This is a genomic window from Kitasatospora sp. NPDC094019, from assembly GCF_044764505.1.
GTDB lineage: Bacteria > Actinomycetota > Actinomycetes > Streptomycetales > Streptomycetaceae > Kitasatospora.
This window is the reverse complement of the sequence record NZ_JBIWIF010000001.1, coordinates 386082-501031: the sequence shown is the minus strand read 5'-3', so window position 1 is coordinate 501031 and position 114950 is coordinate 386082. Positions and strand designations below refer to the sequence as shown.

98 protein-coding genes, 1 pseudogene and 3 riboswitches (2 of these 102 cut by a window edge) are annotated in these 114950 nt (G+C 73.4%); of the genes and pseudogenes, 68 read left to right on the top strand and 31 right to left on the bottom strand.

Annotated features, from left to right (window positions below):
* The 4 genes from coxB to ACIQ9P_RS02300 form a co-directional block, all read left to right on the top strand.
* Window positions 1-530, top strand: partial view of a cytochrome c oxidase subunit II gene (gene coxB / locus ACIQ9P_RS02315; RefSeq protein WP_380302470.1) — the 3' portion only. Its footprint begins 325 nt before the window's first position; only the last 530 of its 855 coding nucleotides appear in the window; its start codon lies beyond the left edge, outside the window; the stop codon is at window positions 528-530.
* Complete coding sequence (gene ctaD, locus ACIQ9P_RS02310) at window positions 527-2302, top strand: cytochrome c oxidase subunit I (RefSeq protein WP_402348318.1); 1776 nt, start codon at window positions 527-529, stop codon at window positions 2300-2302. The genes coxB and ctaD overlap by 4 nt, the downstream gene beginning before the upstream one ends.
* Window positions 2302-2718: a cytochrome c oxidase subunit 4 gene (locus ACIQ9P_RS02305; protein WP_402348315.1), complete on the top strand. Its 417-nt coding sequence runs from the start codon at window positions 2302-2304 to the stop codon at window positions 2716-2718. The genes ctaD and ACIQ9P_RS02305 overlap by 1 nt, the downstream gene beginning before the upstream one ends.
* Before the next feature lie 170 nt (window positions 2719-2888).
* Window positions 2889-4148 (top strand): Ig-like domain-containing protein, encoded by a 1260-nt coding sequence (locus ACIQ9P_RS02300; RefSeq protein WP_402348311.1) that lies wholly within the window; start codon window positions 2889-2891, stop codon window positions 4146-4148.
* A gap of 139 nt (window positions 4149-4287) precedes the next feature.
* Here ACIQ9P_RS02300 and ACIQ9P_RS02295 read toward each other — a convergent pair whose 3' ends face one another.
* The 5 genes from ACIQ9P_RS02295 to ACIQ9P_RS02275 form a co-directional block, all read right to left on the bottom strand.
* Window positions 4288-4671 (bottom strand): GntR family transcriptional regulator, encoded by a 384-nt coding sequence (locus ACIQ9P_RS02295; protein WP_402348309.1) that lies wholly within the window; start codon window positions 4669-4671, stop codon window positions 4288-4290.
* 122 nt (window positions 4672-4793) lie between these two features.
* The gene (locus ACIQ9P_RS02290; protein WP_402348306.1) at window positions 4794-6455 is read right to left on the bottom strand and encodes a cytochrome bc complex cytochrome b subunit; all 1662 of its coding nucleotides are present in this window, start codon (window positions 6453-6455) and stop codon (window positions 4794-4796) included.
* Window positions 6452-7510, bottom strand: coding sequence for a Rieske 2Fe-2S domain-containing protein (locus tag ACIQ9P_RS02285; RefSeq protein ID WP_402348303.1), 1059 nt, complete (start codon window positions 7508-7510; stop codon window positions 6452-6454). The genes ACIQ9P_RS02290 and ACIQ9P_RS02285 overlap by 4 nt, the downstream gene beginning before the upstream one ends.
* A gap of 8 nt (window positions 7511-7518) precedes the next feature.
* Complete coding sequence (locus ACIQ9P_RS02280) at window positions 7519-8328, bottom strand: c-type cytochrome (protein ID WP_402348300.1); 810 nt, start codon at window positions 8326-8328, stop codon at window positions 7519-7521.
* 187 nt (window positions 8329-8515) lie between these two features.
* Window positions 8516-9136, bottom strand: a complete 621-nt coding sequence (locus ACIQ9P_RS02275) for a heme-copper oxidase subunit III (protein WP_402348297.1) — start codon at window positions 9134-9136, stop codon at window positions 8516-8518.
* A gap of 396 nt (window positions 9137-9532) precedes the next feature.
* On the opposite strand from ACIQ9P_RS02275, the gene ACIQ9P_RS02270 reads away from it, so the two are divergent.
* From ACIQ9P_RS02270 to ACIQ9P_RS02260, 3 genes are all read left to right on the top strand, one after another.
* On the top strand, window positions 9533-9958 hold the full coding sequence (locus tag ACIQ9P_RS02270) for a hypothetical protein (RefSeq protein WP_402348294.1): 426 nt from the start codon (window positions 9533-9535) through the stop codon (window positions 9956-9958).
* Window positions 9959-10151: 193 nt separating this feature from the next.
* A complete protein-coding gene (trpD, locus tag ACIQ9P_RS02265; protein WP_402348292.1) occupies window positions 10152-11228 on the top strand; it encodes an anthranilate phosphoribosyltransferase in 1077 nt (358 codons plus the stop codon).
* A 107-nt stretch (window positions 11229-11335) separates the two neighbouring features.
* Window positions 11336-11453: riboswitch (SAM riboswitch) on the top strand.
* A 54-nt stretch (window positions 11454-11507) separates the two neighbouring features.
* On the top strand, window positions 11508-12884 hold the full coding sequence (locus ACIQ9P_RS02260) for an aminotransferase class V-fold PLP-dependent enzyme (protein ID WP_402348289.1): 1377 nt from the start codon (window positions 11508-11510) through the stop codon (window positions 12882-12884).
* 42 nt (window positions 12885-12926) lie between these two features.
* Here ACIQ9P_RS02260 and ACIQ9P_RS02255 read toward each other — a convergent pair whose 3' ends face one another.
* Both ACIQ9P_RS02255 and ACIQ9P_RS02250 read right to left on the bottom strand, forming a co-directional pair.
* A complete protein-coding gene (locus tag ACIQ9P_RS02255) occupies window positions 12927-13208 on the bottom strand; it encodes an Lrp/AsnC ligand binding domain-containing protein (protein WP_402348286.1) in 282 nt (93 codons plus the stop codon).
* Window positions 13205-14047, bottom strand: coding sequence for a rhomboid family intramembrane serine protease (locus tag ACIQ9P_RS02250; RefSeq protein WP_402348283.1), 843 nt, complete (start codon window positions 14045-14047; stop codon window positions 13205-13207). The genes ACIQ9P_RS02255 and ACIQ9P_RS02250 overlap by 4 nt, the downstream gene beginning before the upstream one ends.
* 201 nt (window positions 14048-14248) lie before the next feature.
* Between ACIQ9P_RS02250 and ACIQ9P_RS02245 the strand changes: the two genes are divergently transcribed.
* The 6 genes from ACIQ9P_RS02245 (at window position 14249) to ACIQ9P_RS02220 (ending at window position 21652) form a co-directional block, all read left to right on the top strand.
* The gene (locus ACIQ9P_RS02245) at window positions 14249-14512 is read left to right on the top strand and encodes a hypothetical protein (protein ID WP_402348280.1); all 264 of its coding nucleotides are present in this window, start codon (window positions 14249-14251) and stop codon (window positions 14510-14512) included.
* Between the two features lie 381 nt (window positions 14513-14893).
* Window positions 14894-16207 carry an NYN domain-containing protein gene (locus tag ACIQ9P_RS02240; protein ID WP_402349830.1) on the top strand — a complete coding sequence of 438 codons (1314 nt, stop codon included), beginning with the start codon at window positions 14894-14896 and terminating at the stop codon, window positions 16205-16207.
* A gap of 212 nt (window positions 16208-16419) precedes the next feature.
* On the top strand, window positions 16420-17463 hold the full coding sequence (locus ACIQ9P_RS02235) for an NlpC/P60 family protein (protein ID WP_402348278.1): 1044 nt from the start codon (window positions 16420-16422) through the stop codon (window positions 17461-17463).
* Window positions 17464-17806: 343 nt separating this feature from the next.
* Window positions 17807-17959, top strand: a riboswitch (cyclic di-AMP (ydaO/yuaA leader).
* Between the two features lie 10 nt (window positions 17960-17969).
* Window positions 17970-19136: an NlpC/P60 family protein gene (locus tag ACIQ9P_RS02230; RefSeq protein WP_402348275.1), complete on the top strand. Its 1167-nt coding sequence runs from the start codon at window positions 17970-17972 to the stop codon at window positions 19134-19136.
* A 276-nt stretch (window positions 19137-19412) separates the two neighbouring features.
* The gene (locus tag ACIQ9P_RS02225; protein ID WP_402348272.1) at window positions 19413-20477 is read left to right on the top strand and encodes an NlpC/P60 family protein; all 1065 of its coding nucleotides are present in this window, start codon (window positions 19413-19415) and stop codon (window positions 20475-20477) included.
* A gap of 236 nt (window positions 20478-20713) precedes the next feature.
* Window positions 20714-21652, top strand: a complete 939-nt coding sequence (locus ACIQ9P_RS02220; protein WP_402348269.1) for a hypothetical protein — start codon at window positions 20714-20716, stop codon at window positions 21650-21652.
* 61 nt (window positions 21653-21713) lie between these two features.
* Here the strand turns inward: ACIQ9P_RS02220 and ACIQ9P_RS02215 are convergent, their stop codons facing one another.
* Window positions 21714-23138 carry a glycosyltransferase 87 family protein gene (locus ACIQ9P_RS02215; RefSeq protein WP_402348266.1) on the bottom strand — a complete coding sequence of 475 codons (1425 nt, stop codon included), beginning with the start codon at window positions 23136-23138 and terminating at the stop codon, window positions 21714-21716.
* Between the two features lie 253 nt (window positions 23139-23391).
* Here ACIQ9P_RS02215 and ACIQ9P_RS02210 point away from each other — a divergent pair, with 253 nt between their 5' ends.
* Complete coding sequence (locus ACIQ9P_RS02210) at window positions 23392-24528, top strand: glycosyltransferase family 4 protein (protein WP_402348263.1); 1137 nt, start codon at window positions 23392-23394, stop codon at window positions 24526-24528.
* Window positions 24529-24605: 77 nt separating this feature from the next.
* Here ACIQ9P_RS02210 and ACIQ9P_RS02205 read toward each other — a convergent pair whose 3' ends face one another.
* On the bottom strand, window positions 24606-26399 hold the full coding sequence (locus ACIQ9P_RS02205) for an AMP-dependent synthetase/ligase (RefSeq protein WP_402348260.1): 1794 nt from the start codon (window positions 26397-26399) through the stop codon (window positions 24606-24608).
* 340 nt (window positions 26400-26739) lie between these two features.
* On the opposite strand from ACIQ9P_RS02205, the gene ACIQ9P_RS02200 reads away from it, so the two are divergent.
* The 5 genes from ACIQ9P_RS02200 (at window position 26740) to ACIQ9P_RS02180 (ending at window position 31210) form a co-directional block, all read left to right on the top strand.
* Window positions 26740-27195 carry an SRPBCC family protein gene (locus ACIQ9P_RS02200; RefSeq protein ID WP_402348257.1) on the top strand — a complete coding sequence of 152 codons (456 nt, stop codon included), beginning with the start codon at window positions 26740-26742 and terminating at the stop codon, window positions 27193-27195.
* A 35-nt stretch (window positions 27196-27230) separates the two neighbouring features.
* Window positions 27231-28403, top strand: a complete 1173-nt coding sequence (locus ACIQ9P_RS02195) for an ArsA family ATPase (RefSeq protein WP_402348254.1) — start codon at window positions 27231-27233, stop codon at window positions 28401-28403.
* Window positions 28404-28794: 391 nt separating this feature from the next.
* Window positions 28795-29166 (top strand): DUF5304 family protein, encoded by a 372-nt coding sequence (locus tag ACIQ9P_RS02190; RefSeq protein ID WP_402348251.1) that lies wholly within the window; start codon window positions 28795-28797, stop codon window positions 29164-29166.
* Window positions 29167-29358: 192 nt separating this feature from the next.
* On the top strand, window positions 29359-30303 hold the full coding sequence (locus tag ACIQ9P_RS02185; RefSeq protein ID WP_402348248.1) for an ROK family glucokinase: 945 nt from the start codon (window positions 29359-29361) through the stop codon (window positions 30301-30303).
* Between the two features lie 142 nt (window positions 30304-30445).
* Window positions 30446-31210 (top strand): endonuclease/exonuclease/phosphatase family protein, encoded by a 765-nt coding sequence (locus tag ACIQ9P_RS02180; RefSeq protein WP_402348246.1) that lies wholly within the window; start codon window positions 30446-30448, stop codon window positions 31208-31210.
* 46 nt (window positions 31211-31256) lie between these two features.
* Here ACIQ9P_RS02180 and ACIQ9P_RS02175 read toward each other — a convergent pair whose 3' ends face one another.
* Entirely contained in the window at window positions 31257-32084 is an 828-nt protein-coding gene (locus tag ACIQ9P_RS02175; RefSeq protein WP_402348243.1) for a hypothetical protein, read from the bottom strand.
* A 10-nt stretch (window positions 32085-32094) separates the two neighbouring features.
* Window positions 32095-32889 carry an alpha/beta hydrolase gene (locus ACIQ9P_RS02170; RefSeq protein WP_402348240.1) on the bottom strand — a complete coding sequence of 265 codons (795 nt, stop codon included), beginning with the start codon at window positions 32887-32889 and terminating at the stop codon, window positions 32095-32097.
* Between the two features lie 286 nt (window positions 32890-33175).
* Here ACIQ9P_RS02170 and ACIQ9P_RS02165 point away from each other — a divergent pair, with 286 nt between their 5' ends.
* Genes ACIQ9P_RS02165 through ACIQ9P_RS02155 form a run of 3 tightly spaced genes read left to right on the top strand, consistent with a single transcriptional unit; the run spans window position 33176 to window position 35979 of the window.
* On the top strand, window positions 33176-34000 hold the full coding sequence (locus tag ACIQ9P_RS02165) for a lysophospholipid acyltransferase family protein (protein WP_402349827.1): 825 nt from the start codon (window positions 33176-33178) through the stop codon (window positions 33998-34000).
* Window positions 34001-34037: 37 nt separating this feature from the next.
* Window positions 34038-35255, top strand: coding sequence for a MacS family sensor histidine kinase (macS, locus tag ACIQ9P_RS02160; protein WP_402348237.1), 1218 nt, complete (start codon window positions 34038-34040; stop codon window positions 35253-35255).
* Between the two features lie 25 nt (window positions 35256-35280).
* Entirely contained in the window at window positions 35281-35979 is a 699-nt protein-coding gene (locus ACIQ9P_RS02155; RefSeq protein ID WP_402348234.1) for a response regulator, read from the top strand.
* 68 nt (window positions 35980-36047) lie between these two features.
* Here the strand turns inward: ACIQ9P_RS02155 and ACIQ9P_RS02150 are convergent, their stop codons facing one another.
* On the bottom strand, window positions 36048-37985 hold the full coding sequence (locus ACIQ9P_RS02150; RefSeq protein WP_402348231.1) for an anthranilate synthase family protein: 1938 nt from the start codon (window positions 37983-37985) through the stop codon (window positions 36048-36050).
* A 310-nt stretch (window positions 37986-38295) separates the two neighbouring features.
* Between ACIQ9P_RS02150 and ACIQ9P_RS02145 the strand changes: the two genes are divergently transcribed.
* Both ACIQ9P_RS02145 and ACIQ9P_RS02140 read left to right on the top strand, forming a co-directional pair.
* Window positions 38296-39633 (top strand): class II 3-deoxy-7-phosphoheptulonate synthase, encoded by a 1338-nt coding sequence (locus tag ACIQ9P_RS02145; RefSeq protein ID WP_402348229.1) that lies wholly within the window; start codon window positions 38296-38298, stop codon window positions 39631-39633.
* A gap of 153 nt (window positions 39634-39786) precedes the next feature.
* On the top strand, window positions 39787-40083 hold the full coding sequence (locus ACIQ9P_RS02140; RefSeq protein ID WP_402348226.1) for a bacterioferritin-associated ferredoxin: 297 nt from the start codon (window positions 39787-39789) through the stop codon (window positions 40081-40083).
* 51 nt (window positions 40084-40134) lie between these two features.
* Here the strand turns inward: ACIQ9P_RS02140 and bfr are convergent, their stop codons facing one another.
* On the bottom strand, window positions 40135-40614 hold the full coding sequence (gene bfr, locus ACIQ9P_RS02135; protein ID WP_030391478.1) for a bacterioferritin: 480 nt from the start codon (window positions 40612-40614) through the stop codon (window positions 40135-40137).
* A gap of 219 nt (window positions 40615-40833) precedes the next feature.
* Here bfr and ACIQ9P_RS02130 point away from each other — a divergent pair, with 219 nt between their 5' ends.
* The gene (locus tag ACIQ9P_RS02130; protein WP_402348222.1) at window positions 40834-41463 is read left to right on the top strand and encodes a sulfite oxidase-like oxidoreductase; all 630 of its coding nucleotides are present in this window, start codon (window positions 40834-40836) and stop codon (window positions 41461-41463) included.
* Between the two features lie 42 nt (window positions 41464-41505).
* Here ACIQ9P_RS02130 and pknB read toward each other — a convergent pair whose 3' ends face one another.
* The 4 genes from pknB to thiO all read right to left on the bottom strand — a co-directional run bounded on the left by pknB (window position 41506) and on the right by thiO (window position 45657).
* Window positions 41506-43287, bottom strand: a complete 1782-nt coding sequence (gene pknB, locus ACIQ9P_RS02125) for a Stk1 family PASTA domain-containing Ser/Thr kinase (protein WP_402349824.1) — start codon at window positions 43285-43287, stop codon at window positions 41506-41508.
* A gap of 175 nt (window positions 43288-43462) precedes the next feature.
* On the bottom strand, window positions 43463-44260 hold the full coding sequence (locus tag ACIQ9P_RS02120) for a thiazole synthase (RefSeq protein ID WP_402348219.1): 798 nt from the start codon (window positions 44258-44260) through the stop codon (window positions 43463-43465).
* 3 nt (window positions 44261-44263) lie between these two features.
* Window positions 44264-44497, bottom strand: coding sequence for a sulfur carrier protein ThiS (gene thiS, locus ACIQ9P_RS02115; RefSeq protein WP_402348216.1), 234 nt, complete (start codon window positions 44495-44497; stop codon window positions 44264-44266).
* Window positions 44494-45657, bottom strand: a complete 1164-nt coding sequence (gene thiO / locus ACIQ9P_RS02110; RefSeq protein ID WP_402348213.1) for a glycine oxidase ThiO — start codon at window positions 45655-45657, stop codon at window positions 44494-44496. The genes thiS and thiO overlap by 4 nt, the downstream gene beginning before the upstream one ends.
* A riboswitch (TPP riboswitch) is annotated at window positions 45652-45764 on the bottom strand. Its footprint overlaps the gene before it by 6 nt.
* 108 nt (window positions 45765-45872) lie before the next feature.
* Between thiO and ACIQ9P_RS02105 the strand changes: the two genes are divergently transcribed.
* From ACIQ9P_RS02105 to thiE, 3 genes are read left to right on the top strand one after another with little or no spacing between them, the layout of a single operon-like run.
* Window positions 45873-47102: an NAD(P)/FAD-dependent oxidoreductase gene (locus ACIQ9P_RS02105; protein WP_402348210.1), complete on the top strand. Its 1230-nt coding sequence runs from the start codon at window positions 45873-45875 to the stop codon at window positions 47100-47102.
* Between the two features lie 54 nt (window positions 47103-47156).
* Complete coding sequence (locus ACIQ9P_RS02100) at window positions 47157-47522, top strand: Rv2175c family DNA-binding protein (protein ID WP_402348207.1); 366 nt, start codon at window positions 47157-47159, stop codon at window positions 47520-47522.
* Window positions 47519-48163, top strand: coding sequence for a thiamine phosphate synthase (gene thiE / locus ACIQ9P_RS02095; RefSeq protein WP_402348204.1), 645 nt, complete (start codon window positions 47519-47521; stop codon window positions 48161-48163). The genes ACIQ9P_RS02100 and thiE overlap by 4 nt, the downstream gene beginning before the upstream one ends.
* A gap of 109 nt (window positions 48164-48272) precedes the next feature.
* Here thiE and ACIQ9P_RS02090 read toward each other — a convergent pair whose 3' ends face one another.
* Entirely contained in the window at window positions 48273-49379 is a 1107-nt protein-coding gene (locus ACIQ9P_RS02090; protein ID WP_402348201.1) for a polyprenyl synthetase family protein, read from the bottom strand.
* A gap of 219 nt (window positions 49380-49598) precedes the next feature.
* Between ACIQ9P_RS02090 and metF the strand changes: the two genes are divergently transcribed.
* The gene (gene metF, locus ACIQ9P_RS02085) at window positions 49599-50513 is read left to right on the top strand and encodes a methylenetetrahydrofolate reductase [NAD(P)H] (RefSeq protein WP_402348198.1); all 915 of its coding nucleotides are present in this window, start codon (window positions 49599-49601) and stop codon (window positions 50511-50513) included.
* A gap of 143 nt (window positions 50514-50656) precedes the next feature.
* A complete protein-coding gene (locus tag ACIQ9P_RS02080; protein ID WP_402348195.1) occupies window positions 50657-51628 on the top strand; it encodes a hypothetical protein in 972 nt (323 codons plus the stop codon).
* A gap of 51 nt (window positions 51629-51679) precedes the next feature.
* Here ACIQ9P_RS02080 and ACIQ9P_RS02075 read toward each other — a convergent pair whose 3' ends face one another.
* The gene (locus ACIQ9P_RS02075) at window positions 51680-53191 is read right to left on the bottom strand and encodes a phytoene desaturase family protein (RefSeq protein WP_402348192.1); all 1512 of its coding nucleotides are present in this window, start codon (window positions 53189-53191) and stop codon (window positions 51680-51682) included.
* A 9-nt stretch (window positions 53192-53200) separates the two neighbouring features.
* Window positions 53201-53833: a DUF4126 domain-containing protein gene (locus tag ACIQ9P_RS02070; protein WP_402348189.1), complete on the bottom strand. Its 633-nt coding sequence runs from the start codon at window positions 53831-53833 to the stop codon at window positions 53201-53203.
* Between the two features lie 541 nt (window positions 53834-54374).
* Between ACIQ9P_RS02070 and ACIQ9P_RS02065 the strand changes: the two genes are divergently transcribed.
* The 3 genes from ACIQ9P_RS02065 to ACIQ9P_RS02055 all read left to right on the top strand — a co-directional run bounded on the left by ACIQ9P_RS02065 (window position 54375) and on the right by ACIQ9P_RS02055 (window position 56619).
* Entirely contained in the window at window positions 54375-54968 is a 594-nt protein-coding gene (locus ACIQ9P_RS02065; RefSeq protein ID WP_402348186.1) for an SAV_6107 family HEPN domain-containing protein, read from the top strand.
* Between the two features lie 97 nt (window positions 54969-55065).
* Entirely contained in the window at window positions 55066-55818 is a 753-nt protein-coding gene (locus tag ACIQ9P_RS02060; protein WP_402348183.1) for a methyltransferase domain-containing protein, read from the top strand.
* A gap of 408 nt (window positions 55819-56226) precedes the next feature.
* Window positions 56227-56619, top strand: a complete 393-nt coding sequence (locus tag ACIQ9P_RS02055) for a DUF3040 domain-containing protein (RefSeq protein WP_402348180.1) — start codon at window positions 56227-56229, stop codon at window positions 56617-56619.
* 88 nt (window positions 56620-56707) lie between these two features.
* Here the strand turns inward: ACIQ9P_RS02055 and ACIQ9P_RS02050 are convergent, their stop codons facing one another.
* The 4 genes from ACIQ9P_RS02050 to ACIQ9P_RS02035 all read right to left on the bottom strand — a co-directional run bounded on the left by ACIQ9P_RS02050 (window position 56708) and on the right by ACIQ9P_RS02035 (window position 62388).
* A complete protein-coding gene (locus tag ACIQ9P_RS02050; RefSeq protein ID WP_402348177.1) occupies window positions 56708-59173 on the bottom strand; it encodes a DUF3488 and DUF4129 domain-containing transglutaminase family protein in 2466 nt (821 codons plus the stop codon).
* Complete coding sequence (locus tag ACIQ9P_RS02045; RefSeq protein ID WP_402348175.1) at window positions 59170-60492, bottom strand: DUF58 domain-containing protein; 1323 nt, start codon at window positions 60490-60492, stop codon at window positions 59170-59172. The genes ACIQ9P_RS02050 and ACIQ9P_RS02045 overlap by 4 nt, the downstream gene beginning before the upstream one ends.
* Window position 60493: 1 nt before the next feature.
* A complete protein-coding gene (locus ACIQ9P_RS02040) occupies window positions 60494-61465 on the bottom strand; it encodes an AAA family ATPase (RefSeq protein ID WP_402349821.1) in 972 nt (323 codons plus the stop codon).
* Window positions 61466-61848: 383 nt separating this feature from the next.
* On the bottom strand, window positions 61849-62388 hold the full coding sequence (locus ACIQ9P_RS02035) for a beta-class carbonic anhydrase (protein WP_402348172.1): 540 nt from the start codon (window positions 62386-62388) through the stop codon (window positions 61849-61851).
* Window positions 62389-62896: 508 nt separating this feature from the next.
* Between ACIQ9P_RS02035 and rsmH the strand changes: the two genes are divergently transcribed.
* From rsmH to ACIQ9P_RS01955, 16 genes are all read left to right on the top strand, one after another.
* Window positions 62897-63871: a 16S rRNA (cytosine(1402)-N(4))-methyltransferase RsmH gene (gene rsmH, locus ACIQ9P_RS02030; protein ID WP_402348169.1), complete on the top strand. Its 975-nt coding sequence runs from the start codon at window positions 62897-62899 to the stop codon at window positions 63869-63871.
* A gap of 72 nt (window positions 63872-63943) precedes the next feature.
* A complete protein-coding gene (locus tag ACIQ9P_RS02025; RefSeq protein WP_402348166.1) occupies window positions 63944-64501 on the top strand; it encodes a cell division protein FtsL in 558 nt (185 codons plus the stop codon).
* Window positions 64498-66894, top strand: a complete 2397-nt coding sequence (locus tag ACIQ9P_RS02020) for a penicillin-binding transpeptidase domain-containing protein (RefSeq protein ID WP_402348163.1) — start codon at window positions 64498-64500, stop codon at window positions 66892-66894. Before ACIQ9P_RS02025 ends, ACIQ9P_RS02020 begins: the two co-directional genes overlap by 4 nt.
* Window positions 66895-66900: 6 nt before the next feature.
* Entirely contained in the window at window positions 66901-68562 is a 1662-nt protein-coding gene (locus tag ACIQ9P_RS02015) for a UDP-N-acetylmuramoyl-L-alanyl-D-glutamate--2,6-diaminopimelate ligase (RefSeq protein WP_402348160.1), read from the top strand.
* A complete protein-coding gene (gene murF, locus ACIQ9P_RS02010) occupies window positions 68559-69959 on the top strand; it encodes a UDP-N-acetylmuramoyl-tripeptide--D-alanyl-D-alanine ligase (protein ID WP_402348157.1) in 1401 nt (466 codons plus the stop codon). Before ACIQ9P_RS02015 ends, murF begins: the two co-directional genes overlap by 4 nt.
* Window positions 69959-71020, top strand: coding sequence for a phospho-N-acetylmuramoyl-pentapeptide-transferase (mraY, locus tag ACIQ9P_RS02005; protein ID WP_320438287.1), 1062 nt, complete (start codon window positions 69959-69961; stop codon window positions 71018-71020). The genes murF and mraY overlap by 1 nt, the downstream gene beginning before the upstream one ends.
* Window positions 71017-72480: a UDP-N-acetylmuramoyl-L-alanine--D-glutamate ligase gene (gene murD / locus ACIQ9P_RS02000; protein WP_402348154.1), complete on the top strand. Its 1464-nt coding sequence runs from the start codon at window positions 71017-71019 to the stop codon at window positions 72478-72480. The genes mraY and murD overlap by 4 nt, the downstream gene beginning before the upstream one ends.
* Before the next feature lie 74 nt (window positions 72481-72554).
* Window positions 72555-73931, top strand: a complete 1377-nt coding sequence (gene ftsW, locus ACIQ9P_RS01995; RefSeq protein ID WP_402348151.1) for a putative lipid II flippase FtsW — start codon at window positions 72555-72557, stop codon at window positions 73929-73931.
* A 6-nt stretch (window positions 73932-73937) separates the two neighbouring features.
* A complete protein-coding gene (murG, locus tag ACIQ9P_RS01990) occupies window positions 73938-75044 on the top strand; it encodes an undecaprenyldiphospho-muramoylpentapeptide beta-N-acetylglucosaminyltransferase (protein WP_402348148.1) in 1107 nt (368 codons plus the stop codon).
* On the top strand, window positions 75037-75813 hold the full coding sequence (locus ACIQ9P_RS01985) for a cell division protein FtsQ/DivIB (RefSeq protein WP_402348145.1): 777 nt from the start codon (window positions 75037-75039) through the stop codon (window positions 75811-75813). The genes murG and ACIQ9P_RS01985 overlap by 8 nt, the downstream gene beginning before the upstream one ends.
* A gap of 409 nt (window positions 75814-76222) precedes the next feature.
* Window positions 76223-77449 (top strand): cell division protein FtsZ, encoded by a 1227-nt coding sequence (gene ftsZ / locus ACIQ9P_RS01980; RefSeq protein WP_402348142.1) that lies wholly within the window; start codon window positions 76223-76225, stop codon window positions 77447-77449.
* The gene (gene pgeF / locus ACIQ9P_RS01975) at window positions 77446-78177 is read left to right on the top strand and encodes a peptidoglycan editing factor PgeF (RefSeq protein WP_402348139.1); all 732 of its coding nucleotides are present in this window, start codon (window positions 77446-77448) and stop codon (window positions 78175-78177) included. The genes ftsZ and pgeF overlap by 4 nt, the downstream gene beginning before the upstream one ends.
* On the top strand, window positions 78177-78983 hold the full coding sequence (locus ACIQ9P_RS01970) for a YggS family pyridoxal phosphate-dependent enzyme (protein WP_402348136.1): 807 nt from the start codon (window positions 78177-78179) through the stop codon (window positions 78981-78983). The genes pgeF and ACIQ9P_RS01970 overlap by 1 nt, the downstream gene beginning before the upstream one ends.
* Window positions 78984-79210: 227 nt before the next feature.
* Window positions 79211-79813 (top strand): cell division protein SepF, encoded by a 603-nt coding sequence (locus ACIQ9P_RS01965; RefSeq protein WP_350544118.1) that lies wholly within the window; start codon window positions 79211-79213, stop codon window positions 79811-79813.
* A gap of 92 nt (window positions 79814-79905) precedes the next feature.
* Complete coding sequence (locus ACIQ9P_RS01960; RefSeq protein WP_030301231.1) at window positions 79906-80187, top strand: YggT family protein; 282 nt, start codon at window positions 79906-79908, stop codon at window positions 80185-80187.
* Between the two features lie 59 nt (window positions 80188-80246).
* Window positions 80247-81605, top strand: a complete 1359-nt coding sequence (locus tag ACIQ9P_RS01955) for a DivIVA domain-containing protein (RefSeq protein WP_402348132.1) — start codon at window positions 80247-80249, stop codon at window positions 81603-81605.
* A gap of 202 nt (window positions 81606-81807) precedes the next feature.
* On the opposite strand, the gene ileS is transcribed toward ACIQ9P_RS01955, so the two are convergent.
* Window positions 81808-84939 carry an isoleucine--tRNA ligase gene (gene ileS / locus ACIQ9P_RS01950; RefSeq protein WP_402348129.1) on the bottom strand — a complete coding sequence of 1044 codons (3132 nt, stop codon included), beginning with the start codon at window positions 84937-84939 and terminating at the stop codon, window positions 81808-81810.
* A gap of 580 nt (window positions 84940-85519) precedes the next feature.
* Between ileS and ACIQ9P_RS01945 the strand changes: the two genes are divergently transcribed.
* From ACIQ9P_RS01945 to ACIQ9P_RS01920, 6 genes are all read left to right on the top strand, one after another.
* Window positions 85520-86029, top strand: a complete 510-nt coding sequence (locus ACIQ9P_RS01945; protein WP_402348126.1) for a TraR/DksA family transcriptional regulator — start codon at window positions 85520-85522, stop codon at window positions 86027-86029.
* Window positions 86030-86177: 148 nt separating this feature from the next.
* Entirely contained in the window at window positions 86178-86906 is a 729-nt protein-coding gene (lspA, locus tag ACIQ9P_RS01940; RefSeq protein ID WP_402349818.1) for a signal peptidase II, read from the top strand.
* A gap of 81 nt (window positions 86907-86987) precedes the next feature.
* The gene (locus tag ACIQ9P_RS01935; protein WP_402348123.1) at window positions 86988-87926 is read left to right on the top strand and encodes an RluA family pseudouridine synthase; all 939 of its coding nucleotides are present in this window, start codon (window positions 86988-86990) and stop codon (window positions 87924-87926) included.
* Between the two features lie 11 nt (window positions 87927-87937).
* Window positions 87938-88399: a GNAT family N-acetyltransferase gene (locus ACIQ9P_RS01930; RefSeq protein WP_402348119.1), complete on the top strand. Its 462-nt coding sequence runs from the start codon at window positions 87938-87940 to the stop codon at window positions 88397-88399.
* Between the two features lie 141 nt (window positions 88400-88540).
* Window positions 88541-91357 (top strand): alpha/beta fold hydrolase, encoded by a 2817-nt coding sequence (locus tag ACIQ9P_RS01925; RefSeq protein ID WP_402348116.1) that lies wholly within the window; start codon window positions 88541-88543, stop codon window positions 91355-91357.
* On the top strand, window positions 91354-92220 hold the full coding sequence (locus ACIQ9P_RS01920) for an ABC transporter permease (protein ID WP_402348113.1): 867 nt from the start codon (window positions 91354-91356) through the stop codon (window positions 92218-92220). Before ACIQ9P_RS01925 ends, ACIQ9P_RS01920 begins: the two co-directional genes overlap by 4 nt.
* A gap of 70 nt (window positions 92221-92290) precedes the next feature.
* Here the strand turns inward: ACIQ9P_RS01920 and ACIQ9P_RS01915 are convergent, their stop codons facing one another.
* Window positions 92291-93925: an alkaline phosphatase D family protein gene (locus ACIQ9P_RS01915; RefSeq protein ID WP_402349815.1), complete on the bottom strand. Its 1635-nt coding sequence runs from the start codon at window positions 93923-93925 to the stop codon at window positions 92291-92293.
* 193 nt (window positions 93926-94118) lie between these two features.
* On the opposite strand from ACIQ9P_RS01915, the gene ACIQ9P_RS01910 reads away from it, so the two are divergent.
* The 3 genes and pseudogenes from ACIQ9P_RS01910 to ACIQ9P_RS01900 all read left to right on the top strand — a co-directional run bounded on the left by ACIQ9P_RS01910 (window position 94119) and on the right by ACIQ9P_RS01900 (window position 96451).
* The gene (locus ACIQ9P_RS01910) at window positions 94119-94703 is read left to right on the top strand and encodes a dienelactone hydrolase family protein (RefSeq protein WP_402348110.1); all 585 of its coding nucleotides are present in this window, start codon (window positions 94119-94121) and stop codon (window positions 94701-94703) included.
* Between the two features lie 852 nt (window positions 94704-95555).
* Window positions 95556-95717: pseudogene (locus tag ACIQ9P_RS01905) on the top strand (DUF397 domain-containing protein); the annotation flags it as partial.
* An 86-nt stretch (window positions 95718-95803) separates the two neighbouring features.
* Window positions 95804-96451, top strand: a complete 648-nt coding sequence (locus ACIQ9P_RS01900) for a hypothetical protein (RefSeq protein ID WP_402348107.1) — start codon at window positions 95804-95806, stop codon at window positions 96449-96451.
* 7 nt (window positions 96452-96458) lie between these two features.
* On the opposite strand, the gene ACIQ9P_RS01895 is transcribed toward ACIQ9P_RS01900, so the two are convergent.
* The gene (locus ACIQ9P_RS01895) at window positions 96459-97787 is read right to left on the bottom strand and encodes a DUF2252 domain-containing protein (RefSeq protein WP_402348104.1); all 1329 of its coding nucleotides are present in this window, start codon (window positions 97785-97787) and stop codon (window positions 96459-96461) included.
* 191 nt (window positions 97788-97978) lie between these two features.
* Here ACIQ9P_RS01895 and dnaE point away from each other — a divergent pair, with 191 nt between their 5' ends.
* Window positions 97979-101536: a DNA polymerase III subunit alpha gene (gene dnaE, locus ACIQ9P_RS01890; protein WP_402348101.1), complete on the top strand. Its 3558-nt coding sequence runs from the start codon at window positions 97979-97981 to the stop codon at window positions 101534-101536.
* A gap of 41 nt (window positions 101537-101577) precedes the next feature.
* Here dnaE and ACIQ9P_RS01885 read toward each other — a convergent pair whose 3' ends face one another.
* Window positions 101578-102465: a LysR substrate-binding domain-containing protein gene (locus ACIQ9P_RS01885; protein WP_402348098.1), complete on the bottom strand. Its 888-nt coding sequence runs from the start codon at window positions 102463-102465 to the stop codon at window positions 101578-101580.
* Between the two features lie 72 nt (window positions 102466-102537).
* Here ACIQ9P_RS01885 and ACIQ9P_RS01880 point away from each other — a divergent pair, with 72 nt between their 5' ends.
* The 6 genes from ACIQ9P_RS01880 (at window position 102538) to ACIQ9P_RS01855 (ending at window position 108885) form a co-directional block, all read left to right on the top strand.
* On the top strand, window positions 102538-103428 hold the full coding sequence (locus ACIQ9P_RS01880) for a dihydrodipicolinate synthase family protein (protein WP_402348095.1): 891 nt from the start codon (window positions 102538-102540) through the stop codon (window positions 103426-103428).
* Window positions 103429-103524: 96 nt separating this feature from the next.
* Window positions 103525-104571, top strand: a complete 1047-nt coding sequence (locus tag ACIQ9P_RS01875) for an aspartate-semialdehyde dehydrogenase (protein WP_402348092.1) — start codon at window positions 103525-103527, stop codon at window positions 104569-104571.
* 241 nt (window positions 104572-104812) lie between these two features.
* The gene (locus ACIQ9P_RS01870; protein WP_402348089.1) at window positions 104813-106069 is read left to right on the top strand and encodes an NYN domain-containing protein; all 1257 of its coding nucleotides are present in this window, start codon (window positions 104813-104815) and stop codon (window positions 106067-106069) included.
* A 79-nt stretch (window positions 106070-106148) separates the two neighbouring features.
* On the top strand, window positions 106149-107147 hold the full coding sequence (locus tag ACIQ9P_RS01865; RefSeq protein ID WP_402348087.1) for an ABC transporter ATP-binding protein: 999 nt from the start codon (window positions 106149-106151) through the stop codon (window positions 107145-107147).
* Window positions 107144-107956 (top strand): ABC transporter permease, encoded by an 813-nt coding sequence (locus tag ACIQ9P_RS01860; RefSeq protein WP_402348084.1) that lies wholly within the window; start codon window positions 107144-107146, stop codon window positions 107954-107956. The genes ACIQ9P_RS01865 and ACIQ9P_RS01860 overlap by 4 nt, the downstream gene beginning before the upstream one ends.
* Before the next feature lie 107 nt (window positions 107957-108063).
* Window positions 108064-108885 (top strand): hypothetical protein, encoded by an 822-nt coding sequence (locus tag ACIQ9P_RS01855; protein ID WP_402348081.1) that lies wholly within the window; start codon window positions 108064-108066, stop codon window positions 108883-108885.
* A gap of 31 nt (window positions 108886-108916) precedes the next feature.
* Here ACIQ9P_RS01855 and ybaK read toward each other — a convergent pair whose 3' ends face one another.
* The 3 genes from ybaK to ACIQ9P_RS01840 are packed head-to-tail and all read right to left on the bottom strand — an operon-like array spanning window position 108917 to window position 111854.
* Complete coding sequence (gene ybaK, locus ACIQ9P_RS01850; protein ID WP_402348078.1) at window positions 108917-109411, bottom strand: Cys-tRNA(Pro) deacylase; 495 nt, start codon at window positions 109409-109411, stop codon at window positions 108917-108919.
* A 43-nt stretch (window positions 109412-109454) separates the two neighbouring features.
* The gene (locus tag ACIQ9P_RS01845; RefSeq protein WP_402348075.1) at window positions 109455-110183 is read right to left on the bottom strand and encodes an LON peptidase substrate-binding domain-containing protein; all 729 of its coding nucleotides are present in this window, start codon (window positions 110181-110183) and stop codon (window positions 109455-109457) included.
* A gap of 42 nt (window positions 110184-110225) precedes the next feature.
* Entirely contained in the window at window positions 110226-111854 is a 1629-nt protein-coding gene (locus ACIQ9P_RS01840; RefSeq protein WP_402348072.1) for an oxidoreductase, read from the bottom strand.
* 93 nt (window positions 111855-111947) lie between these two features.
* Here ACIQ9P_RS01840 and hisD point away from each other — a divergent pair, with 93 nt between their 5' ends.
* The 3 genes in view from hisD to hisB are tightly spaced (at most 6 nt apart) and all read left to right on the top strand, a layout consistent with a single transcriptional unit that may run on beyond the window.
* Window positions 111948-113282 (top strand): histidinol dehydrogenase, encoded by a 1335-nt coding sequence (gene hisD, locus ACIQ9P_RS01835; protein WP_402348069.1) that lies wholly within the window; start codon window positions 111948-111950, stop codon window positions 113280-113282.
* A complete protein-coding gene (locus tag ACIQ9P_RS01830; protein ID WP_402349812.1) occupies window positions 113279-114379 on the top strand; it encodes a histidinol-phosphate transaminase in 1101 nt (366 codons plus the stop codon). Before hisD ends, ACIQ9P_RS01830 begins: the two co-directional genes overlap by 4 nt.
* Window positions 114380-114385: 6 nt before the next feature.
* Window positions 114386-114950, top strand: the 5' portion of a protein-coding gene (gene hisB, locus ACIQ9P_RS01825; RefSeq protein ID WP_402348066.1) for an imidazoleglycerol-phosphate dehydratase HisB. The gene runs 29 nt beyond the window's last position; 565 of the gene's 594 nt are visible here — the first part of the coding sequence; it begins with the start codon at window positions 114386-114388; the stop codon falls past the right edge of the window.

Genomic DNA, 114950 nt, shown 5'->3' with positions numbered 1-114950 from the left:
CGGTCCCCATCATCATCGTGTCGGTCCTCTTCTACTTCGTCGCCCGCGACGAGTCGAAGCTGATCGCCGTCTCCGAGAAGCCGCAGCACACCGTCAACGTGGTGGGCTTCCAGTGGAGCTGGGCGTTCAACTACGAGAACACCGAGAACCCGGACCCGGCCAACCAGCAGGCCGCGTACGAGGTGGGTACCCCCGGCGAGCCGCCGACCCTGTACCTGCCGGTGGACGAGACGGTGCAGTTCCGGCTCACCTCGCGTGACGTGATCCACGACTTCTGGCCCATCAACTTCATGATGAAGATGGACGTCGTGCCGGGCGTGGTCAACAAGTTCGAGGTCACCCCGACCGTCAAGGGTGAGTACAAGGGCAAGTGCGCCGAGCTCTGCGGCGTCGACCACTCGCGGATGCTGTTCAACGTGAAGGTCGTCGACCGTGCCGAGTACGACCAGCACCTGAAGGACCTCCGGGCCAAGGGTCAGACCGGCGCGGTGCCCTCCGGCATCACGACCATGGGAAGTGAAGAGAAGTGACCATCCTCAACGAGCCCGCCGCGGCCGGCGGGGGCGCCGGGGCCGTCACGGTCGGGGCGCGGCGGACCCGGAAGCCGGGTTCCACCATCATCAAGTGGCTCACCACCACTGACCACAAGACGATCGGCACGCTGTACCTGGGCACGTCGTTCGCCTTCTTCCTGATCGGCGGCATCCTCGCGCTGGTCATGCGTGCCGAGCTGGCTCGTCCCGGGACCCAGATCCTGTCGAACGAGCAGTTCAACCAGGCGTTCACGATGCACGGCACGGTCATGCTGCTGATGTTCGCGACGCCGCTCTTCGCCGGTTTCGCGAACTGGATCATGCCGCTCCAGATCGGCGCGCCGGACGTCGCGTTCCCGCGGCTGAACATGTTCGCCTACTGGCTGTACCTGTTCGGCTCGCTGATCGCGGTGGCCGGCTTCCTCACCCCGCAGGGTGCCGCCGACTTCGGCTGGTTCGCCTACGCGCCGCTCTCCGACGCGGTCCGCTCGCCGGGCATCGGCGCGGACATGTGGATCATGGGTCTGGCCTTCTCCGGCTTCGGCACGATCCTCGGTGCGGTCAACTTCATCACCACGATCATCTGCATGCGCGCGCCCGGCATGACGATGTTCCGGATGTCGATCTTCGTCTGGAACGTCCTGCTGACCGCCGTGCTGGTCCTGCTGGCCTTCCCGGTGCTCGCCGCCGCGCTGTTCGCCCTGGAGGCGGACCGCAAGTTCGGGGCGCACGTCTTCGACCCGGCCAACGGCGGGGCGCTGCTCTGGCAGCATTTGTTCTGGTTCTTCGGCCATCCCGAGGTCTACATCATCGCGCTGCCGTTCTTCGGCATCGTGTCGGAGATCATCCCGGTCTTCAGCCGCAAGCCGATGTTCGGCTACTCCGGCCTGATCGCGGCCACCATCGCGATCGCCGGTCTGTCCGTGACGGTGTGGGCGCACCACATGTACGTCACCGGGCAGGTGCTGCTGCCGTTCTTCTCCTTCATGACCTTCCTGATCGCGGTCCCGACCGGGGTGAAGTTCTTCAACTGGGTCGGCACCATGTGGAAGGGCTCGCTGAGCTTCGAGACCCCGATGCTCTGGACGGTCGGCTTCCTGGTCACCTTCCTCTTCGGCGGCCTCACCGGTGTCCTCCTGGCCTCCCCGCCGATCGACTTCCACGTCTCGGACTCGTACTTCGTCGTCGCCCACTTCCACTACGTGGTCTTCGGCACCGTCGTCTTCGCGATGTTCGCCGGCTTCCACTTCTGGTGGCCGAAGATGACCGGCAAGATGCTCGACGAGCGCCTCGGCAAGGTCACCTTCTGGACGCTGTTCATCGGCTTCCACACCACCTTCCTGGTGCAGCACTGGCTCGGCGCGGAGGGCATGCCCCGCCGCTACGCCGACTACCTGGCCGCGGACGGGTTCACCACCCTGAACACCGTCTCGACCATCGGCTCGTTCCTGCTCGGCCTGTCGATCCTGCCGTTCCTCTACAACGTGTGGAAGACGGCGAAGTACGGCGAGAAGGTCGAGGTCGACGACCCGTGGGGTTACGGCCGTTCGCTGGAGTGGGCGACCTCCTGCCCGCCGCCGCGGCACAACTTCCTCACCCTGCCCCGGATCCGCTCCGAATCCCCGGCCTTCGACCTCCACTACCCGGAGATCGCCGCGCTGGACTACCTGGAGTACCACGGTGAGCCGGCCAAGCACTTCGCGGGTGTGACCCCGGCGAAGTACGACGCCCCGAAGCTCGGCAAGGGCAAGAAGGAAGGCGACGCCTGATGAGGGAACAGGGCAAGATTTTCCTGGGCCTGGCGGTCTTCGTGCTGGCCATGGCGATCACCTACGGCCTGTGGACCAACAGCTCCGACCACGGCATCGAGGCCGCGGGCACCACCGCGCTGTTCCTCGCCTTCGCGCTGTGCGCCTTCATCGGGTACTACCTCGCCTTCACCGCCCGCCGGGTGGACAGCGGCGCGGGTGACAACCCCGAGGCCGAGGTCGCGGACGACTCCGGCGAGCTGGGCTTCTTCGCCCCGCACAGCTGGCAGCCGCTCTCGCTGGCGATCGGTGGCGCGCTGGCCTTCCTCGGCGTGATCTTCGGCTGGTGGCTGCTGTTCTGGTCCGTCCCGGTGATCCTGATCGGCCTCTTCGGCTGGGTCTTCGAGTTCTACCGGGGAGAGAACCAGAACCAGTAGGACCGGTTCTCTCCCACAGGGCCGGGCTTCCCGCACGGGAAGCCCGGCCCTGTTGCGTCCCCGGAGTGACGGCCTCACCCCGGCGGCCCAACCGGGCGCCGTTCGGATGTCGCTCAGCCGGAGGGGGTTCCTACGATCTGACCAATCGTGCGAAACCCTGGGAGGCGGTCATGGCCGACAGGCGCGGAATCGCGGGGCTGGGCGGCATCACGCTGGCCCTCGTTGTGCTGGCCCCGCTGGCCGGCTGCAGCTCCGGCGGCGAGGAGGTCGCGGACACCGTCCGCAAGGTCGACGCGGCCCGGCTGGTGCACCTCTCGGCCACGGACAAGGTCGATCCCTCGCAGCCGGTCACGGTCACGGCGGACCCGGGCAGCCGGCTGACCGACGTCACCGTGGTCGGCCCGGACGGCCGGATCGTCGCCGGCCGGCTCTCCGAGGACCAGCGCAGCTGGCAGACCACCGGCCGGCTGAAGGCCGCCACCGCCTACACCGTGCGGATCGCCGCCGCCGAGGACGGCGGCGGGCGCGGCGAGACCACGTCCGGCTTCGCCACCCTGGCCGCCCAGCGGCTGCTGACCGCCAAGCTCGGCCCCGACTCCTCCGGCAGCGGGGTCTACGGGGTCGGCCAGCCGCTCACCGTGCAGCTCTCCGAGGCGGTCAAGGACCCGCAGGCCCGCCAGGAGGTGGAGCGGGCGCTGACGGTGACCTCGCAGCCCGCCGTGACCGGCGCCTGGTACTGGGTCGACGACAAGAACCTGCACTTCCGCCCCGAGGACTACTGGCCCACCGGCACCGTGGTCGCGCTGGTCTTCGAGGCCACCGGCGGCCGGATCTCCGACGGCCTGTACGGCGGCGACCGGGCGGCCCTGGCGATGCGGATCGGCGAGCGGGTCGAGACGGTGGTCGACGCGGCCGCCCACGAGCTGACCCTCAAGCGCGACGGCCAGGTGGTCCGGACGATCCCGGTCACCACCGGCAAGCCCGGCTTCGACACCCGCAACGGCGTCAAGGTGGTGCTCGGCCAGGAGCGCAAGGTCCGGATGAGCGGCGAGACGATCGGCATAGCGGCCGGCAGCGAGGAGTCCTACGACCTCGACGTCGAGTGGGCCACCCGGGTCACCTGGAGCGGCGAGTACGTGCACGCGGCGCCCTGGTCGGTCGGCTCCCAGGGGGTGGAGAACGTCAGCCACGGCTGCACCGGCATGAGCACCGAGAACGCCCGCTGGTTCTACCAGAACACCAGGGTGGGGGACCTGGTGACGGTGGTGAACAGCCGCGGCCACACCATGGAGCCGTTCGGCAACGGCTTCGGGGACTGGAACATCGGCTGGGGCGAGTGGGTCGGGCACAGCTCCCTCGGGCAGCCCGTCAGCACCACGACCCCGGCCACCAGGGCCCCCGCCGGCGGGATGATCGCCCCGCAGCTCTGAGACGGCCCCGGAGGGCCTTCCGGGGCCCTCCCGGACCCCTCCCGGCCCTTCCAGCGCCCGGCGAGCACTCTCCCGGGCTCCCTCCGGCCCTCCCCGGCTCTCCCGCTCTCCCCGGACCCTCCGGACCCGGCCGCCGGAGCTAACCCGCCGTGATGTCCTCCCGGTAGGCCAGCCGCACCGCGGTGTCGACGGCGGCCAGGGCGTCCGCCGCCGACACCCCGAGCCGCCGGGCCCGCTCGGCGTACTCGGCGGCCGCCGCGGCGGCCAGCCGGTGCGCGGAGTCGCCGACCGCGGCGATCAGGGTGCCGCGCCGGCCGTGCGTCTCCACCACCCCGTCCGCCTCCAGCTCCCGGTAGGCGCGGGCGACCGTCCCGGCCGCCAGCCCGAGCTGCTCGGCCAGCGCGCGGACGGTGGGCAGCCGCAGTCCGGTCGCCAGCTCGCCGGTCCGGGCCTGTTCGGCGATCTGGGCCCGGATCTGCTCGTACGGGGGAGTACCGGCGGCGGGGTCGACGGACAGCTGCACAGGGGGCTCCTGACGTTCGGCGGGGCCCGCGAGGGCCCCGGGGACGGGAAAGCCCGAGGGCCGCCGACCAGAAGAACTCTGGTCGGCGGCCCTCGGGGGTGCGACGCGGGGGGCGTACGGGATCAGTGGTGGCCGTGGCCGCTGGTGATCTCGTGGTGCTCCTCGGAGGTCGGCTTGGGGATCTGGCTGCCCTCGCCGTAGAAGCCGCGGGAGAGCTTCGCCCGGGTGCGGTCGATGACGTTGGCCTTGCTGGCCACGCCGTTCTCGTCCGTCTCGGCCGGCAGCTCGAACGGCTCGATCTGCTCGTGCGCGGTGAGCTTGTGCAGGTCCTTCTGCGGCAGCTGGGCGTGCACCTCGACGAACTCGCCGTGCGGCAGGCGCTTGATGACGCCGGTCTCGCGGCCGTGCAGCACCTTCTCCTTGTCACGGCGCTGGAGGCCGAGGCACCAGCGCTTGGTGATGACGAAGACGAGCACCGGGACCACGAACATGCCCACGCGGACGAAGTAGGTGACCGAGTTGATCGACAGGTGCAGGTGGGTGGCGAACAGGTCGTTGCCACCGGCCGCCAGCAGGACCAGGTAGAGGCTGATCCAGGCGGCACCCAGCGCGGTGCGGACCGGGGCGTTGCGCGGACGGTCCAGGATGTGGTGCTCGCGCTTGTCGCCGGTGATCCAGCCCTCGATGAAGGGGTAGGCGGCGATCGAGACCAGCACCATCGGGAAGAGGACCATCAGCGGGATCGCCACACCGAGGTTCAGGGTGTGGCCCCAGAGGCTGACCTCCCAGCCCGGCATGATGCGGATCAGGCCCTCGGAGAAGCCCATGTACCAGTCCGGCTGGGCGTCCGTGGACACCTGGTCGGGACGGTACGGGCCGTACGCCCAGATCGGGTTGATCGAGGCGATCGCCGAGATGGCCGCGATCAGACCGAACACCAGGAAGAAGAAGCCACCGGCCTTGGCCATGTAGACCGGCATCAGCGGCATGCCGACGACGTTCTTCTCGGTCTTGCCCGGGCCCGCCCACTGGGTGTGCTTGTGGTAGAAGACCAGGATCAGGTGCGCCACCAGCAGGCCGAGCATGATGCCCGGGATCAGCAGCACGTGGATGGTGAAGAACCGCGGCACGATGTCGTGGCCGGGGAACTCGCCCCCGAACAGGAACATCTGGACGTAGGTGCCGATCAGCGGGGTCGCCAGGACGGCGCCCTCCATGAACCGGATACCGGTGCCGGAGAGCAGGTCGTCGGGGAGCGAGTAGCCGAAGAAGCCGTCGAACATGCCCAGGACGAGCAGCAGGAAGCCGAAGACCCAGTTGATCTCACGGGGCTTGCGGAACGCGCCGGTGAAGAAGACGCGCATCATGTGCACGAACATCGCCGCGACGAAGACCAGGGCCGCCCAGTGGTGGATCTGGCGGACCAGCAGGCCGCCGCGCACCTCGAAGCTGATGTCCACCGTCGACGCGTACGCCTCGGACATCGGGATGCCCTTGAGCGGGATGTACGACCCGTCGTAGATGACCTCGCCCATGGAGGGCTTGAAGAACAGCGTCAGGTAGACGCCGGTCAGGATGATGATGATGAAGGTGTAGAGGCAGATCTCGCCCAGCATGAAGGACCAGTGGTCCGGGAAGATCTTCCGCAGGTTGGTCTTGGCGAGGGAGTAGATCCCCAGCCGACCGTCCGTCCAGTCCGCCGCCTGCTCCCACTTGTTGGCGGGCTTGGCGCGCGTGCTGGCGGGCTTGGCGGCGCCGGAGGTGGTGCTGCTCGTACTGCTCATCGAGCACGCTCCCAGTAGCTCGGGCCGACGGGCTCGTCGAAGTCGCCGTGGGCGACCAGGAAGCCCTTCTCGTCAGTGGTGATCTTCAGCTGCGGCAGCGGGTGGCCCGCCGGGCCGAAGATCACGCGCGCGCCGTCCGCCAGGTCGAAGGTCGACTGGTGGCAGGGGCAGAGCGCGTGGTGCGTCTGCTGCTCGTACAGGCTGATCGGGCAGCCGACGTGGGTGCAGATCTTGGAGTAGGCGAGGATGCCCTCGAAGCCCTTCTCCTTGGACCTGTCGTCCTTGATGTCGTCCGGCGCGATGCGCACCAGCATGAGGGCGTCCTTGGCGATGCGCTGCTGGAAGTCCTCGTCGTGCGTCGTCAGGCCCTCGGGCATCGCGAAGGTCAGCGACCCCGCGATGATGTCCTCGGCCTTCATCGGCTGGTTGGTGTTCATGTTGATGAGCTGCAGGGGCTTGGCGTCGGTCGCCTCCTCCCAGCCGGTGTGCTCCAGCTTGTCCTCGGGCAGCGGGCCCAGGTCGCGCAGGAGGACCACACCGGACAGCGGCACCAGGGCCATCGAACCGATGAGGGTGTTGCGGATCATCTTGCGGCGGCCGAAGCCGGACTCGGCGGCACCGGTCCGGAACTGCTCGATGACGTCCGCGCGGACCTCGTCGTCGGCCTCGATCGGGTGACGCTCGGCCGGGATCTCGTGGTCCGACATCAGGGTGCGGGCCCAGTGGACCGCGCCCGCGCCGATGAGGAACAGCGCCAGGCCGAGGGTCATGCCGAGCGCGAAGTTCAGCGCGCTGACGTGGCCCAGCGGCCAGATGTAGACGATCTTGTCCGGGTCGATGGCCACGTACGAGGCGATGAAGCCGATCGTGGCGAGCATCGAGGCGACGAACATCAGCGACACCTGACGCTCGGCCCGCTTGGCGGCCCGCTCGTCGATGTCGGTGCGGCGCGGCTCGTGGGCCGGCAGGCCCGGGTCGGCGAAGGGATCGCCGTGGACGGCCACCTCGTGGTGCCCGGCGGAGCCGTGGGACTCCGGGAGCTTCTCTTCTGACATGTCGTGGCTCATGACTTCTTGGCCTTGGTGGTGTGGGCGGCGACCCAGATCGCGACCGCGATGAGCGCTCCGAGACCGAAGATCCAGCCGAACAGGCCCTCGGTCACCGGACCGAGGCTGCCGAGCGTGAGACCGCCGGGGTTGGGCTCATCGTTGGTGGTGTGGCGGACGAAGGCCACGATCTGCTTCTTCTGCTCCTCGGGCATGGTGCCGTCCGGGAACGACGGCATGTTCTGCGGGCCGGTCTGCATGGCCTCGTAGATGTGCTTGGCGTCCACGCCCTCCAGCGACGGGGCGTACTTGCCCTGGGTCAGGGCACCGCCCTGGCCGGCGAAGTTGTGGCACTGGGCGCAGTTGGTGCGGAACAGCTCGCCGCCCTTGGACAGGTCGTCCGGGTTGGTCGAGGTGTACTGCTCCTCGGTCGGCGTGACCGGACCGGGGCCGAGCGAGGCGACGAAGGCGGCGAGCTGGTCGATCTCCGTCTGCGAGTAGATGTTCGGCTTGCGCGGCACCTGGGCGCCGGGCTGCTGGGCCGGCATGCGGCCGGTGCCCACCTGGAAGTCGACCGCGGCGGAGCCGACGCCGACGAGGCTCGGGCCGTCGCTGCTGCCCTGCCCGTTCAGGCCGTGGCAGGAGGAGCAGCCCACGGCGAAGAGCTTCTTGCCCTCATCGATCGCGAGCGACTGCGCCGCCACGTCGGCCTGCGCCTTGCCGGCGGGCGCGAACGCGGCGTACAGCCCCCCGGTTGCCGCCAGGGCGAGAAGTAGGACGACCAGCGCCGCCAGTGGGTGGCGCCGTCGTGCGGAGAGCTTTTTCACGGAATAACCCCGGTGTCAGGATCTGGTCGACTGGTGGGTGCACCCGGCGGCCGGTCTGGCCGGCACGAGGCTGCCTGTCTAGGGCTGCGCGCGCGGTCGGTCGGTGGGAGCGTCGCCACCGGCGAAATCGGGCCGTCGCCGGTGAGGGCGGGACCCGGGGCCGGTGGCCAGCGACCTGATCAGCTGGTTACTTGATCAGGTAGATGGTCGCGAACAGGCCGATCCACACGACATCGACGAAGTGCCAGTAGTACGACACCACGATGGCGGCGGTGGCCTGCTCGTGCGTGAAGCGCTTGGCTGCGTACGTCCGTCCCAGGACCAGCAGGAAGGCGATCAGACCACCCGTCACGTGCAGACCGTGGAAGCCGGTGGTCAGGTAGAACACCGTGCCGTACGGGTCGGAGGACAGCGAGAGGCCGTCCTTCTTGACCAGCTCGGTGTACTCGAAGATCTGGCCGCCGATGAAGATCGCGCCCATCACGAAGGTGATGGCGAACCACGAGCGGAGCCTCTTCACGTCCCCGCGCTCGGCGGCGAAGACGCCGAGCTGACAGGTCAGCGAGGAGAGCACCAGGATCGTGGTGTTGACCGAGGAGAAGGGCACGTTGAGGGCGTGCGCCTTCTCGGTCCAGAACTCCGGCCCCTTGACGGAGCGGAGCGTGAAGTACATCGCGAAGAGGGCCGCGAAGAACATCAACTCGGAACTGAGCCAGACGATCGTTCCGACGCTGACCATGTTCGGCCGGTTGACCGATCCGTGCGCGTGCCCGGTTTCTACTGCTGTTGCTGTCGCCACGACGGACATTATGTCGGTCCCTTATTCCGTCTTCACGTCGGGGGGTCTCCCTCGGAGTGTCCGGTGCGTGCGGTATGCCCCCCTGGAGCCCGACGAGGCGTCCGGACCGGCGCTGAGCAGCGGCGTGTCCCTTTTCTGACGGTTGTTCGAAGGGCCCGTCCGGCCCCTCTGCGGCGTGTCGCGACGGGCTTCCGGGGGCCGTCGGGGGTAAGGGGAAGGTCCACTCGTCCGCCGTACGGGTGGACCGCGCGGTCCAGGGTGACGCGCCGTGCTCCGCCCGGACCAGTCGCCGCCGCGGCGGACTCGGGAGGAGATCGCGCGGGACGGCCTCGGCCGACGGTGATCGGGAGTAGCATCCGGGGAGAGGCGAACGTGGTCCGGATCACACGTGAGGGAGCAGAGCCCATGGCGTACACGACCGACGAGACGCTGACCGTTCTCGTCTACAGCCACGACCGAACCACCCGCGAGCAGGTGCTGACCGCTCTCGGGCGGCGGCCCGCGGAGGACCTGCCGGAGCTGGCCTACCTGGAGTGCGCGACCACCCCCGCGGTGCTCAAGGCGCTGGAGAAGGGTGGCGTCGACCTCTGCGTGCTGGACGGCGAGGCGGTACCGGCGGGCGGGCTCGGGCTCGCGCGGCAGTTGAAGGACGAGATCTACGGTTGCCCGCCGGTGCTGGTGCTGATCGGCCGGCCGCAGGACTCCTGGCTGGCCGCCTGGAGCCGGGCGGAGGCGGCCATCTCCCAGCCGGTGGATCCGGTCGCACTGGCGGAGGCCGCCGCCACGCTGCTGCGGTCCAGGCTGGCCAAGCGGGCGCCGGCCGCCCGCTGACCGGGCCGTACCGGTGTGTGCCGGTGCGGCCGGGCCCCGGTCCCGTCCGGCGCGGCACCCGGCGTCCCGCCCTTCGTCTCAGTAACGGAGACGAAGGGTGAACGGCCGGGCCCCGGCCCCCCGCCGCTCGATAGGCTGACTCCGTCCTTACGTCCTTCCCCGGGCACCGGGGTAGCGAGAGCTGGAGTCAGCCATGGTGAACGTGCAGCCTGCGAACGGTGGTAGCGACCCCGCGCAGGTGGTCCGCTCCTGGCCGGACATCCTGTCGGCGCTGCTGAGGCGGGAGGACCTCGACCGCTCGGCCACGGCGTGGGCGATGGACCGGATCATGAGCGGCGAGGCCACCCCGGTGCAGGTGGCCGGGTTCATGGTGGCGCTGCGGGCCAAGGGCGAGACGGTCGACGAGATCTCCGGACTGGTCGACTCGATGTACGCGCACGCCGAGCCGCTGGACATCCCCGGCCCGGCGGTGGACATCGTCGGCACCGGTGGTGACCGGGCCAGGACCGTCAACATCTCGACCATGTCGGCGATCGTCGCGGCCGCGGCCGGCGCCAAGGTGGTCAAGCACGGCAACCGGGCCGCGTCCTCGTCCAGCGGCTCCTCGGACGTGCTGGAGAAGCTGGGCATCAGCCTGGACCTCCGGCCGCGCCGGGTCGCCGAGATCGCCGAGGAGGTCGGGCTCACCTTCTGCTTCGCCGCGACCTTCCACCCGTCGATGCGGCACGCCGCGCCCGCGCGGCGCGACCTCGGGGTGCCCACCGCCTTCAACATCCTGGGGCCGCTGACCAACCCGGCCCGGGTGACGGCGCACGCGATCGGCTGCTTCGACACCCGCCTGGCGGGGCTGATCGCCGGGGTGCTCGCCCGGCGCGGTGCCACCGCGCTGGTCTTCCGGGGCGACGACGGGCTGGACGAGCTGACGATCAGCACCACCTCGCGGGTGTGGGTGGTCCGCGACGGCGCCGTCACCGAGACCTCCTTCGACCCGCGCGAGGTCGGCATCGAGCCGGTCGGCATCGAGGCGCTGCGCGGCGCGGACCCGGCGTACAACGCGGAGGTCGCGCGCCGGGTCCTCGCCGGGGAGCACGGCCCGGTCCGCGACGCGGTGCTGCTCAACTCGGCGGCCGCGCTGGTGGCGCTGGACCTCACCGACGCGCCGCTCGCGGAGCAGCTCGGGGCGGCCATGCGGCGTACCGCGACGGCGATCGACTCGGGTGCCGCGCGGGATCTGCTGAAGCACTGGTCCGAGGCCACCGCCCGGGCATGACACGGCAGTTGGGGCCCACCGGGAATCCTCCCGGTGGGCCCCGACCGGTGTCCGGGATGTGGACCCCTGTTTGACCGGGGGACGCACCCGATCTACAGTCTTGGCCAGGTCATGAGTGACAGCGACAAGCCCCAGCTTGCTGTCCGGCAACCCTCCTTCCGTGGCGGGGTGCCCTGGGTGAGGACCGGGCCGTGCGGCGAGCCGTCCGCGTGGCAAGCGCGGACACCCGGATCATCACGCACTCCCGGGGTCCCTGACCCGTAGACGGAGTGCATCCCCATGTCTCTCGCCACCGACCTCGCCATCGACCTCGGTACCCCCCTCGCCGTCCTCGGCCACGACGTCGAGGTCCCGCTCGCCAACGGCGACAAGGTCGCCTACGCGGCGCTCGACTACGCCGCCAGCGCCCCGGCGCTGCAGCGGGTCTGGGACGAGGTCGCCGCCTACGCCCCCTACTACGGCAGCGTGCACCGCGGCGCCGGCTACCTGTCCCAGCTCTCCACCGACCTGTTCGAGCAGAGCCGCCGCACCGTCGCCGAGTTCCTGGACCTGCGCGAGGACGACCAGGTGGTCTTCACCCGCGCCACCACCGACTCGCTCAACCTGCTGGCCGGCGCCGTCCCGGCCGGGACCCGGGTGTTCGCCTTCGAGACCGAGCACCACGCCTCGCTGCTGCCCTGGGCGCACGCCGGCCTGACCGTCACCTGTCTGCGCGCCCCGCGCTCGCACGCCGAGGCCGTCGCCGCCTTCGAGGCCGCGCTCGCCGAGGCGCCCGAGGGCCCGAAGCTGCTCTGCGTCACCGGCGCGTCGAACGTCACCGGCGAGCTCTGGCCGGTCGCCGAACTGACCAGGACCGCCCACCGCCACGGCGCCCGGGTGGTGCTGGACGCCGCGCAGCTGGCCCCGCACCACCGGGTCTCGGTGCGCGAGCTGGACGTCGACTGGATCGCCTTCTCCGGTCACAAGCTGTACGCGCCGTTCGGCTCCGGGGTGCTGGCCGGCCGGTCCGACTGGCTGGACGAGGCCGAGCCGTACCTGGCCGGCGGCGGCGCCACCCGTACGGTGGCCCGCGAGACCGACGGCTCGGTGGCCGTGCAGTGGCACACCGGCCCGGCCCGGCACGAGGCCGGCTCCCCGAACGTCATCGGCGTGTACGCGATCGCGGCGGCCTGCCGGGCGCTCACCGAGGCGGGGTTCGACGCCCTGGAGGCCCGCGAGCGGGCGCTGGTGGCCCGGCTGAAGGCCGGTCTGGCGGAGATCCCCGAGGTCAGGGTGCTGAACCTGTTCGGTGCCGACTCGGAGCGGGTGGGCGTGCTGTCCTTCGTGGTCCGGGGCTGGAACAGCTCGCACTTCTCGGCCGCGCTGTCCGCCGAGTACGGCATCGGGGTGCGGGACGGCCTGTTCTGCGCCCACCCGCTGGTGCGCACCCTGCTCGGCGACGAGGAGGCCGCGCCCTCGGAGTGCGGCGCGCCGGAGCCGTCGCTGCCGGGCGAGCGCAGCCTGAACGCGATCCGGGTGAGCTTCGGCGCCGGCACGCCGGACGAGCACGTGGACCGGTTCCTCACCGCCGTCCGGGAGCTGGTCAAGGACGGCGCGGCGTGGAGCTACCGGAACGAGGGCGGCCGCTGCGTCGCGGACACCCGCCGGGAGGGCTGAGGCCCCGTCGGGAGTGGCCGCTCCGCGGCTACCCCTTCCTCCCTATTCCTCCAGGCCGATCGCGAACGCGGCCTCCAGGTCGTGCTGGGAGTAGGTGCGGAAGGCGATCTGGGTCTCGGTGTGGGCCACGCCCGGGACCTTGTTCAGCCGACCGGGGATCACGTCGGCGAGGTCGTCGTGGCGGCGCACCCGCACCATCGCGACCAGGTCGTAGCCGCCGGTCACCGAGTAGACCTCGCTGACGCCCTCGATGGCGGCGATCGCCTCGGCGATCTCCGGGATGCGGTCGACGCTGGTCTTGATCAGGACGATGGCGGTGATCACGGTGGCGTACTCCTTTGTGAGGTGCCGCCAGGGTAGCGGGCGTCGGTCGCACCGTCGCGGGGGCGGGGGCGGCGGGGGCGGCGCTCGGCCAGGGCGCACGCGTAGAGGAAGCCGGTCATGAAGCCGATCACGTGCACCAGGTACGCCACCCCGGGTCCGGCGGAGTGCACCGACCACCACTGGAGCGTGAACCACAGGCCCAGCACCAGCCAGGCCGGGAACCGCAGCGGCAGGAAGAGCAGCAGCGGGACGAGCGTGGTGACCCGGGCGTGCGGGTGGAAGCGCAGGTAGGAGCCGAGCACGGCGGAGATCGCCCCCGAGGCGCCGATCAGCACCCGGGTCGAGTCCGCCGAATGGGCCTCGGCCAGCGCGAACCCGTAGGTGGTCAGCGCGCCGGCCGCCAGATAGAAGAGGAGGAACCGGGGGCGGCCGAGGCGGCGTTCCACGCTGGGGCCGAAGACGTACAGGAAGAGCAGGTTGCCGAGCAGGTGCAGCCAGCCGACGTGCAGGAAGAGCGCGCTGAGCACGGACAGGGCCGGGTGCTTGCCGGGGGTGGCCGCGGCCGGGCAGCCGGGTACCGGGTCCGGGGCCTCGGCCAGTTGGTCCGCGGTCAGCGGGTGGCCGGTCAGGAGCTCGGCGGGGACGGCCCCCCAGCGCTGCTCGTAGCGCTGCTCGGCGCAGACCCGGGCCTGGTCCCGGCCGTAGAGCGGGTTGAGCCCCGCGGCCGGCCCGAGCAGGAAGACCGCGGTGTTCAGCGCGATCAGCGCGTAGCAGACGGCCGGAGCGGTGGCGGCCGGTCGGCCGCGGTGCGCGCCGGGATGGGGGACCGGGATCGCCATGGGCTCCAGCATCCCCCCGGTACCCGGCGGGCACCGCGCGGTTACGGCAGGTGGGCTACCGCCCGGGACCGATCGGCCGGTGGCCGGGAAGGTTGCCCCAGGCAATAGGCTTGGGGCGGGCATTCCCGCCTCCCGCCGCCGACGCCGGGGCCCCGGGGGGAGAGCCCGAGCCCGTTCCGGGACCACCCGAGAGGACCCCCGATGACCGTCCCCGCCCTGACCGCCGAGACGCGCTGGCGCTGCACGCTCTGCGGCAACCTGACCCGCTTCGACGTGACCCGGACCGCCCGGGTGACCGAGTTCCTGCACTTCGACCTGGCCGGCGAGTCCAAGGTCGAGGAGACCCAGGTGCTCAGCGAGACCGTGGAGTCGGTGCGCTGCCGCTGGTGCAACGCGGCGGACCAGGTCGAGCTGGTGGCCCGTCCCGGTGCGGACGAGGCCGCCGAGGCGCCCGAACAGGGCTGACCGCCCGGTCCGTGCGGTGGGCGGTGCGCGGCGTGGCCGCCCGCCGCACGGGACAATACGGAGAGAACACGCGGAGTGTGACGGGGGTGGCGGCCGTGGGCCGTACCCCGCTGGACCAGGATCGGAGCCGAGGACGTGGTGGACGCAGCGAAGGAGCCCGCCGGGCCGCAGGGGCGGCAGCCCGCTGTGGACGCGCAGGCGCCGGACGCGGCCGTGGCCGCCCCGTCCGGCACCGAGGCCCCGGCGGCGCCCGCCGGTGAGGAGTCCGGCGCGGGTGAGGAGCCGGCGGCAGCGGACGGTACGGCGCTCCCGGAGGGAACAGCGGTCCCGCACGGTGCGGCGCTCCCGGACGGCACGGCCGACCCGGAGGGTGGCGCGGCGGTGGCCGAGACGCTGGACCGTCCGCTTCCGGAGGGGGTGCGCCGGCGGGTGGTCGGTCTGGCCTCGGACGCGCTCGGCGGCCTGCCGCTCGGCGAACTGCCCCAGTCGCTGCGCCAGTACGCCAAGTTCACCCCCGCCCGCCGGGCCAAGTACGCGGCGACCGCGCTGGCCGCGGCGCTGGAGGCGGAGCCGGCCTTCCGGGTGCGGATAGCGGAGCGGCTGAGGCTGGGGCAGCCGGACCTGGTCAGGGCCCTGGAGACGGGCGCCGTGCCGGGTGCCGCCGACCCGATGGACGTGGCCGCGGCCGCCTATCTGGTGCGGTCCGCCGGGTGGAGCCGGCTGGTGGCCGAGGCGGGCGAGGAGGCCGAGCGGGTCGGCACCGAGGGCGCGGTCGCGGAGGCGACCCGGCTGGTCGAGAAGCTGCAGGCCGAACTGGCCGAGCTGAGGACCACGGCCCGGGCCGACCTGGAGCGGCAGCGGGCCGAGTCGGAGGACGTCCGCAAGGAGGCCGAGTCGCTGCGTCGGCGGCTGCGTTCGCTGGAGAGCGACACCCGCCGGGCGCAGGCGGAGACCCGGAAGGTCACCGCCGAGCTGGAGGCGGTCAGGGCGCAGGCGGCGGCCGAGCGCGGCACCGCGGAGAGCGAGGCGAGGCGGCTGCGGCACCGGGTCACGGAGCTGGAGAACTCCGCCGAGCAGGGCCGGCGCTCCGCCCGGGAGGGGCGCAGCGTCGAGGACATGAGGCTGCGGCTGCTGCTGGACACCGTGCTGCAGTCGGCCCAGGGCCTGCAGCGGGAGCTGGCGCTGCCGGTCGCCCAGATCCGTCCGGCGGACCTGGTGGAGGCGGTGGTGCCGGGCTCGGCCTCGCCGCACGACGTGGCGCGGCGCGGGTTGGCCGAGGACGATCCGGCGCTGCTGGACCAGTTGCTGGCGATCCCGCAGGTCCATCTGGTGGTGGACGGCTACAACGTGACCAAGACGGGCTATCCGACGCTGCCGCTGGAGCAGCAGCGGATCCGGCTGCTGGGCGGGCTGGCGATGCTGGCACAGCGCACCCAGGCGGAGGTCACCTGTGTGTTCGACGGCCAGGACCTCGACGTGCCGGTGATCATGGCGCCGCCGCGCGGGGTGCGGGTGCGGTTCAGCCGGACCGGTGAGACGGCGGACGAGCTGATCCGCCGGCTGGTCCGGGCGGAGCCGCAGGGCCGTCCGGTGGTGGTGGTCTCGGCGGACAAGGAGGTGGCGGACGGCGTGCGGAAGGCGGGCGCGCGCCCCGTCGCATCGGTCCTGCTGCTGAACCGGCTGGCCCGTCCGTAGTCCTCGGGGCCGCCGAGCGGGCCGGAATGACGGCTGGTCAGTGCCGGGATTGCGGTCTTGTGCGGGTTTCGTGAAGTCCGGGTGCGGGCGGCAGGTTCACGCAATCGTGGGAGTGGCGCGAAACGTGGATCTTCACTAGGGTCTGGCGTCAAACCTATTTTCCGGATTCTCACCCCATCGGGTGAGTCCATTGGAAGAAGGAGCCGGTCCTCTTGGCCTCCCACCGCCGTCCCAAGCAGCCGAGCCGCGCGCGGGTCTCCGTGCTCACGGCCGCCGCTGCGACCGCGGTCGCACTCTCCGCCCAGGTCGCCGCTCACGCAGCGCCTAGCCCGTCGCCCAAGAAGGACGACGTCAAGGCGCAGATCGACCAGCTGAACGAGGAGGCCGAACAGGCCACCGAACGGTACAACGGCGCCAAGGAGCGGGCCGACCAGCTGCGCAAGCAGTCGGACCAGCTCCAGGACCAGGTCGCGCGCGGGCAGGAGCAGATGACCCAGCTCCAGTCGGGGCTGGCCGCGGTGGCGGGCGAGCAGTACCGCACCGGCGGCATCGACCCGTCCGTCCAGCTGATGCTGTCCTCCGACCCGTCCGGGTACCTGGACAAGGCTTCCAGCGTGCAGCAGGCCAGCTCCAGCCAGGCCGAGGCGCTCAAGGGGCTGCAGGACCAGCAGCGCCGGCTCGACCAGCAGAAGGCCGAGGCCGCGGCCGTGCTGGCCTCGCTGGACAGCACCACCAAGGACCTGAACCAGTCCAAGACCGAGGTCGGCAAGAAGCTCCGGGAGGCGCAGGAGCTGCTGAACTCGCTCAGCGCCGCCGACCGCGCGGCCGTCAAGGCGGCGCAGCAGCAGTCCGACCGCGCCTCGCGCGGCAGCGAGCGCACCGACCCGGCCAGCCTGCCCCAGGTCAGCGGTATGGCGGGGTCGGCGGTCGCCAACGCGATGAGCAAGCAGGGTTCCCCCTACGGCTGGGGCGACGTCGGCCCGAACACCTTCGACTGCTCCGGCCTGATGGTCTGGTCCTACGCCAAGGCGGGTGTCTCGCTGCCGCGTACCTCGCAGGCCCAGGCCAACTACGGTAGCCGGGTGCCGTCCCTCGCCGAGGCGCAGCCGGGCGATCTGATCATCTATCGCGCCGACCGCAGCCACGTCGGCATGTACATCGGCAACGGCATGGTCGTGCACGCGCCGCACACCGGTGACGTGGTGAAGGTGATGAAGGCCGACGCCATGCCGATCAACGCGATCCGCCGGGTCTGACGCTCCGCCACGACACTCCCGAGGGCTGTTTCCGGCCGTTGTGACCAGTGCCACCTCCGACCGGGGGTGGCACTGGGGTTTGAAGTGGGCGCTCGGCCGTTCGGGGGAAAATGATCAGCCCGATGTGGGGATGTGATCACGGTCGGTCATATTCACAAAGGAACTTGGGTATTCTTCTGACTTTTTTCTGACAAGGATTTGAACGGATCACGGATCTGTTACTAGGGTCGTGCTTCGAACCCCGCACAGTCGATCACTCAGCCTGGGTGGCGGTGGGGTTCACCGCCGAGTTCGCGAAGCAGCCGGGCGGGGCCTCAGGCGCCCGTCCGAACCAGACCCAGCAGTCGGGGGTCCGCTGGGGAGCGGAGCCGGGGAACCACGTTCCTCCGGGGTGAATCGGCGCCAGGTCGGCCGCTCGCGCGGACGGTGAGGCGTCGTAGGGCACGCTTCCGCCCGAACCCGTCAGCTCACCCGGTAGGCGGATGAGGAAGAAGGAGTCCGCCTTCGTGGCGTCCCATCGTCGTCCCAAGCCCGCCGGCCGCACCCGGGTCTCGATCATGACCGGTCTCGCCGCCGCTGCCGTCGCCCTCTCCGCGCAGTCCGGCGCCCACGCCGACCCCGCGCCGACCAAGGACCAGGTCAAGGAGCAGGTCGACCAGCTCAACGAGCAGGCCGAGGTCGCGACCGAGAAGTACAACGGCGCCCAGGCCAAGCAGCAGGAGCTGCAGAAGCAGGTCGCCGACCTGCAGGACAAGGTCGCCCGCCAGCAGGCCGTGGTGACGGAGGCCCAGGGCGGCCTCTCCGAGATCGCCGGCGAGCAGTACCGCACCGGCGGCATATCGCAGACCGTCCAGCTGATGCTGTCCGCCAGCCCGGACAACTTCCTCAGCCAGGCCGACGCCCTGAACCAGGCCGGTTCCACCCAGTCCGGCGCGCTGAAGGAGCTCCAGGAGCAGCAGCGCAGGCTCGACCAGGACCGCACCGAGACCCAGGCCAAGCTCGGCGAGCTGGAGTCCACCACCCAGCAGCTGAAGACCTCCAAGGACGAGGTCCAGGGCAAGCTGGCGAAGGCGCAGCAGCTGCTCAACACGCTCACCGAGCAGGAGCGCCAGGCCCTGCGCGCGGCCGAGGAGAAGGCCGCCGCCGAGGCCAAGGCCAAGGCGGACGCCGCGAAGGCCGAGGCCGCCAAGGTCGCCAAGGCGAAGGCCGACGCCGAGCGCGCCACCCGCGACACCACCCGCAGCGACCTGAGCGCGCCCGCCTCGGCGCCCGCGTCGGCGCCCGCCGCCGCGGCCAAGCCCGCCGCGCCCGCCGCCAACGGCTCGCGCGCCGCCGCCGCGATCGCCGCCGCCGAGAGCAAGCTCGGCTCCCCGTACGTCTACGGCGCCACCGGCCCGAACTCCTTCGACTGCTCCGGCCTCACCGGCTGGGCGTACGCCCAGGCGGGTGTGTCGCTGCCGCGGACCTCGCAGGAGCAGGCCAACGCCGGTACCCGGATCGGCTCGGACATCTCCCAGGCCCAGCCCGGCGACCTGGTGATCTTCTACGGCGACCGCCACCACGTCGGCATCTACGTCGGCGGCGGCCAGGTCATCCACGCCCCGAAGCCGGGCGCGTCGGTGCGCTACGAGTCGGCGTCCAACATGCCGGTCAACACCATCGTGCGCCTCTGACCCCAGGGTCCACAGGCTCCCGGCAGGCCCGGTCTCCCCCGAGGGGAGGCCGGGCCTGCGGTTTTCCCCCGGGGCGCCGCCCGGTCGTCGGCCGGTCCTCGGGAGCTGCGGGGAGCGAACCGTTCTGATGTCCGATCAGTGCCTGAATATTCGGATTCGGAGGGGTTTGGAAACGGTTGCCCTGACTCGCTAACGTCTGCCACCGGACGCCCGCTTCGACAGCCGACCGGTCCGGTGCGGCGGCGGGTCCCGGCCCAGGATCGGAGCCGACGTCGTATGACCGCGCACCGCCGTTCCCCGCTGTCAGGCGCACACACGCTCGCCCGGGCGCTGGTGCTCACCGCCGCGGCCACCACCGCGCTGGGCGTGGCGACCGGCGGTACCGCGCAGGCGGCTCCCGGCGCGCCCGACGCCCCGGCGAACCGCAAGGACGTCAAGGCCCAGGTGGAGCAGCTCTACGACGAGGCCGAGCAGGCTTCGGAGCGCTTCAACGCCGCCCAGGAGGCGCAGCAGCGGCTCCAGCACGAGACCGGCACGCTCCAGCAGCAGATCGCCCTCTCCCAGGACGAGCTCAACCAGCTGCGCGGCGACCTCGCCACCGTGGCCGGGGCGGAGTACCGGGGCGGCGGGATGGCGCAGACGGTCCAGCTGATGCTGTCCACCGACCCGGAGGGCTACCTCTCCCGGGCCCGCACCCTGGACCAGGCGGCCGAGCGGCAGAACGAGACCCTGCACGAGGTGCTGGGCCGTCAGCGGGTGCTCGACCAGCGCCGGGCCGAGGCGTCGGCCAAGCTCGCCGAACTGGAACAGACCCGCCGGACCCTGGCCGACGGCAAGCAGCAGATCCAGCAGCGGCTGGCCAGGGCGCAGCGGCTGCTCAACAGCCTGGGCGTGACCGAACGCGCCCGGCTCGCCGCCCAGGACGCCCGCGAGGCCGAGCAGCGCGCCACCCGGGGCACCGACCGGCTCGACCTCGGCACCACGCCACCCGCCTCGGAGCGCGGCGGCGCCGCGCTGGCCGCCGCGGTCCGGATGATCGGCTCGCCCTACGTCTACGGATCCACCGGGCCCAAGGCGTTCGACTGCTCCGGTCTGATGTACTACAGCTGGCGGCAGGCGGGAGTGACCCTGCCGCGCACCTCGCAGGCCCAGGCGTTCGCCGGGCGGCGGGTCGGCATCTCCGAAGCACGGCCGGGAGACCTGGTGATCTTCTACCGGGACATGCACCACGTCGGGATGTACGCCGGCGGCGGGGTGATCGTGCACGCCCCCTACCCGGGGGCCCGGGTGCGCTACGAGAGCGTCAACGCCATGCCGGTCGCGGGGGTGATCCGGCTCTGAGCCGCCCGGAACCCGCCGCCGGCCGACGCCCGTCCCGGCGCACCGCCCTGCTGCTCGCGGCCGGCGGCCTGGCCCAGCTCTCGCTGCCCGGGGCCGTCCCCGCGCGGCCCGCCGCGGCGGCCTCGGACGAGTACGCCGACGTCTCGGCGCTGCTCGACGAGCGGGCCCGGGCGCTGGGCGCCGGGCCGCCCCCGCTGCCGCTGACCGCCGGCTACCGGAACCTGCTGCTCGGCCCGGTGGACCCGGCCGGGCGGTCCACCGCCACCGCCGAGCTGACCGTCACGGTGACCGGGTACGACGAGCGGCCGGTGGTGCACCCGCGCCGGCTGACGCTGCTGCGTACGGCCGGCGGCCGCCGGATCGAACGCGAGGAGGGTGTCGGCGGGCCGCCCCCGCTGTGGGACCTCGGCCCGGTCGGGGCCGTCGCCGGGGCGCGCTGCCTGGTGCTCGGGGTGGACGGCGCGGACCCGGCCGCGCGGGCCGGGGCGGCCGTGGTCGGCGACCGGGCGGTGGCCGCCGTCGAGGCCCTCTGGGGCAGTGCCTGGGCGGGGCGGCTGCTGCTCGAACTTCCTGCCACCGGGGAGCAGTTCGCCCGGCTGCTGGCGGACGACCGGCCCGGCTGGGCGGACCTCGCCGCGGTCACGGTCTCGGCGCCCGGCGCGCCCCTGCACGCCCCGGCCGACCGGGTGCTGGTCAACCCCGAGGTGTACGCGCGGCTGAGCGACTTCGGTCGGCAGGTCGTGGTGACCCACGAGGCGGTGCACGTGGCGACCCGGGCCGACACCCGGGCCTGGACGCCGCTCTGGCTCTCCGAGGGGGTCGCCGACTGGACCGGCTACCGCGACTCGGGCCGCTCGGCCCGGCAGATCGCGCCGGAGCTGGCCCGGGACGTCGCGGCCGGCCGGTTGCCGGTCGCGCTGCCCCCGGACGCCGCCCTCACGGCCGGAGGGGAGGGCCTGGCGCAGTCCTACGAGCAGTCCTGGCTGGCCTGCGACCTGATCGCCCGCCGGTACGGCCCGGAGCGCCTGGTGGCGTTCTACCGGGCGGTCGGCGCGGCGGCCCCCGGCGCGGACCGGGAGGCGTGGCTGGACGGGCTGTTCCGGGACCGGCTGGGACTCGGCCTGGGCGAGTTCACCCGCCACTGGCTCGCCGAGGTCCGGGCGCTGGCGGGCTGAGGTCCGCGTCCCGGCCCCGGACGGCGCCGCGCCGCCCGGTGCCGCCCGCCCGGCGCTTCGCTCAGCGCCGTTCGCCGGGCGCGGCCGCGGGCCGGTCCATGCCGTCCAGCAGGTCCTGCTCGTACGCGATGCCCGGCCGGACCGAGAACGCGACGCCCGGCACCGGCTCCGAGCGGGGCATCACCACGGTGGCCGGCACCCGGTCGGTGCGCCGGGTCGAGCGCCAGAGCCGGACGCAGGACAGCACGGTCGCGACCAGCAGCAGCAGATTGCGCGCGGTCAGCACGGCGATCGCGCCGGGCCGGCTGGCGACCACGTCGCCGAAGACCAGCGGGAACTCGACCAGGGTCAGCGGGGTCGCGGCCAGGATCAGCAGCGCCACCGGCCGCTGGCTGGTGCCGCGCACGGTCAGGCAGACCGCCGCCGCGCCGACCAGCCAGACCAGGTACTGCGGGCTGATCACCCGGCTGGTCACGGTGAAGATCAGCAGCGCGGCGAGCGCCGCGTCGTACATGGTGGCGGCGTTGCGCCGACGGGCGGTGAAGCGCCAGAGCAGCAGCCAGCCGAAGCCGAGCACGGTGCCGGCCAGCATCACCTTGCTGACCAGCGGCACCCACGGCCCGAGCATCTCGACCGAGCCGTAGTTCATCATCACCCGGCCGTCCCAGCTCCCGGCGATCCGGGCGAAGTGGATCGGCAGCGCGCCGACCGACTCCACCTCGATGCCGCGGTCCTTCTGGAAGGTCAGGAACTCGAACGCGCCGTTCATGCCCGCCGCCAGCAGGAAGCCGATCGAGGCGGTGGCGGCGGCCGCGGCGGTCCAGGACCGCCGGGTGCGGCGGCCGGAGGGGGTGCCGATGAGGCCGAGCAGCGGCCAGATCTTGACGATGCCGCCGAGTCCGAGCAGCAGGCCGCCGATCGCCGGGCGGCGGATCAGCGCCAGCAGTCCGGCCACCGCGATCGCGGTCACGATCACGTCGTAGCGGTTGTAGATCATCGGGCCGAGCAGCGGGACGCCGGCCACCCAGACCCAGGCGCCGGTCAGCGCCCGGCCCTTGCGCAGCCCGGTGCGGACCAGCAGGCCCATCGCGAGGGCGTCGGCGATGCCGCAGATCACCCAGAACGAGACCAGGTACGACCAGGGCAGCAGGCCGGGCAGCAGGATCACCAGGGCGGCGCCGGGCGGGTACTGCCAGGTGACGTCGTCCAGCGGGAAGGTGCCGGTCTGCAGCACGCCGTACCAGCCGTGGTAGATCAGCCAGACGTCGGCGGTGATGTCCCCGCCGGGCATCCGCAGCACGCCGGTCACCAGGAGCATCAGCAGCGTCCGGGTGGCCACCCAGCTCGCCCCGAGCGCCAGCAGCGCGCCGGAACGGCCCGAGGGGCGCGTGGTGGGCCGCACGGGCTCGCGGCGGACGGCGAGCGCCGTGCCGGAGCCCTCGGCGCCGCTGGGTGTACCGGACTCGGTGGCCGGGGCCAACTCCACTGCGCTCCCTCGTTCGTCTCGGACGTTCCGTCGGCGGCGCCGCGCGACGGACGCCCGGGCGGTCCGGGCGGGTCGGGACCGGCCGCCACCGCGGGGCCGGGCCGGCCGCGCCGACCACCCTGTCCTAGGACAGACCCGGGGAGGGAACGGTTGCCTTGTGTGGATCCGTTCCCGGCGGGTCGTCGTGTTGACCTATCGTACGGATCACCCAGCGGTACACCGAGCACCCCCCGACCGAGCGAGCCGTGGCCTGATGCACAAGACCTTGATCGTCACCAACGACTTCCCGCCGAGGCCCGGCGGCATCCAGGCATTCGTGCACAACATGGCCGTCCGTCAGCCCGCAGGAAGCGTCGTGGTGTACGCCTCCACCTGGCGCGACGGCACCGAGGTCGCGCGCTTCGACGCCGAGCAGCCCTTCCCGGTGATCCGCGACCGCGTGAAGGTGATGGTTCCCACACCCCGGGTCACCCGGCGGGCCGCCGAGATCCTGCGGACGGAGGGCTGCGACTCGGTCTGGTTCGGCGCCGCCGCGCCGCTCGGGCTGATGGCCCCCGCCCTGCGCCGGGCCGGGGCCGGCCGACTGCTCGGCATGACCCACGGGCACGAGGCCGCCTGGGCCCAGCTGCCGGTCGCCCGGCAGCTGCTGCGCCGGATCGGCGAGGGCACCGACGTGCTCACCTACCTCGGCGAGTACACCCGCTCCCGGATCGCCGCCGCGGTCGGCCCGGAGCCGGCCGCGCGGATGGCGCAGCTGCCGCCCGGCGTGGACGAGCGGACCTTCCACCCGGACTCCGGCGGCGCCGCGGTGCGCGAGCGGCTCGGGCTGGCGGACCGCCCGGTGGTGGTCTGCGTCTCCCGGCTGGTGCCGCGCAAGGGCCAGGACACGCTGATCGAGGCGATGCCGCAGATCCTCGCCGAGGTGCCGGACGCGGTGCTGCTGATCGTCGGCGGCGGCCCGTACCGGGCGGAGCTGGAGAAGCTGGTGGACGCCCGGGGCGTGCGCTCCGCCGTCCGGTTCACCGGCGCGGTGCCGTGGGAGGAACTGCCCGCGCACTACGGCGCCGGCGACGTCTTCGCCATGCCCTGCCGCACCCGCCGCGGCGGGCTGGACGTCGAGGGGCTGGGCATCGTCTACCTGGAGGCGTCGGCGACCGGCCTGCCGGTGGTGGCGGGCGACTCCGGCGGCGCGCCGGACGCGGTGCTGGAGGGCGAGACCGGCTACGTGGTGCCGGGGGGCACGCCCTCGGCGGCGGCCGAGCGGATCGTCCGGCTGCTGCGGGACGAGGAGCTGCGCCGACGGATGGGCGAGGCCGGGCGGCGCTGGGTGGACCGCTCCTGGCGCTGGGACCTGCTGGCCGGGCGGCTGACCTCGCTGCTGGCGGGCTGAACGCGCGGGCCCGACCGACAGGCGGGTACGACCGCGGCCCGCCCCCGGACGACGGGGGCGGGCCGCGGCGGGCGCCGCTACTTGCGGTAGATCGCCTCGACGTCGGCCGCGAAGTCCTTCAGCACGACATTGCGCTTGAGCTTGAGCGAGGGCGTCAGATGGCCGGTCTCCTCGGAGAAGACGGTGTCGAGCAGCCGGAACTTCTTCACCGCCTCGGCCTGCGAGACCGCCGCGTTGCCGTCGTCCACCGCCTGCTGGAGCGCGGCCAGCAGGTCCGGGTCCTCGCGCAGGTCGGCCACCGAGGCCCCGGCCGGCTTGCCGTTGAGCTGCTTCCAGTTCGGGAAGAAGTCCTCGTCGACCGTGATCAGACAGGCCACGAAGGGCTTGCGGTCGCCGACCACCATGACCTCGCCGACCAGGGCGTGGGCCCGGATCCGGTCCTCGATCACGGCCGGGGCGACGTTCTTGCCGCCCGCGGTGACGATGATCTCCTTCTTGCGGCCGGTGATGGTCAGGTAGCCCTCGTCGTCCAGCGAGCCGATGTCCCCGGTGGCGATCCAGCCGTCCTTCAGGGTGTCGGCGGTGGCCTGCGGGTTGTTCCAGTAGCCGGTGAAGACGTGCGGGCCCTTGAAGAACACCTCGCCGTCCTCGGCGATCCGGACGGCGGCGCCGGGGACGGGCTGGCCGACCGTGCCGATCTTCGGCTTGTCCCACGGGTTGAAGGCGGTGGCCGCGCAGGTCTCCGTCAGGCCGTAGCCCTCCAGCACGGTGAAGCCGATTCCCCGGTAGAAGTGCCCGAGCCGCTCGCCCAGCGGGGCGCCGCCGGAGATCGCGTGGGTGGCCCGGCCGCCGAGCGCGGCCCGCAGCTTGCTGTAGACCAGCTTGTCGAAGACGGCGTGCTTGAGCTTGAGCAGCAGACCCGCGCCGCCCGCGTCCAGCGCCCGGCTGTAGGCGATCGCGGTGTCGGCGGCCTTGTCGAAGATCTTGCCCTTGCCGTCCGCCTGCGCCTTGGCCCGGGCGGTGTTGTAGACCTTCTCGAAGACCCGGGGCACGCCCAGGATCAGGGTCGGGCGGAACGAGGCCAGCTCGGCGGTGACGTCCCGGATGTCGGAGACGTGGCCGAGCTTGATCGGGGCCATCGCCGGGGCGATCTCGGCGATCCGGGCCAGCACGTGGGCCAGCGGCAGGAAGAGCAGGACGGAGCTCTCGCCGGTGCGGAACAGCGGGGCCAGCCGCTCCACCACGTTGCCGCACTCGGCCATGAAGTTGCCGTGGGTCAGCTGGCAGCCCTTCGGGCGGCCGGTGGTGCCCGAGGTGTACACGATGGTGGCGATCGAGTCGGCGGTGGCCACCGAGCGGCGCTCGTCGACGGCGGCATCGGTGACCTCGCGGCCCGACTCCACCAGCGCGGGCAGCGCCGGACCCTCGATCTGCCAGGTGTGCCGGAGCTCCGGCAGCCGCTCGCGGACCGCCGCGACGACCGCGCTGTGGGTCCCGGTCTCGGTGAACACCGCGACCGCGCCGGAGTCGCCGAGGATCCACTCGACCTGCTCGGCCGAGGAGGTCTCGTACACCGGCACGGTGATCGCGCCGGCCGTCCAGATCGCGAAGTCCAGCAGCGTCCACTCGTACCGGGTGCGGGACATGACGCCCACCCGGTCGCCCGGACCGACACCGGCGGCGATCAGGCCCTTCGCCGCCGCCCGCACCTCGACCTGGAACTGGGCGGCGGTCAACTCCTGCCAGTGGCCGTCCACCTTGCGGCTGAGCACCGCGACATCGGGGTGCCGCTCGGCGTTCTGGTGCACGAGGTCGGAGAGGTTACCGCCGCTCGGTACCTGGTAGAGGGCCGGAAGGCTGAAGTCGAGCAAGACTGCTCCTCGTTCGCGACGCTGCGGGACGGCAGGACGTTACTGCCCGGTAGGCAGCTTCGACCAGGGGGGTCGGCTCCGGTGTTCGAAGTGTCACACCTTGACCCGTCCGACCAGGTCGGGGCCAGGTCGTTCGAATGGCACCCTACGGCAGCCCGGAGGTGACCGGCCGGTAGCCCGTCGGCCCCGACCGCGCGCTCCGACGGCGGGGGCGCACCCGGCGCCCCGGGGCGTACCGAAGGACCGGCCGGAACGCGGGGCGCGATAGCCTGCTCCGGGCGCACCCGGCCGAGCAGCCTCGGCCGGACCAGCAGCACGGGACGACGCGGAGGGCCATTCCATGGCGGAGCACACCAGGTCGAGCATCACCATCGACGCGACCCCGGCGACGGTCATGGCCGTGATCGCCGACTTCGCCGCCTACCCGGCCTGGACCGGCGAGGTCAAGGAGATCGAGGTCCTGGAGACCGCGGACGACGGCCGGGCCGCCCAGGTCCGGCTGGTCCTGGACGCCGGCGCCATCCGCGACGAGCACGTCCTCGCCTACACCTGGGACGGCGACCGCGAGTGCGCCTGGACCCTGGTCCGCAGCCAGATGCTCCGCTCGCTCGACGGCTCCTACACCCTGGCCCCGCTCGGCGCCGACCGCACCGAGGTCACCTACCAGCTCGCGGTGGACGTCAAGATCCCGATGCTGGGCATGATCAAGCGCAAGGCCGAGAAGGTCATCATCGACCGGGCCCTGGCCGGCCTGAAGAAGCGGGTCGAGGACACCGCCGCCGACACGGCGAACTGAGGCCCGGCAGCACGGACGAACAGGGGCGGCACGGCATGACGGCGACACGCACCATCCTGGTCAGCGGCGACCCGGCGGCGCCCGGGGTGGCCGCCGCCACCGCGCTGCACGCCGCCCGGCGGGGCCGGCGCACCCTGCTCCTCGCGGCCGACGACCCGCACCGCACCCTGGACGCCGTCCTCGGCGTCCGGCTGGAGGCCGAACCGGCCGGGTACGCGCCCGGTCTGGCCGTCGCCAGGACCGACGAGCAGGCCGCCTTCCGGCACGCGCTGGACGAGATCGGCGGCCGCCTCAAGCCCGCGCTCGACCTGCTCGGCGCCGACCCGCTCGACCCCGAGGAGCTCACCGCGCTCCCCGGCACCGCCCGGCTCGCCCTGCTCCGGACGCTGCCCGCCGTCGAGGCCGACGTACTGGTGGTGCTCGCCCCGCCGCCCGCCGACCTGATCGCCACCCTCGCCCTGCCCGAGCAGCTGGAGCGCTACCTGGCCCGGCTCGTCCCCGAGCAGCGCCAGGCCGCCCGGGCCCTGCGACCCCTGCTGGCCGGTCTCGCCGGGGTCCCGATGCCCGCCGACTGGCTGTACGAGACCCGGGCCAAGGCCGCCGGCGCGCTCGCCGCGGCCCGCGCCGCGATCACCGCGCCCGGCACCAGCGTGCGTCTGGTCACCGCCGCCGACACCCACCCCTTCGCCGAACTGCGGCGGATCCGGGCGGGCCTCGCCCTGCACGGCCACCGGCCGGACGCCGTGGTGGTGCACGGGGCGCTGCCGGACGCCGCCGCCGACTCGCCCGACCCGTGGCTGGCCGCCCTCGCCGGGCGCCGCCGGGAGGAGCTGGCCGCGCTGGCCGCCACCCTGGACGGCGTCCCGCTGCTCACCACCGGTCCCGCCGAGGCCACCCTGGAGGCCGTCGCCGACCGCCTCTACGGTGCCGGGTCCGGCCCGGAGGCGGGGGCCGCCGGGCCGTGGACCGTGGAGGACCGGCTGGCCGAGGACGGCCTGCTGGTCTGGCGGCTGGCACTGCCCGGCGCCGAGCGGGAGGACCTCGACCTGGTCCGGCGCGGGGACGAGCTGGTGGTGGGCCTGGGCGCGCACCGCCGGGTGCTGGCCCTGCCGTCGGCGCTGCGGCGGTGCACGGTCGCCGGCGCGGGCCTCCAGGACGGGGTGCTGGCGATCCGTTTCGCCCCGGACCCGGCGCTCTGGCCGAGGTAGTCGCCCGCTCGCTGCATCGTCGCCCGCTCGCCTCCGGGGCGCTCTTGTCCGGTGCCGACGGTCGGCGCTCCCTCGCTCCTGCGTCGCTCCCTCCCGCTCTCCCTTTCGGTACCGGCGCGCCCCTTCGGCTCGGGGCGGGAGTCGCCCGCTCGCCTCCCTCGTGTCGGGCTCGGGGCGGGAGTCGCCCGCTCGCCTCCCTCGTGTCGGGCTCGGGGCGGGAGTCGCCCGCTCGCCTCCCTCGTGTCGGGCTCGGGGCGCGTTGGTCGCCCGCTCGCCGGGAGGGGCCTCGGGGTTCGCCCGTTCGGCTTCCGCGCGGGGGCTCGTGCGGGGTCCGGTAGCGTCGGGGCGGGTGGCCGCGGGTGCGGGCACCGTTGCTGAGGAGGCGCGCGCGATGACCACCACCGACCGGACCGAGCCCACTGCGGAGCCCACCGCCGAGCACCCGTTCGGGCCGGAACTGGGCCCGCTGGTGGACGAGGTGCGCCGGTTCGCCTCCGTCGTCGGCGAGAAGGCCCAGGAGGCGAGCGCCGAGACCCTGATCTCGTTGGCCGGGCTGGCCGACCGGCTGCGCGAGAAGCAGCCCGAGGTGTACGGCCACCTCGCCGCCGCCGGCAGCGGCCTGGCCGCCGCCGGTACCGAGCTGCTGGCCGCCTACCGGGCCGCGGTGGCGGGCCACGAGCACCGCTGGACGGCGGGGGAGCCGGCCCGGACCGAACGGGTGGACCTCGACGACGCAGCTGAGGGGCCGTCCGCCAAGCAGTGAACCCCTGATCCCCGCCGGGTCACCCGGTGGCTTCACCCTGTGATGACACCGGTGAAAATGTACGACTTTTGAAGGGGCCTGGTCGGGTTGGCCGCGGATTGTCTTCGGTTAATGTATGCGACGGTGTGTACGGGGGCGTGGTTGGGCGGTAGCGTTCCGTCCAGCGGGAACGAGTGAATAGCTGAGGGACACATGGCTCTGACCATCGGCGTCGACGTCGGCGGGACCAAGATCGCGGCAGGTGTGGTCGACGAGGCCGGCGAGATCCTGGCCCGGACCAGGGTGCCCACCCCGGCCGACCCGCAGTGGGCGGTCGACGCCATCGCGCAGGCCGTGCGCGAACTCAAGGAGCAGTACCCCGACGTCACGGCGGCGGGGATCGGGGCCCCCGGCTTCGTCGACCGCGAGCGCTCGACGGTGATCTTCGCCCCCAACATCGACTGGGAGGACGAACCCCTGCGCGGCCGGGTCGAGGAGCTCACCGGTCTGCCCGCGGTGATCGAGAACGACGCCAACTGCGCCGCCTGGGCCGAGTTCCGCTTCGGCGCCGCGGCCGGCTACACCGACATGGTGCTGATCACCGTCGGCACCGGTATCGGCGGCGGCCTCGTCCTGGACGGACGGCTGCACCGCGGCCGGTTCGGCGTGGCCGGCGAGATCGGCCACCTCAACATGGTCCCGGACGGCCTGCCCTGCGGCTGCGGCGGCCGTGGCTGCTGGGAGCAGTACGGCTCCGGCCGCGCCCTGCGCCGCTACGGCCGGGAGCGCGCCGCCGAGGACGCCGCGCGCGGCCGGCGGATGCTGGAGCTCAACGACGGCGTCGCCGAGACCATCCGCGGCATCCACATCACCCAGGCCGCCGAGGAGGGCGATCCGCTCGCCCTGGAGTGCTACGCCGAGCTGGCCGACTGGCTCGGCCGGGGCATGGCCGACCTCGCGGCGCTCTTCGACCCGGCCGTCTTCGTGCTCGGCGGCGGCGTCTCCGACTCCGGCCGGCTGCTGCTCGACCCGGTCGCCAAGTCCTTCGAGCAGTACCTGACCGGCGGCGTGCACCGCCCGCGCGCCGAGGTGGTGCTCGCCTCGACCGGTTCGGCCGCCGGGATCGCGGGCGCGGCCGACCTGGCCCGCACGGTCTGACCCCTCCCGTCGCGCGGACGACGGCGGGACGGCCCGAAGCGGACCGGGCCGCCGTCGTCCGCGTGCCGTCAGGGATGTCGCGCCGCCGACGGCGCGGGCGGTGGCGGTAGCGTCGTCCGGGACGCCCAGGGGAGGACCACCGATGACCGCCGCACCGGCCGAACTTCCGCCGCCCGCACCGGGCCGGATCCGGCTGCTCAGCTACAACGTCCGCTCGCTGCGGGACGACCGGCACGCGCTCGCCCGGGTGATCCGGGCCTGCGAGCCCGACCTCGTCTGCGTACAGGAGTCGCCGCGCTACTGGCGCCCCGAGGGGCAGGCCGCCTGGCTCGCCCGGGCGACCGGCACCGTGGTGCTGAGCGGGGGCGGCCGGACCGCGGCCGGGCCGCTGCTGCTCGGCGGGCTCGGTGTCCGGGTGCGGGCCGTGCACGACCGGCTGCTGCCGAAGACCAGGGGGCTGCACGCGCGCGGCTTCGCGACCGCGCTGGTCGAGGTGCCCGACGCGGCGCCGTTCACCGTCACCAGCTGCCACCTCAGTCTGGACGCGGACGAGCGGCTGCGGCAGTTCGGACTGCTCGCCGAACAGCTGCGGCACGCCGGACCAGGGGTGATCGCCGGGGACTTCAACGAGCACCCGGACGGACCCGGCTGGCGGTCGCTGGCCGGGCGGCTCCAGGACGGGTACACGGTGGCGCCCTGGGGCGGGGAGATGACCTCCGTGCCGGAGAACCCGTACCAGCGGCTCGACGCCGTCTTCGCCACCCCCGACATCGAGGTGCTGGCCTGCGGAGTCCCGCACGGACTGCCCGGCGTCACCGGGGCCGACCTGCTGGCCGCCACCGACCACCTGCCGGTCCTGGCCGTGCTCCGGCCGCCCGCGCCCGGACCGGGGCCCGCCGCTCGCTGACCCGCCCGCTCTGGCCGCGGGACCGCCGGGCCGAGCGGGTCCGGGGTCAGACGACGGCGCCGCCGTGCGGGTCCTCGGGTTCGTCCTCGTCGCGGTCCTTCATCCGGACCACCAAGGTGGCGAAACCACCGAGGAAGGAGGCCACCCCGACCCAGGCCGGCCAGCCGGAGACCTCGCGCCAGACCACCGCGTCGAAGAGCAGCAGGGCGGGCCCGCCCAGCACCGCCAGCCAGGCGAACTTGGCGGTGGTGTCGGCCTCGGGCAGCGGCGGCGGCTCCGGCGGGACGAAGTGGCCCTCGTCGGTCTCCTCGGACAGCTCGAAGTCGCGCGGCCCGGCGGAGCCGGCGGCCGGCATCACCGGCCGGCCGGAGCGGGGACGGGGCTGCGGTGCCAGGTCGGAGAGGTCGCCGGGATCGCCCGGGAGCCGGTCGGCGCCGGAGGGGTCCTTGAAGCCCTTGAGCTCACCGCGGGCCCGGAGGTTCTCGACCTCGGGCCAGTTGGGGTTGTTGAGGTCCACCGGGTCGTCGAACTGGGCGACCAGCGCGGCGAAGATCTCGTCCTGCTCGGCCTGGCTGCGCTCGGGCGCGCGCCGCGTCCGGGACGGTTCGGCCGACCCGCCGCCCTCGCCCGCGACCGGGGTGTCCCCGGAGCCGGAAGCCGGTCCCGGGCCGGAAGCCGGTCCCGGGCCGGAAACCGGGCCCGATCCGGCCGTCGTGGCCTCGCCGCCCGTCGCCGGGGCCGCCGTGCCCCCGGTCGGACCCCGGCCCGTCTGCTCGCCGTCGGCCCGCCCGGCGCCCGGCCGCGCGCCGCCCGTGGTCGCACCGTCCTCGCGGGGCGCGTCGTCCTCGCCGCCCGCCGTGCTGCTCTCGTGCACTTCCGGCCCTTCAGCCTTGGTGGTGGTCGGATTTCACCGGGCTGACGCCCGCCGCGTGCGCGGGAGTCAGCCGTCGGATGAAGTCCTGGGCGGCCGCGAATATTTCCCCCGCGTCGTGGTCCAGCGTCGCGACGTGGTAGCTGCGCTGGCACAGCCGCTCCGTCACATCGGTCGAGGATATCCGGGCCAGCACCAGCTCGGAGTTGGCCGCGGAGACCACGTGGTCCTGCGGGCTGCGGAAGAGCAGCACCGGCTGGGTCACCCGGGGCAGCCGGGCCTGGACGTCCTTCCACAGCCGGGCCAGCGACCAGGCGGCGTGCAGCGGCGTGCGGTCGTAGGCCAGCTCGTCCGCGCCGGGCCGGGCGATGTCGTTGGCGACCCCGGGCACGCTCGGCAGCAGGTGCCGCAGCACCGGCAGAATGACACTCGCGGGGTTGTCCGACCGCACCGACGGGTTGACCAGCACCAGCCCGGCGATCGTCGACCCGTGCGCGGAGGCCAGCCGCAGCGCCAGCCCGCCGCCCATCGACAGCCCGACCACGAAGACCCGCTCGCACTGTCCGGCCAGCTCCAGCAGTTCGCGTTCGACCTCGGCGTACCAGTCCTCCCAGCGGGTGAGCTGCATGTCCTGCCAACGGGTGCCGTGACCCGGCAGCACCGGCAGCCCGACGGTGTACCCGGCCCGCGCCAGGTCCTCGGCCCACGGCCGCAGCGACTGCGGGGACCCGGTGAACCCGTGGCAGAGCAGGACGCCCACCGGGCCGCCCCGGTGGCGGTACGGTTCGGCGCCGGGCAGCAGCGACATGGCGGGCTCCTTCGCGGGCGAGGACGCTGGAGGGGGACGCTGGAGGTGGCGCTGGTACGAGCGGTACGCGCTGGACGTGCGGGGCCGTGCGGGCACCGGCCGGCACCGGAGGCCGCGGAATTCGCATCGTCCCACGGGCCCGCCCGCCCCGTACACCCCCGCCGGGCACCGGGCCGTCCGGCCCCCGGGACACCCCGCCGGGGCGGGGCGGGGCACGGGCGGACACCGAAGGGCATTAGGATCGACCGGTCCGCAATACAGGAGGCCCGGGTTGTTCTACCGACTGATGAAGATGATCGTCGCGCCACTGCTTCGGATCTTCTTCCGGCCGTGGATCGAGGGTGAGGAGAACATCCCCACCGAGGGTGCCGCGATCATCGCGAGCAACCACCTCTCGTTCTCGGACTCCTTCTTCTTCCCCGCGCTGATCAAGCGTCGGGTGACCTTCATCGCCAAGGCGGAGTACTTCACCACGCCGGGCATCAAGGGCCGGCTGACCGCCGCCTTCTTCAAGGGCGTCGGCCAGCTCCCGGTCGACCGCTCGGGCGTGCGCGGCGCGGGCGAGGCGGCGATCCGCTCGGCGATCGCCGTGCTGGACCGGGGCGAGCTGTTCGGCGTCTACCCGGAGGGCACCCGCTCGCCCGACGGCAAGCTCTACCGGGGCAAGGTCGGCGGCCTGGCCCGCGTCGCGCTGGCCACCGGCGCGCCGGTCATCCCGGTCGCGATGATCGACACCGAGAAGGTGCAGCCGCCCGGCCAGGTGGTCCCGAACTTCGGCATCCGTCCGGGCATCCGGATCGGCCGCCCGCTGGACTTCTCCCGCTACCACGGCATGGAGAACGACCGCTTCATCCTCCGTTCGGTGACGGACGAGGTGATGTACGAGATCATGCGGCTGTCCGGCCAGGAGTACGTGGACATCTACGCGACCGCCGCCAAGCGGCAGCTGGCCGACGACAAGAAGAAGGCCGACGCCGAGCGCAAGGCCGTGCAGAAGGCCGAGCAGGCCGCCGCCAAGGCCGAGAAGGCCGAGGCGGAGAAGCTGGAGAAGGCCGAGCAGGAGCAGCAGAAGGCCGAGCAGGAACAGCAGAAGGACAGCGGGTCGGCCTGAGACGGGGCCGACCCGGCGCCGGGGGAGGGCGACGGGGATGACGGACGGCGGCAGAGCCGGGGCGGCCGCCCCGCGTACGGTCGGCGCGGCGGTGGCGGCGGGCGGCATGTCCGTGGAACTGCCGCTCTGGCGGGCCATCTCCTCCTTCCGGGTGCTGGCCCTGTGCTACGCGCTGATCCGCTACTTCGACTCCTACCTGGAGTTCCTGCACCCCGTCGCCGGCTGGATCTACCTGGGCGCGCTGACCCTCTGGACGCTCGCCTCCACCCGGGCCTTCTCCGGTCCGCAGCGCTGCACCTGGTACGTGCTCGGCACCGATCTCACGCTCGCCGTCACCGGCATCGTGATGAGCGGCATGGTCGACGAGCCGTCCCGGATCAGCCACGGCGCGCCGACCCTGCCCACCATCTGGGCGGCCGGCACCGTGCTCGGCTTCGCCGGCCGGGGCGGCTGGCGCTGGGCGGCGGCGGCCGGTTCGGTGATCGGGGTGGCCAACGTCCTCGGCCACGGCGGCGCGACCGGCGACAACCTCCACAACATCGTGCTGCTGATGGTGGCCGGGTGCGCGATCGGCTACGTGATCGAACTGGCCCGGGCCAGTGAGGCGACGCTCACCCGGGCGCTCCAGGTCGAGGCGGCCACCCGCGAGCGGGAGCGGCTCTCCCGGGACATCCACGACGGGGTGCTGCAGGTGCTCGCGCTGGTCCAGCGCCGAGGCGCCGAGATCCCGGCCGGCGGAGGTGACCTCGCCGAGCTGGGGCGGCTGGCGGGCGAGCAGGAACGCGCCCTGCGCGCGCTGATGAGCGGCGGACCGCTGCCCGAGCAGCGCGCGCCGGAGCAGCCGCAGGACCTCCGCACCCTGCTCGCCCCCTACGCGGACGAGCGGGTGACCGTCTCGGCCCCCGGCACCCCGGTGCTGCTGCCCGGGGGGACCGCCGCCGAGCTGGCCGCCGCCGTCGGCGCCGCGGTGGACAATGTGCGCCGGCACGCCGGGTCCGGGGCACGGGCCTGGATCCTGGTCGAGGACGAGCCGGCGGCCGTCACCGTCTCGGTCCGTGACGACGGCCCCGGCTTCGCGCCCGGGCGGCTCGGCGAGGCGGAGCGGGCCGGGCGGCTCGGCGTCTCCCAGTCGATCCGGGGCCGGCTGCTGGACCTCGGCGGCACCGCGGAGCTGTACTCGGTGCCCGGGGAGGGCGTCGAGGTGGAGCTCACGGTCCCGCGTTCCGCGTCCGGCGCCCCGGCCGGCCTCCTGTGACACCTCCCGCGAAAGGGTTCCGCGCATGACCACCGATCTGTCGACCGATCAGCAGGCGGCCGCCGGCCGTCCGGTGCGGGTGATGGTGGTGGACGACCATCCGATGTGGCGCGACGCCGTCTCCCGGGACCTCGCCGAGGCCGGGCTGGACGTGGTGGCCACCGCCGGGGACGGCGAGGAGGCCGTCCGCCGGGCCCGCGCCTGCTCCCCGCAGGTGGTGGTGCTCGACCTCAACCTGCCCGGCCTGTCCGGCGCCGAGGTCTGCCGCCGGCTGGTCGGGCACGATCCGTCGGCGCGGGTCCTGGTGCTGTCCGCGAGCGGCGAGCACGCGGACGTGCTGGAGGCGGTGAAGTCGGGCGCGACCGGCTACCTGGTCAAGTCGGCCGGACGGGAGGAACTGCTGGACGCGGTGCGCCGCACCGCCGTCGGCGACGCGGTGTTCACCCCCGGTCTGGCCGGGCTGGTGCTCGGCGAGTTCCGCCGGCTGGCGGCCGAGCCGCCCGCCCCGGCCGCCCCGGTCGTCCCGCAGCTGACCGCGCGGGAGACCGAGGTGCTGCGGATGGTCGCCAAGGGGCTGTCGTACAAGCAGATCGCGGATCGGCTGGTGCTGTCCCACCGCACGGTGCAGAACCACGTCCAGAACACCCTGGGCAAGCTCCAGCTGCACAACCGGGTCGAGCTGGTCCGGTACGCCATCGAGCAGGGGCTGGACGACGCGGTGTGACGTCCGGGCGGGGTGTGCGGACACCACCCCGCCCGGACGGTGCGCGCCGCCGGCCCGGTGACGGCCGCTCAGCGCGGGACGCCGGCGACCGCCCCGCGCAGCAGCCCGGCGACGATCTCCACCCCGTCCCTGGTGAGCACCGACTCGGGGTGGAACTGCAGCCCGGCGAAGCCCGGCCCGCGCAGCGCGTGCACGTCCCCGGTCAGCGGGTCCCGGGCCACCTCGACGCCCGCGGCGGCCAGCCGGGCCGCGTCGGTGTCGGCGCAGCGCGCCGTGAAGGTGTTGTAGAAGCCGACCGTCCGCTGCTCGCCGAAGAGGTCCACGCTCTCCTGGGCGCCCTGGTACGGCACCGCCTTGCGGACCAGCGACAGCCCGAGCGCGCCGGACAGCAACTGGTGGCTGAGGCAGACGGCGAGCAGCGGGGCGGTGCGCCGGCCGGCCCGGACGGCGGCCAGCGCGTCGGTGACGATCGGGCGCAGCACCGCCATCTTGGGGTCGTCCTCGGCGGCCGGGTCGCCCGGGCCGGGACCGAGCACCAGCGCGCCGGGGTGGGCGGCGACCCGCTCGCGCAGGCCCGGCTCGTCGAACCGGGCCACGGTGACGCGGTGGCCGAGGGAGGTCAGCAGGTGGCCGAGCATCGCGGTGAAGGTGTCCTCGCCGTCGACGACGAGGGTCTCCAGTGCCTCGGTGATCGTGGCCGGCTGCTGCATCCGCAGCCAGAACGGGGCGAGGCCGGCCCGGCGGGCGTCCAGCGCGGCCTGGACGCGGTGGTTGTCGGCGAGCCGTGGGCTGTTGCGCCCGGCCGTCCGGGCGGGTGCCGGGCGGGCGCCGATCGCGGTGAGCACCCCGGCGGCCTTGGCGTGGGTCTCGGCGACCTCGCCGTCCGGGTCGGAGTGGCGGACGAGGGTGGCCCCGACCCGGACGGCGAGCCTGCCGGTGGCCGGGTCGATGTCGGCGGTGCGGATGCAGATCGGGGAGTCCAGCAGCTGCCCGCCGCTGGCCGAGCGGCCGATCAGGGCGAGCGCGCCGGAGTAGTAGCCGCGGCCGCCGCGCTCGTACCGCTTGATCACCCGGGTGGCGTTCTGCACCGGGCTGCCGGTCACGGTGGCGGCGAACATGGTCTCCTTGAGCACCTCCCGGACGTCCAGCGAGGTGCGGCCGCGCAGCTCGTACTCGGTGTGCGCGAGGTGGGACATCTCCTTGAGCCGGGGGCCGAGCACCTGGCCGCCGAGGTCGCCGACGGTGCACATCATCTTGAGTTCCTCGTCGACCACCATGGTCAGCTCCTCCAGCTCCTTGGGGTCGTGGAGGAAGGAGATCAGCGAGTCGAGGTCGGAGCCGGCGGCGGGATAGCGGTAGGTGCCGGAGATCGGGTTCATCACGACCGTCCCGCCGCTCTGCCGGACGTGCACCTCGGGGGAGGCGCCGACGAGCACCCGGTCGCCGGTGTGCACCAGGAAGGTCCAGTAGGCGCCGCGCTCCTGCTCCAGCAGCCGCCGGAAGAGGGTGAGGGCCAGCGCGGGCGAGAAGTCCTCCAGCGTCGCGGTGAAGTCGCGGCGGACGACGAAGTTGGCGCCCTCGCCGCGGCCGATCTCGTCCTCGATCACCCGGCGGACGATCGCGGCGTACTCGGCGTCGTCGATGTCGAAGCCGCCGCCGGTCAGGGCGACCGGGAGCCGCGGCAGCGCGGCCGTGACCTCGGCCAGCGGCAGCGCGTACTGCTCGGTGACCGACAGCGCCTGCAGCGGAGTGCCGTCGTCGTGCGCCTCGAAGCCGCGTTCGCGGATCTGCCGGTAGGGGACGAGGGCCAGCAGGTCGTGGACGGGGCCGTCGGCGGGGACGCCGTGGCGGACCGGCAGGTCGGCCAGCAGCTCGTGGCTGCCGACGGTGCCGAGCAGGATCTCGACGGTGTCCGGCGCGGTGCGGGGGGTGCGGCGGTGCAGCAGGGCGAAGGCCGGTGCGTCGGCGGCGGTGAGGCGGGCGAGCAGGTCGGCGGCACTGGTCACGGTGGCGGCGTTCCTTCCGGGGTGGCTTCTGCGGCGGGGTGGGGTTTCCGCTCCGGGAGGCTGCCGACCGGCTGGTGGAACGCCGACGGCCGCCCCGGGGGGCGGCCGTCGTGTGCGTCTAGGAACGCGCTGACTGTGGGCCACCCGGAGGGTCGGCCCACCACCAGGATCGGGTGTGCGGCGTGTTCACGGGACCGAGCCTAGCGGATCCCCGGACGGGCGTGAGGCCGGTCACCCGATTGTCCGCAAGGTGTCTCACCCCTCGGGCGGTGGTCACAATTCGGTTGCCGCACCCCGTAGCCTTGACCGCGTGACCGTGACGAATCCCCACACCTGGCAAACCCTGCCCGCGGCGCAGCAGCCCGAATGGCCGGACCAAGAGGCTCTGCGCAAGACCCTTGCAGACCTCGCCTCGTATCCGCCGCTCGTCTTCGCCGGCGAGTGCGACCAGCTGCGCGCCCGACTCGGTGCCGTGGCCCGGGGTGAGGCGTTCCTGCTGCAGGGCGGTGACTGCGCCGAAGCCTTCGACGGTGTCTCGGCGGAGCACATCCGCAACAAGCTGAAGACCCTGCTGCAGATGGCGGCCGTGCTCACCTACGCGGCCTCGGTGCCGGTGGTGAAGGTCGGCCGGATCGCCGGCCAGTACTCCAAGCCGCGTTCGAAGTCGACCGAGACCCGTGACGGCGTGACCCTGCCGGTCTACCGGGGCGACTCGGTGAACGGCTTCGAGTTCACCCCCGAGTCCCGGAACCCGGACCCGGAGCGGCTGAAGCGGATGTACAACGCGTCCGCCGCGACGCTCAACCTGGTGCGCGCCTTCACCACCGGTGGTTACGCGGACCTGCGCCAGGTGCACGCCTGGAACCAGGACTTCGTGCGCAACTCGCCGGCCGGTCAGCGCTACGAGCAGCTGGCCCGTGAGATCGACAACGCGCTGGCGTTCATGAACGCCTGCGGTGTCGCGCCGGAGGAGTTCCGGACGGTCGAGTTCTTCTCGTCCCACGAGGCGCTGGTCCTGGACTACGAGACCGCGCTGACCCGCGTGGACTCGCGCACCGGCGAGCTGTACGACGTGTCCGGCCACATGGTGTGGATCGGTGAGCGCACCCGTCAGCTGGACCACGCGCACATCGAGTTCGCCTCGAAGATCCGCAACCCGATCGGCGTGAAGCTCGGCCCGACCACCACGGTCGACGAGGCGCTCACCCTGATCGAGAAGCTGGACCCGGAGCGCGAGCCCGGCCGGCTCACCTTCATCACCCGGATGGGCGCGGGCAAGGTCCGCGACGCCCTGCCGACCCTGGTGGAGAAGGTCAGCGCCTCGGGCGCGCAGCCGGTCTGGATCTGCGACCCGATGCACGGCAACACCTTCGAGGCGTCCAGCGGTCACAAGACCCGCCGCTTCGACGACGTGCTCGACGAGGTCAAGGGCTTCTTCGAGGTGCACCGGGCGCTCGGCACCCACCCGGGCGGCATCCATGTGGAGCTGACCGGCGACGACGTCACCGAGTGCGTCGGCGGCGGCGACGAGGTGCTGGTCGACGACCTGCACCAGCGCTACGAGACGGCCTGCGACCCGCGGCTCAACCGCAGCCAGTCGCTGGACCTGGCATTCCTGGTCGCCGAGATGTACCGCGGCACCAGCTGAGAACGTCCCGAATGTGAGCGAAGCCTCTCCGGCCTGGGGTTTTCCCCGGCCGGAGAGGCTTTTGCGTACCCGGATCGCCGGGTAAGGTGAGGCTTAGTGAACTAAGGCAAGCCTTAGTCAAGATCCACTCGCTTCGCCCCGGGAGATTCCGCGATGTACGTGTGCATGTGCCATGCGGTCACCGAGGACCAGGTGAAGCGGGCGATCGACGCGGGGGCCGACACCCCGCGCCGGATCGCCCAGGGCTGCAAGGCCGGCACCGACTGCGGATCCTGCGTGCGGCGCATCCAGGCCCTGCTCGGCGAGCACGGCGCCCGGCCCTGCCCGACCGCCCGGCTGGCCGCCAAGCTGGGCCTGGCCGACCCGGGTGCCGACTCCGAGCCGGATCCGGCACCGGTGCCGGTGTCGGGCTCGGCGATATCGCCGGTGGCGGTACTGCGCGTCGCCTGAGCCCCGGCCCGCGGGTCACGGCGCCCGGCCCCGCTCGGGAGTCCGGCCCGGTCAGGACTCCGGCTGCTCGATCAGCTGCGCGAGGTAGAGCGCCTCCCCGAGCTTCTCCAGCAGTTCGAGCTGGGTGTCGAGGTAGTCGATGTGGTGCTCCTCGTCCTCCAGGATCGATTCGAAGATGTTCGCCGAGGTGACGTCGTTCTTGGCGCGCATCACCACGATCCCGCGCTTGAGCCGGTCGATCGCCTCGACCTCGACCTGCCGGTCGGCCTCGAACATCTCCTTGACCGTCTGGCCGATCCGGACGTGGAACAGCCGCTGGTAGTTGGGCAGCCCGTCGAGGAAGAGGATCCGGTCGGTGAGCACCTCGGCGTGCTTCATCTCGTCGAAGGACTCGTGCCGGGTGTACTTGGCGAGCTTCGTCCAGCCGAAGTTCTCCTGCATCTTGGCGTGCAGGAAGTACTGATTGATCGCGGTCAGCTCGGCGGTGAGCTGCTCGTTGAGGAACTCGATGACCTCGGTGTCGCCCTTCATGGCGCTGCCTTCCTGCTGTGCGTGCGGGACACGGCCGTTACCCTCCGGCTCCACGCGCATCCTGGCACCGGGGCGGGAGGGAATTCCAGTAAGTTCACACTCACTAGGACATGTGTCGGAATATCCGATTTGCCAGGAGCTTGAGCCGTACGAGCGGGGCGTGCGAGGTGGCAAAGGGGCGCGCGCGGCCCGCCGCCCGCCGTCTGTCACCATGGATCCATGGGTCAGTCCGAACAAGAACCGTCGTCGCCGTCTGACCCCGGGCTCCCGCCGGGCCAGCGGGTCCAACGCGGCTGGCCCGCCCTCCACTACGGACCGGTGCCCCGGTTCAAGCCCCTGACCTGGGATCTCCAGGTGTTCGGCGCGACCGCCTCGGCCGAGAAGCACAGCTGGGACTTCGAGGGCTTCGACGCCCTGCCCCGCACCACCGTCCGGGCCGACCTGCACTGCGTCACCCGCTTCTCGGTGCTCGACAGCGACTGGACCGGGGTGCCCGCCGCACTGCTGCTCGATCTGGTACCCCCGGACCGGGATGTCACGCACGTCATGGTCTGGGCCGAGTACGGCTACAGCGCCAATCTGCGGCTCGCCGACTTCGCCGCCCCCGACACCCTGCTCGCCACCCACCGCAACGGGGAGACGATCACCGCCGAGCACGGCTTCCCGGTCCGACTGGTCGTCCCCCGGCTGTACGCCTGGAAGGGGCCCAAATGGGTGCGGGCGGTCGAGTACATGCGGGCCGACCGGCGCGGCTTCTGGGAGGAGCGCGGCTACCACAACCGGGCCGACCCGTGGCGCGAGCAGCGCTACTCCCACCAGGAGGAGCCGGGCGACGGCCCGCTCCGATAGCAGCCGTCCGGTCCGGGTGCTCCGGGCGGTCCGGAAGGCGGTCTAGAAGAACGGGAAGGTGACCGTCACCACGGTGCGCTGCGGCTTGCGCTCGCCGGCCGCCGGGGACTGACCGGTCACCTTGCCGGTGCCGAACAGGTTGACCCCGCTGCTCTGCATCGCGAACCCGGCCGCCTGGAGCGCCTTCTCCGCGGCCTCCTTGCTCATCCCGGTCACGTCCGGGACCGCCACCATGCCCTTGCTGACCACCAGCGCCACCGGCGTGTTCTCCGCCACCTGCTCCCCGGCGGCGGGCGAGCTGCTGATCACCGAGCCCTCGGGCACGGTGTCGCTGAACACCGTGCTCACCGTGCCGGCCGCCAGCTGCGCCCCGGCCAGGGCCGAGGCGGCCTGCGCGGAGGTCCGGCCGGCCAGGTCCGGTACGGCGATCCGCTTCGGCCCGCGCGAGACGGTGAGCGTCACGGTGTCGCTCTTCCGGGACCGGGTGCCGACCCCGGGGTCGGCCGCGACCACCTGGCCGGCCGGGACGGACTCGCTGTACACCTCGGTGATCCGCCCGTGCATGCCGGCGGCGTCGAGGATCCGTTCCGCCTCCGCCCGGTCCTTGCCGAGCACCCCGGGCACCGTGCCGTAGACGGCGCCCGAGATCGCGTACGTCGCCCCGCCGACCAGCAGCACCAGGGCGGTGAGCACGGCCGCCCAGATCAGCGGCTTGCGCGGCAGCCGCCGCCGGGCGGACCCGGACCGGCGGGAGCGGCGCGCCCGGACCGGCGGCGGCTCGTCGTACGGTCGGGGCTCGGTGAGCAACTGGTCCATGACGTCCGGCGGCACGTCCAGCACGCTGGTGCGCTCGACCGGGGCCGCCGCGGCGAGGACCGGGGTGAGCACCGAGGTCGCCTCGCCGGTCGGGTACCGGGGGGTGGAACGGGTGGAGGCGGGCGGTTCGGCGTCCAGCTGGGCCGGAGTGAGCCCGCGGCGGACCCGCTGGAGCGCGGCGAGCAGTTCCACCGCGTCGTACGGGCGGAGGTCGCGGTCGCGGGCGCAGGCCCCGGCCACTATCGCGTCCAGCTCGGGCACCACGCCGGGCACGGTCGCGGACGGCGGCGGGACGTCCTCGTGCAGATGCCGGTACATCACCTGGACCGGGTTCTCGCCGGTGTGCGGACGGGCGCCGGTGAGCATCTCGTACAGCAGGATGCCGGCCGCGTAGACGTCCACCCGCCGGTCGGTGTCGGCGCCGGGGCGGATCTGCTCGGGTGCCAGGTAGGAGACGGTGCCGAGCACGGTCCCGCCGGTCGGGCCGGCGGAGGAGGCCGCGCCGTCGGCGGCGTTCAGCACCCGGACCAGGCCGAAGTCGGCGACCTTGACCAGGCCGTCGTCGGTGATCAGGACGTTCTCGGGCTTGACGTCGCGGTGCACCAGCCCGGCCCGGTGGGCGGCGCCGAGCGCGGCGAGCACCGGCTCCAGGATGTCCAGCGCGGCCCGGATGGAGAGCGCGCCGCGGTCGCTCAGCAGGTCGCGCAGGGTGCCGCCGGGCACGTACTCCATGGCGAGGAAGACATGGCCGTCGTCCGCGCCCTGGTCGAAGACGTTGACCACGTTGGGGTGCGCGAGCCGGGCGACGGCCTTGGCCTCGCGGATGAAGCGGGCGGTGAACGCGGCGTCCCCGGCCAGCGATGGGTGCATCACCTTGAGCGCCACGACCCGGTCGAGCCGGGTGTCGGTGCCCCGGTACACGGTGGACATCCCACCGGCGGCGATCCGCCGCTCGACCCGGTACCGGCCGTCGAGCAGGGCACCGATCAGGGGGTCGCGCAGGGCCATGTCCACCCGGCGAGTCTAGTGCCGGGCGCGGAGCGGCTCCGGGGGACACCGCCCCCGGAGCCGCTCTGTGCCCGGTTTGTGACACCGGACGGACCGACGGACGGACCCACGGACGACCGCCCCGCGCGCTCGCCTCCGGGGCCGTGCCCGGCCCCGGAGGCGAGCGGGCGAGGACTCAGAACGCGGGCCGCTCCCGGGTGTCCAGGGCCGCGCGGCCGGCCATCGCGGAGGACGCCTCGGCGTGGAAGCGGCGCGGGATCCGGCCGGCCCGGTGGGCCAGCCGTCCGGCCTCGGCGGCGTGCCGCATCGCGTCGGCCATCAGCACCGGGTCCTGGGCCCGGGTGACGGCGGAGGCCAGCATCACCGCGGCGCAGCCCAGCTCCATCGCCAGCGCGACGTCCGAGGCGGTGCCGGCACCGGCGTCCAGGATCACCGGGACCCCGGCGCCCTCCACGATCAGCTGGAAGTTGTGCGGGTTGCGGATGCCCAGGCCGGAGCCGATCGGCGAGCCCAGCGGCATGACCGCCGCGCAGCCGACGTCCTCCAGCTTGCGGGCCAGCACCGGGTCGTCGTTGGTGTACGGCAGCACCGTGAAGCCGTCGTCGACCAGGGTCTCGGCGGCGTCCAGCAGCTCGATCGGGTCCGGCAGCAGGGTCCGCTCGTCGGCGATCACCTCCAGCTTCACCCAGTCGGTGCCGAGCGCCTCGCGGGCCAGCCGGGCGGTCAGCACGGCCTCGCCGGCGGTGAAGCAGCCCGCCGTGTTGGGCAGGACGCGGATGCCGTTGCGGGTCAGGACGTCGAGCACCGAGCCCTGGGTGCCGGCGTCGACCCGGCGCATCGCCACCGTGGTCAGCTGGGTGCCGGACACCTGGAGGGCCTGCTCCAGCACCTCCAGGCTGGGGGCGCCGCCGGTGCCCATGATCAGCCGGGAGGAGAAGGACGTCCCGGCGATGGTGAGAAGGTCGTCGGCCATCGGTCAGCCCCCCTGGACGGCGGTGAGGATTTCGATCCGGTCACCCGCGGACAGCGCGGTGAGCGGCCACCGGGTGCGCGGCACCACGGTCTCGTTGAGGGCGGCGGCGACCCCGGAGTGGGCCTCGCTGAGGGTGGCGACCACCTCGGCCAGGGTGGTCGAGGCGGGCACCTCGCGCGGCTCGCCGTTGACGCTCAGCCGGACGTGGGGAGGGGTGTCGCTGCTGCGGGGGCTCATGCCGGGACCTTCGTGAATCGGTGGGGGGAGAACGGGCGGGCGAGCTCCGGCACGTCGCCGGTGGCCAGGTACTCGGCGAGGAGGTCGCCGGTGACGGGCGTCAGCAGCACGCCGTTGCGGTAGTGGCCGGTCGCGGCGACCAGGCCGGGCAGGGCGGTCGGGCCGAGCAGCGGCGCGTTGTCCGGTGAGCCGGGCCGCAGCCCGGCGCCGGTCTCCACCAGCGGCAGCTCGGTGAGGCCGGGCACCAGCTCGTGCGCGTCGCGCAGCAGCTCGTAGACCCCGCCGGCGGTGACCGTGGTGTCGTGGCCCTGCTCCTCGGTGGTCGCGCCGATCACCAGCTCGCCGTCGGCGCGCGGCACCAGGTAGATGTGGCCGCCGCGGACGACGGCGCGGACGTTGCGGGACAGGAACGGCCGGTAGGCCGGCGGCACCCGCAGCCGCAGCACCTGGCCCTTGACCGGGCGGATCGCGGGCAGCACACCGGGGGGCAGGCCGGGCAGCAGGTGGCTGCGCGAGCCGGCCGCGAGCACCACCCGCCCGGCGGCGAGCACCGTGCCGTCGGCGAGCCGGACGCCGGTCGCCCGGTCGCCCTCGACCAGCAGCTCGGCGGCCTCGGCGCGGCGCAGCAGCACACCGGCCCGTTCGCAGGCCCGGACCAGGGCGGCGGCCAGCCGACGGCCGTCCACCTGGTGGTCGTCGGTGACGTGCAGTCCGCCGCGCACACCGGGGGCGAGCATCGGTTCCAGCCGGCGGGCCTCGCGGCCGGTGAGCCACTGCGAGTCCAGGCCGAGCCGCCGGTGGAAGGCGTGCAGTTCGCGCAGTTCCTCGCGGTCGTCGGAGTCCAGCGCGACGGCGAGGGTGCCACACTGCCGGTAGCCGGTGTCCAGACCGCCGCTCGCCTCGGTGAGTTCGGCGGCGAAGTCCGCCCAGCGCGCGTTGGAGGCCGTGCCGAGGCGGAGCAGGGGTTCCTCGCCGTACTGGAGTTCGGTGACCGGGGCGAGCATGCCGGCCGCGACCTGTGCGGCGCCGCCGCCGGGGGCCGGGTCGAGCACGGTGACCCCGAGGCCCCGCCGGGCCGCCCGCCAGGCGACCACGAGCCCGATGATCCCGCCGCCGACCACCAGCACCTCGGCGCGGTCGTCCGGTGCCAAGCGTGTCAAAGTCGCTGCTCTCCCTTCGCCGGTATGACCCGGATCAGGTTCGGACGGTCGCGGGCCGTGCCAGCCCGCCTCTCAGCCCGGTCCGCCGGGCTCCCGTGATGGTGCTCCCACCTTAACTCCGGGGGGTCCGGCCGCTGAAGGTGCCCGCACAGGGCCCCCGTGAGCGGCGGACCTACGTCCGAGGACCTGCGACCGGCCTCAGTACAGTGACGGACGTGGCTGAGCTGAGCGGGACGGGACGGACGGACCGGGTGGTCGTGGCGGGCGCGGGGCTGGCCGGGGCGCAGTGCGCCGCGGTGCTGCGGCGGGACGGCTGGGAGGGGCGGATCACGCTGGTCGGCGAGGAGCGGCACCCGCCCTACGACCGGCCGCCGCTCTCCAAGGACGTCCTGCTCGGCAGGAGCGACAGCACCTCCCTCGACCTCGACTTCGACCGGCTCGACGTCGAGCTGCTCACCGGCCGCCGCGCCACCGGGCTCACCCCCGACGGCGGCCCCGGACCGGCCGGCACCCTGCACACCGACGCCGGGGACGTCCGGTACGACGCGCTGGTGATCGCCACCGGCTCCCAACCGCGGGTCCTGCCCGGCGCCGAGCGGGCCCACCTGCTGCACACCCTGGACGACGCGCTGGCGCTGCGCGCCCTGCTCCGGCCCGGCCTGCGCCTGGTGCTGGTCGGCGCGGGCTGGATCGGCGCCGAGGTGGCCACCGCCGCCCGGGCGGCCGGCTGCGAGGTGACCGTGGTCGAGGCCGGCCCGGCGCCCGTCCCCGGCGCGCTGCCCACCGAGATCGGCCGGGCGATGGCCGCTTGGTACGCCGAGGCCGGGACCGTGCTGCGCTGCGGCACCGGCGTGGCCGCCGTCGAACCGGGCGCGGTGCTGCTCGCCGACGGCTCGCGGCTGCCCGCGGACGAGGTCGTGGTCGGCGTCGGCGCCCGCCCGGCCACCGGCTGGCTGGCCGGCACCGGCGTCGCGCTGGACGCGGCCGGCGCCGTCCTGGTGGACGGGCGGCTGCGTACCACCGTGCCGGGCGTCCTCGCGGCCGGCGACTGCGTCGGCTACCCCTCGGCCCGCTCCGGCACCCGGCTGACCGTCCAGCACTGGGACCACGCGCTGCAGTCCGGCGAGGCCGCCGCCGCCACCCTGCTCGGGACGGACGCGCCGCCGTACGACCCGGTGCAGTACTTCTGGTCGGAGCAGTTCGGGCGGATGGTGCAGTACGCCGGACGGCACGGCGCGGACGACGAACCGCTGTGGCGCGGCTCACCCGCCGACGCCGACTGGTCGGTGCTGTGGCTGCGCGACGGCGTCCTGCGGGCGCTGCTCACGGTGGACCGGCCGCGCGACCTCACCCAGGGCCGGCGGCTGGTCGAACGCGCCGCCGTACTGGACCCGGCCCGGGCGGCCGACCCGGCCGTCCCGCTGAAGTCGGCGCTCGCCGGATAGCCGCCGGAGGGCCGAGTGGTGCGCGGGGGGCCGCGGAGGTGGCAGTCTGGTGGGGTGAGTGAGATCGAAGCCAAGATTGAATCCCTGGTCCCCGCGTGGGTCTACCTGCCCGACATCTCCGAGCGGTGGGGTGTGGTGGTCACCGAGATCCGCAACATGGTCAAGAAGGGTGAGCTGATCGCCGTCCGCCGCGGCCCCAACAAGTCGCTGCAGGTCCCGGCGGCGTTCATCGACGAGACCGGCCCGGTGAAGCACCTGATCGGCACGGTGACGGTGCTGCGCGACAGCGGCTTCAAGGACGACGAGATCCTGGTGTGGATGTTCACCGAGGACCCGTCGCTGCCCGGCACCCCGATGCAGGCGCTGTGCGAGAACCGGGCCACCGAGGTGAAGCGGCGCGCCCAGGCGATGGCGTGGTGACCGACCGGCGCGGACAGCTCGCCGACGCCCGGCTCTACCTGTGCACCGACGCCCGGCGCGAGCGGGGCGACCTGGCCGAGTTCCTGGACGCCGCGCTGGCCGGCGGAGTGGACATCGTCCAGCTCCGGGACAAGGGCCTGGAGGCCAAGCAGGAGCTGGCCGCGCTGGAGGTCCTCGCCGACGCCTGCCGTCGGCACGGCAAGCTGCTCGCGGTCAACGACCGGGCCGATGTCGCGCACGCGGCCGGCCCGGACGTGCTGCACCTCGGGCAGGACGACCTGCCGGTGCCGGCCGCCCGGGCGATCCTCGGCGAGGACGTGCTGATCGGACGCTCCTGCCACGCCGAGTCGGAGGTGGACGCGGCGGCCGTCGAGCCCGGCGTCGACTACTTCTGCACCGGTCCGGTCTGGCCGACCCCGACCAAGCCGGGCCGCTACGCGCCGGGCCTCGGCCTGGTCGAGTACGCGGCGAAGCTGTCCACCGGGCGGCCCTGGTTCGCCATCGGCGGCATCGACCTCGGCAACCTGGACCAGGTGCTGGCCGCCGGGGCCCGCCGGGTGGTGGTCGTCCGGGCCGTCACCGCGGCCGAGGACCCGGGTGCGGCCGCCGCCGAGTTCGCCCGGCGGCTGCGCGCCGTCTGACCCCGGGGCCGCCGGGCCTCCCCGGGCTCCCGGCGGGCCCTGCGGGGTCGTCGTCCGTCCGGCCCCGTAGGTGCGTCCCAGTACGTGCGTGTCAGTACGTGGGTCCGGCTCAGTACTTGCGGACGGTGGCGGCCTCGGCCAGCGCCAGCAGCGCCGTCCGGGCACGCCCGTCCGCCAGCGGGGCCTCCTCCAGTGCCCCCAGCGACTGGCGCAGCAACTCGTCGATCCGCCGCTCCACCCGCTCCGGCGCCCCGCTGCGGGCCACCAGCTCGCGCAGCCCGGTGACCTCGGCGGGCGTCAGGTCGGGTGCGCCCAGCCGCTCGTCCAGCCGGCGCGCGTCGGCGGCCGGCAGCCCCCGCATGGCGTGCGCGACCAGCAGCGTCCGCTTGCCCTCGCGCAGGTCGTCGCCGGCCGGCTTGCCGGTGACCGCCGGGTCGCCGAACACACCGAGCAGGTCGTCCCGGAGCTGGAACGCCTCGCCCAGCGGCAGGCCGAACGCCCCGTACGCCTCCACCAGCCGGGGCTCCGCGCCCGCGAGCAGCGCGCCGACCTGGAGCGGCCGCTCGATCGTGTACTTGGCCGATTTGTAGTGCAGGACGGTCTGCGCCCGCTCCAGCGCGCCACCGTCGGAGGAGTCCCCGGCGACCGGCTCCAGCACGTCCAGGTACTGGCCGACCATGACCTCGGTGCGCATCAGGTCGAACATCGGCTTGGCCGCCAGCACCGCCGCCGGGTCCAGACCGGAGTTCAGGAACAGCTCGTCGCACCAGATCAGCAGCAGGTCGCCGAGCAGCACCGCGGCCGAGGCGCCGTACTGCTCGCGGTCGCCGCGCCACCCCCGGTCCCGGTGCAGCGCCTCGAACCGGCGGTGCACCGAGGGCAGGCCGCGCCGGGTGTCGCTGCGGTCCATGAGGTCGTCGTGGACCAGCGCGCTGGCCTGGAGCAGCTCCAGCGCCGCCGCCGCCCGGGTGATCCCCTCGCCCCGCGCCGGGCCGCCGGCGCCGCGCCAGCCCCAGTAGCAGAAGGCCGGGCGGAGCCGCTTGCCGCCGTCCAGCAGGAAGTCGCGCAGCGCGTCGGTGACCGGGTCCAGCTGCGGGGAGACCTTGCCGAGCAGGGCCGACTGGCCGTCCATGAAGCCGACGAGGGCGGCGTTGACGCGCTCGCGCACGTCCTCCATGTCAATGGGGTTGGCCGGCCGCGGGCTGGACGAGGTCACGATGGGGCTCCGGAGGTAGCTGTGGTGCAGCAAGGGTATCCGGGGCGGAGGAGAACAACCGTACGGGCGAGTTCCGGCCGGACGGGTGAAGCGGCGTTCATCCGTCCGTCGCGCCCGCCCCCCGCACCGGCCCGCCGGGGTTCGCCCCAGGTCCATCCACTGTCTCAAAAGATGGACCGGAGTTGTCCGCGCCCTTCCGCCGACGGCTAACCTGCCACCATGGCACTCGGTATCGCTTCGACCAGACCGGACCGCGCACAGACCGTCCGCGACCTGCTGGCGGCCGGAAAGCGGTCCTTCTCCTTCGAGTTCATGCCGCCGCGCACCGAGGTCGGCGAGCAGAAGCTCTGGGACGCCATCCGGCGGCTCGAACCGCTCGACCCCAACTTCGTCTGCATGACCTACGGCGCCGGCGGTTCCTCGCGGGAGCGCACGGTCAACATGGTCGGCCGGATCGCCACCGAGACCACGCTCACCCCGGTCGCCCACCTGACCGCCGTGGACCACTCGGTCGCGGAACTGCGCAACATCATCGGCCAGTACGCCGACCAGGGAGTCCGGAACGTGCTCGCGGTCCGCGGCGACCCGCCCGGCGACCCGATGGGCGAATGGGTCAGCCACCCCGAGGGCGTCACCTACGCCTACGAGCTGGTCGAGCTGATCAAGGGCATCGGCGACTTCTGCGTCGGCGTGGCGGCCTCGCCCAACATGCACCCGCGGTCGACCGACTGGGACGAGGACATCCGGCACTTCGTGGCCAAGATCCGGTCCGGCGCCGACTACGCCATCACCCAGATGTTCTTCGAGGTCGACGACTACCTGCGGCTGCGCGACCGGGTGACGGCCGCCGGCTGCGAGACGCCGATCATCCCGGAGATCATGCCGGTCACCAACGCCCGGCAGCTGGAGCGCTTCCCCCAGCTGAGCGGCGCGCCCTTCCCGCCCGAGCTGGAGGCCGGACTGCGCGCGGTCATCGACGACCCGGTGGCCCTGCGCGAGGTCGGCATGGAGCACGCCACCGCGATGTCCGAGCGGCTGCTCGCCGAGGGTGCCCCGGGCCTGCACTTCATCACCCTGAACCACTCGACCGCGACCCTGGAGATCTACCAGAACCTCGGTCTGCACCAGCGCTGAACTGCCCGCTTCCCAGCCCTCGGGGCGCCCTTCCCGGTACGCCCGACGGGTGGGAACGCGATGCGGTACCCGGGCCGTTGAACGGGTACAGTCGCCGCACACGCGCGGCGGGCGCGGGCACGCGACTGGAGGTAGCGGGCGGGATGGGGATCGGATACCTGCTGCTGTACGCCGCGTTGGCGGTGGTGGCGCTCTGGCTGGTCGCCGAGCTGCTGTTCCAGAACCGGGCCCCGCTGCACTGGCGCGCCCTGGCCCTGGTCGGCTTCCTCGCGGTGGCCGGCGGCATGGCGATGGGCTCGGTCCCGGTGATCGGCGGGGGCGCCGCGATGTTCGCGGTCGGCCAGACCTTCGTCACGCTCTCGGTGAAGCGCGGGTACGGCAACGGATGGTCGCTGCGCCGCGCGGACGGGAGCCTGCCCGGGCCGCTCGCCAAGGTGCCGCTGCTCGGCGCGCTCACGGGAGGCGGCGCGGTCGCCGCCGCGGCCGTGGTCACGGCGCCGCGGGTCGGCGAGGTCGGCGCGGTCGAGGAGGCCGGGCGGGCCGCGGACAGCGCGCCCCGCCCGCCGGAGGAGACCCCCGTCGAGCAGACCGCCGCCTTCGAGATGCAGGAGCTGGCCACCGACGGGGTGTACGCCGCCGCCTACTACGAGCAGCAGCGGACCGAGGTGCTGCACGCGGTCGAGAACGTCCAGGCGGTGCCCCAGCAGGACGCCTACGCCGAGGCGTACCAGGCCGGCTACGACCCGGCGCAGCAGCTCCAGCAGCAGGCCGGCCAGTACGGCTACGACCAGCAGCAACAGCAGCAGTGGCAGGCCCAGCAGCAGCCGGTGTTCGGCTACGACCAGGGCTATGGCGGCTACCAGCAGCACGACCCGTACGCCGGCTACCAGCAACAGCCGGACCCCTACGCGGCCTACCAGCAGCAGGCCCAGCCGCACGAGCAGCAGCACGACCCGGCGCAGCAGCACACCGGTCAGTACGGCTACGACCAGCAGCAACAGTGGCAGGCCCAGCAGCAGCCGGACCAGCAGCACACCGCCGGCATCCCCCAGCAGCCGCAGTACGACCAGTACGGCTACGAGCAGCGGCCCACCTGGCAGCAGCACCAGGGCTGACCCGGCGGGCCCGCGGTCGGGGCGTGGGGCGGGCGGCGCGACGGGCGCGGCTCAGGCCGGGCCGATGAGGTTCGCCACGATGCACGCGGACATGCCGACCCGGGCCAGCCCGCCGCCCGGGTGGGCGGCGCCGCCGGTGAGGTAGAGGCCCGGACGGTCCTCGTTCGGGGCCTGCAGGAGGTCGCCGTCGAGGCCCGCGAGGGCGGGCGGCGGCACGGAGCCGAAGAACGAGCCGGTCTCGCGCTCGGTGTGCTCGGGCGTGCGGACCACCCGCCAGAGCATCCGCTCGCGCAGTCCCAGGCCGGCCGCGTCGACGTGGTCGAGCATCCGGTCGGCGAAGGCTTCCGGGACGCCGGGCACACCCCAGTCCAGGTCCAGCGACGGGGTGGTCGCGGTCAGCACCACGGCCTCGTGCCCCGCCGGGTGCAACGAGGGGTCGTCCGGCCGCAGCACCTGGACGGTCGGCCGGCCGTCCAGCGGCAACGCCGGATCGAACACCCCCGCCAGCTCGGCGGCCGGGTCGGCGGCGTGCACGACCGTGCGGTGCGGGGCGCCCGCCGGGCGTTCGCCGCGCAGCGCCAGCAGCACCGCGACCCGTCCGGGGACGCCGTGCAGCCGGGACGCCGAGGCGGGCCACTCGTCCGAGCTCTCGGCCGGGCCCATCCACTGGGTGTGCAGCACCCGCGCGTCGATCGAGGAGACCACCAGGTCGGCGTCGATCCGGTCGCCCTTGGTCTGCACCCCGGTCACCCGGCCGTCCTCGACCACCACCCGGGCCACCGGCGTCCCGAACCGGAACTCGACCTTGCGCTGCTCGCAGCGGCGGAAGAAGGCGTCGGCCAGGGCACGCAGGCCGCCCTCGACGTACCAGACGCCGAAGGACTGCTCCATGTACGGGAGCACCGTGGCCCCGGCGGGCGCGGTGCGCGGGTCGAGGCCGAACCGCAGCGCGTGCTCGTGCAGCAGGGCGGTCAGCCCGGGATGCCCGCCGAGCTCCTCCGCCGCGACGTCGGCGAGCGTCCACCGGCGCGGGGCCCGGCGCCGGCCGAACAGGCCGCGCCGGACCGGGGCCGCGCCCGGCACCGGGTACGGGTCGGTGTGCAGGGCCGTGGGGTCGGCCGGCAGCGGTTCCTCCAGCAGCGGGCGGCGGGTGGCCTCCCAGACCGTGCGGCCGTGGTTGAGCACGGCGGCCCACCGTTCCCCGGAGCCGGGACCGAACGCCTCGTCCAGGGCCTGGACCACCCCGCCCCGGGAGGCGTTGGGGAGGGACACCGCCGTGCCGTCGGGGAACAGGTGCCGGCTCTCCGGATCGACCGGGCGCAGCCGCACCAGTTCCTCCAGCGGCTCCCGCCCGGTCTTCAGCGCGAGGTCGCGGTAGACGGCGGGGAGGGTGAGCAGGCCGGGGCCGGTGTCGAAGGCGAAACCGTCCCGCTCGTAACGGCCGACCATGCCGCCGTAGGTGTCGCGTGCCTCGCAGACCGTCACCTTGTGCCCGAGGGTCGCCAGCCGCGAGGCCACCGCGAGTCCGCTCATTCCTGCGCCGATGATGACGATCCGTGCCATGCCCCGATCCTAGATCCGGTACCGGGTCGCCTCCGCCACGGGGGAGGCGACGGCGCGGGCGGCGCGGCGTTCGCGGCGACGGGCGCGGAAGGCGCGGATCCGGTTGATCGCGAACCACACCAGCAGGATGCCGACCAGCAGCAGTACGGCGGAGATCGAGGCGGCCAGCCACGGGTGGAAGATCGCCAGGGTGACGAGTCCGGCCACCGAGACGTCCTCGGCCAGTGAGACCACGATGTTGCTGGCCGGCTCGGGCGAGGTGTTCACCGCCATCCGCAGCGAAGCCTTCACCAGATGGCTGACCAGCGCCGTGGTGCCGCCCATCGCGCCCGCCGCGACCTCGCCCAGCGAACCCGGGTCGGTGGTGGCGGCGGCGATCAGCGCGCCGACGGTGGCGCCGGCGATCGGGCGGATCACGGTGTGGACGGCGTCCCAGACGGTGTCCACGTACGGGATCTTGTCGGCCACCGCCTCCAGCAGGAAGAGCACGGCGGCGGCGATCAGCACATCGGTGCGCTCCAGGGCCGGCGGCACCGAGTCGGCTCCGCCGAACCGGCCCAGCAGGCCGAGCAGCAGGACCACCGCGTACGCGTTGATCCCGCTCGCCAGTCCGCTGGTGAAGATCAGCGGGACGATCGTCATCGGTTCCCCGTCCGTTTCCTGTTCCTGCTCGCGATCCGGTCCGGTGTTCGGTCCGCTCTCGCCGTACCGTACCCGGACGCCGTCGGCGGAGCCCGCGGTTCCCGCCCCGACCGTCTGAGTACGGATACTCAGATCCCCGATTGAGTACTTGCGCGGATGGCCCCCGACCTGCGAAGACGCCACAGTGGTGGCTACCGGGACGGCGGCGCGTCGGGCGCCTGCGCCCCGAGGGGCGGACGATCGGCGTCCGGCGGTCACGGGGGACCGGCGGAAGCGCGTGGAGGGGGTGTCCGCCCGGAGCCGGTCGGAGACCGCGCACCGCCGGCACGGGGCGGCGGTGCGGGTCAGGGGGGACCGGCACCTCCGGGGGACCGGGAGTTCCGAAGCGCCGTCCGTGGGGGACGGCGCTTCGGTGACCGGCGGGGGCGGCCGGGCCGCCCCCGGGGACGGACTCCCGGCGGGCCGGATTGTCAGTGGTGCCGTTCACGATGGAGGAGCACGGACCACCCGGTCCGCGCGCTGCCTCGGAACGGGGGAGACCATGACCATCAGTCACCCTGAGCACGTCACCGCCCGCCTCCACTCCGCCGCCTACCGACCGGGGGCCGCGCAGCGGTCCTCCGCCCACCGTCCCGCCGCCGGTACCGGTGCCGATCCGGTGCTCAGCCGTCTCGCCGCCCCGCCCGCCGCCCTCGACCTGCTGGCCGAGGCCCACCGCACCCTCGACCGCGCCCGCTCCCTGGCCGACCCGCTGGAGCGGTACGCCGCCGCACACCTCGCGGCGCTGCGCACGGTGGCCGCGGTGCTCGCCGCGCGCGGCCGTCCGGAGAAGAGCGAACGCCGCCGGCGCGCGATCCGCAGCGCCTGGGAGGTCCTGCCCGAGGTGGCGCCCGAGCTCGCCGAGTGGGCGCCCTACTTCGCCGCGGGCGCGCGGCGCAGGGCGGCCGCCGAGGCGGGCATCAGGGGTGCGGCCTCGGCCCGTGACGCCGACGACCTGATCCGCAACTCCGCCCTGTTCCTCCGGCTGGTCGAGCGTCTGCTCGGCCTGCGGGCCGCCCCACCCGCCCCGCGGCTGCCGCTGGAGGGCGCGGACGGGGTGGGCGGCCAGGGCGCCGACACCCGGGAGGGCGACTGATCGGGGCGGGTCCGACCGGGGCGGGGGAGGGGGGAGGGGGAGCGGTCGGTCTAAGGTTGGAGCCGACCTGAACCTGCACGTGCCAAGGAGCCTCGCCTTGTACCCGACGCGTCCCCGCAGCGCCCTGCGTACCGCCGTGGTGTGGGAGGTGGTGCGGGCCGCCCTGGAGAAGCGGGTGGCCGAGCTGGACCAGCCGGTGCTCGACGTGGTCGACACCGGTGGCGGCACCGGCAACTTCGCCGTGCCGGTGGCCCGGCTGGGCCACCGCGTCACCGTGGTCGACCCGAGCCCGGACGCGCTGTTCGCCCTGGAGCGGCGGGCCGCCGAGGCCGGAGTGACCGATCTGGTCCGCGCCGTCCAGGGTGACACCCAGACGCTCCCCGAGCTGGTCCCGCCCGGCACCGTCGACGCGGTGCTCTGCCACGGCGTGCTGGAGGTCGTGGACGACCCGGCGGAGGCGCTCGGCAGCCTGGCCGGCACCCTGCGCCGGGGCGGCTTCGTCAGCCTGCTGGCCGCCAACCGCAACGGTGCGGTGCTGGCCCGGGCGCTCGGCGGCCATTTCGCCGAGGCCCGCGCGGTGCTGGGCGCCGACGACGGCCGCTGGGGCGAGCACGACCCGATGCCGCGCCGCTTCACCGGCGAGGAGCTGGACCGGCTGGCGGTCGGCGCCGGCCTGCGGGTCGAGTCGGTGCACGGCGTCCGGGTCTTCGCCGACCTGGTCCCGGGCGTCCTGGTGGACACCGAGCCCGGCGCGATGGAGGCGCTGCTCAAGCTGGAGGAGGCCGCGGCCGGGCAGCCGGCCTTCCACGCCGTGGCGACCCAGCTCCACCTGCTGGCCACCCTGGGCTGACCGGTCGGACCACCGCCGTTCGCCGGTCGGCCCCGCACCGTTCGCCGACGGAGCGACGGTGCTTTCCCCGCCCGTCCCCCCACCTTCTCCTCGGGATCTCCCCAGGTCCGGACCGATTCCATCGGATCGGGCACTAGTCCGGCCCCCGCCGCGTTGAGTGTGGTGCGGCGAGGAGCCGCCGAAGTGGCCGGGCCCACGCGTGGTCGACCACTCCGTCGCAAGCCCGTGGACCGTATGATCTGGGTAAAGCCGGAAAGCATGACCGCCGGATGCTCGGGGCATATGGACGACACGGGCCCGGGCCCCCGCACAGGCGTCCGACCGCGTGTTCTGAAGGCTGATTGGACTTGCCACCCCGACCGGGGCGGCGGACCGGTCGCACCCGCGACCGACGAGTAGGAGGACTCCGTGCCGCTCTCGGAGCACGAGCAGCGACTGCTCGACCAGATGGAGCGAGCGCTCTACGCCGAAGATCCCAAATTCGCTACGGCGCTAGAGGGAACCGGTCTGCGCACCTACACCCGTCGACGGGTCTACGTGGCCGTCGGCGGCTTCGTGGTCGGTATCGGCCTGCTGATGGGCGGCATGGTCGTACCCAACCAGATCTGGGTCAGCGTGGTCGGTTTCCTGGTGATGCTCGGGTGCGCCGTCTTCGCCGTCACGGGCTGGCGCCGCGGTCCCGCCGGGCAGGCGCAGCAGCCCGGTCCGGCCGCCGTGCCGCGCCGCAAGGCCGGGATGATGGACCGGGTCGAGCAGCGCTGGCAGCGTCGGCGCGACGAGCAGACCGGTGGCGGATTCTGAGACCTGAGGTCCGTACCGCCGCCGGTACGGACGCACCGAGGGCGGGCAGTCGATCGACTGCCCGCCCTCGGTGCGTCCGGGCCCGGGGTCAGGACTCCTTGCCGCCGCGGGCCCCGTCGCCGCCGCCCCGGCCGGGGCGGCGGGCGGCCAGCCGGCGGACCGGCCCGGTGACCGCGCCGACCGTCCGGGCGGCCCGGCCACCGACCGCCAGCCGGGCGGTCAGCAGGGCCTCCGAGATCCGCCACCGCAGCTGGGCGGAGGAGGCCGGCAGCACCAGGGCCCGGATCCGGCCGCGCCGTCCGGCGTGCGCCCGCAGGCCGTCCCGGGCGGTCCTGACATCGGCCGCGAGCGGTTCCTCGACCTCGGCGGAACGGGCGTAGAGCACTCGCTCGGTGGCCAGCGCCACCCGGCCGGCGGCCGCGGTGGCGCCTTCGTCCAGCTCGGCCGCCTCGGAGATCCGACGGGCGGCGGCGCGCGGGGTGCGCGAGTCGTCCGGCGGGATGCCGAGGTCCCAGGCGGAGTCGACCAGCTCGTCCCAGGCGGCCAGCACCTGGGCGTCGGTGAGCCGGATCGGCCCCGGTCCGCCGGGGCGCCGCCGCCCGCCCGCGCCCAGCCGGCGCCGGCGCAGCCGGGCCCGCCAGACCATCGGGGTGAGCAGTAGCAGGAGCACCAGCGCGGCCGCGGCCAGCCCGGCCAGGACCTTTCCGGAGAGCAGCAGGGACTCCGCGCCGGTGTCACCGGCGCTCTCGCGCCGGTCGCCGCATTCGCCGGTCCGGCGCAGCTTCGCGTCGCAGTCCGCGTTGGCGGACGGCAGCTGGACCGGCGCGCTGGCCTGCGGCTCGACGGTCGGCCGGGTGGTCGGCTGGGTGGCCGGGGCGGAGACCGGGTCCGAGTAGTCGGGCTGCACGCCGCGGGTCGGGGTGGGTTCGAACCGGAGCCAGCCGTAGCCCTCGAAGTACAGCTCGGGCCAGGCGTGGTACATCGCGTCGGTGACCGCGTAGACGTTGTTGCCCTTGGTGTTGCCGGGGGTGAAGCCCAGCGCGACCCGGGCCGGGACGCCCAGGATGCGGGCCATGACGGCCATGGTGGACGCGAAGTGCACGCAGAAGCCGCGGCGGCGCTCCAGGAAGTCCTTCATCGCGTCGCTGCCGCTGTCGGTCCGGGTGGTGGCGTCGTAGGTGAACTCGGGGCCGGTGAACCAGTCGCGCAGGGCGACCGCCTTGTCGTACCCGGTCCTCGCCTGGCCGGTGACCCGCAGGGCGGTGTCCCGGACCACCGGCGGCAGGTCGCGCGGCACCGCCAGGTACTGGTCGCGGATCCGCTCGGGCGCGGTCGGCACGGTGCGCAGCACGGTCGCGGTCGGCCGGACGTCCAGCGCGTTGACCGTGTAGTTGAGGCCCTTGATCGCCTTCTCCCGGGCGGGCAGGAGGCTGGAGGTGGCCGGGTCGAGCTGCCAGGCGGAGTTGTCGCGCAGGGTGACGCCCACCGGGGGGTAGGGCATCGGCAGCCAGGCGTCGTCCAGCTGGGGGCCGATCCGGACCTCGGCCTTCAGCTGCCCGGCCAGGTCGACGGCGGCCAGCCCCTCGGGGGAGGGGAAGACACCGGTGAACGGCACCGTGGCGGTCGAGCCGCGCCGCCAGCTGCTGCCGTCGAAGACGTCCAGCGAGCCGGTGCGCAGATAGGTGGAGTCGGCGGCCGGGCTGTCGGACTTGTAGCTGAACAGTTCGACGTTGCGCGGCTTGGGGATCGCGCCGGTCAGGGTGACCAGCGGGTCCAGGCTGCTGACCGCGCCGCCGCGGCCGCCGGTGCCGTTGCCGGCGGTGCTGTGCACCAGCCCGGAGTCCCAGCGCGGCAGGAAGACCGGCAGCAGCAGGGCGAACGCCAGCGCCAGGACGCCGACCTGACGGCCGCTGCGGCCGAGCGCGCCGGGGCTCGCGCCCTCGCCGTCCCGGTCGGAGCCGCGGAAGATCCGGCCCCAGCGGGAGACCCGGTCCTGGCCCTCCGCGAAGAGCAGCACCAGGTAGCCGGCGGCGGCGGTGGCGAACCAGAGCCAGTTGCCGTCGTCCCCGGCCAGGCCGTTGCCGATCGAGTAGAGCGCGAGCAGCGGCAGCCCGGCCAGGGCCGAGCGCCGGTAGGTGACCGCGACGGCGTCCACCACGACGGCGACCAGGCCGACCGAGCCGACCAGGATGAGCCGCAGCCCGGGGCTGGGCGGGGCGGGGATGGCGTAGTCACGGACGTCGTGCAGCCCCTGGGTGAGGGTCCGGCCGAGCAGCCGGACCGACTCGGGGCCGGGCACCAGGCCGCCGAAGACCGCGGCCGAGGAGGCGAAGCCGATCAGCAGCAGGACGAACAGCGCCAGCACCTGGCCGGCCGGGACGGTCCACCGGTAGAACGGCGTGCGCCGCAGCCCGGCGCCGACCGCCGCGACGACCGCGACCACCAGGAAGGCGTGGGTGATCCAGCCCTTGGTGGTCAGCAGCGGGGTGAGGCAGAGCGCGGCCAGGGCGGTGGCCAGCGCCGAGTACACGGTCAGTTTGGCCCGGGTGGTCACGCGCCGGCCTCTTCTCGGTAGGGGGCGGACGACTCGGGCCGGTCGGCGGCGCGCCAGAGGTCGGGGAGGGAGTCGCCGGCGCGGACGGTCAGCACCGTCCAGCCGGCCTCGCGCAGCCGGCGGGCCCGGTCGCGGAACTCCTCGCCGCCGGTGTCGGGGGCGAGCATGCGCAGGCCCGCCCAGGTGCCGGTGTCGAGGAGGAGGACGACGGCGCCGCCGGTGCGGCCGCGGAGCCGGGCGAGCCGGGCGGTCTGCTCCTCGTCGAGTTCGCCGAGGACGGCGACCAGCAGGCCCTCGCCGCCGGCCCGCAGCGGCTCCTCGGCGCGGGAGAGTCCGGCCCCGTCGGAGAGGTCGACCACGGCGAGCGCGTCCAGGATCACCCCGGAGGTGTCGGCGGCGGTGTGGCCGTTGTCGCCCTCGACGCCGGGGACGGCGTGGCCGGTGTCGGTGAGCAGCCGGGTCTGGTAGCCGCGTTCCAGCAGGTGCACCGAGACCGAGGCGGCGCAGGCGACGGCCCACTCGAAGGAGGAGGCCGGGCCGCTGCCCCGGTGGCCGGTCTCACGGGTGTCCAGCAGCACGGTGGCGCGGGCGCGGCGGGGCTGCTCCTCGCGCCGGACCATCAGTTCGCCGTAGCGGGCGGTGGACTTCCAGTGCACTCGGCGCAGGTCGTCGCCGGCCCGGTACTCGCGCAGGATGACGTCGTCGTCGCCGGCCAGCGCGAGCGAGCGGGTACGGCTCTCGCCCTGCCCGGCCCATTCGCCGGTGAGCCGCACGTGCGGCAGCGGCAGCACCTGCGGGACGACGGTGAGCACGTCGGAGGCGGCGAACGAGCGGTTCAGCTCGCACATCCCGAACGGGTCGGACAGCCGCAGCTGGAGCGGGCCGAGCGGGTAGCGGCCGCGCAGGTCGGAGCGGACCCGGTAGGAGACCTCGCGGTGGCCGCGCGGTTCGACCCGGTCCAGCACGAACCGGGGCCGGGGCCCGAGCACGTACGGGACCTTGTCCTCCAGCAGCAGCAGGCCGGTGGGCACCCGGGAGACGTTGTCCACCCGCAGGTGCACCCGGGCCTCCTGGCCGGCCACCGACCGGTGCGGGCTGAGCCGGCGGCCGCTGGCGACCCGGTAGCGGGTGTTGGCCAGCAGCAGCGCGGCGGCCAGCGGCAGCGCGGAGAGCAGGACCCCGACCCGCAGCAGTGCGTCCTGGCCGAGCAGGTAGGAGCAGACCACCGCGGTCAGTCCGGCGGCGAGGAAGGAACGCCCCCGGGTGGTGAGGCCGCGCAGGCCGGCCCGCAGGCCCGACGGTTCGCCGGACGGTCCCACCTCAGCCCCTCCGGACGGCCGGGCCGCCCTGCGGACGCGGCAGCGGGAGGCGGGAGACCAGGTCGGTGACGATCTGCTCGGAGGTGCGGCGGCTGAGCTGCGTCTCGGCGGTCGGCATCAGGCGGTGGGCGAGCACCGGTACGGCCAGCCGCTGGAGGTCGTCCGGGGTGACGTAGTCGCGGCCGTCCAGGGCGGCGGCGGCGCGGGCGGCCCGGACCAGGTGCAGGGTGGCCCGGGGGGAGGCGCCGAGGCGCAGCTCGTGGCTGTTGCGGGTGGCGGCGACCAGGTCGACGGCGTAGCGCCGGACCGGGTCGGCGACGTGCACGGTGCGGACCAGGTCGATCAGCTTGAGGATGTCGGAGGCGTGGGCGACCGGCTGGAGGTCGTCCAGCGGGCTGGCGCCGGCGTGCACGTCGAGCATGGCGAACTCGGCCTCGGCGCTGGGGTAGCCCATCGAGATCCGGGCCATGAAGCGGTCCCGCTGGGCCTCCGGGAGGGGGTAGGTGCCCTCCATCTCGACCGGGTTCTGGGTGGCGACGACCATGAACGGCGAGGGCAGCTGGTAGCTGGTGCCGTCGATGGTGACCTGGCGCTCCTCCATCGACTCCAGCAGCGCGGACTGGGTCTTCGGCGAGGCGCGGTTGATCTCGTCGCCGACCACGATCTGGGCGAAGATCGCGCCGGGGCGGAACTCGAAGTCACGCTGCTGCTGGTCGAAGATGTTGGTGCCGGTGACGTCCGAGGGCAGCAGGTCCGGGGTGAACTGGATCCGCCGCACGGTGCAGTCGACCGAGCGGGCGAGCGCCTTGGCCAGCATGGTCTTGCCGACGCCGGGCACGTCCTCCAGCAGCAGGTGGCCCTCGGCGAGCAGGACGGTCAGGGCGATCCGGACGGCCTCCGGCTTGCCCTCGATCACGCTCTCGATGTTGCCCCTGATCCGGTCGACGACGGCGGCGAGTTCCGGCAGACCGATCGGGCGGTGTTCCGCCGCCTCCCGGTCGCCTCCCGCACGACCGTTGAGACCGGCCTGATCGCTGTAGCTCGTCACCCGTACGCTCCCTGGCACACCAATGACCGGCTCCGTCCGAGTCCGGCCCCCCACCCCATGCTGGACGCGGCGTCTCCGGTCGCGGTTCCGTGTGCGGGAGCCGGTGCCGGGGTACGGCCTGCGGCAGGCCGCCCCTGGTGGTTCGGGGTCAGACCGGCAGGCGCATTCTCCCCCGCGCGGCGGAGGAAGTCACCCTGTTGCCGTCCGCCCGCCTCCGGGGTGGAGCCGTTCGCCCGCCCGACGGGCTCCGGGCGGGGGTGTCCGGCGGCCCGGACGCCGTTGGCCGGGCCGGTCGGGCGGGCCGGGGATCAGTCGATCTCGCGCAGCAGACCGGTGTGGACGTCGAACACGAAGCCGCGGACATCGTCGGTGTGCGGCAGGAACGGGGAGGTGCGGACCCGCTGCATGGACTGCCGGACGTCGCCGTCGAGGTCCACGAAAGCCTCGACCGCCCACTGCGGGCGCTGGCCGACCTCCAGTTCCAGCTCGCGCCGGAAGTCCTCGGTGAGCCCGAGCAGGCCGCAGCCGGTGTGGTGGATCAGCGCGACCGAGCGGGTGCCGAGGGCGCGCTGGCTGATGGTGAGGGAGCGGATGGTGTCGTCCGTGACCACGCCGCCCGCGTTGCGGATGACGTGGGCGTCGCCGAGATCGAGGCCGAGCGCGGCGAACAGGTCGAGGCGGGCGTCCATGCAGGCCACCACGGCGATCTTCTGCACCGGGCGGGCGTCCATGCCGCCGTCCCGGAAGGTCACCGCGTAGTCGCGGTTGGAGGCGACGAAGCGGTCGATGATGGCCGGGGCGGAATCGGCAGCGGCGGACGGCGTGGGCCGGTCGGGGGTCACTGTCATGGTGAAGACGTTAGTGCGATTTACCCGGTCGTGGTGGGGCCGATTGCTACAGAGCGGGCGCTTGTGACCGAGCGCATATCCACAACGCGCCTCCTCCGGGGCGCCCGCCGTCCCTCCGGACCCGCGGGGGCGGCTGGCATGTGCCACGAGCACCCTCGCGACCTGCGGTGATCCGTACCGCCGCCCGGGTGGTGCGCCGGAGCGGACCATTGACTGGAGGGGCGCGCGCGATAGAGTTGCGGCGCAGTGGAGCACACCCGCGGAGGCCCGTCAACCGGGCCTTTCCGGCCGTGCGCGACCGACGCGGCCCGCGGCCTCCACCCGCTCCCCGTACCACCTGGCGCACCTTCCCCGGTGCCGGGCGGGCACGGCCCTTCCCCAGGAGCGGGCGGGGACCACGGGCCGCGCGGCCCGGCCCGTGCGAAGGCTCCGCCTCCCGGTGGGACAGAATGGTCGGGGCTCCCCGGACGTCGGGCGGCTCCCGCACCGAGGAAGGGCGCCACAGCGCATGACCACCAACGATCCGGGTCCCAAGCACGTCCCGGTGATGCTTCAGCGGTGCGTGGACGCGCTGGCCCCGGCGATCTCCCGACCCGGTGCGGTGGTGGTGGACGCCACGCTCGGCCTCGGCGGACACAGCGAGGCGCTGCTCACCCGGTTCCCGGACGTCCGGCTGGTCGCGGTGGACCGCGACCCGGCCGCGCTCGAGCTCTCCGGCGAGCGGCTGGCCCGCTTCGGCGACCGGGCCACCCTGGTGCACGCGGTCTACGACGAGATCCCCGAGGTGCTGGACCGGCTGGACATCCCGCGGGCCGACGGCATCCTGTTCGACCTCGGCGTCTCCTCGATGCAGCTGGACGAGGCCGACCGGGGCTTCGCGTACTCCCAGGACGCGCCGCTGGACATGCGGATGGACCAGACCCGGGGGATCAGCGCGGCCGAGGTGCTCAACACCTACAGCCACGGCCAGCTGGCCCGGATCCTCAAGCTCTACGGCGAGGAGCGGTTCGCCGGGAAGATCGCCTCGGTCATCCTCCGGGAGCGCGAGAAGGAACCGTTCACCAACAGCGCGCGTCTGGTCGATCTGGTGCGCAACGCCATCCCGGCCGCCACCCGCCGCACCGGGGGGAACCCGGCCAAGCGGACCTTCCAGGCACTGCGGATCGAGGTCAACGGCGAGCTGGAGGTCCTGGACCGGGCGATCCCCGGGGCACTGGACGCGCTGGCGCTCGGCGGCCGGATCGTCGTCATGTCCTACCAGTCGCTGGAGGACCGCCTGGTCAAGCAGTACCTCGCGGCGGGCGCGACCACCACCGCGCCGCCCGGGCTCCCGTTCGTCCCCGAGGAGCACCAGCCCTGGCTGAAGCTGATCACCCGCGGTGCCGAGCAGGCCACCGAGGAGGAGATCGAGGAGAACCGGCGTGCCGCGCCCGTGCGGCTGCGGGTGGCGGAGAGGATCAGGGACCGAAGCACCCGGGGCTGACCGGAACCGGGGCGGTCCGAAGGGCGGAGGAAGGCAGTGGGGCCGGTGGCCGGAGGCGGGGCGGGGAGCCGGGTGCTCCCCGGGCAGAGCGGCAGGGCGCGGATCACCGTGCGTCCGGGCCGGGCGGTACGGGGGCGGACGCCGTTCGCGGTGCTGGTGGTGCTGCTGCTCGGGGCGGGGCTGCTCGGGCTGCTCGCCCTGAACACCGCGCTGAACGAGGGCTCCTTCGAGCTGTCGCGGCTGAACCGGCAGACCACCGCGCTGACCGACGAGCAGCAGGGGCTCCAGCACCAGATCGACCAGAACTCCGCGCCGGACGCGCTGGCGCGCCGGGCCGTCGAGCTGGGCATGGTGCCGGCCGGCGGAATGGCCTTCCTCGACCTGCCGAACGGCGGCGCGGTGGTCGGCACGCCCAAGCCGGCCCAGGACAGCCCACCGGTGAAACGGTCCACCGTGGAACCGTGGCCCGGGAAGCAGCCCGCGCCGGGCGCCCAGCCCCCCGCCCCACCCACCGCCCAGCCCTCCCCGGGGGCGCCGGCCGCCACCGCGGCGCCGTCGACCGCGCCGGGTCCCGGCGGCGACGTCACCGTGCAGGTCAACCCCGGCCCGGCCGGGGGTGGCGCCCGATGAGCACGCCCCGTCAGCCCCCCGGCGGCGGTGCCGGCGGCCGCCGCACCGTCAAGGGCGCCGCGCCGCGCCCGGGCGCCCCGCGCGGACAGTCCGGTGCCAAGCCACCGGCCGCCGGGCGGGCCCGCGGCTCCGAGTCGCAGCCTCCCAAGGTCCAGCCCGCGAAGCCGCGTCCGCCCAGGTCGGCCCAGCCCAAGGCCCAGCAGCCCAAGGCCCAGCCGCCCAGGCCGCAGGCCCCCAGGTCGGCGGCCGCCGGGTCGCAGCAGCCCGGACTGTCGGCCGCCAAGGGCCGCGCCGCACGGGCGCAGTCCCCGAAGGACCAGCCCGCCAGGAGCCGCCAGCCCCGCCCGCAGTCGGCCGAGGGCCGCGCGGCGCGCGGCGGGCAGCCGACCGCCACGACGCTCCGCCCCGCCGTGCGCGGGGTGCGACCCCCGCGGCAGCGCCGCGCCGAGGGGCGCCCGCCGGCCGGTGCGCCCCCGCGCCGCCGGCCCCCGCAGCGCCGTCCGGCGTCCCGGGGGATCCGGCTGGCCGATCCGCGCCGCCGGCTGCGGGTGATCACCGTCGTGCTGTCGGTGGTGTTCTCGGTCTTCGCCGGACGGCTGGTCCAGCTCCAACTGCTGGACTCGGACGCGCTGGCCTCCGACGCCAACACCAACCGCTACCTGAACATCCCGATCACCGCCGAGCGCGGCTCGATAACGTCCTCCGACGGCGTCGCGCTGGCCACCACCGTGGACGCCTACGACATCACCGCCGACCCGGCGATGTTCACCTCCGCCGCGACCGGCCTCCCCGACGCCCCCGAGCAGGCCGCCGCCCTGCTGGCGCCGATCCTCGGCGTGCCCAAGGAGAAGCTCGCCACCGACCTGCGCACCCCGAAGACCCGCTACAAGCGGCTCGCCGCCCAGCAGACCCCGGACGTCAAGAACCAGATCACCGACCTCAAGTCCAGCCTGGAGAAGCAGGCCGGCTCGCGGGCCTGCCAGGCCCAGAAGCGGCTGCTGAACAAGCCCGTCGACGAGGGCGGCCGGACCAGGGTCGACAACGAGTGCGTCAACCCGCTGGCCGGCGTCTTCAACCGGGACACCCAGAAGCGGGTCTACCCCTCCGACGGGCTGGCCGCGAACCTGGTGGGCTTCGTCAACGCCGAGGGCGAGGGCGCGGGCGGGCTGGAGCAGCAGTACCAGAAGCAACTGGCCGGGAAGGAGGGCCACAGCAGCTACGCCCAGGCCGGCGGTCGGCTGGTGCCGACCGCCGGGGGTTCGCTGGACCCGGCCGTGCCCGGCACCGACCTGCGGCTGACCGTCAACCGGGACATCCAGTGGGCCGCCCAGCGGGCCATCACCGACCAGGTCGCCAACGCCGGGGCGGAGAAGGGCTACGTCGTTGTCCAGGACGTCAGGACCGGCCAGGTGCTGGCGATGGCGACCTCGCCCGGCTTCAACCCCAACGACCTGAGCAACGCCAAGCCCTCCCAGCTCGGCAACACGGCCCTGCAGGACGTCTACGAGCCCGGCTCCACCGCCAAGCTGATGACCATGGCCGCGGTGCTGGACACCGGCAAGGCCACCTGGGACACCAAGGTCACCGTGCCGTACCCGCTGGTCCGCGGCGATGTCGCGTTCAAGGACGACGAGAAGCACGACACCTGGTACCTCACGCTGGCGGGCGTGCTGGCCAAGTCCTCCAACATCGGCACGATCGAGGCCGCCCAGACTCTGGGCGCGACCCAGCCGGAGGCCAACAAGGTGCTCTACGACTACCTGCGCAGGTTCGGCGTCGGCGAGCACACCGGCCTCGGGTTCCCCGGTGAGACCCCCGGAATCCTGGACAAGCCGGAGGACTGGAAGGCATCGAAGCAGTACACCATCCCGTTCGGCCAGGGGCTTTCCCTCAACGCGCTCCAGGCCACCTCGGTCTACTCCACCATCGCGAACGGCGGCGTCAGGGTGGCGCCGAGCATCGTTCAGGGCACCACCGCACCGGACGGCCGGTACACCCCGGCCGCGCCCGGCGCGCAGTCCCGGGTGGTGAGCGAGCAGACCGCGAAGACCCTCACCGAAATGCTGGAGTCGGTGGTCTCCGACGAGCAGGGCACCGGCGGCAGGGCCGCCATCCCGGGCTACCGGGTCGCCGGCAAGACCGGCACCGCCAACCGGGTGGACCCGAAGACCGGCGGGTACCGCGGGTACACCGCCTCCTTCATCGGTTTCGCGCCTGCCGAAGCCCCTCGGGTCACCGTCTCCTGCACCATCCAGGACCCGGTCAACGGCCACTTCGGCGGCCAGCTGTGCGGCCCGGTGTTCAAGCAGGTGATGGAGTTCACCCTCAAGACCCTCCAGGTCCCGCCGAGCGGGAGCGAGGCGCCCAACCTGCCCGTCGAGTGGAAGCCGTGATCGACCATGGAGAACGACCTGGCGGGTGCGGCCGCCGGTGCGCGAAAGGGCCGGTTTGGCCCTGGACACCCTTCGGCGGATAGCCTCTCCGCCGTGCCGAAACCCGATCAAATCACCGTGAGCCCGCCCCGCCCCGCGCGGACCGGCGCCCGGACGCTCGCCGAGGTCGCCCGTCTGCTGGGTCTGGACCCCGTCGAGGGACCCGAGGTCACCGGCGTCACCCACAACGCCCGCGAGGTCCGCCCCGGCGACCTCTACGTGGCGTTCCCGGGGGCCAACCACCACGGCGCGGCCTTCGCCGGACAGGCCGCCGGAGCCGGTGCCGTCGCGGTGCTCACCGACCCGGCGGGAGCCGAACTGGCGGCCGGCAGCGGTCTGCCCCTCCTGGTCGTCGACCGGCCCCGGGCCCGGATGGGCGAGCTCGCCGCGGCCGTCTACGACCGCCCCTCCGAGCGGCTGCTGATGATCGGACTCACCGGCACCAACGGCAAGACCACCACCTCCTACCTGGTCGAGGGCGGGCTGCTCGGCGCCGGGCGCCACCCCGGGGTGATCGGCACCGTGGAGATGCGGGTCGGCGACGAGCGGATCAAGAGCGAGCGCACCACCCCCGAGGCCACCGACCTGCACGCGATCCTCGCCGTCATGGGGGAGCGCGGCGCGGACGCGGTGACCATGGAGGTCTCCAGCCACGCCCTGGTCTACGGCCGCACCGACGGCGTGGTCTACGACGTCGCGCTGTTCAACAACCTGACCCCCGAGCACCTCGACTTCCACCCGGACATGGAGGACTACTTCCAGGCGAAGGCCCGGCTCTTCCAGCCCGGCAAGTCCCGCTCCGGCGTGGTCAACCTGGACGACGCCTACGGCCGCCGGCTCGCCGCCGAGGCGAAGATCCCGGTCGCCACCTTCTCCGCCACCGGCGCCCCGGAGGCGGACTGGCGCGCGGTCGACGTCCAGCTCGGCCCGGTCGGCTCGACCTTCCGGGTGCTCGGCCCCGGCGGCGTCGCGGCGGACGCCGCCGTCCCGCTGCCCGGCCCCTTCAACGTCGCCAACGCGCTGGCCGCGATCGTGCTGCTGGCCACCGCCGGACTCCCGCTGGAGTCGGCCGTGGCCGGCGTCGCCGCCGTCCCCGGGGTGCCCGGCCGGCTGGAGCGGGTGGACGCCGGACAGCCCTACGTCGCGGTCGTCGACTACGCCCACAAGCCGGACGCCCTGGAGGCGGTCCTCGGCTCGCTGCGCGAGGTCACCAAGGGCCGGCTGCACGTGGTGGTCGGCTGCGGCGGCGACCGCGACCCGCACAAGCGCGCCCCGATGGGCGGCATCGCCGCCCGGCTCGCCGACACCGCCGTGCTGACCAGCGACAACCCGCGCAGCGAGGACCCGCTGGCGATCCTCGCCACCATGCTGAACGGCGCCGCCGCGGTGCCCGAGGCCGAGCGCGGCGCCGTCCTGGTCGTCCCGGACCGCGCCGAGGCGATCGAGCTGGCGGTCGCCCGGGCCCGGGCCGGTGACACGGTGCTGGTGGCCGGCAAGGGCCACGAGCTCGGCCAGTACGTACGAGACGAGATCCGCCCCTTCGACGACCGCGAGGTACTGCGCGAATCCATCGCGCGGACCACGGCCGATCAGGAGAACCGGGGCACCCGAGGAGTGGACCAGCCGTGATCGCACTGACCCTCGCCGAGGTGGCCGCCGCAGTCGGGGGAACCCTGGCCGACGCCGACCCGGACGCCCTGGTGACCGCCCCGGTCGAGGTCGACTCCCGCAAGGTCCGCCCCGGCGGGCTCTTCGCGGCCTTCGTCGGCGAGCACGTCGACGGCCACGACTACGCGGACCGGGCGATCGCCGCCGGCGCCGTCGCGGTACTGGCCTCCCGCCCGGTCGGCGGACCGACCGTCCTGGTCGACAGCGTGGTCGACGCGCTGGGCAAGCTCGCCCGCGCCGTGGTCGGCCGCTCCGACGCCGCCGTGGTCGCGCTGACCGGCTCGGCCGGCAAGACCAGCACCAAGGACCTGATCGCCCAGCTGCTCGGGCGCCTGGGCGAGACCGTCTACCCGCCGGGCTCGCTCAACAACGAGATCGGCCACCCGATGACCGCCCTGCGGGTCGAGGACACCACCCGGCACCTGGTGCTGGAGATGGGCGCCCGGCACAAGGGCGACATCGAGTACCTCACCTCGATCACCCCGCCCCGGATCGGCCTGGTGCTCAACGTCGGCACCGCCCACGTCGGCGAGTTCGGCTCCCAGGAGGCGATCGCGGAGGCCAAGGGCGAACTGGTCGAGGCGCTGCCCGCCGACGGCGTCGCCCTCCTCAACGCGGACGACCGCCTGGTGCGCGCCATGGCCTCCCGGACGAAGGCCCGGGTGGTGTACTTCGGCGAGTCCGCCGAGGCCGAGGTCCGGGCACAGGATGTTCGCCTCGACTCCACCGGACGTCCATCGTTCACGCTGAGCACCCCGGCCGGTTCCGCACCCGTGCAGCTGCGCCTGTACGGTGAGCACCACGTCTCGAACGCCCTCGCCGCCGCAGCGGTGGCGACGGAGCTCGGGATGACCGTCGACGACACCGCCGAAGCGCTGAGCGAGGCGGGTGCGCTGTCCCGCTGGCGCATGGAGGTCGTCGACCGGGCCGATGGTGTCACCGTCGTCAACGACGCCTACAACGCGAACCCCGACTCGATGCGGGCCGCGCTGCGGGCGCTGATCTCGATGGGGGGACGCGGCCCGGAGCGCCGCCGCACCTGGGCGGTGCTCGGCGAGATGCGGGAGCTCGGCGAGGACAGCCTGGCCGAGCACGACGCCATCGGGCGGCTCGCCGTCCGGCTCGACGTCACCAAACTGGTGGCGGTCGGCGGACGCGAGGCGGCCTGCATGGAACTGGGCGCGAGGAACGAAGGTTCGTGGGGTGAGGAGTCGGTGCTGGTGTCCGACGCGGACGCGGCGGTCGAACTGCTGCGCAGTCAGCTGCGGCCGGGGGATGTGGTGCTGGTGAAGGCGTCCCGTTCGGTGGGGCTGGAGAAGGTGGCCGAGGCCCTCCTCGCGGACGGTGCGGCCGAGTAATGAAGCAGATCCTCTTCTCCGGCATGATCGGCCTGATCCTGTCGCTGGCCGGCACCCCCGCGCTGATCAAGCTGCTCGCCCGGCAGGGCTACGGCCAGTACATCCGCGACGACGGCCCCAAGGCGCACCACAGCAAAAAGGGCACGCCCACCATGGGCGGCATCGCGTTCATCCTGGCGACCCTGATCGCCTACTTCGCCACCAAGGCGATAACGCGCGAGAGCCCGACCGCCTCCGGCCTGCTGGTGCTGTTCCTGACGACCGGTCTGGGCCTGGTCGGCTTCCTCGACGACTACATCAAGGTGGTCAAGCGCCGCTCCCTGGGCCTGCGGGCCAAGGCCAAGCTGGCCGGACAGTCCATCGTCGGCCTGGCGTTCGCGGTGCTGGCCCTGCAGTTCCCCGACAACGCCGGCCGCACCCCCGCCTCGGAGCACCTGTCCTTCGTGCGGGACTTCGAGTGGGCCGTCGGCCCGGTCCTGTTCGTCATCTTCGCGTACTTCCTGATCGCCGCGGCCTCCAACGGCGTCAACCTGACCGACGGTCTGGACGGCCTGGCCACCGGTGCCTCGGTGATGGCCTTCGGCGCCTACACCTTCATCGGGGTCTGGGAGTACGGCCAGAGCTGCGCCTACGTCTCCTCCGCCACCGCCAACTGCTACGACGTCCGCGACCCGCTGGACCTCGCGGTGGTCGCCGCCGCCCTGATGGGCTCCTGCTTCGGCTTCCTCTGGTGGAACACCTCGCCCGCCAAGATCTTCATGGGCGACACCGGCTCGCTGGCCCTCGGCGGCGCGCTCGCCGGCCTGGCGATCTGCTCGCGCACCGAGATCCTGCTCGTCCTGCTGGGCGGCCTCTTCGTGATCATCACCCTCTCGGTGATCATCCAGGTCGGCTCGTTCCGGATGACCGGCAAGCGCGTCTTCAAGATGGCCCCGCTGCAGCACCACTTCGAACTCAAGGGCTGGAGCGAAGTCCTGGTCGTGGTCCGGTTCTGGATCATCCAGGGCCTGTGCGTGGCCGTCGGCCTCGGCCTCTTCTACGCGGGATGGGTGACCGGATGACCGACGCCGACCGGCCCGGGAGCCCGACCCCCGACTGGTCCGGCCTGCCGGTCACCGTCGCCGGGCTCGGCCTCTCCGGCATCAGCGCCGCCCGCGTACTGCACGGCCTCGGCGCCGTGGTCACCGTCGTCGACGGCGGCTCCGGCGAGGCCCGGAAGGCGCGCGCGGCCGAGCTGGAGGCGGCGGGCATCACCGTCCGCCTCGGCGACGGCGCCACCCTGCCCGAGGGCACCCGGCTCGTCGTCACCTCGCCCGGCTGGCCGCCGAGCAGCCCGCTGTTCGAGGCCGCCGAGCGGGCCGGCGTCGACATCTGGGGCGACGTCGAGCTGGCCTGGCGGCTGCGCAGGCCCCACCCCGCCACCGGCGAGCCGGCCCCCTGGCTGGCCGTCACCGGCACCAACGGCAAGACCACCACCGTCCGGATGCTCGCCTCGATCCTGACCGCCGCCGGCCGGCGCACCGCCGCCGTCGGCAACGTCGGCGTCCCGGTGCTGGACGCGGTGCTCGCCGAGGAGCCCTACGACGTACTCGCCGTCGAGCTCTCCAGCTACCAGCTGCACTGGTCCTCCTCGCTGCGCCCGCACTCGGCGGCCGTGCTCAACCTGGCCCCCGACCACCTGGACTGGCACGGCTCGATGGAGGCGTACGCCGCCGACAAGGGCCGGATCTACCAGGGCAACAGCGTCGCGTGCGTGTACAACCTGGCCGACCCGGCCACCGAGGCGCTGGTCCGCGAGGCCGACGTCGAGGAGGGCTGCCGGGCCGTCGGCTTCGGCCTCGGCGCACCCGCCCTGTCGAACCTCGGCGTGGTCGACGGCCTGCTGGTGGACCGCGCGTTCGTGGCCGACCGGGCCAAGAACGCCGCCGAGCTCGGCTCGGTCGAGGACGTCGACCCGCCGGCCCCGCACAACATCACCAACGCGCTGGCCGCCGCCGCGCTGGCCCGCGCCTACGGCGTGGAGCCGAAGGCGGTCCGCGAGGGCCTGCGGGCCTTCCGCCCGGACGCGCACCGGATCGCCGAGGTCGCGGTGGTCGACGGGGTCACCTGGATCGACGACTCCAAGGCGACCAACACCCACGCCGCCGCGGCCTCGCTGGCCGCGTACCGGCCGGTGGTCTGGATCGCCGGCGGCCTGGCCAAGGGCGCGACCTTCGACGACCTGGTCCGGGGCGCGGCCGAGCGGCTGCGGGCCGCGGTGCTGATCGGTGAGGACCGCGCGCTGATCCGGGAGGCCCTGGCGCGACACGCGCCGGATGTCCCGGTGATCGAGGCGGCCGAGGGCCAGACTGGCGCGGTGGCGATGACCGAGGTCGTCCGCGCGGCCGCTTCGCTCGCCCGAACGGGTGACACGGTGCTGTTGGCCCCGGCCTGCGCCTCGATGGACATGTTCACCGACTACGGCGAGCGCGGGGACCTCTTCGCCGCGTCCGTCCGGGACCTGGCGGGCGGTCAGCAGTAGCGGGACGGACGGTCTCCGGCCGCCGTCACCGCGCCCGGCCGGAGGCCGAGGAGTACGGAACAAAGGGGAGCGTTGTGGCCGGGAGCGGCAGAGCGGGCGGTTCGAGCGCGCCGGAGAAGGGCCGCCCGGCCGAGTCCCTGCGGGTGATCTCCGCCACCACCACCGCGTACAAGTCGGCCGGCCCGATGGCCCGGCTGCAGGCGTTCCGGGCCCGGGTGCGGTACACCCTTGACCGGCCGCTGACGCCGTATTTGCTGATCGCCGGCACGGTGCTGCTGCTGGTCGTGCTCGGTCTGATGATGGTCTCCTCGGCCTCGCAGATCCTGGCGCTCGGCCAGCACCGCTCGACCCAGTTCTACTTCTACAAGCAGCTGCTCGCCGTGGTGCTCGGCCTCGCGCTGCTGCTCGGCTTCGCCCTCGTCCCGGTGGCCGTGCTGCGGGTGATCGTCTACCCGGTGATGCTCGTGGTGATCGGGGCCATGGTGCTGGTGGCGATCCCCGGCATCGGCATGGAGGTCAACGGCAACCGGAACTGGCTGGATTTCGGCGTGTTCCAGTTCCAGCCCTCCGAGTTCGCCAAGCTCGCCCTCGTGCTCTGGGGCGCCGACCTGCTGGCCCGCAAGCAGAAGACCAACACCCTCGGCGAGTGGAAGCACCTGCTGATCCCGCTGGTGCCCGGCACCCTGCTGCTGATCGTGCTGATCATGCTCGGCGGCGACATGGGCACCACGATGATCCTGGTGGCCATGCTGTTCGGGCTGCTGTGGATGGTCGGGGCGCCGATGCGGCTGTTCGTCGCCACCCTCGGGGTGGCCGTGGTGGTCTGCACCGCGCTCGTCGTCACCGTTCCGCACCGGGCCGAGCGGCTGTCCTGCATCGGGGTGACCAAGCTCGACCCGGCCGGCGCCTGCTTCCAGGCCCTGCACGGCGTCTACTCGTTCGGTCTCGGGGGCCTGGTCGGCTCCGGACTCGGCGCCGGCGTCGAGAAATGGGGCCAGCTCCCGGAGGCGCACACCGACTTCATCTTCGCCACCACCGGTGAGGAAATGGGTCTGGTGGGGACGCTGTCGGTGATCGGTCTCTTCGCGGCACTAGGCTACGCGGGTATCCGTGTGGCCATCGGTACGAGGGATCCCTTCGTCAGGTACGCCGCGGGGGCCGCCACCACCTGGATCATGGCTCAGGCCGTGATCAACCTGGGGTCGGCGCTGGGACTGCTGCCCATCGCGGGCGTCCCGCTCCCGCTGTTCTCCTACGGCGGTTCCGCCATGCTGTCGGCCATGTCCGCGATCGGGGTGCTGCTCTGCCTGGCACGCAGCAGCTCGGGCGCGAAGGCGGCCCTGGCCGCCCGGAGCAAGAACTCCCGGATCAGGAAGCAGCTGGCCCGGGTGCTGCCACGACGACGAACCACAGCGCGCCCGGTCCCCGGACCGGCACGCAGGGAGCGGTGAATTTCGGTGCATGTCGTACTCGCCGGCGGGGGGACCGCCGGTCACATCGAGCCGGCCATGGCCCTCGCGGACGCCCTCCGCAGGCACGACCCGTCCGTAGGGATCACCGCCCTCGGTACCGAGCGCGGCCTGGAGACCCGACTGGTGCCCGAGCGCGGCTACCAGTTGGAGCTGATTCCGGCCGTCCCGCTGCCCCGCAAGCCCACCCCCGAGCTGATCACCGTACCGGGCCGGCTGCGCGGCACCGTCCGGGCGGCCCAGGAGATCATCGAGCGGGTGAACGCGGACGCCGTGGTCGGCTTCGGCGGCTACGTCGCGATGCCCGCCTATCTGGCCGCCAAGCGGGCCGGGGTGCCGATCGTGGTGCACGAGGCCAACGCCCGGCCCGGTCTGGCCAACAAGATCGGCGCCCGGTACAGCGACTTCGTCGCCGTCTCCACGCCCGACAGCAAGCTGCGCGACTCCCGCTACATCGGCATCCCGCTGCGCCGGACCATCGCGACCCTGGACCGGAACGCGGCCCGCCCGGAGGCGCGGCACTACTTCGGCCTCGACCAGCGGCTGCCCACCCTGCTGGTCACCGGCGGCTCGCAGGGCGCCCGCCGGCTGAACGAGACGATCACCGCGATCGCCCCCCGGCTCCAGCAGTACGGGGTGCAGATCCTGCACGCGGTCGGCCCCAAGAACGAGCTGCCCCTGGTGGACGACATCCCGGGGATGCCGCCGTACCGCGCGGTGCCGTACCTGGACCGGATGGACCTCGCCTACGCGGCGGCCGACATGATGCTCTGCCGGGCCGGCGCCATGACGGTGGCGGAGCTGGCCGCGGTCGGCCTTCCGGCCGCCTTCGTGCCGCTGCCGATCGGCAACGGCGAGCAGCGGCTGAACGCCCAGCCGATGGTGAAGGCCGGCGGCGGCCTGCTGGTCGACGACGCCGAGCTGACCCCGGACTGGGTGCTGCAGAACGTGCTGCCGGTGCTGACGGACCCGCAGCGGCTGTGGGACATGAGCCGGTCGGCCGCCGAGTTCGGCCGCCGGGACGCCGACGAGCTGCTCGTCGGCATGGTCTACGAGGCCATCGAGGCCGCCCGGGGCGGCCGCCGTCGTGGCTGACGCCCGGCTCGCCGACCCCCTGGACGAGGAGTTCGAGGCCGAGGAGCACGCTCCTCGGCTTCGGCTCTCCCGGCGGGGTGTGGTGGTGCTGGGCGCGCTGGTGGCGCTGCTGTTCGGGGCGCTGTCCTGGCTGGTCTTCTTCTCCTCGGTGCTGGAGGTGCGTTCGGTCGCGGTGCAGGGCCTCCAGGACGACCGGCTGACGGCCGACGAGGTCCGGACCGCGATCGGCGGGGTCGGCTCGGGACCGCTGGCCCGGGTGGACCTCGACGACGCCCGCGCGCGGGTGGAGGCGATCCCCCGGGTGGCCGGGGCCGAGGTCTGGCGGGGCTGGCCGAACACCCTCCGGGTGAAGGTCACCCAGCGGACGGCGGTCGCCGCGGTGAAGGGCGAGGACGGCCGGTTCACCCAGGTCGACGCGGCCGGAGTGAGCTTCGCCACCGAACCGGCCGCCCCGTCCGGGGTGCCGGTGGTGGAGCTGAGGCTCAGCCAGCAGGCGCTGGACACCGAGTCGGTGATCGGCCGGACGCAGCTGGTGGAGGGCGCGGTGGCGGTGGCGGCCGGGCTGCCGGAGGACGTGCGGCAGCGGGCCGGGGCCGTTCTGGTGCGCTCGTACGACGACATCCAGCTGCAGTTGGCCGGGGGTGCGACGGTGCGCTGGGGGAGTCCCGAGCAGACGGATCGCAAAGCCCGGGTGCTGGTGGCACTGCTGCGTCAGAAGGGTACGAACTTCGATGTGAGCGCTCCGGACGCGCCTGCGGTGTCCGGATGATCCGGTAGGTTCTGTGCCCAGGGGTGCGCGCGGAGCGCGTCGTCGGAAGGACGGCGGCGGGCTGTGGGCGGGGTTGACGCGGGTTCGTGTCGGCCCGACCCTTGGTGGTCACCCCGGTGTCATCCGCCGGTCGATGATCACATAGGCTCAAAAGAAAAAGGGAAGCTCGGCGTGTTCGTTGAAACACGTGGCCGGAGCCACCTAGTGTCCTGTCTCACCAGACTGTGTTCCCTGGTGATCTGACAGAGGCACAGCACTAACCCTAAAGGTCAAGTTTAGGGTTGGGGTCGGCGGTCGGCATTTCGGACATTACGTCAGGAACCAGGCTCCCTACCCATCGACATCCGTCGGTCCGGCCCTGATCGGGCATTCGGGCCGACCTGGAAATTCGAGGCGAGAGGCCTTCGACGTGGCAGCACCGCAGAACTACCTCGCAGTCATCAAGGTCGTCGGTATCGGCGGCGGTGGTGTCAACGCCATCAACCGGATGATCGAGGTCGGTCTCAAGGGCGTCGAGTTCATCGCGATCAACACCGATGCGCAGGCCCTCCTCATGAGCGACGCCGACGTCAAGCTCGATGTGGGCCGTGAACTCACCCGGGGCCTCGGCGCCGGCGCCAACCCCGAGGTCGGCCGGAAGGCCGCCGAGGACCACCGCGAGGAGATCGAGGAGGTCCTCAAGGGGGCCGACATGGTCTTCGTCACCGCCGGCGAGGGCGGCGGCACCGGCACGGGCGGCGCGCCGGTCGTCGCCAACATCGCCCGCTCGCTGGGCGCGCTGACCATCGGCGTGGTCACCCGTCCGTTCACCTTCGAGGGCCGGCGGCGCGCGAACCAGGCCGAGGACGGCATCGCCTCCCTGCGCGAAGAGGTCGACACCCTCATCGTCATCCCCAACGACCGGCTGCTGTCCATCTCGGACCGCCAGGTCAGCGTGCTGGACGCGTTCCGCTCCGCCGACCAGGTGCTGCTCTCCGGCGTTCAGGGCATCACCGACCTGATCACCACCCCGGGCCTGATCAACCTCGACTTCGCCGACGTCAAGTCCGTCATGTCGGACGCCGGTTCGGCGCTCATGGGCATCGGTTCGGCCCGCGGTGAGGACCGGGCCAAGGCCGCCGCCGTGATGGCGATCTCCTCGCCGCTGCTGGAGGCGTCGATCGACGGCGCCCGCGGCGTGCTGCTGTCCATCTCCGGCGGCTCCGACCTCGGCCTGTTCGAGATCAACGAGTCCGCCCAGCTGGTCAGTGAGGCGGCCCACCCCGAGGCCAACATCATCTTCGGCGCCGTCATCGACGACGCCCTGGGCGACGAGGTCCGGGTCACCGTCATCGCGGCGGGCTTCGACGGCGGCCAGCCGCCGGCGATCGTCCGCGAGCCGGTGGTCAAGGCGAGCGCGACCCCGGCCAACCCGCCGGCCTCCTCCGGCACCCCCGAGCGTCCGGCCGGTCGGCCCGTCTACGGCGGCATCGGCTCGGTGACCTCCCGCACGGAGGGCGACGCCTCCTCCTCCCGTCAGGCCGAGTCGCCGGCCACCACGACGGCCGCCCCCGTGCCGCCGCAGGTGCAGCCGGCCCGGCAGCCGTTCGTGGAGAGCCCGGCCGAGGAACTCGACGTGCCGGATTTCCTTAAGTGATCGACCACGCGGTCCGCGACGGTGCTCACTTCGCCTTCACCACCCGGTGGGGCGGGGTGAGCACTTCGCCGTACGGGGAGTTGAACCTCGGCGGCGCGGTGGGGGACGACCCGGCGGCCGTCCTGGAGAACCGGGCGATCGCGGCCCGCGCGCTCGGCCTCGACCCGGCCGACGTGGTGTGGATGAACCAGGTGCACGGTGCGGACGTCGCCGTGGTGACGGAGCGCCAGCCGGCGGGGGAGGCCCCGACGGTCGACGCGGTGGTCACCGACCGGCCGCTGGCGCTGGCGGTGCTGACCGCGGACTGCACCCCGGTCCTGCTGGCGGACCCGGTCGCGGGAGTGGTCGGCGCGGCCCACGCCGGGCGGCCCGGCCTCGCGGCCGGCGTGGTCCCGGCGGTGGTCGGGGCGATGGTGGCGCTGGGCGCCGAGCCCGCGCGGATCACCGCCGCCACCGGCCCCGCCGTCTGCGGCCGCTGCTACGAGGTGCCCGCGCAGCTGCGGGCCGAGGTCGCCGGACGGGTGCCCGAGGCCCACGCGGTGACCTCCTGGGGGACCCCGGCCCTGGACGTGCCGGCGGGAGTCGCGGCCCAGCTGGCCGCCGCGGGCGTCACCGGGCCGGTGCTGTCACCGGTCTGCACCCTCGAATCCGCCGACCACTACTCCTATCGGCGCGAGCAGCGTACCGGCCGGCTCGCGAGCTACGTCTGGTTGGGCTCTTCACACTGATGACGAATGACATCTACGGACCGTTCCCGGGCGATTCCGCCCGATTCCCGGACAAGTCCTGGCTGGACGCGCTGACGGAGGGCCAGCGGGCCCGGTACGAGGAGCTCGGCACCGCCCTGGAGGTCGTCGAGCGGCGGATCGCCGACGCCTGCTCCGCCGCCGGACGGGCCCGCGACGAGGTCCGGCTGATCGTGGTCACCAAGACCTACCCCGCCGAGGACACCGCGCTGCTGGCCGGGCTGGGCGCCACCGACGTCGCGGAGAACCGCGACCAGGACGCCGCGCCCAAGGCGGAGCAGTGCAGAAACCTTCCTCTTGACTGGCACTTCGTCGGCCAGCTGCAGACCAACAAGGTCCGCTCGGTCGTCGGGTACGCGGACTTCGTCCACTCGGTGGACCGGGCGCGGCTGGTGGAGTCGCTCGGCGCCGCGGTCGCCAGGGCCGAGCGGGCCGACCTCGGCTGCCTGGTGCAGGTCGCCCTGGACAAGGAGGCCGGCGAGGGCGGGCACCGCGCCGGGGTCGCCCCGGCGGACGTGCTGGCGCTGGCCGACGCGATCGCCGACACGCCCGGGTTGCGGATGGACGGTGTGATGACGGTCGCTCCGCTGGCGGGTCCGCTGGCCGGCGATCCGGCCGCGGCCTTCGATCGGCTGGCGGAAATCGCAACCGCAGTACGGGCGGCCCATCCGGCTGCCACCATGGTCTCGGCAGGGATGAGCGGCGATCTGGAGCAGGCCATTGCCGCCGGAGCGACACATGTGCGCGTCGGAACGGCGGTACTCGGAGTGCGGTCACCCCTCAGGTAACGTCACCGGGTAGTAGATCAGACTGCAGGACAAAATAGGACAGAAGCTAGCAGCTTATCGGAGCGCTAGCCAACCGTGGATCGCAGCTCCGCGGCCCTCATCCACGAACTCTGATTGGCCGTCGGCCTGACGAAGCGTCGTGGGCGGACCGCGGAATCCGCGGACGGGGCCGTTCGGCCCGGCCGTCGGGACGGACTCGGTCCACCACAAGCGGAGGAGACAGGAGCATGGCCGGCGCAATGCGCAAGATGGCGGTCTACCTCGGCCTCGTGGAGGACGAGACGTACGACGGTCAGGGGTACGACCCCGACGACGACTACGACGCGGACCCCGAGCCGATCCGGACCGGACGGACGGAGGACATTCCGCGCCCGGCCGCCCCGGCACCCGCGCCGGTCTCCTCCATCACCCCGCAGCCGGTGCCGGCCGCGGTCCCGATCCGCCAGGAGACTCCGAGGATGGCACCAGTGTCGTCCATCACACCCGAACGCCGCCACAACCTGGAGAAGAGCGCCCCGGTGATCATGCCCAAGGTAGTGAACGAACGAGAGCCCTACCGCATCACCACGCTGCACCCGAGGACCTACAACGAGGCCCGTACCATCGGGGAACAGTTCCGTGGCGGGACTCCTGTGATCATGAATCTGACGGAGATGGACGACACCGACGCCAAGCGGCTCGTAGACTTCGCCGCTGGACTCGTCTTCGGTCTGCACGGCAGTATCGAGCGCGTGACGCAGAAGGTGTTCCTCCTGTCGCCTGCTAACGTCGATGTCACGGCGGAGGACAAGGCTCGGATCGCCGAGGGTGGGTTCTTCAACCAGAGCTGACCCGACCACGACTTTATGTGTGGATCTGATCGACAGTGAGTCAGTGACAGGCGAGCGGCCCAAGGGCCGACAACCGGGGAGAGGGAAGCGCGATGGAGATCGTGTGGGCGGTGCTCTATTACGCACTGACCGTCTTCCTGGTGTTCCTGCTCGTGCGGCTGGTGATGGACTGGGTCTTCCAGTTCGCGCGTTCGTGGCGGCCCGGCAAGGCCATGGTCCTGGTCCTGGAGGCCACGTACACTGTCACGGATCCGCCGCTCAAGCTTCTGCGGCGGTTCATTCCGCCGTTGCGTCTCGGGGGCGTGGCGCTCGACCTGTCCTTCTTCGTACTGATGATCATTGTGTATGTCCTGATCTCGCTTGTGCGGCCCTAGTCGTAGGTGAGCGATGCGACAGGATGCCGGTGTGCCGACGATCACGTTGAGGTGAAGAGATGTCATTGACCCCCGAGGACGTTCGGAACAAGCAGTTCACGACCGTCCGCCTGCGCGAAGGCTATGACGAGGACGAGGTCGATGCCTTCCTCGACGAGGTCGAGGCGGAGCTGACCCGTCTCCTCCGCGAGAACGAGGACCTGCGCGCCAAGCTGGCCGCCGCGACCCGGGCCGCCGCGCAGAACCAGGCCAACATGCGCAAGGAGCCGCCGCAGGACGCGCGCCCCGGCGCCCCGGTTCCGGCCGCCATATCCGGCCCGCCGGTCCCCGGCCAGCAGGGCGGCCCCGGTCCGCAGCAGCAGATGGGCCCGGGCGGTCCGCAGCAGCAGATGGGTCCCGGTCCGCAGCAGCAGCAGCAGATGGGCAACCAGCCGCTCGGCCTGCCGTCCGGCGCCCCGCAGCTCCCCTCCGGTCAGGGTGGCCCGATGGGCGGCCCCGGCCAGCAGCAGCAGATGGGCCAGCAGCAGATGGGCCAGACCATGGGCGGCCAGCAGCAGCTGGTCCAGCCGATGGGCGGTCAGATGCTCCAGCCGATGGGCGGCCCCGGCGGCCCGCAGGGCATGGGCAACCCGATGGGCCAGGGCATGGGCCAGCAGCAAATGCAGCAGATGGGCGGCCCCATGGGCGGCCCGCAGCAGATGGGCGGCCCGATGGGCGCCCCGATGCAGCAGCAGCAGAACCCCGGTGGCGACAGCGCCGCCCGGGTGCTGGCGCTCGCCCAGCAGACCGCGGACCAGGCGATCTCCGAGGCCCGTTCCGAGGCCAACAAGATCGTCGGCGAGGCGCGCAGCCGCGCCGAGGGCCTGGAGCGGGACGCCCGTGCCAAGGCCGACGCCCTGGAGCGGGACGCGCAGGAGAAGCACCGCGTCGCGATGGGCTCCCTGGAGTCCGCCCGCGCCACGCTGGAGCGCAAGGTCGAGGACCTGCGGGCGTTCGAGCGTGAGTACCGGACGCGTCTGAAGTCCTACCTGGAGACCCAGCTGCGTCAGCTGGAGTCGCAGGCGGACGACTCGCTCGCGCCGCCGCGGATCCCCGCCACCGCCTCGCTGCCGCCGGCCGCGTCGTCGATGGCTCCGGCCGGTGCGGGCGCGATGAGCGGCCCGTCGCCGAGCTTCGGCGGCCAGCCCTCCTTCGGCGGCGGTCACCAGCCGTCCTTCGGCGGGCAGGGTTCCTTCGGCGGGAACGCCGGTGCGCCGAGCTTCGGCGGGCCGTCGGCGGGCAACCCGGGCGCGCCGCAGATGCAGCCGGCCGGGATGACCCAGCCGATGGCGGCCGTCCGGCCGCAGCCGCCGCAGCCGATGCAGCAGGCGCCGGCTCCGATGCGGGGCTTCCTGATCGACGAGGACGGCGACAACTAAGCGGTAGCCGTCGGCACGAGCGCCCTCTTCTCGACCCCTCGGGGTCGGGGAGGGGGCGCTTTCGTCTGTGCGGGCGCTTGCGTCCGTACGGGTGCCTCCGTGGGTGCGGGCGGCTTCACGCGTGCGCGCGGCCGCGCCCGCGGGGGAGGGGGAACGGCGGAGCCGCCGCCGCCCGGGTGGGCGACGGCGGCTCCGGGGCCGGTCAGACCTTGCGGAGCTGGAAGGACAGGCCGAGGGACTCGTCGGAGAAGGTGTCGGACTGCCAGTCGGCGGCGCCGGCGGCGAAGTCGGTGGCCAGCACCTCCTCGGCGACCAGCGAGCCGTGCTCGGCGATGGCCTCGGCGGTCTCGTCGTTGCTCGCCCGCCAGCGCAGGACGATCCGGTCGGCGACGTCCAGGCCGGAGTTCTTGCGGGCCTCCTGGATCTGGCGGATCGCGTCCCGGGCCACGCCGAGGCGCTTGAGCTCGGGAGTGATCGCGAGGTCCAGCGCGACGGTGGCGCCGGACTCGTTGGCCACGGCCCAACCCTCGCGCGGGGTCTCGGTGATGACCACCTCCTCCGGGGACAGGGCCACCGTCCCGCCGTCCAGCTCGACCGAGGTGGTGCCCCCGGCGCGCAGCTCGGCGGCGAGCCGGGCGGCGTCCGCGGCGGCGACCGCCTTGGCGACGTCCTGCACGCCCTTGCCGAAACGCTTGCCCAGCGCGCGGAAATTGGCCTTGGCGGTGGTGTCGACCAGGGAGCCGCCGACGTTCGCGAGCGACTCCAGGGCGGAGACGTTGAGCTCCTCGGCGATCTGCGCGCGCAGGTCCTCGGGCAGCTCGTCCCAGCCCTGGGCGGCGACCAGCGCGCGGGACAGCGGCTGGCGGGTCTTCACCCCGGACTCGGCGCGGGTGGCCCGGCCCAGCTCGACCAGCCGGCGGACCAGCGCCATGTGGCGGGAGAGGTCGGTGTCGACCAGCGACTCGTCCGCCACCGGCCAGGAGGCCAGGTGGACCGAGGCCGGGGCGTCCGGGACGACCGGGACGACCAGGTCCTGCCAGACCTGCTCGGTGATGAACGGGGTGAGCGGGGCCATCAGCCGGGTGACGGTCTCCAGCGCCTCGTGCAGGGTGGCCAGCGCGGCGGCGTCGCCCTGCCAGAAGCGGCGGCGGCCGCGCCGGACGTACCAGTTGGAGAGGTCGTCGACGAAGGCGGACAGCAGCTTGCCGGCCCGCTGGGTGTCGTACGCCTCGAAGGCCGCGTCGACCTCGCGGACCAGGGTGTTGAGCTCGGAGAGCACCCAGCGGTCCAGCTGCGGGCGGTCGGCCGGGGCCGGGTCGGCCGCGGACGGCGCCCAGCCGGAGGTGCGGGCGTACAGGGCCTGGAAGGCGACGGTGTTCCAGTAGGTGAGGAGGGTCTTGCGGACCACCTCCTGGATCGTGCCGTGGCCGACCCGGCGGGCCGACCAGGGCGAGCCGCCGGCGGCCATGAACCAGCGGACGGCGTCGGCGCCGTGCTGGTCCATCAGCGGGATCGGCTTCAGGATGTTGCCCAGGTGCTTGGACATCTTGCGGCCGTCCTCGGCCAGGATGTGACCCAGGCAGACGACGTTCTCGTACGAGCTCTTGTCGAAGACCAGGGTGCCGACGGCCATCAGGGTGTAGAACCAGCCGCGGGTCTGGTCGATCGCCTCGGAGATGAACTGCGCCGGGTAGCGCTTCTCGAACAGCTCCTTGTTCTGGTACGGGTAGCCGTACTGGGCGAAGGGCATCGAGCCCGAGTCGTACCAGGCGTCGATGACCTCGGGCACGCGGGTCGAGGTGCCGCCGCACTCGCGGCAGTCGAAGGTGACCTCGTCGATGTACGGGCGGTGCGGGTCGAGGCCGTTCTGGTCGGTGCCGGTGAGCTCGGACAGTTCGGCCAGCGAGCCGACGCAGGTGAGGTGGTTCTCCTCGCAGCGCCAGATCGGCAGCGGGGTGCCCCAGTAGCGGTTGCGGCTGAGCGCCCAGTCGATGTTGTTGTTCAGCCAGTCGCCGAAACGGCCGTGCTTGACGTTGTCCGGGAACCAGTTGGTGGCCTCGTTCTCCCGGATCATCGCGTCCTTGACCGCGGTGGTGCGGATGTACCAGGACGGCTGCGCGTAGTAGAGCAGTGCGGTGTGGCAGCGCCAGCAGTGCGGGTAGCTGTGCTCGTACGGCAGGTGGCGGAAGAGCAGGCCGCGCTCCTGGAGGTCCGCGACCAGGGCCTCGTCGGCCTTCTTGAAGAACTGGCCGCCGACCAGCGGGACCTCGGGGCCGAAGGTGCCGTCGGCCAGCACCGGGTTGACCACCGGCAGGCCGTACTTGCGGCAGGTCGCGAGGTCGTCGGCGCCGAAGGCGGGCGACTGGTGGACGATGCCGGTGCCGTCCTCGGTGGTGACGTAGTCGGCGTTGAGGACGTAGTGCGCGTTCTCGATCTCGACCAGGTCGAACGGGCGGCGGTAGGTCCAGCGCTCCATCTCGGCGCCGGTGAAGGACTCGCCGGTCGCCTCCCAGCCCTCGCCGAGGGCCTTGGCCAGCAGTGGCTCGGCCACCACCAGTCGCTCGGTGCCGTCGGTGGCCACCACGTAGGTGACCTCGGGGTGCACGGCGGCGGCGGTGTTGGAGACCAGGGTCCACGGGGTGGTGGTCCAGATCAGCAGGGCGGCCCGGTCGGCCAGCGGGCCACTGGTCAGCGGGAAGCGGACGAAGACCGAGGGGTCGACGACGGTCTCGTAGCCCTGGGCCAGCTCGTGGTCGGAGAGGCCGGTGCCGCAGCGCGGGCACCAGGGGGCGACCCGGTGGTCCTGGACCAGCAGGCCCTTGTCGAAGATCTGCTTGAGCGACCACCAGACGGACTGCACGTAGGACGGGTCCATGGTGCGGTACGCCTGGTCGAGGTCGACCCAGTAGCCCATCCGGTTGGTGAGCTCGACGAAGGCGTCGGTGTGGCGGGTCACCGACTCGCGGCACTTGGCGTTGAACTCGGCGATGCCGTACGCCTCGATGTCCTGCTTGCCGGAGAAGCCGAGCTCCTTCTCGACGGCGAGCTCGACCGGGAGGCCGTGGCAGTCCCAGCCGGCCTTGCGGGCGACGTGGTAGCCCTTCATGGTCCGGTACCGGGGGAAGACGTCCTTGAAGACGCGGGCCTCGATGTGGTGGGCGCCGGGCATGCCGTTGGCGGTCGGCGGGCCCTCGTAGAAGACCCACTCCGGGCGGCCCTCGGACTGCTCCAGGCTGCGCTGGAAGACCTTGTTGTCCTGCCAGAACGAGAGGATCCGGTGTTCGAGTGCGGGCAGGTCGACCTGCGCGGGGACGGGGTTGTAGGAGCTGGTCATGGTGGGCGTGTACCTCCGGCGGATGCGTGGACGGGATCCGACGGAGGGACGAGACGGCATGCCGCCCCGCGGTACCACCCTCCTTGACCGCGATGCTGTCCGCGGCCCTCTTGTTTGGGCTTGCTGCCGGGTCTAGCGGGCCGACGAAGGGGATCGCGGACCGTTCTTCCGGCGGCTCCGGGGTGATCTTCGCGCGGTGCACACCCCCGGGCTCGCACCGTCCCCGGGTCGCTGGTGGCTGCGTACTGCGGTACTCGTCCCCATCTGCGCCTTGCAGGCCCAGTGTATCGGCCGTCGCAAGTCGGTTTCGGCGCGCCGGGGCCGCGGGCACAACTCAGTTCGGCGCGGTGGGCGTGTCGGGTGGGGCGGCTGGCTGGGTGGGATCATTGTGAGGCGTCGGTATGTCATGTTGTGACCATTTTTGATCGGGATTATCGTTCCGGCACTGGAGGCCGCCGGGAACCGGCGGCTCGATTCGTTCGTAGATGGGGTCGAAGCCATGGCTGAGAAGGCAACCGTCGCGGGTACCGCCACCAAGCGGGCACGCAAGGCCGTGGCAGGCGATCCAGGGGAGGGGACCGTGACCACTACCGCACGGCGCAAGAACACCACCGACACCACTCTCGTGGCCCCCGGCCGCACCCGTACTCCGGCGGCGGCCACCGCCCGCACCGGCGGTGCCGAGTCGGTCGACCCGGCCGAGCTTCCGGTCCGTCCGGGCGAGGACCCGTGGACCTCCGCGGAGGTGCGCGAGCTCCACGCCGAGCTGATCAGCGAGCTGGAGCGGCTCCAGCAGGAGATCGACACGGCCGAGGCGGCCATCACCGGCCTGATGCGGGACTCCAACGACGGAGCCGGCGACGACCAGGTGGACGCCGGTACGAAGAACATCTCGCGCGAGAGCGAGGTGGCGCTGGCGAACAACGCCCGCGACAGCCTCGCCCAGACCGAGCACGCGCTGGCCCGGCTGGAGGGCGTCGGATTCGGCACCTGCGAGTCCTGCGGCCAGGCCATCGGCAAGGCCCGGATGCAGGCGTTCCCGCGGGCGACGCTCTGCGTGCAGTGCAAGGCCAAGCAGGAACGCCGCTGACCCGATCCGGGCGGCCGACCGGGACGACGGGAGGGGTCGGGCTTGCCGTAGGCTCGACCCCGTAACGTCGCCTGATCCGTCGGATGATCCGTCGCAGATCGGGTTTCCCACCGGCCCCCAGGCCCCCCACGTCACGGCAGCGGAGCGGATCATCAGTACGCAAGGTTCCCCCCAGACGCGGGACGACTCCGTCCCGACGCCCGCCGACGTCGTGGCGCCGGCCCCGACCGGGGACGTGACCGGTCCCGGCGACGGGACCCCGGTCCGGCCCGAAGCCCCCGTCGCCCCCGAGGCGCCGGAGGCCGTCGCGGCACCGGCGCCGAACCCGGTCGAGCCGGCCGGGGCGGAGGAGCCGAAGGGGCGCAGGCGGATCGGCGTGCTCCTGGTCGTCGCGCTGCTCGCCTTCCTGATCGACTTCGGCAGCAAGCTCCTGGTCGTGGCCAGGCTGGAGAACCACTCGGCGATCAAGGTGATCGGCGATGTGGTGACCTTCCAGGTGATCCGCAACTCCGGCGCCGCCTTCGGCATGGGTCAGGCGCTGACCGTCGTCTTCACCATGATCGCCTCGGCCGTCATCGTGGTGATCTGGCGGATCGCCCGGCGGCTGTACAGCCTCCCCTGGGCGATCGCGCTGGGCCTGCTGCTGGGCGGGGCGCTCGGCAACCTGACCGACCGGCTGTTCCGCTCGCCCGGCGTCTTCCGCGGACACGTGGTCGACTTCATCTCGGTCCAGCACTTCGCGGTCTTCAACCTCGCGGACTCGGCGATCGTCTGCGGCGGCATCCTGGTCGTCCTGCTCTCCTTCCGGGGCAGCAACCCGGACGGCACCGTGCACCAGCAGGCGGACAAGGGCGAGCAGGCGGACAAGGGCGAGTAGGGCCGGGCGGGGCCCGGCGGCCCGGGTCCCCTCGGCGGCACGGCGCGGGCCGGGGCCCGCGCGTCCGGCATACTCGTACGGGTGAGTACCGCAGCGCAGACCCGAAGCCTCCCCGTTCCCGACGGCCTGGAGGGCGAACGACTCGACGCCGCCCTCGCCCGGATGTTCGGCTTCTCCCGGACCAAGGCCGCCGAACTGGCCGCCGACGGCAAGGTGACGCTCGACGGCGCCGTCGCCGGGAAGTCGGACCGGGTCACCGCCGGCTCCTGGCTGGAGGTCGAGATCCCGGCCCCCGCCGCGCCGGTGCGGATCGTCGCCGAAGCGGTCGACGGCATGCGCATCGTCCACGACGACGACGACATCGTGCTCGTCGACAAGCCGGTCGGCGTCGCCGCGCACCCGAGCCCGGGCTGGACCGGCCCCACCGTGATCGGCGGGCTGGCCGCGGCCGGCTACCGGATCTCGACCTCCGGCGCCGCCGAGCGCCAGGGCGTCGTGCACCGGCTCGACGTCGGCACCTCCGGGCTGATGGTGGTGGCCAAGTCGGAGCGCGCCTACACCGACCTCAAGCGGCAGTTCCACGACCGGGTGACCGAGAAGAAGTACCACACCCTCGTCCAGGGCCACCCGGACCCGCTCAGCGGCACGGTGGACGCGCCGATCGGCCGCCACCCCAGCTCGGACTGGAAGTGGGCCGTCACCCGCGAGGGCAAGCCGTCCGTCACCCACTACGACCTCATCGAGGCGTACCGGGCCGCCTCGCTGATGGACATCAAGCTGGAGACCGGCCGCACCCACCAGATCCGGGTGCACATGTCCGCCCTGCGCCACCCCTGCGTCGGTGACCTCACCTACGGGGCCGACCCGACCCTCGCCAAGCGGCTCGGGCTGACCCGGCAGTGGCTGCACGCGGTCTCGCTCGGCTTCGAGCACCCGGCGGACGGCGAGTGGGTGCAGTTCTCCAGCGAGTACCCCGCGGACCTGCGGAAGGCGCTGGACATCATCGACTCGGAAAGCTGAGGAGCGCCGGGATGACGGTGACGGTCCGGGTCGCCCGGGGCGCGGCGGACCTCGCGCTGGTGCACGAGGTCCGGCGGGAGGTCTTCATCGTCGAGCAGGGGATCGCCGAGGAGGAGGAGTGGGACGACCTCGATCCCACCTCGGAGCACCTGCTGGCGGTCGGGCCGGAGGGTGAGCCCGTCGGCACGGCGCGGCTGATCTTCGGTGAGCAGGCGCTGGGGATCACCGGCGGGATCGACGGCCGGGTGCTGCTCGGCCGGCTCGCCGTGCTGAAGACGGCCCGGGGGACCGGGCTCGGCGCCGAGCTGGTGCGGGCGGTCGAGGACGCCGGGCGGGCGCGCGGGGCGCGCGAGATGGAGCTGCACGCCCAGGTGCAGGCGCTCGGGTTCTACGAGCGCCTCGGGTACGCGGCGGAGGGACCGGTGTACGACGACGCCGGGATCCCGCACCGGACGATGACCCGGGTGCTGTAGCGCCGGGGCGCCCTCCTCGGCGGGGACGACAGGCAGGGCGGGGCCCCCGGGAGAGCACCCGGGGGCCCCGCGCGTTCAGGGAAGCGGGCGGGCCGGTGTTCTTATCGGACGCCTACTCCGGGGGCGACTACGATCACGCCCATGGAGCTCGGTGGGGCGTGGCGCCGGTGGCGAGGCCGTGGGACGGCCGCCGGACGGAGACTGGTGGCCGGGGCGGTGGCCCTGGTGGCCGTCGTCGCCGTGGGGACCGCCGCGGCTGTCGCGGCCGGCGGTGAACAGGCCGTCCGGCAGGAGGACCGGTTCCTCGCGATGCCCGAGACACCCGGCGGCACGCAGGTCGTCCAGCTCGACACCTCCTTCTTCACCACCGGCGGCGGCCCCCGCCCGGCCGTCCTGCTCGGGCACGGCTTCGGCGGCTCCAAGGAGGGCGAGCGGGACCGCGCCCGCAAGCTCGCCCGGCAGGGGTACGCGGTGCTGACCTGGTCGGCGCGCGGCTTCGGGCGCTCCGGCGGGAAGATCGGGCTGAACGCGCCGGACCGCGAGGTCGAGGACGTCAAGCACCTGGTCGACTGGCTGGCGCAGCGCCCCGAGGTCCGGTTGGACGGGCCCGGCGACCCCCGGGTGGGCATCACCGGCGCCTCCTACGGTGGCGCGGTGGCGTTGCTCGGTGCCGCGTACGATCCCCGGATCGACGCCGTGGCCAGCGCGATCACCTGGTGGAACCTGGCCGACGCGCTGTTCCCGCAGGGGGTGCGCGGCTCGGGCGCCGTCGACGGCGTGTTCAAGAAGCTGTGGTCCGGGATCTTCTTCACCACCGGTTCGGTGGGCGAGCTCGGTCCGTCCGGCGGCGCGGCGCGTCCGGCGCTCGCCCCCGAGCAGGACGGCGGGCAGGTCGGCTGCGGGCGGTTCCTGGACGAGCTGTGCCGGATGTACGACCGGGTGGCGACCGCCGGCCGCGCGGACCCGGAGGCGGTGGCCCTGCTCGACCGGTCCAGCCCCTCCTCGGTCGCGGACCGGCTCAAGGTGCCCACGCTGGTGGTCCAGGGCCAGCAGGACTCGCTGTTCCCGCTCGATCAGGGCGACGCGATCGCCCGCGCGGTGGCCGCCAACGGCGCCCCGGTGGCGGTCGACTGGTTCGCGGGCGGGCACGACGGCGCGACCGACACCAGCGACCGGGTGGACGACCGGGTCACCGGCTGGTTCGACCGCTACCTGAAGGGCGACGGGGGCGCGGCCGACACCGGCGCGGCGTTCCGGGTCACCCGGACCGGTGGGGTCGACTCGACCGGGTTCCAGGCGGTGCTGCGCGGCGCCACCGCCGACAGCTACCCCGGCCTCGGCGGCACCGGCTCGCGGCGGTTCGAGCTGACGGCCCCGGCGGGCGAGCCCGAGCAGGTCTTCGCCAACCCGCCCGGCGGCGCGCCGTCCAACATCTCCGCCGTGCCCGGCCTCGGCGGGCTGCTCGGCCAGGCGTCCGCGCTGGGCGCCGGCCTCGCGCTGGACTTCCCCGGCCAGTTCGCCACCTTCGACTCGGCGCCGCTGGACGCCTCGGTCCACCTGACCGGGCAGCCGACCGTGCCGGTCCGGGTCCGGGCCGACCGGCCGGACGCGGTGCTCTTCGCCAAGCTGTACGACGTCGCCCCCGACGGCAAGCAGAGCCTGCCGCAACAGTTGTCCGCCCCGCTGCGGGTGACCGGGGCGGACGCCCCCGACGGCCGGAGCGTCACCGTGGCGCTGCCCACCGTCGACCACACCTTCGACGCCGGGCACCGGTTGCGGCTGGTGCTGGCCTCCACCGACCTCGCGTACGCCTCACCGGTCGAGCCCGCCACCTACCGGGCGGCCGTCACCGGGCCGGTCACCCTGCCCACGGTCGACGGACTGGTCACCGAGTCGACACCCCTGCCGTCCCGGACCTGGATGCTGCCGCTGGTCGCGCTCGCGCTGGCCGCCGGGCTGGTCCTGGTGCCCCGGCTGCGGGCGGCCCGGGCCGGGCGGCGGGCGCACGGACCCGCGTACGACCCGGCGCTCGCCGGGGTGCCGCTGGTGATCGCCGGTCTGAGCAAGCGCTACAAGGGCGCCGCCGACCGCTACGCCGTGCGCGAGCTGGGCTTCCGGGTCAAACGCGGCCAGGTGCTCGGCCTGCTCGGCCCCAACGGCGCCGGCAAGACCACCACCCTGCGGATGCTGATGGGGCTGATCCGGCCGGACGCCGGGGAGATCCGGGTCTTCGGCCACCTGATCCGGCCCGGGGCGCCCGTGCTCTCCCGGGTCGGCGCCTTCGTCGAGGGCGCGGGCTTCCTGCCGCACCTCACCGGGCGGGCCAATCTGCGCCTCTACTGGCAGGCCACCGGCCGACCGGAGGCGGACGCGCACCTGGACGAGGCGCTGGCGATCGCCGGGCTCGGCGAGGCGCTGGACCGGGCGGTGCGCACCTACTCGCAGGGCATGCGGCAGCGGCTGGCGATCGCCCAGGCCATGCTGGGGCTGCCGGACCTGCTGATCCTCGACGAGCCGACCAACGGGCTCGACCCGCCGCAGATCCGCGAGATGCGCGAGGTGATGATCCGGTACGCGGCGGCCGGGCGGACCGTCATCGTCTCCAGCCACCTGCTGGCCGAGGTCGAGCAGAGCTGCACCGACCTGGTGGTGATGGACCGGGGCCGGCTGGTCACCGCGGGCGCGGTCGCGGAGATCGTCGGCGCGGGCTCGCAGCTGCTGATCGGCACCGGGGCGTACGGCGCGGCGGAGCTGGCGGCGGCGGCCGACAAGGTCGCCGCGATGGACGGCGTCGACGCGGCGGAGGTCGTGGAGGGCGGACTGCTGGTCCGGCTGGACGGTCTGGCGCCGAGCCGGCTGCTGGCCGAGCTGGTGCGGCTCGGGGTGCCGGTGGAGTCGGCCGGGCCGCAGCGCCGGCTGGAGGACGCGTTCCTGTCGCTGATCGGAGGTACGGCGTGAGCGCCGCGGTTGCTGAGGTGTCGGACGACCACGCGGCCGGCTACCGGCCCGGGCGGACGCTGCCGTTCCGGGTCGAGGTGGTCCGCCAGCTGCGGCGGCGCCGCACGATGGTGATCGGCGGGGTCCTGGCCGCGATGCCGCTGGTGGTGCTGGCGGCGTTCGCGGTGGCCGGGACGCCCGGGCGGGCCGACCGGACCACGTTCATCGAGCTCGCGACCTCGTCCGGGCCGAACTTCGCGACCACCATGCTCTTCATGGGCACCGGCTTCATGCTGGTGATCCCGGTCGCGCTGTTCTGCGGCGACACGGTGGCCTCGGAGGCCAGCTGGTCCTCGCTGCGGTACCTGCTGGCCGCGCCGGTGCCGAGGGCGCGGCTGCTGCTGCGCAAGTTCCTGGTCGGGCTGCTGTTCTCGGCGGCGGCCGTGGTGCTGCTGCCGCTGGTCGGGCTGGCGGTCGGCACGGCCGCGTACGGCTGGGGCGACCTGCGGCTGCCGGCCGGGGCGAGTCTGACCGCGGGCGAGGCGCTGCCCCGGCTGGCGGTCGCGGTGGCCTTCGTGTTCCTCAGCGAGGTGGTGATCGCGGCGCTGGCGTTCTGGCTCTCGACCGCGACGGACGCGCCGCTGGGGGCGGTCGGCGGGGCGGTGTTCGCCTCGATCGTCGCCGGGGTGCTGGACGCCATCACCGCCCTCGGCGACCTGCGGGCCTGGCTGCCGGCGCACTGGCAGTGGGCGTGGGCGGACGCGCTGCAGCCGCGGATGGAGTGGGGCGGGATGGTGCAGGGGGTCTCGCTGTCGCTGTCCTACGCGGTGGTGCTGCTGGCGCTGGCGTTCCGGGGCTTCGCGCGCAAGGACGTGGTGTCGTAGCGGGCCTCCGGGGCGCCGGACCCGCCCGCCGGGGGACGGCGGGCGGGTCCGGGGTCCGTCGGTGCCGGGACTACTTGACGGGGGAGTAGACCCGCTCGACCTGCTGGCTGCCGGACCTGGTGCGGTAGGAGCGCGACCACTTGGTGGTGGCGTCCTTGCGGGTCCGGTCGGAGAGGACGTAGTAGTCCATCTGGGTCTGCGCCGGGGTGACCTCCAGGACGCCGTAGCCGTGGGAGTCGAGGTCGACCCACTGGACGTGGCGGTTGGCGGCCTTGATCGCGGCGGCGGCGACCAGGGAGAGGGTCTGCGGCGCGACCTTGAGGAAGTCGTCGATGTTGTCCGAGGTGACCGAGGTGACCACGAACTCGGTGGCGACACTGCCCGAGGCCGGGTAGGTGGCGGCCTCGTTCGGGACGTCCGAGGCCCAGGCGGAGTGGATGTCGCCGGTCAGGAAGACGGTGTTGGTGATGCCGTTCGACTTCAGGTGGCCGAGCAGCTCGCGGCGGTCGTGGGTGTAGCCGTCCCACTGGTCGGTGTTGATCGCCAGGCCCTCGCCGGGCAGACCGAGCAGCTTGGCCAGCGGGCGCAGCAGGTAGTCCGGCAGCGAGAAGAGGGCGACCGGGGAGATCATCACCTCGTTGCCGATCAGGCGCCAGGCGGTGTCGGAGGAGGCGAGACCGGCCTTGAGCCAGTCCATCTGGGCGCGGCCGGTGAGGGTGCGGTCGGCCGAGTCGACGTCGCCGTTGCCGACCTTGACCTGCTGGGAGCGGAACGAGCGCTGGTCCATCAGGTGCAGGTCGGCCAGCTTGCCGTAGCGCAGGCGGCGATAGGTGGTGCCGGCGATGGACGGGCGGACCGGCATCCACTCGAAGTACGCCTGCTTGGCGGCGGCCATGCGGGCCGACCAGTCGCCCTCGGTGCCCGGGGTGTGGTTCTCGGCGCCGCCGGACCAGGCGTCGTTGGCGAACTCGTGGTCGTCCCAGATCGCGATGGTCGGGACCTGGGCGTGCAGCGCCTGGAGGTCCTCGTCCGTCTTGTAGCGGCCGTGCCGGGTGCGGTAGTCGGCGAGGCTGAGGATCTCGTGGGCGGGGGCGTGCGGGCGGACCACGGAGCCGCGGGCGCAGAACTCGCCGCTCTTGTACTCGTAGATGTAGTCGCCGAGGAAGAGGAAGGCGTCGAGGTCGCCGCGGGCCGCCAGGTGGCGGTACGCGGAGAAGTAACCGGCCTCCCAGTTGGCGCAGGAGGCGACGCCGAAGCGGAGCCGGTCGAGGGCGGCGTCGGCGGCAGGGGTGGTGCGGGTGCGGCCGACGGGGGAGACGGTCGCGCCTGCGGTGAAGCGGTACCAGTAGGCGGTGTCCGGGGCGAGGGCGCGGACGTCGACCTTGACGGTGTGGTCGGTGGCGGCGTCGCTGGTGACGGTGCCGCTCGCGGCGATCCGGGCGAAGCCCTTGTCGGCGGCGATCTCCCAGCGGACCTCGGTGCCGGCGCCCAGGCCGGAGCCGGGCACGGCCTCGGGGGCCGGGGTGACCCGGGTCCAGAGCAGGATGCCGTCGGGCAGGGGGTCGCCCGAGGCGACGCCGTGGAGGAACTGCGGGGCGGTGGCGGCCTGGGCGGCGGCGCCGAGGGCGAGCGGCAGGGCGGCGGCGCCCGCGACGACGGCGGTGGCCTTGAGCACCTGGCGTCGGAGGGGGCGGGCGGCGGTCATGTCATTGACAAGGTCAGTCACGGCGGACAGGCTACCGGCGGGTAATGCGCGGTTCCATATGCTGAACTGACTGTTCGTCGTCGCTTCACCGCGACGTGGCGTCCCGCCACTTCTCCGGGTGGGCGCGGTCACCCGGCGGACATGCGCGATGATGGGAGGCTGTTCCGGCCCCCGTTGCAAGGAAGTCCCGCCCGTGGCACACGTCCTGCTCCTCCACTCCGTGTACGGCCTGCGCCCCGCCGTCCAGGCTGCCGCCGACCGGCTGCGCGCCGTCGGGCACACCGTGCACACCCCCGACCTCTTCGAAGGGCGGACCTTCGACGACGTCGAGGAGGCCATGGCGTTCAAGGAGGAGGTCGGCAGCGACGAACTCCTGCGCCGCGCCGTCGGGGTCGCCGCTCCGCTGCTGGGTTCCGGAACGCCGCTCGTCTACGCCGGCTTCTCGCTCGGCGGCTCGCTGGCCCAGAACCTGGCGCTCGCCGACGAGAAGGCCCTCGGCCTGTTGCTCCTGCACGGCACCTCGGACATCCGCGAGGACGCGGCCACCGGGATCCCGGTCCAGCTGCACGTGGCCGAGCCGGACCCGTTCGAGTCGGAGGACTGGCTGAACGCCTGGTACCTGGGCATGCGCAAGGCCGGCGCGGACGTGGAGGTGCACCGCTACCGCGGCGCCGGCCACCTCTTCACCGACCCGGAGCTGCCCGACTACGACGCCGAGGCGGCGGAGCAGACCTGGGCGGTCGCCCTGGACTTCCTGGCGGAGCTGGACGCCGCGTAGTCCGTTGTGCCTGTTGCGCAGGAAGTCGGCCCGGCCGAGCCGGCCGGCTGACTTCCTGATCTAAGAGTTCTGTTCCGGTGGCCCCTTGCTGTCCGCAAGGGGCTAACCGGGGAAGTACGAGCCAGCGGTGGGTGGGGTTGATTCGCCCGGCTTGGCGCCTGCTGTCCCTCGCTCGAACCGAGCGAGGGACAGCCGCTCATATCCGGCCGTTCCCCGGTGAGGTCGAGGGGCAGGAGGAGTAGGAAGTCGACGAGGTCGACTTCCTACTCCTGGGGCACATCGTGAAAGCCGAATCCGGTGGCTCCCTTGCGCGTGGCAAGGGAGCCACCGGGGCCGAGCTGCGTCACCGGGGGCGTGAGAAGTCGGAACGGCCGACTTCCCACGCGCAGCCGGTTGTTCCGAGGTGCACAGCCGGGATCGGAGTGGGAAGTCGCCGGTCCCGACTTCTCACTCCGAGGGGGGTCCTTCCTGGTGGCTCCTTGCTGGTTGCAATGGGTCACCGCTGGGGTGCGGCTTCGGCGGTCAGTGGGGCTGTGGGTTGTCGGGGTCGGTCGGGTGGGGGTCCAGGTGTGTTCGGTGGTGCCGTCGGGGTGGGTGTGGGTTTCCCAGTGGCCGTGGCGGGTGATCGGGGGTGGGGGCGGGCCGATCCTGAGGGCGGTGACGACGCCGGTGATCACGGTGGCGATGGCGAGGGCGAGGAGGACGGCGAGGGCGGTGCCGACGAGGAAGGCGGTCACTGCCGGGCCGTTTCCCGCATGAGTTCGAGGAGGTTGAGGAGGGTGGAGACGGGGGCGTCGCCGAAGTTCACGAGGAGGCGGCCGTCGATGGTGGGCTCCGAGACGGAAGTCCAGCTACTCGGGTTCGAGTAATGCATGTGTCGAGGTCCGCGAGGTGTCCGGGCTGGTCGAGCTGCGTGAGTCCGATCAAGGCGATCTCTTTCTTCGCACGACTCGCGCAACTTTCACGTACCTCCTCGACTCCATCAAGGTCGGCGAATTGGACCGCCACGCCTGACCGCAGCTGCCCCCTCGCCGATCCGGGCGAGGGGGCAGCTGCGCACTTCTCTGTTCGGTGCGGAGTGGGAAGTGGAGGATGGGGGTGTGACGAGGATGAGTGACGGGCGGTACGCGCCGGCGGGGTCGTTGATCGGGATGGTGCAGCGGGGGCGGGGGCTCGGCGCGCGGATGGTCGAAGAGGATCCGCGGGGGACGGCCGAGGTGGTCGAGGCGTGCGCGCGGTGGGACTGGCGGTGGGACGACGCGGACCAGCGGGCGGTGTACCTGGCGCGCTTGGGGTGCGGGGCCGGGGTGCCGGTGGAGGCGGCCGGGCGGCGGCACGAAGAGGATGCGGAGGTGGAGGGGGACCTCGGGGCGCTGGTGGAGCGGCTGGAGCGGGAGTGGGTGGAGAAGCTGTGGTGCGGGCCGGCGCTCACCGCGCGGGCTCTGGCGGGATTCGGGGGCGAGGCCCGGGGCGCCGTGTCGCTGCTGCGGCGGTTCTGGCTGTGGACACCCCACTCGCACGAGCGGGTGGGGTACCTGGAGGCGCTGGCGGCCATCGATCCGGCGGGGCTGGGCGGGATCTACGAGGAGTGCCTCTGGGACTGCGAGGACGCCGCGCGGTTGATGGGGGTCGAGCGGGCTCCGGACGGGGCGGGGGTGCGGAAGAGGTTGGGGTACCTGGCGGCGGACGGGCTGGAGACGGCGGAGGTCAGGGCCGCCGCCTCGGCGAGGCTGGCGGCCCTGACCTGAGCGGGGCCTACAGGCCCGGTATGCGGCCGTTGCGGTAGAGGTCGACGAAGAGCTGGTGGTCGGCGCGGGCCTGGGCACCGTACGCGTGGGCGAAGTCGACGAGCATCGCCGTGAAGCCCGCCTCGTCGCGGCCGATGGCCTCGTGGATGGCGTGCTCGGTGGAGAACGGGACCAGGGTGTGGCCGCTGGACGACTCGTCCGCCGCCGCGTGCATGGTGGCGGTGGCGCGGCCCAGGTAGCGGGTGACGGCCAGCAGGTCGGGGAGCTCGTTGAGGTCCCGCCAGTCGAGGTCGGTCGCGTACGGGGACACCTCGGCGACCAGCTGGCCGCGGCCGCGCAGCGTGGTGTACCCGAGCCACGGGTCGCTGTGGGCCTGGAGGGCGCGCTGGGAGATGACCGTGCGGTGGCCCTCGTGCTCGAAGTAGCCGGCGATGGCGGGGTCGTCGACGTGACGTGACACGGCCGGGGTCTGGCCCTGCTTCATGTAGATGATCACATCGTTCTCCAGGGCGTCGGTGTGCCCTTCGAGGAGGACGTTGTAGGACGGGAGGCCCGCCGAGCCGATGCCGATGCCCCGGCGGCCGACCACGTCCTTGACCCGCAGGGCGGTGGGGCTGACCCGGGCGGAGGGCGGCAGGGTGGCGAGGTACCGCTCGAAGGCGGTCAGGACCTCGGCCTTGGTGTCCTCGTCCAGTGCGAACGCGCCGCCGCCGAGGCGGAAGCGGCGGTCGTAGTCCTCGACCACGGTGTCGCCGTCGAGCAGGGACACCCGGGTCTGCAGCCGGGCCTTCCGGAGCGTGTCGAGGATCGGGCCGGTGGCGGTGTCCAGGGTGTAGGGGTCGGCGTCGCCGGAGGTGACGTGGGCGGCGATCCGGGCCCGGTACGCCTCGGCGAAGGCGGTGACCAGTTCGGTGATGGTGGTGTCCGACAGGGCCTTGGCGTAGCCGATCAGGGCGAGTGAGGCGGCGAGCCGCTGGACGTCCCAGGTGAAGGCGCCGACGTACGCCTCGTCGAAGTCGTTGACGTTGAAGACGAGGCGGCCCTCGGCGTTGAGGTAGGTGCCGAAGTTCTCCGCGTGGAGGTCGCCGTGGATCCAGACCCGGCCGGTGCGGTCGTCGAGGAAGGGGTCGGCGAAGGAGGAGAAGGGTGCGGTGGTGAGGTCCGCGTAGTAGAGGGCGGCGGTGCCCCGGTAGAACGCGAACGCGGAGGCCGCCATCTTGCGGAACTTCACCCGGAACGCCGCCGGGTCCTGGGCGAGGAGTTCGCCGAACGCCGTGTCGAAGACGCCGAGGACGGTCTCCGCGCGGTCGGTGGCGGCGGGCGACTGATGGGGCATGGTGGCGGTTCCCTTGCGGTGGGTGGATAAGGGGAGTCGAGGGCCTGAGGGCTAGAGTAGGGAGCGTGAACGCGTGAGTGGCGGTCCGGGTCCGGTCAGCGGCTCGGGCCTTGTTCATTTCTTTCGGGAACCCTCTGTGACCTGCGCGTTCGTCGGCCCATCTGCCAGTACGAGCCTACGGAGGCCCCGCCTTGAGCGATCAGCCGTTCGCGCACCTGCACGTCCACACCGAGTACTCGATGCTGGACGGCGCAGCCCGGCTGAAGCAGATGTTCAAGGAGGTCGAGCGGCTCGGGCAGACCCATGTCGCGATGACCGACCACGGCAACATGTACGGCGCCGCCGAGTTCCACAAGCAGGCCGTCGGCGCGGGCATCACCCCGGTGATCGGCATCGAGGCGTACGTCGCCCCGGAGTCCCGTTCGAACACCAAGCGGATCCTGTGGGGCCAGCCGCACCAGAAGCGGGACGACGTCTCGGCGTCCGGCGCCTACACCCACAAGACGATCTGGGCCCGGAACAAGGAGGGCCTGCACAACCTCTTCAAGCTGACCTCGCGCTCGTACTCCGAGGGCTGGCTGGTGAAGTGGCCGCGGATGGACAAGGAGCTGATCTCCGAGCTGTCCGGCGGCCTGATGGCGACCACCGGCTGTCCGTCCGGTGAGGTGCAGACCCGGCTCCGTCTGGGCCAGTTCGACGAGGCGCTGCGGTCGGCCGCCGAGTACCAGGAGATCTTCGGCAAGGAGAACTACTTCCTGGAGCTGATGGACCACGGCCTCGACATCGAGAAGCGGGTCCGGGACGGGCTGATCGAGATCGGGACCAGGCTCGGCATCCCGCCGGTGGTCACCAACGACTCGCACTACACCACCGAGGCCGACGCCGGCGCCCACGACCTGCTGCTCTGCGTGCAGACCGGCAAGAACCTGTCCGACCCGGACCGGTTCCGGTTCGACGGCACCGGCTACTACATCAAGTCGGCCGCCGAGATGTACGCGCTGGACCAGTCGGACGCCTGGCAGGAGGGCTGCCGCAACAGCCAGCTGCTGGTGGCCTCGCGGGTCGACACCGCGGGCATGTTCGAGTTCCGCAACCTGATGCCGCGCTTCCCGATCCCGGAGGGCTTCGACTCCGAGGCGGCCTTCTTCCGGGCCCAGGTCTGGCAGGGCATGGAGTGGCGCTTCCCGAACGGCTACGACGAGGAGCACCGGAAGCTCGCCGAGTACGAGATGGACACTATCGTCCAGATGGGTTTCCCGGCGTACTTCCTCGTGGTCGCGGACTTCATCATGTGGGCCAAGGGGCAGGGCATCGCGGTGGGCCCCGGCCGCGGTTCGGCGGCCGGCTCGCTGGTCGCGTACGCGATGGGCATCACCGACCTCGACCCGATCCCGCACGGTCTGATCTTCGAGCGCTTCCTCAACCCCGAGCGCGTCTCGATGCCCGATGTCGACATCGACTTCGACGAGCGCCGGCGCGGTGACGTGATCCGGTACGTGACCGAGAAGTGGGGATCCGACAAGGTCGCCATGATCGTCACCTACGGCACCATCAAGGCGAAGGCCGCCATCAAGGACTCCTCGCGGGTCCTGGGCTACCCCTACGCGATGGGTGACCGGATCACCAAGGCGATGCCGCCGGACGTCATGGGCAAGGGCATCCCGCTGTCCGGCATCACCGACAGCGCCCACCCGCGCTACGGCGAGGCGGGCGAGATCCGCGGGCTGTACGAGAACGACCCGGACGTGCGGAAGGTGATCGACACCGCGCGCGGCATCGAGGGCCTGATCCGCCAGCCCGGCGTGCACGCGGCCGGCGTCATCATGTCCGCCGAGCCGCTGACCGACCACATCCCGGTCTGGACCCGGCACACCGACGGCGTCACCATCACCCAGTTCGACTACCCCACCTGCGAGGGCCTCGGCCTTCTCAAGATGGACTTCCTCGGCCTGCGCAACCTGACGATCATGGACGACGCCGTCAAGGCGATCGAGCGCAACAAGGGCGAGAAGATCGAGCTGCTCCAGCTGCCGCTCGACGACAAGCCGACCTACGAGCTGCTGGCCCGGGGCGACACCCTCGGCGTGTTCCAGCTCGACGGCGGCCCGATGCGCTCGCTGCTGCGGCTGATGAAGCCCGACAACTTCGAGGACATCTCCGCCGTACTGGCGCTCTACCGGCCGGGCCCGATGGGCGTCAACTCGCACACCAACTACGCGCTGCGCAAGAACGGCCAGCAGGAGATCACCCCGATCCACCCGGAGCTGGAGCAGCCGCTGGAGGAGGTGCTCCGGCCCACCTACGGCCTGATCGTCTACCAGGAGCAGGTGCAGAAGGCGGCGCAGATCCTGGCCGGCTACTCGCTCGGCCAGGCCGACCTGCTGCGCCGCGCGATGGGCAAGAAGAAGAAGGAGATCCTGGAGGCGGAGTTCGTCCCGTTCCGGAAGGGCTGCCGGGAGCGCGGCTACTCGGACGCGGCGATCCAGGCGGTGTGGGACGTCCTGGTGCCCTTCTCCGGCTACGCGTTCAACAAGGCGCACACGGCGGGGTACGGGCTGGTCTCGTACTGGACGGCGTACCTCAAGGCCAACTACCCGGCCGAGTACATGTCCGGTCTGCTGACCTCGGTCAAGGACGACAAGGACAAGTCGGCGGTCTACCTCAACGAGTGCCGCAAGATGGGCATCAAGGTCCTGCCGCCGGACGTCAACGAGTCGGACTCCGACTTCACGCCGCACGGGGACACCCTGGTCCGGTTCGGCCTGACCGCCATCCGCAATGTCGGCGGGCCGGTCGTGGAGTCGATGATCCGGACCCGGAAGGCGAAGGGGAAGTTCACCTCCTTCCCGGACTTCCTGGACAAGGTGGAGTCGGTGGTCTGCAACAAGCGGACCGTCGAGTCGCTGATCAAGGCCGGTTCCTTCGACTCGCTCGGGCACACCCGCAAGGGCCTGAGCGCCGAGTTCGAGCCGATGATCGACAACGTGGTCGGCATCAAGCGCAAGGAGGCGGAGGGGCAGTTCGACCTCTTCGGCGGCGACGCGACCAGCGACGAGCCGGCCTACGGGCTGGACGTCGTCTTCTCCGAGGAGGAGTGGGAGAAGTCCTTCCTGCTCACCCAGGAGCGGGAGATGCTGGGCCTGTACGTGTCCTCGCACCCGCTGCACGGCATCGAGCACCTGCTCGCGGAGAAGGCGGACTGCGCGGTGGCGGAGCTCGCCGAGCGGCCGGACGGGGCGATCGTCACCATCGGCGGCATCATCTCGGGCCTCCAGCGGAAGATGACCAAGCAGGGCAACGCCTGGGCGATCGCGACGGTCGAGGACCTCGCGGGTTCGATCGACTGCATGTTCTTCCCGGCCAGCTACCAGCTGGTGTCCTCGCAACTGGTCGAGGACGCGGTGGTGTTCGTCCGGGGCAAGCTGGACCGGCGGGAGGACGTCCCGCGGCTGATGGGGATGGAGCTGAACGCCCCCGACCTGTCCAACGCGCACGCCGAGGCGCCGATCGTCATCATCATCCCGGACGGCAAGGTGACGCCGCCGCTGGTGGCGCGGCTCGGCGAGGTGCTGAGCAGCCACCGGGGGACGACCGAGGTCCGGGTCCGGCTGGAGGAGGAGCACCGGACGACGCTGCTCCGGCTGGACCGGCACCGGGTGAAGTCGGACCCGGCGCTGTTCGGCGACCTCAAGCAGCTGCTCGGGCCGAGCTGCCTGGCCGCCAACGGGACGGGCGGCGCGCCGGGCTGACGCCGTCGCGTAGCGGGGGTGCCCGGGCCCGGAAACCCCCGCTACGCGGCGTTGCGCAGCGGGGCCGGGACGGCGCTGTGCAGGGCGGAGACGAAGGCGGAGATCGCCGGGTGGGCCCCGGCGCCGGCGCGGAACGCGGCGCGGGTGCGGCGGTACATCGGCAGCCGGGTGAGGACGACCCCGGGCGGGGGCCGGTCGATGCCGAGGTGGGGGACCAGCGCCACCCCCTGACCGGCCGCCACCAGGGCGAGCACGGTGGCGAAGTCGTCGATCCGGTGCCGGATCCGGGGGGCGAAGCCGGCGCTCTCGCAGGCCCGGACGGCCATGCCGTGGCACAGGGTGCCCGGAGGGGAGACGATCCACGGTTCGGCGCGCTGGTCGGCGACGGTGCCGGGGGCGCGGGCGGCGAGGTACATCGGTTCGCTGAAGACCGGCCGGGTCAGCGCCAGACCGGGCTCCGGGTCGGCCGGAACCAGGTCGTACTCGTGCACCAGCGCGACGTCCAGCTCGCCGGCCCGCAGCGCCGCCGCGACCTCGGCCGGGTCGACCTCGGTGACCATCGGCTCCAGTCCGGGGTGCCAGCCGGCCAGTTCGGCGAGCACGGCCGGGACGATCGCGCGGGCCGCCGACGGGTAGGTGCCGATCCGCAGTGGGCCGGCCAGGCCCTCGCGGGCGTGGGCGAGTTCGGCGCCCGCCTGCTCCAGCCGTTCGAGCACGGCCTCGGCGTGCCGGACCAGGTTGCGTCCGGCGGGGGTGAGGGCGACCCGGCGGCCGGTGCGTTCGAGCAGCGGGACGCCGGCCTCCTTCTCCAGGACGGACAACTGCTGGGACACCGCCGAGGGGCTGAAGCTGAGGGCCTCGGCGACGGCGGCGATGGTGCCGAGGTGGGCGAGTTCGCGCAGCAGGCGCAGGCGTCGGACGTCGAGCATCGGCCCAGCTTACGAGAAGCGTCGGAAACATGAACTGGACCTGGAGGATCGCCCGGCCGCAGGATCGTGGACATGGAACTCAAGGGCATCTTCGTCCCCCTGGTCACCCCGTTCGCGGCCGACGGCTCGGTGGCGCTGGACGCGCTGGAGAAGCTGGCCGGCTCGCTGCTGGACGAGGGCGCGGCCGGACTGGTCGCGCTCGGCACCACCGGCGAGCCGGCCGCGCTGACGCCGGACGAGCGGCAGGCGGTGGCCGAGGTCTGCGCGGAGGTCTGCGCCGCCAGGGGGGTTCCGCTGCTGGTCGGCGCGGGCGGGCCGGGCACCGCCCTCGCCGCCGGGGAGCTGGCCGGGCTGGCCGGGCGGGTGCCGGGCGTGGCGGCCGCGCTGGTCACCGTGCCGTCCTTCGTCCGGCCGGGCGAGGCCGGGACGGTGGCGCACTTCCGGGCGCTGGCCGAGGCCAGTTCGGTGCCGCTGGTCCTCTACCACATCCCCTACCGGACCGGGCAGGAGCTGTCGGGGGCCGCGCTGCTGGAACTGGCCGCGCTGCCCGGCGTGGTGGGCGTGAAGTACGCGACGGGCGGGGTGGACCAGGCGGTGGTGGAGCTGCTGGCCGCCGCCCCGGCCGGGTTCTCGGTGCTGGGCGGGGACGACGCGGTGCTCGCGCCGCTGCTCGCGCTGGGCGCGGACGGCGGTATCCCCGCCTCGGCCCACCTGGCCACCGCGCGGTTCGTCGAGCTGGCCGAGGCGTGGCGGGCCGGGGACGCGGAGCGGGCCCGGGCGCTGGGCCGTCGGCTGGCCGGACTGGCGGTGGCGGCCTTCGCCGCGCCGAACCCGGCGGTGGTGAAGGGGGTGCTGCACGCGCAGGGGCGGATCCCGACACCGGACGTGCGGCTGCCGCTGCTGCCGGCCGGCCCGGCGGAGGTCGAGCGGGTGCTGGAACTCCTCAGTGGTCTGGACCACTGAGGACCACAGGATGGAATACCCGGCCGTCCGGCGCCCGTGACAAGGCATGATGGGCGGAGTGCGGCCGTGAACGGCGACATCAAGAGGAGTAGACGGATGAAGATCGGCATTGTCGGGGCCACCGGTCAGGTCGGCGGCGTGGTCCGCGAGATCCTGGCGCAGCGCGCGGACCTCCCGGGCGGCGTCGGCCCGGTGGAGCAGCTGCGACTGTTCGCCTCGGCCCGCTCGGCCGGCCGCACCCTGCCCTGGCAGGACACCGAGATCACCGTCGAGGACGCGGCCACGGCCGACTACACCGGCCTGGACATCGTGATCTTCTCCGCCGGCGGCTCCACCTCCAAGGAGCTCGCCCCCAGGGCCGCCGCCGCGGGTGCCGTCGTCATCGACAACTCCTCCGCCTGGCGCCGCGACCCCGAGGTCCCGCTGGTCGTCTCCGAGGTCAACCCGCAGGCCGTCGCCGACCGCCCCAAGGGCATCATCGCCAACCCGAACTGCACCACCATGGCGGCCATGCCGGTGCTGCGCCCGCTGCACGACGAGGCCGGCCTCGCCGCCCTGGTCGTCTCCACCTACCAGGCCGTCTCCGGCAGCGGCGTGGCCGGCGTGGCCGAGCTCCAGGACCAGGCCGCCAAGGTCGTCGACGGCGCCGCCGCGCTCGCCCACGACGGGTCCTCGGTCGAGTTCCCCGAGCCCAGGGTCTACAAGCGCCCGATCGCCTTCAACGTCGTCCCGCTGGCCGGCTCGATCGTCGAGGACGGCTCCAACGAGACCGACGAGGAGCAGAAGCTCCGCCACGAGAGCCGCAAGATCCTCGGCATCCCCGAGCTCAAGGTGGCCGGCACCTGCGTGCGCGTCCCGGTCTTCTCCGGCCACTCGCTGCAGATCAACGCCCGCTTCGAGCGCCCGATCAGCCCCGAGCGCGCGGTCGAGCTGCTCACCGGCGCCCCCGGCGTCGAGCTGAGCGAGATCCCGACCCCGCTCCAGGCCGCCGGCCGGGACCCGAGCTACGTCGGCCGGATCCGCGCCGACGAGACGGTCGAGAACGGCCTCTCGCTGTTCATCTCGAACGACAACCTCCGCAAGGGCGCCGCGCTCAACGCCGTCCAGCTGGCGGAGCTGGTCGCCGCCGAGCTCCGGGGCTGACCTGCCGCATCGCGGCGAAGGGCTCCGTCCACGACCGGACGGGGCCCTTCGGCCTGTCGCGGGACAGCGGCGGAGCCCGAGGTTCGGCGGGCGGGTCAGTGGGAAAAGGTGACCCAACGATCGGGCGGCCGCGGGTACCCCCTCACCCCACCCCGCCCGGGCGCCGGGCGGACCGCGCCCACCCCGGCACCGTCGGTCCGGCGGAGCCCCCACCCCGAGGGCGAGCGGAAAGAGGTGCGCGATGGACCGCTGTGTCGTCCTCGTGGATGCCGGATACCTGCTGGGCGCCGCCGCCAGTCTGCTCGCCGGTGACCCGTCCCGCTCCAAGGTCACCGTCGACCACATCGCGTTGATCGCCGCCCTGCGCGAACGCGCCGAGGCCGAGACCGGCCTCCCGCTGCTGCGGATCTACTGGTTCGACGCCGCGCCCGAGCGCCGCCCGATGCCCGAGCACCGGCGGCTGCGCGTCCTGCCCAGGGTCACCGTCCGGCTCGGCGCGCTCACCCGGGCCGAGGGGCGCTGGGTGCAGAAGGGCGTCGACGCCGCGATGCACGCCGAGCTCTCCGAACTCGCCCGCAACCGGGCCTGCGCCGACGTCGTGCTGATCACCGGCGACGGGGACCTGCTGCCCGGCATGATGTCCGCCAAGGAGCACGGCGTCGTCGTCCACCTCTGGGCGCTCCAGGCCGCCGACGGCGACTTCAACCAGTCCGAGGACCTCGTCGGCGAGGCCGACGAACGGCGGGTGCTGGACCGCGAGTGGATCGAAGGATCGTTCAGCCTGCGCGACACCTCCAACGTCTTCCCCGCCCCCGGCGCCCGGCACGAGATCGCCAAGATCCTCGCCGCCCCGCCCGCCGCGCCCGAGCGCCGTCCGCTGCCCGAGCCGGAGCCCGGCCGCCCCGCCGCCGGGACCGCTGCCGCCGCCGCGGTCGCCGCAGGCCCGGCCGTCGACGGACGCCCCCAGCCCGCCGCGGCCGCCGGACTCAAGGTCGTCCCCACCCCCAAGGACCTCGCCGGGCGCACCGCCGACCGGCAGGCCACCGCCACCGCCACCGACCGCCACCCGACCGGCCCGGTGCTGCGCTGGTCCTCCGACCGGGGCTGGATCGAACGGCCCGCCCAGGAGCCCGCCGCCACCGCAGGGGACGGCCTGCCCACCCTCGCCCAGCTCACCACGGCCGAGCAGCGCTGGGCCGACCGCGAGGAGGACATCACCTCCATCGGCGGCGACGCCCACGAGGTCGGCCAGGTCTTCGCCCGCCGCTGGACCACCCGGGCCGGAGACGTCGAACGGCTCACCGCCCTGTGGCCCGACTACCCCCGGATCCCGCACCGGGTCGACGGCGAGCTGCTGCGCTACGCCGCCCGGTTCGGGCTGCTCGCGCACAAGGACGACCAGATCGACGAGCACGACCGGTACGCGATCCGGGCCGGATTCTGGAAGGAGCTCGCCGCCCGCGTCCCCGGCGGCCACCTGGTCGTGGTCGACGACTGACCCCGGCGGGCGACCGGGCGCGGGGCGGAACGGGCCCCGTTGTCCGGTTCGCCGGTTGCACCGCGTAGAGTCTTCGGTCGTGAGCGAGTCGGCCGGGCGGGCACCCCAGGACACCGCGCCGTGCTGCGCCGTACGGGACCTGGTACGGACGTACCGCGCCGGGCGCGGCGGCCGTGCCGAGACGGTACGGGCCAATGACGGCATCACCCTGACCGTTCGGCAGGGGGAGATCTTCGGCCTGCTCGGACCCAACGGCGCGGGCAAGTCCACCCTGGTCCGCCAGCTCACCGGTCTGCTGCGGCCCGACTCCGGCAGCATCGAGATCCTCGGCCACGACGTGGTCCGGCACCCCGAACGGGCCGCCCGGCTGCTCGGCTACCTCGGCCAGGAGTCCACCGCGCTCGACGAGCTGACCGTCGCCCTCGCCGCCGAGACCACCGGACGGCTGCGCGGCCTCGGCCGGGCCGAGGCCCGGGCGGCGACGGACGAGGTGATCACCGAACTGTCCCTGGAACCGCTCGCCCACCGGCCGCTCGCCAAGCTCTCCGGCGGTCAGCGCCGGCTCGCCTGCTTCGCCGCCACCCTGGTCGGCGACCGGCCGCTGCTCGTCCTCGACGAGCCGACCACCGGCATGGACCCGGTCGCCCGGCGGGCCGTCTGGTCGGCGGTCGAACGCCGCCGGGCCGAACGCTCCGCCACGGTGCTGCTGGTCACCCACAACGTGATCGAGGCGGAGACCGTGCTGGACCGGGTCGCCGTCGTCGACGAGGGCCGGGTGATCGCCTGCGACACCCCCGGCGGCCTCAAGGCGCTGGTCGACGGCGACGTCCGGCTCGACCTGGTCTGGCGGGACGAGGCGCCGCTGGGCGTCCCCGCCGTGGCCGCGCTGGCCGAACGGGCCGAGCGCACCGGTCGCCGCTGGACCGTCCGCACCACCCCCGAGCAGGCCCGCGAACTGGTCGCGGCCGTCACCACCGGCCCGGCGTTCGCCGCCCTGGACGACTTCACCCTGGCCACCCCGAGCCTTGAGGACGCGTACCTCAAACTGGGCGGCCGCCACGGAGGACTGGCCAAGTGACGCTGCTCTCGGCACCGCCGCGGACCACCCCGGCCGCGGCCGGCGGACCCGCCCCGCTCGCCCCCGCCGCCCGGCTGCTGCCCGCCCTCGCGGCCGTCTACCGGGCGCAGCTCGCCCGGGCCAAGGTGGCCCGGATCCCGCTGCTGTTCGTGGCCACCTTCCAGTCGCTCGGCATCCTGGTGATGATGCGGGGCGTCGTCGACGCCGGGCAGACCTCGGCCGCCCGGTACGTGGTGGCCGGTTCCAGCGTGCTGGTGGTCGCCTTCGTGGCGCTCAACCTGCTCGCCCAGTACTTCGGACGGCTGCGGGCCAGCGGCGGCCTGGACCACTACGCGACGCTGCCGGTTCCGGCCGCGTCGGTGGTGCTCGGCGCGGCCGCCGCGTTCGCCTCGTTCACCCTGCCGGGGGCGCTGGTCACGGCCGCCGCGGGCGCGGTCATGTTCGGGCTGCCGCTGGGCCAGCTGTGGGTGCTGCTCGCCGTGGTGCCGCTGGCCGGCGCGGCGCTGGCCGGTCTCGGCGCGGCCTGCGGGCTGCTCGCGCCCCGGCAGGAGATCGCCACCATGCTGGGGCAGCTCGGCATGTCGGCGGCGCTGCTGCTCGGGGTGCTGCCGGTCGACCACCTGCCGCAGCCGGTGCTGTGGCTGCGCGACCTGCTGCCGTCCACCTACGCGGTGGAGGCGTTCGCCCGGACCTTCCGGCCCGGCCCCGACTGGGCGGCGGTGGTCGCGGACCTCGGGGTGTGCGCGGGGGTGGGCGTGGTCTCGCTGGCCGTGGCCACCTGGGCCTACCGACGGGCGACCCGGCGCTAGGCCGCGTACGGCCCTGACGGCCCTCCCGCGCGCCGGTGCCCGTCCGGGGCCCGGTGGTTCGGTGGGTGGCCGGGTCGTGGTGGTGGTGAGCGTGAAACGATGGGGGCGTGACCGTACCGAACACACCTCCGGATCCCGCGCGCGCCGACGGCGGCGCCGATGCCGTGGCGGACGCCGTGCCCGCCCCGTACGCCGCCGACCGTGATCCGTACGCCGCGCCCGGACCCGCCTCCGAGCTGTACGGGCTGCCGCCCGGGGTGGACCCGGCGGCCGGGAAGGGCACGGCCGAGCCGCTCGCGCGGCGGCTGCTGCCCGAGCTGCGGGTCGGAGCGGCCACGGTGCTGGCCTGCCTGGTGCTCGGGGTCCTGATGGGCGTGCTGTGGGCCTGGCTGGCGCCCAAGGTGCCGCTGGTGGTGGACGGCAACAAGATCCTCTACGGCGACCCGGAGGGCGAGCAGCGGGCCGGCGCCGACAGCGTCTTCGTCCTGCTCGGCCTGGGGGCGGGCCTCCTGACCGCGCTCGGCGCCTTCCTGCTCACCCGGAAGCGGGGCGGCGGGATCGCGGTGGCGGCCGGGCTGGCCGTCGGCGGACTGCTGGCCTCGGTGGGCGCGTGGGGGCTCGGACGCTGGCTCGGCCCGGGCCGGGACCTCGTCGCCGAGGCGCGGCGGGTCGGCAACGGCGGGCACTTCTCGGCGGACATCGACCTCGGGGCGTACGGCGCGGTGCTGGCCTGGCCGATGGCCGCGATGGTGCTGCTGCTGGCGCTGTCGGCGGCGTTCGGCAAGCGCGAGGAGGACCCGCCGCCGTACTGGGTGCCGGGGCCGCCGGCGCCGGGCGCGGGCCTTCCGGCGGTGCACCCGGTGGACCGGGCCGCCCCGGTCGACCCGCCGCAGGACCAGTGGGAGCGGCGGGACCGGCGGGAGGGCTGAGCCGGCGGGCGGTACCCCCGGCCCCGTCCGGTCAGCGCCCGATGGGGGCGGTCCGGGCCCCGGTCAGGGCGACCAGGTCCGCGGGGGAGAGCTCGACCTCCAGGCCCCGACGGCCCCCGGACACGTAGACGGTGACGTGGTCGAGCGCGCTCCCGTCGACGACCGTGCGCAGCGCCCGGCGCTGGCCCAGCGGGGACACCCCGCCCAGGACGTAGCCGCTGCTGCGCTCGACGGCGGCCGGATCGGCCATCGCGGCGCGCTTGCCGCCCACCGCCGCGGCCAGCGCCTTGAGGTCCAGCCGGCCGGACACCGGGACCACGCCCACCGTGAGCACGCCGTCGACGTCGGCGACCAGGGTCTTGAGGACCCGGGCGGCGGACACCCCCAGCACCTCGGCCGCCTCCTCCCCGTACGAGGCCGCCGCCGGGTCGTGTTCGTAGGTGTGCACGGTGAACGGCACACCGGCGCTCTCCAGGGCGACCGTCGCGGGCGTGCCCCGGCCGCCCTTCCTCGGTTTCGCGGCCACGGGGCCTCCGGTGCTCGGTCGGGTCCGGTTCGGCGGGCCCGGTTCAGTTGGGGCTGAAGGACTGGCGGGTCAGGTTGACGGCGGGCAGCGAGGGCAGCCAGCCCAGCACCGCGCTCTCGCGGCGCAGCAGGTCGAGCTCGGCCCGCAGCCGCTGGGCGTTGTCCGGGCTGGCCAGCAGCCGCTGCTTGAGCGGGACCTCCAGCACGGCGGCCGCCGCGACCAGGTAGGACAGCACCTGCGGGTCGTCCGGCAGCTCCTGCCGGCCGACGGGGCTGGCCTCCCGGGCGCCGGCCAGCCGCCGCTGGTAGGTGCGGAAGGCCCGCTCGACCTCGGCCGCCAGGGCCCCGGAACCCTCGCCGGCGCGCTCCTCGATCGGCTCGGCCTCGCCGACCAGGTAGGGGCCGCCGACGTCGACCGAGCGCAGCCGGAACCGGGTGGTGCCGGTGACCAGCAGTTCGTAGCGGCCGTCCGGCTGGGCCTGGACGGAGGTGACGTCCGCGACGCAGCCGATGTGGTGCAGCGCCTCCAGCGGGTCGCCGGTGGCGGTGCCGAGGCCGTCCAGCGGCCCGGCCGGCCCGTCGTCGGGACGGACCGGGGCGACCTCGCGGCCGTCCTTGATGGCGAGCACGCCGAAGCGGCGCGGCCGGTCCTCGGGCCCGTCCAGCAGATCGGCGACGAGACGGCGGTAGCGTTCCTCGAAGACGTTCAGGGGCATGACCAGGCCCGGGTAGAGCACATTGTTCAGCGGGAAGAGCGGCAGCCGTTCTGTCACGGCGGACAGCGTAGTTCCCCCGACGGCACCGGCGCCTCGGGGTTATCCGCGCTGGAGCATCCGGGTCGCGCCGGCGGCGACGGTGGTGGCCAGCACCCAGCCGACCACGACCAGCCCGGCCGAGACCCACTGGGCGGCCCCGCCGGGGTTCCAGCCGCTCTGGCCCAGGTCGACGACCGGCAGCAGCTGGCCGAGCGCGTACAGCACCGGGTTCCAGTGCGGCCGCTCGTCGGCCTTGAGCGGCTGGAGCTCGTGGGTGGCGAAGTAGAGGCTGCCGAGTGCCCAGGCGAGCAGCAGCCAGAGCGCGGCCCGCCCGGGCCGGAAGCCGTAGCCGACGGTCACGTCCTGGATCCGGCCCCAGATCCGGGCCGGCCGCGGCAGGGTCTGCCGGCGGCGGCGCTGCTTGGCGTAGAGCACCTCGCGGGCGTCGTCGTCGGCTCCGTCGCGGCGCAGCGCGGCGGCGAGCTGCTCGTACGACTCGGGCTGGAACTCCACCGCGGCGCCCTCCAGCCAGGCGATCCGGTCGTGGGCGGAGAACGGCACCGCCGGGCGCAGGCACTCGTAGGTGAAGCCGGTGAGGCCGATCGTGCCGTGCCGCGGCCAGGCGCCGGGGGCGTCGACCAGGTTGCCGACCCGGGCCCGGGACAGCGAGACGCTGCCGCCGGCCGGGAAGCGGCAGGTGAAGCGCAGCTCCGGGGTCTGGATCCGGCGCAGGGTGACCTCGTCGCCCCGGTCGAGGTGGAACTCGGCGTCGGACAGCAGGCAGGCGTTCTCGAACCGGCCGTCGGAGAGCCGGACCTGGCCGAAGGCGCGGAACGGCGTGGTCGGCGAGTCCGGCGGCGGCACCTCGCCGTACCCGGAGCCGTAGTAGGTCTGCGAGCCGTACCAGCCGCCGTCGGCCGATCCGCTCAGGTACAGCGTGTGGCCGACCGTGAGCCGGACGGCGTTGAGGGCGTTGTGGTTGCCCGGGACGGAGTGCAGCTGGGCGCCGCGCAGTGAGAGCCGGCCGCCGATCCGGGCGGTGCGCAGGCTCACCTCGCCGTCGGTGACGAGCCGGTCGGCCTCGCAGTCCTGGTTCACCGCGACGCCGTCGGCGGACAGCGCCCGGCCGAACCGGTCGCCGCCCAGGACGGCCTGGTTGAGCAGCAGGTCGGTGCCGATCCGGGCGTCGGTGAGCCGGACGCCCTGCGGTATTCGGCAGCGGGCCAGGTGCAGATCGCCGGAGGTCACCAGCCGGGACGCCTCCAGCCGGGGGACGAGGCAGTTGATGAAGCGCAGGGTGCCGGCCTCGGCCTCGGACATCAGGATCTTCTGGTCGAACCGGCAGTCGTGGAGTTCGACGTAGTGCCCGATGGTGCCGCCGGCCAGCCGCAGCGGCCCGGTGACCAGCGCGCCGGTCAGCTTCAGCGAGGCGACCCGGCCGGGCACCGGGGCGGGCCCGTCCAGCAGCAGCCGGGACAGCACCTCGGCCCGGACCGTCCGCCCGGAGTCCCAGACGGCCTCGCCGAAGGGGTCGTCCGCGTCGGCCCCGCCGGTGCGCGGCTCGGCGGCCCCGCCGGTGCGCGGACCGGAGGCCGTGCCGGTGCGCAGATCGAGGGTCCGGCCGTGCCGGAACGCCTGCCACAACGCCTGCTCGGTCGCCGTCCAGCCGTCCGGTGCCCGCTCCGCCATGCCGTCCCCCCGTGTCCCCCGGTCGTCTCGCCCTTCGTATCACGGACTGAAATGCGGGATCGCCGGTTCCGGCCACTCCTTACACTGGGGAGCGTGATCTCTCGAATCGATCTGCGCGGCTCGCTCGACGACCCGCGCAACCTGCTGCCCCGTGCCGACTTCGACGTCGCGGCCGCCCTGGAGACGGTGCGCCCGATCGCCGAGGACGTGCATCATCGCGGGGTCGCGGCGCTGATCGAGATCACCGAACGCTTCGACGGCGTGCGGCTGGAGTCCACCCGGGTCCCGGCCGAGCAGCTCGCCGAGGCCCTCGCCGGGCTGGAGCCGAAGGTGCGCGCCGCACTGGAGGAGTCGATCCGCCGGGCCCGGCTGGTCCACGCCGACCAGCGCCGCGAGGGGCACACCACCCAGGTGGTGCCCGGCGGCACGGTGACCCAGCGCTGGGTGCCGGTGGACCGGGTCGGGCTGTACGTGCCGGGCGGTCTGGCCGTCTACCCGTCCTCCGTAGTGATGAACGTGGTGCCGGCCCAGGAGGCGGGTGTCGCCGGGATCGCGGTGACCTCGCCGCCGCAGAAGGCGTTCGGCGGCCGGGTGCACCCGACCATCCTGGCCGCGTGCGCGCTGCTCGGCGTCACCGAGGTGTACGCCGTCGGCGGCGCCCAGGCGGTCGCGATGTTCGCCCTCGGCACCGAGGAGTGCGAGCCGGTGAACATGGTCACCGGCCCCGGCAACATCTACGTGGCCGCCGCCAAGCGCTACTTCGCCGGCCGGATCGGCATCGACTCCGAGGCCGGACCGACCGAGATCGCCGTCCTCGCCGACGACAGCGCCGACCCGGCGGAGGTCGCCGCCGACCTGATCAGCCAGGCCGAGCACGGCCCGACCTCGGGCTCGGTGCTGGTCACCGACTCGGTGGCGCTCGCCGACGCGGTCGAGGCCGAGCTGAAGACCCAGGTCGCCCGGACCAAGCACGCCGAGCGGGTGGCCGAGGCCCTCGGCGGCCGCCAGTCCGGCGTCATCCTGGTCGACGACCTGGAGCAGGGCCTGGCCGTCGTCAACGCCTACGCCGCCGAGCACCTGGAGATCCAGACCAGGGACCCGCGCGCCGTCGCCGCGAAGGTCCGCAACGCGGGCGCGATCTTCATCGGCCGGTACACCCCGGTCTCGCTCGGCGACTACGCGGCCGGCTCCAACCACGTGCTGCCCACCGGCGGCTGCGCCTGCCACTCGGCCGGCCTGTCCGTGCAGACTTTCCTGCGCGGCGTGCAGGTCGTCGAGTACGACCGCGAGGCGCTGGCCGGCATCGCCGCGCACGTGGTCACCCTGGCGGACGCCGAGGACCTGCCCGGTCACGGCGACGCGATCAAGGCACGTTTCGTCGGAGACGAAGACAATTGGCAGAGCGAGTGGACGGTTCCCGGCACGTGATCACCATCGACGACCTTCCCGTCCGGGAGGAGCTGCGCGGACAGTCGCCCTACGGCGCCCCGCAACTCGACGTCCCGGTCCAGCTGAACACCAACGAGAACCCGTACCCGCTCCCCGAGGAGCTGGTCGCCCGGATCGCCGAGCGGGTCGCCGAGGCCGCCCGCCACCTCAACCGCTACCCCGACCGGGACGCGGTCGAACTGCGCGAGGGCCTGGCCGCCTACCTCACCCGGACCACCGGCTTCGCCGTCGCCCGGGAGAACGTCTGGGCCGCCAACGGCTCCAACGAGGTGCTCCAGCAGCTGCTGCAGACCTTCGGCGGCCCCGGCCGCACCGCGCTCGGCTTCGAGCCCTCCTACTCGATGCACGCGCTGATCTCCCGGGGCACCGGGACCGGCTGGATCTCCGGCCCGCGCAACGCCGACTTCACCATCGACCTGGACGCGGCCGCCGCGGCGATCGCCGAGCACCGGCCGCACGTGCTGTTCGTCTGCTCGCCGAACAACCCGACCGGGACCGCCGTCGCCGCCGACACCGTGCTGCGGCTCTACGAGGCCGCGCAGGCCGCCCGGCCCAGCCTGGTCGTGGTCGACGAGGCGTACGTCGAGTTCTCGCACCGCCCCTCGCTGCTGTCGCTGACCGAGGGCCGCCCCAACCTGGTGGTCACCCGCACCATGTCCAAGGCGTTCGGCGCGGCCGGACTGCGCCTGGGCTACCTGGCCGCCGACCCGGCGGTGGTGGACGCCGTCCAGCTGGTGCGCCTGCCGTACCACCTGTCGGCCGTCACCCAGGCGACCGCGCTGGCCTGCCTGGAGCACACCGACACCCTGCTCGGCTACGTCGGCCGGCTCAAGGACGAGCGCGACCGGCTGGTCGGCGCCCTGCGCGGACTCGGACTGGAGGTGACCGACTCGGACGCCAACTTCGTCCAGTTCGGCCGCTTCGCCGACACCCACGCCGTCTGGCGGGCCGTCCTCGACCGCGGCGTCCTGGTCCGGGACAACGGCGTCCCCGGGTGGCTGCGCGTCACCGCCGGCACCCCCGCCGAGAACGACGCCTTCCTGGCCGCCGTCGCCTCAGTGATCAAGGAGCTGTAACCCCGTATGACCCGCATCGGACGCGTCGAGCGCACCACCAAGGAGACGTCCGTCCTGGTCGAAATAGACCTCGACGGCACCGGCAAGACCGACATCTCCACGGGCGTCGGCTTCTACGACCACATGCTCGACCAGCTCGGCCGCCACGGCCTCTTCGACCTGACCGTGAAGACCGACGGCGACCTGCACATCGACAGCCACCACACCATCGAGGACACCGCCCTCGCGCTCGGCGCCGCCTTCCGGCAGGCGCTCGGCGACAAGGTCGGCATCTACCGCTTCGGCAACTGCACCGTCCCCCTGGACGAGGCGCTCGCCCAGGTGACCGTCGACCTCTCCGGCCGCCCCTACCTGGTGCACACCGAGCCGGAGAAGATGGCGCCGATGATCGGCGCCTACGACACCACCATGACCCGGCACATCCTGGAGTCCTTCGTGGCCCAGGCCCGGATCGCCCTGCACGTCCACGTGCCCTACGGGCGCAACGCCCACCACATCGTGGAGTGCCAGTTCAAGGCGCTGGCCCGGGCCCTGCGCTACGCCTCCGAGCGCGACCCGCGCGCGGCCGGCA

Coding starts and splice junctions, on each gene's coding strand:
- ACIQ9P_RS02305 (WP_402348315.1), top strand. CDS start 2,302: ATGAGGGAACAGGGCAAGATTTTCCTGGGCCTGGCGGTCTTCGTGCTG.
- ACIQ9P_RS02300 (WP_402348311.1), top strand. CDS start 2,889: ATGGCCGACAGGCGCGGAATCGCGGGGCTGGGCGGCATCACGCTGGCC.
- ACIQ9P_RS02290 (WP_402348306.1), bottom strand. CDS start 6,455: ATGAGCAGTACGAGCAGCACCACCTCCGGCGCCGCCAAGCCCGCCAGC.
- ACIQ9P_RS02285 (WP_402348303.1), bottom strand. CDS start 7,510: ATGTCAGAAGAGAAGCTCCCGGAGTCCCACGGCTCCGCCGGGCACCAC.
- ACIQ9P_RS02275 (WP_402348297.1), bottom strand. CDS start 9,136: ATGTCCGTCGTGGCGACAGCAACAGCAGTAGAAACCGGGCACGCGCAC.
- ACIQ9P_RS02270 (WP_402348294.1), top strand. CDS start 9,533: ATGGCGTACACGACCGACGAGACGCTGACCGTTCTCGTCTACAGCCAC.
- trpD (WP_402348292.1), top strand. CDS start 10,152: ATGGTGAACGTGCAGCCTGCGAACGGTGGTAGCGACCCCGCGCAGGTG.
- ACIQ9P_RS02260 (WP_402348289.1), top strand. CDS start 11,508: ATGTCTCTCGCCACCGACCTCGCCATCGACCTCGGTACCCCCCTCGCC.
- ACIQ9P_RS02250 (WP_402348283.1), bottom strand. CDS start 14,047: ATGGCGATCCCGGTCCCCCATCCCGGCGCGCACCGCGGCCGACCGGCC.
- ACIQ9P_RS02245 (WP_402348280.1), top strand. CDS start 14,249: ATGACCGTCCCCGCCCTGACCGCCGAGACGCGCTGGCGCTGCACGCTC.
- ACIQ9P_RS02225 (WP_402348272.1), top strand. CDS start 19,413: ATGACCGCGCACCGCCGTTCCCCGCTGTCAGGCGCACACACGCTCGCC.
- ACIQ9P_RS02210 (WP_402348263.1), top strand. CDS start 23,392: ATGCACAAGACCTTGATCGTCACCAACGACTTCCCGCCGAGGCCCGGC.
- ACIQ9P_RS02200 (WP_402348257.1), top strand. CDS start 26,740: ATGGCGGAGCACACCAGGTCGAGCATCACCATCGACGCGACCCCGGCG.
- ACIQ9P_RS02195 (WP_402348254.1), top strand. CDS start 27,231: ATGACGGCGACACGCACCATCCTGGTCAGCGGCGACCCGGCGGCGCCC.
- ACIQ9P_RS02190 (WP_402348251.1), top strand. CDS start 28,795: ATGACCACCACCGACCGGACCGAGCCCACTGCGGAGCCCACCGCCGAG.
- ACIQ9P_RS02185 (WP_402348248.1), top strand. CDS start 29,359: ATGGCTCTGACCATCGGCGTCGACGTCGGCGGGACCAAGATCGCGGCA.
- ACIQ9P_RS02180 (WP_402348246.1), top strand. CDS start 30,446: ATGACCGCCGCACCGGCCGAACTTCCGCCGCCCGCACCGGGCCGGATC.
- ACIQ9P_RS02170 (WP_402348240.1), bottom strand. CDS start 32,889: ATGTCGCTGCTGCCCGGCGCCGAACCGTACCGCCACCGGGGCGGCCCG.
- ACIQ9P_RS02165 (WP_402349827.1), top strand. CDS start 33,176: ATGAAGATGATCGTCGCGCCACTGCTTCGGATCTTCTTCCGGCCGTGG.
- macS (WP_402348237.1), top strand. CDS start 34,038: ATGACGGACGGCGGCAGAGCCGGGGCGGCCGCCCCGCGTACGGTCGGC.
- ACIQ9P_RS02155 (WP_402348234.1), top strand. CDS start 35,281: ATGACCACCGATCTGTCGACCGATCAGCAGGCGGCCGCCGGCCGTCCG.
- ACIQ9P_RS02140 (WP_402348226.1), top strand. CDS start 39,787: ATGTACGTGTGCATGTGCCATGCGGTCACCGAGGACCAGGTGAAGCGG.
- bfr (WP_030391478.1), bottom strand. CDS start 40,614: ATGAAGGGCGACACCGAGGTCATCGAGTTCCTCAACGAGCAGCTCACC.
- ACIQ9P_RS02130 (WP_402348222.1), top strand. CDS start 40,834: ATGGGTCAGTCCGAACAAGAACCGTCGTCGCCGTCTGACCCCGGGCTC.
- pknB (WP_402349824.1), bottom strand. CDS start 43,287: ATGGCCCTGCGCGACCCCCTGATCGGTGCCCTGCTCGACGGCCGGTAC.
- ACIQ9P_RS02120 (WP_402348219.1), bottom strand. CDS start 44,260: ATGGCCGACGACCTTCTCACCATCGCCGGGACGTCCTTCTCCTCCCGG.
- thiS (WP_402348216.1), bottom strand. CDS start 44,497: ATGAGCCCCCGCAGCAGCGACACCCCTCCCCACGTCCGGCTGAGCGTC.
- metF (WP_402348198.1), top strand. CDS start 49,599: ATGGCACTCGGTATCGCTTCGACCAGACCGGACCGCGCACAGACCGTC.
- ACIQ9P_RS02080 (WP_402348195.1), top strand. CDS start 50,657: ATGGGGATCGGATACCTGCTGCTGTACGCCGCGTTGGCGGTGGTGGCG.
- ACIQ9P_RS02075 (WP_402348192.1), bottom strand. CDS start 53,191: ATGGCACGGATCGTCATCATCGGCGCAGGAATGAGCGGACTCGCGGTG.
- ACIQ9P_RS02070 (WP_402348189.1), bottom strand. CDS start 53,833: ATGACGATCGTCCCGCTGATCTTCACCAGCGGACTGGCGAGCGGGATC.
- ACIQ9P_RS02065 (WP_402348186.1), top strand. CDS start 54,375: ATGACCATCAGTCACCCTGAGCACGTCACCGCCCGCCTCCACTCCGCC.
- ACIQ9P_RS02035 (WP_402348172.1), bottom strand. CDS start 62,388: ATGACAGTGACCCCCGACCGGCCCACGCCGTCCGCCGCTGCCGATTCC.
- rsmH (WP_402348169.1), top strand. CDS start 62,897: ATGACCACCAACGATCCGGGTCCCAAGCACGTCCCGGTGATGCTTCAG.
- ACIQ9P_RS02020 (WP_402348163.1), top strand. CDS start 64,498: ATGAGCACGCCCCGTCAGCCCCCCGGCGGCGGTGCCGGCGGCCGCCGC.
- ACIQ9P_RS02015 (WP_402348160.1), top strand. CDS start 66,901: ATGGAGAACGACCTGGCGGGTGCGGCCGCCGGTGCGCGAAAGGGCCGG.
- mraY (WP_320438287.1), top strand. CDS start 69,959: ATGAAGCAGATCCTCTTCTCCGGCATGATCGGCCTGATCCTGTCGCTG.
- murD (WP_402348154.1), top strand. CDS start 71,017: ATGACCGACGCCGACCGGCCCGGGAGCCCGACCCCCGACTGGTCCGGC.
- ACIQ9P_RS01970 (WP_402348136.1), top strand. CDS start 78,177: ATGACGAATGACATCTACGGACCGTTCCCGGGCGATTCCGCCCGATTC.
- ACIQ9P_RS01965 (WP_350544118.1), top strand. CDS start 79,211: ATGGCCGGCGCAATGCGCAAGATGGCGGTCTACCTCGGCCTCGTGGAG.
- ACIQ9P_RS01960 (WP_030301231.1), top strand. CDS start 79,906: ATGGAGATCGTGTGGGCGGTGCTCTATTACGCACTGACCGTCTTCCTG.
- ACIQ9P_RS01955 (WP_402348132.1), top strand. CDS start 80,247: ATGTCATTGACCCCCGAGGACGTTCGGAACAAGCAGTTCACGACCGTC.
- ileS (WP_402348129.1), bottom strand. CDS start 84,939: ATGACCAGCTCCTACAACCCCGTCCCCGCGCAGGTCGACCTGCCCGCA.
- ACIQ9P_RS01930 (WP_402348119.1), top strand. CDS start 87,938: ATGACGGTGACGGTCCGGGTCGCCCGGGGCGCGGCGGACCTCGCGCTG.
- ACIQ9P_RS01925 (WP_402348116.1), top strand. CDS start 88,541: ATGGAGCTCGGTGGGGCGTGGCGCCGGTGGCGAGGCCGTGGGACGGCC.
- ACIQ9P_RS01915 (WP_402349815.1), bottom strand. CDS start 93,925: ATGACCGCCGCCCGCCCCCTCCGACGCCAGGTGCTCAAGGCCACCGCC.
- ACIQ9P_RS01895 (WP_402348104.1), bottom strand. CDS start 97,787: ATGCCCCATCAGTCGCCCGCCGCCACCGACCGCGCGGAGACCGTCCTC.
- ACIQ9P_RS01885 (WP_402348098.1), bottom strand. CDS start 102,465: ATGCTCGACGTCCGACGCCTGCGCCTGCTGCGCGAACTCGCCCACCTC.
- ACIQ9P_RS01880 (WP_402348095.1), top strand. CDS start 102,538: ATGGAACTCAAGGGCATCTTCGTCCCCCTGGTCACCCCGTTCGCGGCC.
- ACIQ9P_RS01875 (WP_402348092.1), top strand. CDS start 103,525: ATGAAGATCGGCATTGTCGGGGCCACCGGTCAGGTCGGCGGCGTGGTC.
- ACIQ9P_RS01870 (WP_402348089.1), top strand. CDS start 104,813: ATGGACCGCTGTGTCGTCCTCGTGGATGCCGGATACCTGCTGGGCGCC.
- ACIQ9P_RS01840 (WP_402348072.1), bottom strand. CDS start 111,854: ATGGCGGAGCGGGCACCGGACGGCTGGACGGCGACCGAGCAGGCGTTG.